At 37.4% G+C, this 115,343-nt stretch carries 98 protein-coding genes, 3 pseudogenes and 2 riboswitches (2 of these 103 running past the window's edge); of the genes and pseudogenes, 82 read left to right on the top strand and 19 right to left on the bottom strand.

Annotated features, from left to right (window positions below; genetic code table 11):
- From ABC255_RS19685 to glgA, 20 genes and pseudogenes are all read left to right on the top strand, one after another.
- Positions 1-1,081, top strand: the 3' portion of a protein-coding gene (locus ABC255_RS19685; protein ID WP_412998597.1) for an ABC transporter substrate-binding protein. Its footprint begins 527 nt before the window's first position; the window shows 1,081 of its 1,608 coding nt (coding positions 528-1,608); its start codon lies beyond the left edge, outside the window; it ends in the stop codon at positions 1,079-1,081.
- A 29-nt stretch (positions 1,082-1,110) separates the two neighbouring features.
- Positions 1,111-2,037, top strand: a complete 927-nt coding sequence (locus ABC255_RS19680; RefSeq protein WP_412998596.1) for an ABC transporter permease — start codon at positions 1,111-1,113, stop codon at positions 2,035-2,037.
- Between the two features lie 37 nt (positions 2,038-2,074).
- Positions 2,075-2,965 carry an ABC transporter permease gene (locus ABC255_RS19675; protein ID WP_412996168.1) on the top strand — a complete coding sequence of 297 codons (891 nt, stop codon included), beginning with the start codon at positions 2,075-2,077 and terminating at the stop codon, positions 2,963-2,965.
- 14 nt (positions 2,966-2,979) lie between these two features.
- Positions 2,980-5,010 carry an ABC transporter ATP-binding protein gene (locus tag ABC255_RS19670; protein WP_412996166.1) on the top strand — a complete coding sequence of 677 codons (2,031 nt, stop codon included), beginning with the start codon at positions 2,980-2,982 and terminating at the stop codon, positions 5,008-5,010.
- A gap of 29 nt (positions 5,011-5,039) precedes the next feature.
- Positions 5,040-6,095, top strand: coding sequence for an LLM class flavin-dependent oxidoreductase (locus ABC255_RS19665; protein ID WP_412996164.1), 1,056 nt, complete (start codon positions 5,040-5,042; stop codon positions 6,093-6,095).
- 146 nt (positions 6,096-6,241) lie between these two features.
- Complete coding sequence (locus ABC255_RS19660) at positions 6,242-6,538, top strand: DUF2325 domain-containing protein (RefSeq protein WP_179599536.1); 297 nt, start codon at positions 6,242-6,244, stop codon at positions 6,536-6,538.
- A gap of 196 nt (positions 6,539-6,734) precedes the next feature.
- The gene (locus tag ABC255_RS19655) at positions 6,735-8,069 is read left to right on the top strand and encodes an LLM class flavin-dependent oxidoreductase (protein WP_412996161.1); all 1,335 of its coding nucleotides are present in this window, start codon (positions 6,735-6,737) and stop codon (positions 8,067-8,069) included.
- Between the two features lie 329 nt (positions 8,070-8,398).
- Positions 8,399-8,677, top strand: a complete 279-nt coding sequence (locus tag ABC255_RS19650; RefSeq protein WP_412996159.1) for a glutaredoxin family protein — start codon at positions 8,399-8,401, stop codon at positions 8,675-8,677.
- 70 nt (positions 8,678-8,747) lie between these two features.
- Positions 8,748-9,578, top strand: coding sequence for a transporter substrate-binding domain-containing protein (locus tag ABC255_RS19645; protein ID WP_412998595.1), 831 nt, complete (start codon positions 8,748-8,750; stop codon positions 9,576-9,578).
- A 34-nt stretch (positions 9,579-9,612) separates the two neighbouring features.
- Positions 9,613-10,323 (top strand): amino acid ABC transporter permease, encoded by a 711-nt coding sequence (locus tag ABC255_RS19640; RefSeq protein WP_412996157.1) that lies wholly within the window; start codon positions 9,613-9,615, stop codon positions 10,321-10,323.
- A gap of 17 nt (positions 10,324-10,340) precedes the next feature.
- Entirely contained in the window at positions 10,341-11,051 is a 711-nt protein-coding gene (locus tag ABC255_RS19635; RefSeq protein WP_412996156.1) for an amino acid ABC transporter permease, read from the top strand.
- On the top strand, positions 11,048-11,818 hold the full coding sequence (locus ABC255_RS19630) for an amino acid ABC transporter ATP-binding protein (protein ID WP_412996155.1): 771 nt from the start codon (positions 11,048-11,050) through the stop codon (positions 11,816-11,818). The genes ABC255_RS19635 and ABC255_RS19630 overlap by 4 nt, the downstream gene beginning before the upstream one ends.
- Positions 11,819-11,851: 33 nt before the next feature.
- Positions 11,852-12,361, top strand: a complete 510-nt coding sequence (locus ABC255_RS19625) for a GNAT family N-acetyltransferase (RefSeq protein ID WP_412996153.1) — start codon at positions 11,852-11,854, stop codon at positions 12,359-12,361.
- A 108-nt stretch (positions 12,362-12,469) separates the two neighbouring features.
- Positions 12,470-12,688: a Fur-regulated basic protein FbpA gene (locus ABC255_RS19620; protein WP_412996151.1), complete on the top strand. Its 219-nt coding sequence runs from the start codon at positions 12,470-12,472 to the stop codon at positions 12,686-12,688.
- 46 nt (positions 12,689-12,734) lie between these two features.
- Positions 12,735-13,280: an NADPH-dependent FMN reductase gene (ssuE, locus tag ABC255_RS19615; protein WP_412996150.1), complete on the top strand. Its 546-nt coding sequence runs from the start codon at positions 12,735-12,737 to the stop codon at positions 13,278-13,280.
- A 200-nt stretch (positions 13,281-13,480) separates the two neighbouring features.
- A complete protein-coding gene (locus ABC255_RS19610; RefSeq protein ID WP_412996148.1) occupies positions 13,481-13,747 on the top strand; it encodes a hypothetical protein in 267 nt (88 codons plus the stop codon).
- A gap of 160 nt (positions 13,748-13,907) precedes the next feature.
- Positions 13,908-15,831, top strand: a pseudogene (gene glgB / locus ABC255_RS19605) (1,4-alpha-glucan branching enzyme).
- Positions 15,782-16,896, top strand: a pseudogene (locus ABC255_RS19600) (glucose-1-phosphate adenylyltransferase). Before glgB ends, ABC255_RS19600 begins: the two co-directional pseudogenes overlap by 50 nt.
- 32 nt (positions 16,897-16,928) lie before the next feature.
- The gene (locus tag ABC255_RS19595) at positions 16,929-17,945 is read left to right on the top strand and encodes a GlgC family sugar phosphate nucleotidyltransferase (protein WP_412996146.1); all 1,017 of its coding nucleotides are present in this window, start codon (positions 16,929-16,931) and stop codon (positions 17,943-17,945) included.
- A 3-nt stretch (positions 17,946-17,948) separates the two neighbouring features.
- On the top strand, positions 17,949-19,391 hold the full coding sequence (gene glgA / locus ABC255_RS19590) for a glycogen synthase GlgA (protein ID WP_412996144.1): 1,443 nt from the start codon (positions 17,949-17,951) through the stop codon (positions 19,389-19,391).
- Positions 19,392-19,489: 98 nt separating this feature from the next.
- On the opposite strand, the gene metE is transcribed toward glgA, so the two are convergent.
- Positions 19,490-21,781: a 5-methyltetrahydropteroyltriglutamate--homocysteine S-methyltransferase gene (gene metE / locus ABC255_RS19585; RefSeq protein WP_412996142.1), complete on the bottom strand. Its 2,292-nt coding sequence runs from the start codon at positions 21,779-21,781 to the stop codon at positions 19,490-19,492.
- Positions 21,782-21,948: 167 nt separating this feature from the next.
- Positions 21,949-22,128, bottom strand: a riboswitch (cobalamin riboswitch).
- Positions 22,129-22,274: 146 nt separating this feature from the next.
- Positions 22,275-22,452: riboswitch (cobalamin riboswitch) on the top strand.
- Positions 22,453-22,585: 133 nt separating this feature from the next.
- Between metE and ABC255_RS19580 the strand changes: the two genes are divergently transcribed.
- The 5 genes from ABC255_RS19580 (at position 22,586) to ypfJ (ending at position 28,259) form a co-directional block, all read left to right on the top strand.
- Positions 22,586-24,898, top strand: a complete 2,313-nt coding sequence (locus tag ABC255_RS19580) for a ribonucleoside-diphosphate reductase subunit alpha (protein ID WP_412998594.1) — start codon at positions 22,586-22,588, stop codon at positions 24,896-24,898.
- 27 nt (positions 24,899-24,925) lie between these two features.
- Positions 24,926-25,969 (top strand): ribonucleotide-diphosphate reductase subunit beta, encoded by a 1,044-nt coding sequence (locus ABC255_RS19575; protein ID WP_412996141.1) that lies wholly within the window; start codon positions 24,926-24,928, stop codon positions 25,967-25,969.
- Positions 25,950-26,441 (top strand): flavodoxin domain-containing protein, encoded by a 492-nt coding sequence (locus tag ABC255_RS19570; RefSeq protein WP_412996139.1) that lies wholly within the window; start codon positions 25,950-25,952, stop codon positions 26,439-26,441. The genes ABC255_RS19575 and ABC255_RS19570 overlap by 20 nt, the downstream gene beginning before the upstream one ends.
- Before the next feature lie 41 nt (positions 26,442-26,482).
- Positions 26,483-27,280: a DUF2935 domain-containing protein gene (locus ABC255_RS19565; protein WP_412996137.1), complete on the top strand. Its 798-nt coding sequence runs from the start codon at positions 26,483-26,485 to the stop codon at positions 27,278-27,280.
- 142 nt (positions 27,281-27,422) lie between these two features.
- Entirely contained in the window at positions 27,423-28,259 is an 837-nt protein-coding gene (gene ypfJ / locus ABC255_RS19560) for a KPN_02809 family neutral zinc metallopeptidase (protein ID WP_412996135.1), read from the top strand.
- Positions 28,260-28,305: 46 nt separating this feature from the next.
- Here ypfJ and ABC255_RS19555 read toward each other — a convergent pair whose 3' ends face one another.
- Positions 28,306-28,866, bottom strand: a complete 561-nt coding sequence (locus tag ABC255_RS19555) for a hypothetical protein (protein ID WP_412996133.1) — start codon at positions 28,864-28,866, stop codon at positions 28,306-28,308.
- Positions 28,867-28,965: 99 nt separating this feature from the next.
- Complete coding sequence (locus ABC255_RS19550) at positions 28,966-29,874, bottom strand: AEC family transporter (RefSeq protein WP_412996132.1); 909 nt, start codon at positions 29,872-29,874, stop codon at positions 28,966-28,968.
- A gap of 134 nt (positions 29,875-30,008) precedes the next feature.
- On the opposite strand from ABC255_RS19550, the gene ABC255_RS19545 reads away from it, so the two are divergent.
- From ABC255_RS19545 to ABC255_RS19535, 3 genes are read left to right on the top strand one after another with little or no spacing between them, the layout of a single operon-like run.
- Positions 30,009-30,158 carry a hypothetical protein gene (locus ABC255_RS19545; protein WP_412996130.1) on the top strand — a complete coding sequence of 50 codons (150 nt, stop codon included), beginning with the start codon at positions 30,009-30,011 and terminating at the stop codon, positions 30,156-30,158.
- 54 nt (positions 30,159-30,212) lie between these two features.
- Entirely contained in the window at positions 30,213-30,500 is a 288-nt protein-coding gene (locus ABC255_RS19540; protein ID WP_412996128.1) for a hypothetical protein, read from the top strand.
- Positions 30,501-30,531: 31 nt separating this feature from the next.
- Positions 30,532-31,110, top strand: a complete 579-nt coding sequence (locus ABC255_RS19535; protein WP_412996126.1) for a uracil-DNA glycosylase — start codon at positions 30,532-30,534, stop codon at positions 31,108-31,110.
- Between the two features lie 104 nt (positions 31,111-31,214).
- Here ABC255_RS19535 and ABC255_RS19530 read toward each other — a convergent pair whose 3' ends face one another.
- Both ABC255_RS19530 and ABC255_RS19525 read right to left on the bottom strand, forming a co-directional pair.
- Positions 31,215-33,227, bottom strand: a complete 2,013-nt coding sequence (locus ABC255_RS19530; protein ID WP_412996124.1) for an alpha-galactosidase — start codon at positions 33,225-33,227, stop codon at positions 31,215-31,217.
- Between the two features lie 179 nt (positions 33,228-33,406).
- Positions 33,407-33,976 (bottom strand): biotin transporter BioY, encoded by a 570-nt coding sequence (locus ABC255_RS19525; protein ID WP_412996122.1) that lies wholly within the window; start codon positions 33,974-33,976, stop codon positions 33,407-33,409.
- A 315-nt stretch (positions 33,977-34,291) separates the two neighbouring features.
- On the opposite strand from ABC255_RS19525, the gene ABC255_RS29700 reads away from it, so the two are divergent.
- Positions 34,292-34,513 carry a YczF family membrane protein gene (locus ABC255_RS29700; RefSeq protein WP_487247426.1) on the top strand — a complete coding sequence of 74 codons (222 nt, stop codon included), beginning with the start codon at positions 34,292-34,294 and terminating at the stop codon, positions 34,511-34,513.
- A 13-nt stretch (positions 34,514-34,526) separates the two neighbouring features.
- On the opposite strand, the gene ABC255_RS19520 is transcribed toward ABC255_RS29700, so the two are convergent.
- Genes ABC255_RS19520 through ABC255_RS19510 form a run of 3 tightly spaced genes read right to left on the bottom strand, consistent with a single transcriptional unit; the run spans position 34,527 to position 38,312 of the window.
- Positions 34,527-35,627, bottom strand: a complete 1,101-nt coding sequence (locus tag ABC255_RS19520; RefSeq protein WP_412996120.1) for a GerAB/ArcD/ProY family transporter — start codon at positions 35,625-35,627, stop codon at positions 34,527-34,529.
- Between the two features lie 20 nt (positions 35,628-35,647).
- A complete protein-coding gene (locus ABC255_RS19515) occupies positions 35,648-36,820 on the bottom strand; it encodes a Ger(x)C family spore germination protein (RefSeq protein ID WP_412996118.1) in 1,173 nt (390 codons plus the stop codon).
- A 28-nt stretch (positions 36,821-36,848) separates the two neighbouring features.
- A complete protein-coding gene (locus tag ABC255_RS19510) occupies positions 36,849-38,312 on the bottom strand; it encodes a spore germination protein (protein WP_412996116.1) in 1,464 nt (487 codons plus the stop codon).
- 360 nt (positions 38,313-38,672) lie between these two features.
- On the opposite strand from ABC255_RS19510, the gene ABC255_RS19505 reads away from it, so the two are divergent.
- Together ABC255_RS19505 and ABC255_RS19500 are read left to right on the top strand one after the other, a co-directional pair.
- Positions 38,673-38,906 carry an ATP-binding protein gene (locus ABC255_RS19505; RefSeq protein WP_412998593.1) on the top strand — a complete coding sequence of 78 codons (234 nt, stop codon included), beginning with the start codon at positions 38,673-38,675 and terminating at the stop codon, positions 38,904-38,906.
- 192 nt (positions 38,907-39,098) lie between these two features.
- Positions 39,099-40,667, top strand: a complete 1,569-nt coding sequence (locus ABC255_RS19500) for an IS1182 family transposase (protein ID WP_412990881.1) — start codon at positions 39,099-39,101, stop codon at positions 40,665-40,667.
- 269 nt (positions 40,668-40,936) lie between these two features.
- Here the strand turns inward: ABC255_RS19500 and ABC255_RS19495 are convergent, their stop codons facing one another.
- Positions 40,937-41,635: a hypothetical protein gene (locus ABC255_RS19495; RefSeq protein WP_412996114.1), complete on the bottom strand. Its 699-nt coding sequence runs from the start codon at positions 41,633-41,635 to the stop codon at positions 40,937-40,939.
- 411 nt (positions 41,636-42,046) lie between these two features.
- On the opposite strand from ABC255_RS19495, the gene ABC255_RS19490 reads away from it, so the two are divergent.
- The 4 genes from ABC255_RS19490 to ABC255_RS19475 all read left to right on the top strand — a co-directional run bounded on the left by ABC255_RS19490 (position 42,047) and on the right by ABC255_RS19475 (position 46,814).
- On the top strand, positions 42,047-42,190 hold the full coding sequence (locus tag ABC255_RS19490; protein WP_412996112.1) for a hypothetical protein: 144 nt from the start codon (positions 42,047-42,049) through the stop codon (positions 42,188-42,190).
- Between the two features lie 144 nt (positions 42,191-42,334).
- Complete coding sequence (locus ABC255_RS19485) at positions 42,335-42,991, top strand: hypothetical protein (RefSeq protein ID WP_412996110.1); 657 nt, start codon at positions 42,335-42,337, stop codon at positions 42,989-42,991.
- 248 nt (positions 42,992-43,239) lie between these two features.
- Entirely contained in the window at positions 43,240-45,024 is a 1,785-nt protein-coding gene (locus ABC255_RS19480; RefSeq protein ID WP_412996108.1) for an ABC transporter ATP-binding protein, read from the top strand.
- A 23-nt stretch (positions 45,025-45,047) separates the two neighbouring features.
- Positions 45,048-46,814 (top strand): ABC transporter ATP-binding protein, encoded by a 1,767-nt coding sequence (locus tag ABC255_RS19475; RefSeq protein ID WP_412996106.1) that lies wholly within the window; start codon positions 45,048-45,050, stop codon positions 46,812-46,814.
- Positions 46,815-46,860: 46 nt separating this feature from the next.
- Here ABC255_RS19475 and ABC255_RS19470 read toward each other — a convergent pair whose 3' ends face one another.
- Positions 46,861-47,709: an AraC family transcriptional regulator gene (locus ABC255_RS19470; RefSeq protein WP_412996103.1), complete on the bottom strand. Its 849-nt coding sequence runs from the start codon at positions 47,707-47,709 to the stop codon at positions 46,861-46,863.
- A gap of 234 nt (positions 47,710-47,943) precedes the next feature.
- On the opposite strand from ABC255_RS19470, the gene ABC255_RS19465 reads away from it, so the two are divergent.
- Both ABC255_RS19465 and ABC255_RS19460 read left to right on the top strand, forming a co-directional pair.
- Complete coding sequence (locus ABC255_RS19465) at positions 47,944-48,636, top strand: response regulator transcription factor (RefSeq protein WP_335536418.1); 693 nt, start codon at positions 47,944-47,946, stop codon at positions 48,634-48,636.
- Positions 48,614-50,860, top strand: coding sequence for a histidine kinase dimerization/phospho-acceptor domain-containing protein (locus ABC255_RS19460; protein WP_412996101.1), 2,247 nt, complete (start codon positions 48,614-48,616; stop codon positions 50,858-50,860). The genes ABC255_RS19465 and ABC255_RS19460 overlap by 23 nt, the downstream gene beginning before the upstream one ends.
- Positions 50,861-50,903: 43 nt before the next feature.
- On the opposite strand, the gene ABC255_RS19455 is transcribed toward ABC255_RS19460, so the two are convergent.
- Positions 50,904-51,470 (bottom strand): cysteine dioxygenase, encoded by a 567-nt coding sequence (locus tag ABC255_RS19455; RefSeq protein WP_412996099.1) that lies wholly within the window; start codon positions 51,468-51,470, stop codon positions 50,904-50,906.
- Between the two features lie 21 nt (positions 51,471-51,491).
- Entirely contained in the window at positions 51,492-52,409 is a 918-nt protein-coding gene (locus ABC255_RS19450; RefSeq protein WP_412996097.1) for a DMT family transporter, read from the bottom strand.
- A 150-nt stretch (positions 52,410-52,559) separates the two neighbouring features.
- On the opposite strand from ABC255_RS19450, the gene ABC255_RS19445 reads away from it, so the two are divergent.
- From ABC255_RS19445 to ABC255_RS19340, 22 genes and pseudogenes are all read left to right on the top strand, one after another.
- Positions 52,560-53,249, top strand: a complete 690-nt coding sequence (locus tag ABC255_RS19445) for a DUF4145 domain-containing protein (RefSeq protein WP_412996095.1) — start codon at positions 52,560-52,562, stop codon at positions 53,247-53,249.
- 415 nt (positions 53,250-53,664) lie between these two features.
- Positions 53,665-54,018, top strand: a complete 354-nt coding sequence (locus tag ABC255_RS19440) for a hypothetical protein (protein WP_412996094.1) — start codon at positions 53,665-53,667, stop codon at positions 54,016-54,018.
- 232 nt (positions 54,019-54,250) lie between these two features.
- Positions 54,251-54,673: pseudogene (locus tag ABC255_RS19435) on the top strand (PTS sugar transporter subunit IIA); the annotation flags it as partial.
- A gap of 155 nt (positions 54,674-54,828) precedes the next feature.
- Positions 54,829-55,545 (top strand): (Fe-S)-binding protein, encoded by a 717-nt coding sequence (locus ABC255_RS19430; protein ID WP_412996090.1) that lies wholly within the window; start codon positions 54,829-54,831, stop codon positions 55,543-55,545.
- Positions 55,546-55,617: 72 nt separating this feature from the next.
- Positions 55,618-57,042, top strand: a complete 1,425-nt coding sequence (locus tag ABC255_RS19425) for a LutB/LldF family L-lactate oxidation iron-sulfur protein (protein ID WP_412996089.1) — start codon at positions 55,618-55,620, stop codon at positions 57,040-57,042.
- Between the two features lies 1 nt (position 57,043).
- On the top strand, positions 57,044-57,763 hold the full coding sequence (locus ABC255_RS19420; protein WP_412996087.1) for a LutC/YkgG family protein: 720 nt from the start codon (positions 57,044-57,046) through the stop codon (positions 57,761-57,763).
- Positions 57,764-57,787: 24 nt separating this feature from the next.
- Positions 57,788-58,753 carry a Gfo/Idh/MocA family protein gene (locus ABC255_RS19415; protein WP_412996086.1) on the top strand — a complete coding sequence of 322 codons (966 nt, stop codon included), beginning with the start codon at positions 57,788-57,790 and terminating at the stop codon, positions 58,751-58,753.
- Between the two features lie 171 nt (positions 58,754-58,924).
- Positions 58,925-60,994, top strand: a complete 2,070-nt coding sequence (locus ABC255_RS19410) for a bifunctional aldolase/short-chain dehydrogenase (protein WP_412996084.1) — start codon at positions 58,925-58,927, stop codon at positions 60,992-60,994.
- Positions 60,995-61,020: 26 nt separating this feature from the next.
- Positions 61,021-61,146, top strand: coding sequence for a sporulation histidine kinase inhibitor Sda (gene sda, locus ABC255_RS19405; RefSeq protein WP_412996082.1), 126 nt, complete (start codon positions 61,021-61,023; stop codon positions 61,144-61,146).
- A gap of 322 nt (positions 61,147-61,468) precedes the next feature.
- Entirely contained in the window at positions 61,469-66,562 is a 5,094-nt protein-coding gene (locus ABC255_RS19400) for a rhamnogalacturonan lyase family protein (protein ID WP_412996081.1), read from the top strand.
- 370 nt (positions 66,563-66,932) lie between these two features.
- Entirely contained in the window at positions 66,933-68,087 is a 1,155-nt protein-coding gene (locus ABC255_RS19395) for a family 8 glycosyl hydrolase (protein ID WP_412996079.1), read from the top strand.
- A gap of 109 nt (positions 68,088-68,196) precedes the next feature.
- Positions 68,197-69,798, top strand: coding sequence for a response regulator (locus ABC255_RS19390; RefSeq protein WP_412996077.1), 1,602 nt, complete (start codon positions 68,197-68,199; stop codon positions 69,796-69,798).
- A complete protein-coding gene (locus tag ABC255_RS19385) occupies positions 69,795-71,585 on the top strand; it encodes a sensor histidine kinase (RefSeq protein WP_412996075.1) in 1,791 nt (596 codons plus the stop codon). The genes ABC255_RS19390 and ABC255_RS19385 overlap by 4 nt, the downstream gene beginning before the upstream one ends.
- Before the next feature lie 81 nt (positions 71,586-71,666).
- Entirely contained in the window at positions 71,667-73,325 is a 1,659-nt protein-coding gene (locus ABC255_RS19380) for an ABC transporter substrate-binding protein (protein ID WP_412996073.1), read from the top strand.
- 172 nt (positions 73,326-73,497) lie between these two features.
- Entirely contained in the window at positions 73,498-74,475 is a 978-nt protein-coding gene (locus ABC255_RS19375) for an ABC transporter permease (protein WP_412996071.1), read from the top strand.
- Positions 74,476-74,488: 13 nt separating this feature from the next.
- Positions 74,489-75,418, top strand: a complete 930-nt coding sequence (locus ABC255_RS19370; protein ID WP_412996069.1) for a carbohydrate ABC transporter permease — start codon at positions 74,489-74,491, stop codon at positions 75,416-75,418.
- A 69-nt stretch (positions 75,419-75,487) separates the two neighbouring features.
- Complete coding sequence (locus ABC255_RS19365; RefSeq protein WP_412996067.1) at positions 75,488-76,477, top strand: endo-1,4-beta-xylanase; 990 nt, start codon at positions 75,488-75,490, stop codon at positions 76,475-76,477.
- Between the two features lie 141 nt (positions 76,478-76,618).
- Positions 76,619-77,413, top strand: coding sequence for a Nif3-like dinuclear metal center hexameric protein (locus ABC255_RS19360; RefSeq protein ID WP_412996066.1), 795 nt, complete (start codon positions 76,619-76,621; stop codon positions 77,411-77,413).
- Between the two features lie 72 nt (positions 77,414-77,485).
- The gene (locus ABC255_RS19355; protein ID WP_412998592.1) at positions 77,486-79,549 is read left to right on the top strand and encodes an alpha-glucuronidase family glycosyl hydrolase; all 2,064 of its coding nucleotides are present in this window, start codon (positions 77,486-77,488) and stop codon (positions 79,547-79,549) included.
- A gap of 50 nt (positions 79,550-79,599) precedes the next feature.
- Positions 79,600-80,058: a VOC family protein gene (locus tag ABC255_RS19350; RefSeq protein WP_412996064.1), complete on the top strand. Its 459-nt coding sequence runs from the start codon at positions 79,600-79,602 to the stop codon at positions 80,056-80,058.
- 69 nt (positions 80,059-80,127) lie between these two features.
- Positions 80,128-80,823 carry an SDR family oxidoreductase gene (locus ABC255_RS19345; protein WP_412996062.1) on the top strand — a complete coding sequence of 232 codons (696 nt, stop codon included), beginning with the start codon at positions 80,128-80,130 and terminating at the stop codon, positions 80,821-80,823.
- A gap of 24 nt (positions 80,824-80,847) precedes the next feature.
- The gene (locus ABC255_RS19340; protein ID WP_412996060.1) at positions 80,848-81,495 is read left to right on the top strand and encodes a ThuA domain-containing protein; all 648 of its coding nucleotides are present in this window, start codon (positions 80,848-80,850) and stop codon (positions 81,493-81,495) included.
- Positions 81,496-81,590: 95 nt separating this feature from the next.
- Here ABC255_RS19340 and ABC255_RS19335 read toward each other — a convergent pair whose 3' ends face one another.
- Positions 81,591-82,034: a cell wall hydrolase gene (locus ABC255_RS19335; protein ID WP_412996058.1), complete on the bottom strand. Its 444-nt coding sequence runs from the start codon at positions 82,032-82,034 to the stop codon at positions 81,591-81,593.
- 93 nt (positions 82,035-82,127) lie between these two features.
- Positions 82,128-83,033 (bottom strand): LysR family transcriptional regulator, encoded by a 906-nt coding sequence (locus ABC255_RS19330; RefSeq protein WP_412996056.1) that lies wholly within the window; start codon positions 83,031-83,033, stop codon positions 82,128-82,130.
- A gap of 208 nt (positions 83,034-83,241) precedes the next feature.
- Between ABC255_RS19330 and ABC255_RS19325 the strand changes: the two genes are divergently transcribed.
- From ABC255_RS19325 to ABC255_RS19280, 10 genes are all read left to right on the top strand, one after another.
- The gene (locus ABC255_RS19325) at positions 83,242-84,294 is read left to right on the top strand and encodes a quercetin 2,3-dioxygenase (RefSeq protein ID WP_412996054.1); all 1,053 of its coding nucleotides are present in this window, start codon (positions 83,242-83,244) and stop codon (positions 84,292-84,294) included.
- Positions 84,294-85,241 carry an alpha/beta hydrolase fold domain-containing protein gene (locus tag ABC255_RS19320; protein ID WP_412996052.1) on the top strand — a complete coding sequence of 316 codons (948 nt, stop codon included), beginning with the start codon at positions 84,294-84,296 and terminating at the stop codon, positions 85,239-85,241. Before ABC255_RS19325 ends, ABC255_RS19320 begins: the two co-directional genes overlap by 1 nt.
- Before the next feature lie 411 nt (positions 85,242-85,652).
- Positions 85,653-86,591 carry a fumarylacetoacetate hydrolase family protein gene (locus ABC255_RS19315; protein ID WP_412996050.1) on the top strand — a complete coding sequence of 313 codons (939 nt, stop codon included), beginning with the start codon at positions 85,653-85,655 and terminating at the stop codon, positions 86,589-86,591.
- On the top strand, positions 86,588-87,541 hold the full coding sequence (locus tag ABC255_RS19310; protein WP_412996048.1) for a VOC family protein: 954 nt from the start codon (positions 86,588-86,590) through the stop codon (positions 87,539-87,541). The genes ABC255_RS19315 and ABC255_RS19310 overlap by 4 nt, the downstream gene beginning before the upstream one ends.
- Positions 87,542-87,564: 23 nt before the next feature.
- The gene (locus tag ABC255_RS19305) at positions 87,565-88,740 is read left to right on the top strand and encodes an acyl-CoA dehydrogenase family protein (protein WP_412996046.1); all 1,176 of its coding nucleotides are present in this window, start codon (positions 87,565-87,567) and stop codon (positions 88,738-88,740) included.
- A gap of 36 nt (positions 88,741-88,776) precedes the next feature.
- Positions 88,777-89,208 carry a PNPOx family protein gene (locus ABC255_RS19300; protein ID WP_412996045.1) on the top strand — a complete coding sequence of 144 codons (432 nt, stop codon included), beginning with the start codon at positions 88,777-88,779 and terminating at the stop codon, positions 89,206-89,208.
- A 141-nt stretch (positions 89,209-89,349) separates the two neighbouring features.
- Complete coding sequence (locus tag ABC255_RS19295) at positions 89,350-89,727, top strand: family 43 glycosylhydrolase (protein ID WP_412996043.1); 378 nt, start codon at positions 89,350-89,352, stop codon at positions 89,725-89,727.
- Positions 89,702-89,899: a hypothetical protein gene (locus tag ABC255_RS19290; protein ID WP_412996041.1), complete on the top strand. Its 198-nt coding sequence runs from the start codon at positions 89,702-89,704 to the stop codon at positions 89,897-89,899. Before ABC255_RS19295 ends, ABC255_RS19290 begins: the two co-directional genes overlap by 26 nt.
- Positions 89,900-90,095: 196 nt before the next feature.
- Complete coding sequence (locus ABC255_RS19285; RefSeq protein ID WP_412996039.1) at positions 90,096-91,364, top strand: MFS transporter; 1,269 nt, start codon at positions 90,096-90,098, stop codon at positions 91,362-91,364.
- A gap of 174 nt (positions 91,365-91,538) precedes the next feature.
- The gene (locus tag ABC255_RS19280) at positions 91,539-94,355 is read left to right on the top strand and encodes an alpha-L-rhamnosidase (protein WP_412996037.1); all 2,817 of its coding nucleotides are present in this window, start codon (positions 91,539-91,541) and stop codon (positions 94,353-94,355) included.
- A 23-nt stretch (positions 94,356-94,378) separates the two neighbouring features.
- Here the strand turns inward: ABC255_RS19280 and ABC255_RS19275 are convergent, their stop codons facing one another.
- Positions 94,379-95,386, bottom strand: a complete 1,008-nt coding sequence (locus ABC255_RS19275; protein ID WP_412996035.1) for an AraC family transcriptional regulator — start codon at positions 95,384-95,386, stop codon at positions 94,379-94,381.
- 200 nt (positions 95,387-95,586) lie between these two features.
- Between ABC255_RS19275 and ABC255_RS19270 the strand changes: the two genes are divergently transcribed.
- The 7 genes from ABC255_RS19270 (at position 95,587) to ABC255_RS19240 (ending at position 106,026) form a co-directional block, all read left to right on the top strand.
- The gene (locus ABC255_RS19270; RefSeq protein ID WP_412996033.1) at positions 95,587-96,192 is read left to right on the top strand and encodes a hypothetical protein; all 606 of its coding nucleotides are present in this window, start codon (positions 95,587-95,589) and stop codon (positions 96,190-96,192) included.
- Positions 96,193-96,340: 148 nt separating this feature from the next.
- A complete protein-coding gene (rhaB, locus tag ABC255_RS19265) occupies positions 96,341-97,759 on the top strand; it encodes a rhamnulokinase (RefSeq protein WP_412996031.1) in 1,419 nt (472 codons plus the stop codon).
- Between the two features lie 21 nt (positions 97,760-97,780).
- Complete coding sequence (gene rhaA, locus ABC255_RS19260; RefSeq protein WP_412996029.1) at positions 97,781-99,034, top strand: L-rhamnose isomerase; 1,254 nt, start codon at positions 97,781-97,783, stop codon at positions 99,032-99,034.
- Between the two features lie 215 nt (positions 99,035-99,249).
- A complete protein-coding gene (locus tag ABC255_RS19255) occupies positions 99,250-100,263 on the top strand; it encodes an AraC family transcriptional regulator (RefSeq protein ID WP_412996027.1) in 1,014 nt (337 codons plus the stop codon).
- Between the two features lie 178 nt (positions 100,264-100,441).
- A complete protein-coding gene (locus ABC255_RS19250) occupies positions 100,442-101,713 on the top strand; it encodes a glycoside hydrolase family 1 protein (protein WP_412996025.1) in 1,272 nt (423 codons plus the stop codon).
- A gap of 23 nt (positions 101,714-101,736) precedes the next feature.
- Positions 101,737-103,029 (top strand): MFS transporter, encoded by a 1,293-nt coding sequence (locus ABC255_RS19245; protein ID WP_412996023.1) that lies wholly within the window; start codon positions 101,737-101,739, stop codon positions 103,027-103,029.
- Between the two features lie 81 nt (positions 103,030-103,110).
- On the top strand, positions 103,111-106,026 hold the full coding sequence (locus ABC255_RS19240) for a family 78 glycoside hydrolase catalytic domain (RefSeq protein ID WP_412996021.1): 2,916 nt from the start codon (positions 103,111-103,113) through the stop codon (positions 106,024-106,026).
- 349 nt (positions 106,027-106,375) lie between these two features.
- Here the strand turns inward: ABC255_RS19240 and ABC255_RS19235 are convergent, their stop codons facing one another.
- The 3 genes from ABC255_RS19235 to ABC255_RS19225 are packed head-to-tail and all read right to left on the bottom strand — an operon-like array spanning position 106,376 to position 107,187.
- Positions 106,376-106,513, bottom strand: coding sequence for a hypothetical protein (locus ABC255_RS19235; protein ID WP_412996019.1), 138 nt, complete (start codon positions 106,511-106,513; stop codon positions 106,376-106,378).
- A 26-nt stretch (positions 106,514-106,539) separates the two neighbouring features.
- On the bottom strand, positions 106,540-106,884 hold the full coding sequence (locus tag ABC255_RS19230; RefSeq protein WP_335535441.1) for a spore coat protein: 345 nt from the start codon (positions 106,882-106,884) through the stop codon (positions 106,540-106,542).
- Between the two features lie 27 nt (positions 106,885-106,911).
- Entirely contained in the window at positions 106,912-107,187 is a 276-nt protein-coding gene (locus ABC255_RS19225) for a ferritin-like domain-containing protein (protein WP_412996017.1), read from the bottom strand.
- A gap of 182 nt (positions 107,188-107,369) precedes the next feature.
- Between ABC255_RS19225 and ABC255_RS19220 the strand changes: the two genes are divergently transcribed.
- From ABC255_RS19220 to ABC255_RS19200, 5 genes are all read left to right on the top strand, one after another.
- Positions 107,370-108,131: a DeoR/GlpR family DNA-binding transcription regulator gene (locus ABC255_RS19220; protein WP_412996015.1), complete on the top strand. Its 762-nt coding sequence runs from the start codon at positions 107,370-107,372 to the stop codon at positions 108,129-108,131.
- 119 nt (positions 108,132-108,250) lie between these two features.
- Entirely contained in the window at positions 108,251-108,748 is a 498-nt protein-coding gene (locus ABC255_RS19215; protein WP_412996013.1) for a hypothetical protein, read from the top strand.
- Between the two features lie 134 nt (positions 108,749-108,882).
- The gene (locus tag ABC255_RS19210) at positions 108,883-111,393 is read left to right on the top strand and encodes a GH39 family glycosyl hydrolase (RefSeq protein ID WP_412996011.1); all 2,511 of its coding nucleotides are present in this window, start codon (positions 108,883-108,885) and stop codon (positions 111,391-111,393) included.
- A 236-nt stretch (positions 111,394-111,629) separates the two neighbouring features.
- Entirely contained in the window at positions 111,630-112,922 is a 1,293-nt protein-coding gene (locus tag ABC255_RS19205) for an MFS transporter (protein ID WP_412996009.1), read from the top strand.
- A 151-nt stretch (positions 112,923-113,073) separates the two neighbouring features.
- The gene (locus ABC255_RS19200; RefSeq protein WP_412996007.1) at positions 113,074-113,907 is read left to right on the top strand and encodes an SPL family radical SAM protein; all 834 of its coding nucleotides are present in this window, start codon (positions 113,074-113,076) and stop codon (positions 113,905-113,907) included.
- A 29-nt stretch (positions 113,908-113,936) separates the two neighbouring features.
- Here ABC255_RS19200 and ABC255_RS19195 read toward each other — a convergent pair whose 3' ends face one another.
- A complete protein-coding gene (locus ABC255_RS19195; protein WP_412996005.1) occupies positions 113,937-114,935 on the bottom strand; it encodes an AraC family transcriptional regulator in 999 nt (332 codons plus the stop codon).
- A gap of 218 nt (positions 114,936-115,153) precedes the next feature.
- On the opposite strand from ABC255_RS19195, the gene ABC255_RS19190 reads away from it, so the two are divergent.
- Positions 115,154-115,343: the beginning of a glycoside hydrolase family 1 protein gene (locus tag ABC255_RS19190; RefSeq protein ID WP_412996003.1), read on the top strand. The gene runs 1,100 nt beyond the window's last position; the window shows 190 of its 1,290 coding nt (coding positions 1-190); it begins with the start codon at positions 115,154-115,156; its stop codon lies off the right edge, out of view.

Genomic DNA, 115,343 nt, shown 5'->3' with positions numbered 1-115,343 from the left:
GACTGCAGTAGAAAAATATGGTGATCAGTTTGGTAAAAACCCAGTTGGGACTGGACCATTTAAATTTGTTAGTTGGACAGAAAATGCCGATATTCAAGTTGAGAAAAATAGTGATTACAATTGGGGACCTTCTAATGTAGAAAACAAAGGAAAACCTTACTTGGATAAAATTAGCTTTAAAATTGTTCCGGAGGAGGCAACACGAATTGGCAGTGTACAAAGCGGACAGGTGCTTGCGGCTGAAACGGTACCACCACAAAATATTGCTTCCTTAAAGAATGATCCTAAAACACAATTACTAACTGTAAACACAATTGGCTTGCCATATACACTCTTTTTCAACCAAAGAAAAGAACCCTGGAATAATATAAAGGCTCGTCAAGCTGTTCAACTTGCAATTGACGTTGATTCGATTGTAAAAACATTATACCTAGGCACTTACGAAAGGTCATGGTCACCGCTGACCCCTGGGATAGTAGGCTATGATAAATCACTTGAAGGCAGTGTGAAAGTCGATATTGACAAGGCTAATAAACTTCTTGACGAACTCGGGCTTCAAAAAGGTTCTGATGGTATTCGCGTAAAAGACGGAAAGCAGCTTACATTGAATTATGTAGACGGATCACCTAATCGTGAGAAACGAAATGATATTGCTGTCATTGTCCAGCAGCAGTTAAAAAGGATTGGAATCAAGGTTGAGATTAATATTACAAAAGACGTTGCGTCGGTAATCTATACGAACGCTGATTACGATTTATATGGAAACAGCCAAGTGAATTCTGATCCAAATGCGCTTCGTGCTATCTACCATACACGAACACCAGAAGAGGAAGCTGTTTTTAAAGGGTTAACAGGAGGTTCTGACACAGAATTAGATCAGTTGCTAGAACAAGGAACGGCGGAGCTTGACCCGGCAAAACGTGAAGAAATTTATAAAAAAGCGCAGCAAAAAATTATTAAAGATGCTTGGATAATTCCAATTTATGTATTTCCATATACGGTTGCTGCCTCTAATACAGTATATGGTATTACATTCGATGCATTAGGCTATCCATTATTCAATGATGTAAGTATTGAATAAAAGAGAGTAGGAGCTGATACAGTGTGACTATAGTAAACAAGGTATTGTTGAAAATCTTGACTGCATTTGTATCGATTATTGGCTCCTCAATCCTTGTCTTTTCCATCATCTATTTGCTTCCGGGGGATCCAGTGCTTTCTATGATTGATCCCTCAGTTGCAACACCTGAAATGGTAGCGAATTTACGCAAGGAATTGGGGCTCGACCAACCGTTTTACATTCAATTCTCAGAATATTTTATGAATGTACTTCAAGGTGACTTTGGTCAATCTTTAGTGAATAGTGAACCGGTACTGCCAAAGATAGTAGAACATTTTCCTGCCACACTGGCCTTAACGATTACAAGCGCAGCATTATCTGTTGTCATTGGAGTTACGTTTGGTGTTCTATCAGCCATTTATCGAAATAAATGGATTGATATTATCGCTCGGATAATCGGTTTATTTGGTATATCAATGCCGACTTTTTGGTCGGGGATTTTACTTATTCTTATATTTTCTGTCTTTTTAAACTGGCTGCCTGGCATAGGGTCAGATGGGTGGAAAACATTAGTGCTGCCATCACTTTCATTAGGTTTTGTGGGTGCTGGCTTTATCATTCGGATGGTGCGTAATAGCATGCTTGATGTGATTAATGAGCAATTTATTGTTACTCTGCGTGCTAAGGGTCTTTCAGAACGGGTCGTTATGTATCGTCATGCCCTTCGCAATGCACTTATTCCTGCCATAACCATCATTGGACTAAATATCGGGGAACTATTGGCCGGTACAGTTGTTATTGAAACCGTATTTTCAAGACAGGGGATTGGTAGAATTGTAGCAGATGCCATTATGGCAAAAGACTTACCAGTCATACAAGGTGTTGTCTTCTTCAGTGCGATTGTTTATGTGGTGATTAATCTTTTAGTTGATTTATCCTATTCATTCATTGACCCACGGGTAAGAAGAGCTCATTAAAGGAAGACCAAAATAATAAAGTGGGAGGGAAATGGTGATGAAGGAAGTGGTAAATACCAAAACGGTGCTGCAGGTTCCAAAATGGAAATTCACTAAGTTAAAACCAAACTTCTCTGTGGAAAAACTATTTGTTTTAGGTGCAGGAATGATTGTGATATTCATTATCTTGTGTGCTTTATTTCCAAAATGGATTGCTCCCTATTCGCCAACCTTTATGGATACGTCCCTTATTTTAAGTCCTCCGAATTCAGCACATTGGTTCGGAACTGATTATTTTGGGAGAGATGTTTTAAGTCTGGTCATCTATGGAAGCAGCGACTCTCTCATTATTGGAATTGCTTCCGTTCTAATTGGAGGTTTGATTGGTGGAATAATCGGCGCGGTATCCGGTTATTTTGGCGGCATAATTGATTTGATAGTAATGCGGTTAATTGAAATTTTGATGACGATTCCTGGTATTCTTCTAGCGTTAGCCATTGCTGCTGCTCTTGGACCAGGATTAATGAATATTGTCTTAGCAGTTGCAGTTTCATCCATCCCAGGTTATGCACGTGTAATGAGAGGGCAATTAATGAGTATTAAAAAGCGCAAATATGTTGAGGCATCTCGCTCCATAGGTACACCTGAATGGCGGATATTTCTTTGGCACCTATTACCAAATTCCTGGTCGCCGCTTTTAGTCATGGCGACAATTGGTCTCGGTACCTCCATATTAATTGGATCAGGGTTGAGCTTTCTTGGACTGGGTATTATTAAAGAAATTCCAGATTGGGGAGCCCTTCTTTCGCAGGGTCGAGGTTATTTGACTGTAGGTTGGTGGATTTCCACGTTTCCTGGCTTAGCTATTACCCTTTTTGTTCTCTCTGTAAATATAATTGGAGATAAACTTCGAGATACATTTGATCCGAAAACAAGCAGAACTAGATAAAGGAGGAACTTCAGATGGAAAAGCTCCTTGATATTCAACATTTGAAAGTTGATTTTACCATGAAGGATGGTGATCTTACCGCAATCAAAGATGTATCGTTACATATTAACATCGGTGAAACTGTCTGCATTGTCGGCGAGTCTGGGAGCGGCAAGAGCGTTACATCGAAGGCAATCATGAGGCTCATTGATTATGAAAATGGAAGGATATCAGCAGGAAGCATTGTACTAGATGGAATGGACCTAGCCCAACTCTCTCAAAAAAAACTTCGTTCGATTCGTGGGAAAAAAGTGGCGATGATTTTTCAAGAACCAATGGCTGCTTTTGATCCGGTTTTTACGATTGGCAGCCAAATTATCGAAACCATTCTTGAAAACAAGCAATTTACAAAATTACAGGCGAAAGAACGCGCGCTTTATTTATTGAATCGGGTTGGTATTTCCGACGCTGCATTACGATTGAATCAATATCCGAATGAACTCTCTGGAGGAATGCTGCAACGTGCAATGATTGCGATGGCACTTGCATGTGGTCCTGACCTATTGATCGCAGATGAGCCAACAACTGCACTTGACGTCACAATTCAAGCTCAGATACTGAAGTTACTACAAGAAATAAAGGAAGAGTTTGGTATGTCGATTCTCTTAATCACACACGATATGGGTGTTGCTGCACAAATGGCAGACAGGATTATTGTGATGTATGCAGGAAGAATTGTTGAGTATGCAACGGTATCGCAAATGTTTGAGCTTCCTCACCATCCTTATACACGTGGATTGCTGCAGTCGATTACCACAATAGATAGTGATCGAAGTAAAAAACTTTACTCTATAAATGGGTCTATTCCAGGATTGGCTGATCTGCCTCCGGGATGCCAGTTTCATCCGCGCTGTCCATTTGCAACAGAACGCTGTTCAATGGAGTCACCTCCATTAAGAGAAGTGAATGATCGCTATACGGCATGCTGGTATGCAGAGGACTTAGTAGAGTCATTTGATTGGAAACAACCGTCAGGGGAAACAAAAAATGATAGGCACTCTATTAAGGAAATAGTCCTAAGCGATTCAAAGCGTGGCTCTGAACCATTGTTTACTATTCAGCAATTGAGCAAATTTTATCCGATTGGCAAGAAGAGTCCTTTCTCTCGAAATTCTTCCTACTTACGAGCAGTGGAGAATGTGACTTTCACGATTGAGAAAGGGGAGACATTCGGTCTTGTTGGGGAATCTGGAAGTGGAAAATCTACATTGGGCAGGGTTCTATTGCAGTTAGAGAAACCAACGAGTGGAAAAGTATTTTTTCAAGGGCAGGATCTGTCGAAATTGGATGCAAAAGAATTACGTGAAAAGAGAAGAAATATGCAGATGATTTATCAAGATCCATATGGTTCTGTTAATCCCCGTTGGAAGGTTGGAGACATTATTGGTGAACCGCTTCAGGTTCATGATTCGCTTAGTGCAAAAGATAAGCATGATAGGGTTCAAGATTTATTAGAGCTGGTTGGCTTAAATAAAAGTAGTTATAATCTTTATCCACATGAATTTTCTGGAGGGCAGCGGCAGCGTATTGCCATTGCCAGAGCAATTGCTCTTAATCCTCAGTTTATTTTAGCCGATGAAGCAGTATCTGCTTTAGATGTATCCGTACAGGCACAAATCGTTAATTTACTCCAGGATTTACAGAGGGAGAGGGATTTAACTTATTTATTTATTGCTCACGGCTTAAATATTGTACGACATGTATCTGATCGAATCGGTGTGATGTACTTGGGACAAATGGTGGAAATGGCACCGAGTGAAACATTATTCTTGCATCCTGCCCACCATTACACAAAGGGTTTAATTGATTCGATACCAATTACGGACCCTGCCCGAACTAGAGACGGAATATCAATGCAAGGGGAAATTCCATCACTAGCCAATCCCCCAGCTGGATGTAGATTTCATACCCGCTGTCCAGCAGCAACGGCACGTTGTCGAGAAGAACAGCCTATTTTTAGGGAAATTCATACGGGGCACTGGGTTGCTTGCCATGATCCGCTATAAAGTAAGAGATAGAATCGGGGGAAATCAGAATGAAATTTGTATTGTTTGATCTTATAAGTAATCACCCAAACGGTGTGTCGGGTGAATTGTTAACATCACAAGAACGAATTCAACATGCAATCGACCAGGCTGTTTTTGCTGAATCTCTTGGATTTGATGGCTATGGGGTCGGAGAGCGGCATGGTGCTCCATTTTTATCTTCTTCTCCTGCCATATTGTTAACCGCCATTGCTGCCAAAACGTCTAAGATACGCTTACTGCCTACTGTATCGGTTTTGAGTATTCTTGATCCTGTTCGGGTAGCAGAGGATTATGCCACACTGGATCATCTATCCGGTGGAAGGTTAGAGATGATGATTGGGAAAGGTAACGATCCACGCCATTACCCGTTATTTGGTATAAAAGAGGAAGAACAATGGGCTTCACTTGCTGAACGATATGATCTTCTGAAGCGCTTATGGACCGAAGAAAATGTCTCATGGGAAGGGACATACCGTCCACCATTATGCAATGTAACGACAGAACCTAGACCGTTTCAAAAAAAGATACCCATTTGGCATGGCAGTGCATCAAGTCCACTTTCTACTGAGCTGGCAGCTAAGAATGGGGAGCCGATCTTTTCATCAAATGCCTTTCATCCAATGGGTAAATATAAAGAGTTAATCGATCATTACCGCGAGAGGCTTGAGTATTATGGCTATGATTCGAATAAAGCAATAGTCGGTGCAGGTGCAGGCAGTTTATACTTGGCCAATACAACGGAAGAAGCAATAAAACGTTTCCGTCCCTACTATGATATTCAAATGAATTCAGATGCAGCAAAACATAATCAATCTCCATTTAAGAACCTTGAAGACCACATTCAACATGGTTCAGCATTAATAGGAAGTGTAGATTTAATAATAGAGAAAATTCTTAACTATCACCAAGCTTTTGGACATCAGGTGCAAGCCATTGGAGTAGGGGGCTTAAGTATCGAAGAACAATATGAACAGCTTGAGAGGTTTGCTGAGGAGGTTATCCCAGTACTTCGACGAGAAATTCCTAGTACGGTTTGGGAAGAAGAACAATCAACATTGATATAGGTAAATGTACTTATACTTAGTAAGTAATCCAATAGTATACAAAAGGTCTTCATTAATCATTTATGAAGTACTTTTTATTATCATAATTCCTAGTTGAGTAGTAGGTTTAGTTGGGTTTTGGTAAGCAATTATGAGGAGGTTGGGCCATGAAGTCCCTGTTAGTTATAGGAGGAGATCGTATCGGTAATATTCTTAAAAATTTAGAGGGGGAGGGCTTCGGGGAAGTAATCCATTTAAATGGACGGAAAAAAAAGATGGTTCGCACTGATATACCAAGAAAAGTAGATTTAATCTTAGTGTTAACAGACTTTATCAACCACAATCTCACAGGAGCCATAAAACGTAAGGCACAAGAATATGGGATTCCGATTTGCTTTTCGAAGCGGTCTTGGTGTTTTATACATGAGGAGATAAAAAGAAGTCAAATGAATGTTAATAAATAGCGTGCTGTTTTACTAAATTATTGGATTTGGATCAAATGAATCAACTGTTTTGTTTGATAGATTTTATGAATCAATACAATATATTTTTCTATCAGGTAAAGTATAGAATCTTTATTCTTTACGTGATAGGATAAATCACAAGAATAATTATAGTATTCCAATCAAATAACTTGGAATTAAAAAAGGAGGATATTCAATGTCTATTCAAAAAAAATTGAAATTTGGCGCTATTATTCATGGGGTTGGAGGAAATATTGCTGGTTGGAGACATCCTGATATTCAAGCAGATGCAAGCGTAAGTTTGAAGTTCTATACCAATCAGGCACAAAAGGCCGAAGAAGGAAAATTCGACTTAGTTTTTATTGCCGATGGCTTGCATATTAACGAGAAATCGATTCCGCACTTTTTAAATCGTTTCGAACCATTAACGATTTTGTCGGCACTTGCAGCCGTTACTTCAAATATAGGACTTGTGGGAACACTGTCTACTTCATATAGTGAACCCTTTAATGTTGCAAGGCAATTTGCATCGCTTGACCATATCAGTAATGGCCGTGCGGGCTGGAATGTTGTTACTTCTCCATTAGAGAAGACGGCATTAAACTTTAGCAAAACAATCGAGGAACATCCTGATCATGCGAAAAGGTACCGAATTGCTGCAGAATACTTGCAAGTTGCGAAAGGACTTTGGGATTCTTGGGAAGATGATGCATTTGTTCGAAATAAAGAAACCGGGGTATTTTTTGATTCAGATAAATTACACCAATTAAATCACAGAGGAGAATTTTTCTCCGTACAGGGACCACTAAACATCGGCAGATCCAAGCAAGGCAGACCATTAATATTCCAAGCTGGTTCCTCGGAGGCAGGAAAAGACCTTGCCGCAAGAGAGGCGGATGCTATATTCACAGGTCATCCAACATTATCAGCCGCACGAGAGTTTTATCAGGATGTTAAAAACAGAGCAAAAGCTTTGGGACGTAATCCAGATGAACTCGCAATCCTTCCAGGGATCGCACCAATTATTGGTGCAACGGATGAAGAAGCTGAAAGAAAATATCAAGAAATTACAAATCTAGTATCAATCGATAAAGCTCTAGATTATCTAGGTCGATATTTTGAGCATCATGATTTCTCGCAATATCCTCTCGATGCTCCGTTCCCTGAATTAGGAGATTTAGGTAAGAATAGCTTCCAAAGTCATACTAATCGAATTAAACAGCAAGCAAAGGCACATAATTTAACACTTCGACAAGTTGCATTACAAGAGACAACACCAAAACCGACATTTATTGGAACTCCTGAAAAAGTAGCTGATCTTATTCAGGAATGGTTTGAAGGTAATGGCGCTGATGGATTTATTATTGGTTCAGCGGTCCCAAATGGATTGGATGATTTTGTTGACTTTGTAGTGCCGATTCTACAAAAACGAGGACTATTTAGAACAGAATACGAAGCTGAAACATTACGTGGTAACCTAGGAATTCCTTATCCAGAAAACCGTAATGCAAAAAAGGTGTCAACACATTGATAAAACAAAAACTCAGTAAAAACGATCAGTATTATTGCCGACTAGATAACTAGAGGCTCTCTATTTAAGATGATAAATCTTTAAATGGAGAGCCTTTTTCTTAAAATAAAGGCTGTGTTAAAGAATACTGTTGTTTTAAGAACTCGTTGATTGGAGCGTAAGGCGCTCGACTCCTGCGGGATGCACGAGCTGAGTGAGACCCCGCAGGTGTCGGGACGACCGAGGAGGCTCACGGGCGAGCCCGCGGAAAGCGTAGCGCCTGGAGCGCAAATCAACAGACTAATTTAACACAGCCAAAATAAAATGAAAAAGATGTGGAGGAAATAAGGATGGGAAAAGAATTATCAGTTGTAGTTTGGGCCAAAGAAGGTTGTCACTATTGTGGTGAGGTAAAACAATATTTAACAGAAAAAGGGTATAAATACGAAACGATCGATGTTACCCATCATGATGAGCGCAGAGATATTTTGGAAGTTAAGTATGGAGTCAGACATGTACCTGTGGTTGAAATTGGTAAGGGTGAGTTGTATGAAGGGATAACAAAGTTAGGAATTGACCATCTTGAAAAAGTCCTAGAAAAATTTAATAATAGTAAAATTTCGAGTTAATTCCGACTAAAAACATATATTTAATAGGTTAATAAATATATAAGTTAAAAGGGATGGATGGAAAATGAAAATGAAGAAAAAATTCTTGATAATAATACTAGGACTGCTTGCTTTAGTCCTTGGTGCATGCTCCTCTCAAGAGACGAAATCAACTAAAGAAGGAAGTTCAGGTACTACTAATGAGGGCGCAAAAGTCCAAAAAATAATAGTTGGAACTGGGACACAATTTCCTAATGTTTGCTTCATTGATGAGGATGGAAAGTTAACTGGATATGATGTTGAATTAGTTCGAAAAATTGATGAAAAGCTGCCAGAGTACGAATTTGAATTCAAAACGATGGAATTTTCTAATCTTTTATTAAGTTTAGAAACAAATAAGATTGATTTTGTGGCACACCAAATGGAAGTAAATGAGGAACGCCAAGAGAAATTCCTGTTTAATGAGGAACCATATAATATCTTTCCACTACATGTAACCATTCATAAAGATAATAACGACATTCAATCTATTAAAGATTTAAAAGGGAAAAAGGCTATTGTCAGTGCAACTAGTAATTCAGCTGTTTTTCTAGAAAAATACAACAAAGATAATAATGCAGGAATTGAAATCGTTTATGCGGGGAATGGACCTGATTCTACGATAAATCAAATAAAAACAGGTAGAGCAGACGCAACGATCACTACACCATTTTCTGTCGATTTTAGTAACGATGCCGTAGATGCACAACAAAAAGTAGTAGGTGAGCCGCTGCTTAATTCAAAGGTATATTTCCTTCTTAGAAAAGATGAAACACCTTTACAAAAAAGAATTGATGAAGCACTGGTTGAATTGAAAAAAGAAGGAGTAGTAAGTGAGCTTAGTAAAAAATGGTTAGGTGCTGACTATACGGTTAATTTTTAGTATCTGGGAGAAGCGCTTGGAGGTATGAACCAAAATGGGGAAAGCATTTGATATTATGTTAATCTTTAAGTTTATTCCGACACTTATTCATTACCTAGGAGTAACTCTTGAAATTTTAGCCGCATCTATTATTTTAGGTCTCGTCCTCGGTATTGCAGCAGCGATACCGAGGCTGTTTAAAATACCACTTTTGAATCAACTTGTTATTATATATGTTTCATTTATTAGAGGAACTCCGATATTGATACAATTATTCCTAGTATTTTATGGTGTGCCAGCGGTTCTCATGCTGTTGTTTAGTATTGATATTACGAGAATGGACGCCATTTATTTTGTGATTATTACCTACGCCATTAGTAATGGTGCTGGATTTTCAGAAATATTCCGAGCTGCGATTCGAGCAGTGGATTACGGTCAAACTGAAGCAGCCTATTCTGTGGGAATGACAAGCAGACAGAACTTTTTTCGAATCGTTCTTCCACAGGCGGTGAGAATTGCATTTCCGAACATGGCAAATTCAGTGATCGGTTCATTAAAAGATACTTCTCTTGCTTTTACCATTGGAGTGATGGATATGATGGGGAGAGGAGATACCCTTATAGCTGCAACTGCACATGCACTTGAGGTATATATCTCTCTTTCTATTATTTACTATATGATAGTCGTAATGTTTGAGAAAATATTTAGCAAACTAGAAAAATATTTCAATCGCTATCAGAAGGCTGATGCAACTGCGGTTGCTTAGGAAGGAGGATTGATTACATGACAATTGATATTCCATTTATTTGGGTAGCATTTAAAGAAATTATTAAGGCGCTTCCTATTACACTGATCCTAACGATTGTTCCCTTTCTGACAGGATTTTTAATCGGCATTGGTGTAGCTCTTGTACGAATTTATAAAGTTAAATATCTCTATCGAATCGCAAATGGCTATGTGTCCTTTTTCAGAGGCACACCCATTATCATGCATATTATGGTCATTTATTTTGGCTTCCCATTATTACTTGATCAACTTTCAATCAGGTTTGATTTAGGTATACAAACAAATAAAATCCCGATTATTTTATTTGTATTAATAGCCTTAACATTGGCTGCAGGTTCGTATTTATCTGAAAATATCCGATCTGGTATTATCAGCGTTTCAAATGGGCAAATGGAGGCTGCATATTCGGTTGGGATGACAAAGTTTCAGGCGATAATCCGCATTATATTACCACAGGCTTTAGCTCAGTCTATTCCGAATTTCACGAATATCTTTGTTGGCTTCCTGCACACTTCATCAATAGCTTTTCTTGTATCTCAGAAAGAAGTAACAGGGGCTGCTAATATTGTGGCTTCGGTTAACTTGAAATTTCTAGAAGCCTTTATTGCCGCGGGTATTATCTATTGGGGCATTACGATTCTAGTAGAAGGGATATCTTTTTTACTTGAAAAAAAGGTGACTGCTTATAATCGAGGAGGCGTGTCATGATTTATTTACAAGGTATCAAAAAATCATTTAATAAGTTGCCGGTGTTAAAAGGAATTAACTTGAAAATTGAGAAAGGGGAGGTCGTTACCATCCTTGGTCCAAGCGGCTCGGGCAAAACAACGCTGTTAAGATGCCTCAATTTCTTAGAAAAACCAAATGCAGGAATGGTTCAAATAGGAAATATAATCGTTGATTCAGAAAAAGCCACCAAAAAAGAAATGCTCGCGATTAGAAAACAATCGGCGATGGTTTTTCAGCATTATAATTTATTTGCCCATAAAACAGTGGTGGAAAATGTGATGGAAGGGTTATTTGTGGCAAAGAAGATAAAGAAAAAGGACGCAAGACAACAAAGTGAAAGAGTGCTAGAGAAAGTGGGTTTAAGTGATAAACTTCATCACTATCCTTCTCAGCTTTCAGGCGGGCAGCAACAAAGAGTTGGGATTGCTAGAGCATTAGCGTTAAATCCAGAGGTGATTCTTTTTGATGAACCTACATCCGCTCTTGATCCTGAATTAGTTGGAGATGTTCTTTCTGTTATTAAATCGATTGCACAAGAAGGTATAACGATGGTGGTTGTCACACATGAAATGAGTTTTGCAAGAGAAGTATCGAATCGGGTGTTGTTCATGGATGAAGGAGTAATCGTGGAGGAAGGAACACCATTGGAAATTTTTCATGCAGCTAAGGAGGAACGCACCCGTCGTTTCTTACAACGAATTTCCGGTGAATCATTTTTTACACCGCTGAAAGAACAGGTGAATTAACAATCAATCATAGAGAGGAAGGTGATTGTTTTGGTGACAAACCAAATTATCATTGATGAAATAAGAGAAGATGAAAAGGAACCGGTAAGGAATTTATTAGTAAAAAGTTATCAACAGTATGAACATTCCTATAAAGATCCTGAAATATGGAAAATGTATTTAGAAAATATTCAATCCTCCGTTGATAATCCAGATGTCGATAAGATATTAGTGGCAAAAAGCAATCAGGATATCCTTGGCAGTTTGCAGCTTTTTCAATCCTCCGAAAAGGCATATTCACGGCCAGAACTTGAAATATTCTCTCCCATTATTCGATTGTTAGGTGTTCATCCAGAGGCAAGAGGTCGAGGTGTAGCACAAGAGTTATTAAAAGCAAGTGTTGACTACGCAAAGGAGCTTGGTGCAACCAGCTTGTATTTGCATTCAGGTGATAAAATGCATAAAGCGATCCGGCTTTACGAATGGTTTGGTTTTAAACGAGATCAAACCAAGGAATTTCAAAATCAACAGGTATTAGTAAAATGCTTTCGATTTGATTTATGAAAGTTCAAGAGAATTATTAAATAAACCTGTTACTAGTTTACGAATCTAAAAATTATTATCCATACGAAAACGTTGTATTTATTAAAACTATAAATAGGAGTGATTCGGATGGGAGAAATTCTTCGGAATGCTGTTGAAAATAAGCGAAAAAAATTAATAAAAAAACTGATTGCCTATAATGTATATAAGAAAGAAGATAAACACCTTTTTGAGCTATCACTAACGGACCTGGAAAATGAATATAGAAAATTTAAATCCCTTAGTCATCCCCACAGTGATATTGGATCAATCAAATTAACTGGACATAAATCAAACAAAAGTGAATGAACGGATCATTAATAATAAAAATCCAAGGAGAAAGGAAGTACGAATAATGAGTAAAGTGACAATTATTTCTGGCAGTCCTTCAGAACACACGAGATTAAATGGGGTTTTACATGGTGTAATAAATCATTTAAATGGGGTTGGAATAACACCTGAAATCATTAATGTCCGCAATCTACCATCAGAAGATTTAATTCAAGCGAAGTTTGATAGTGAAGAAATAATAAAGCAAAATAAGAAAGTTGAGCACTCAAATCTGGTCGTGATTCTAACTCCGGTTTATAAAGCATCCTACTCAGGAGTTTTAAAAACTTACCTGGATCTTCTTCCGCAAAATGGCCTTGAAGGTAAAACCATTTTACCCATTGCTATTGGTGGAACTTTTGGTCACTTATTAATGCTGGATTATGCCCTTAAACCTGTTCTTACAGCCCTGGGTGCGACCCATATTTTAAAAGGAGTATTTATTTTAGATAATCAAATAAAGAAATTAGGAAATAATCGTTATGAATTAGATTCAGAAGCGAGTAATCGATTAGTTTCTTCATTAAGTCCATCTTTACCTGAAAAAAGTGTTTCTGGTTCCATTCTTTAGTTACATCCATATTCAAAAGGAGAGAATTGTAAAAATTTCTCTCTTTTTTTGTTGTGAATTACTTAATTTGTAGTTCTAATATCTTACATAACCGAAATTTTAAAGAGTGATGTATGTTATAATACTATCAAATTAATGATAAAGGATAAACTATCACAGAATATCAGCTAATCAAACTATTAAAGCAAGGAGTGAATACTATGATTATTCGAAGTAAAGCAGATGTTGAGCAGTTTTGTGAAAAGTTTGGTGAGTTAGCCAGCTGGGATGGATCGAAGCACTACATAGCATTAGCGGATGAAGAAAATAACGGGACCCTTACATTTATGCAATATCCCGATGGCACATTAACAGCACATAGAAAATATCAAACCTTTTGGGACATCAATGAGCTTCCGGTTGAAGGTAAAGATATATGGCGGTATCGAAAAGTGGTAAATAGCTATTTAAAAACAATTAATAATTAACGAAGGCGACTCCTATTTTTTCGGGGTCGTTTTCTTTGTTTTTTATGAGATTTCCAAAGTTATTCTATGAATTATTCATTAGATTTAAGAAAAACTAAGGAGAATATAAATAACCATAATATTCATTTTGTAAAAGCAGTTTAATGAGGTGAGGCTTGTTGTGGTAACACATCCAACAGAGTATGAAGTATATCTTTTTCATGAAGGAAGTTTGTTTGAGAGCTATAAAGTTTTTGGTGCTCATTCTGAAATCAAGGAAGGGGAAAAGGGTACTCGCTTTACTGTTTGGGCTCCCCGTGCTGCCAGCATACATGTTGTTGGGGATTTCAATAAATGGGATGGCAGTAATCATGGAATGATGAAACTCAATCAACAAGGAATATGGTCACTTTTTATTCCGGGGCTGATAGAGAATGATATATACAAGTACCAAATTAGAACAGCTGCCGGAGATACCATCCTAAAATCAGATCCGTACGCGTTTTATTCAGAAGTTAGGCCAAACACAGCGTCCATTATCTATGATATCGAAGGATACAATTGGAATGATCAAAAATGGTTTCAAAATAAAAAGAAGAAGCGTGTATATGAAGAACCGCTTGCAATTTATGAAGTTCATTTAGGATCTTGGAAGAAAAAAGATGAAGAAGAGTTTTATACATACAGAGAGCTAGCGGATGAGCTTATACCTTATGTGCTTGAGCACCATTTTACTCACATTGAACTTTTGCCTCTTGTTGAACATCCTTATGATCGTTCTTGGGGATATCAAGGAACCGGATACTATTCTGCCACAAGTCGATATGGAAGCCCCCACGATTTAATGTATTTTATAGACCAATGTCACCAAAGTGGTATAGGTGTTATTCTTGATTGGGTTCCGGGCCATTTTTGCAAGGATGCCCATGGTTTGTATATGTTTGATGGACAGACTACTTATGAATATGAAGATGTATACGTAAAAGAAAATCCGATATGGGGAACTGCGAATTTTGATTTGGGTAAAGGGGAAGTGCAAAGCTATTTAATATCTAACGCCTTATTTTGGATCAAATACTATCACGTAGATGGATTTCGGGTTGATGCGGGCAAATATGCTGTACTGGCAAGCCGGCGGAGAATCCCAAAAGAATGAATATGCCGTTTCCTTCTTACGAAAGCTGAATGAGGTTGTGTTTGAAGCTGAACCAACTCTGCTCATGATTGCGGAAGATTCGACGGATTGGCCACTTGTGACAAGACCTACGTCTGAAGGCGGATTAGGTTTTAACTATAAATGGAATATGGGCTGGATGAACGACATTTTAAAATATATGGAAGCTGATCCTTCGAGCAGAAAGTATCTGCATGATAAAGTAACCTTCTCCTTAATGTATACTTTTACAGAAAACTTTGTCTTACCTCTATCACATGATGAGGTTGTCCATGGGAAAAAATCACTATTAAATAAAATGCCAGGTGATTATTGGAGGAAATTTGCACAGCTTCGTTTATTATTCGGATATCTTATGACACACCCTGGAAAAAAATTGTTGTTTATGGGCGGTGAGTTTGGTCAATTTGATGAATGGAAGGATTTAGAGGATTTAGATTGGGAATTACACGACTTTGAAATGCATCGCCTCCTGCATGAGTATTTTAAAGAATTAATGAATCTATATAAACAATCGAAAGCATTGTGGGAGCTTGATCATACCAATGAAGGCTTTGAATGGATTGATCCAAATAATAAAGATCAAAGTATTTTCTCATATATAAGAAAAGGAAAAAAAGAAGACACTCTTATTATCGTGTGTAATTTTACAGAGGTCGTTTATGAAAACTACAAAGTAGGGGTACGTTCTCACGCGTATTTCAATGAAATTTTTAATAGTGATGCAGTTTCGTTTGGTGGTTCTGGACAGGTGAATAGTAAGAAAATCAAAATGATTGAAAAGCCGTTTCACAACCAGCCTTGTCACCTCGAAATGACAATCCCGCCATTTGGAATTTCAATATTACGACCTGTAAAAACCAGAAAGGGGACGAATAGTAATGGTACAAAAAAAGTGCGTAGCAATGCTCCTAGCAGGAGGACAAGGTAGCCGTCTTGGAGCACTTACTAGATATATTGCAAAGCCCGCTGTTTCATTTGGCGGCAAATATCGAATTATTGATTTTCCATTAAGTAACTGCACAAACTCAGGAATTGAAACAGTAGGAGTATTAACACAGTATCAGCCTCTCGTTTTAAATTCCTATATCGGGATTGGTGCGGCTTGGGATTTAGATAGAAGTAATGGCGGGGTCACGGTATTACCGCCGTATGCGGAAACCTCTGGCGTTAAGTGGTATAAAGGAACTGCCAGCGCTATTTACGAAAATATAAATTACATAAAGCAATACAATCCAGAATACGTATTGATCCTTTCTGGTGACCACATTTATAAAATGGATTATTCTGAAATGCTGGGATTATCATATTGAAAAAGATGCAGATGTCAGCATCTCTGTTATTGAGGTACCTTGGGATGAAGCCAGCCGTTTTGGAATTATGAATACAAACATGAACTTAGATATTATTGAATTTGAGGAAAAACCAAAATCTCCAAAAAGTAATTTGGCATCTATGGGAATTTACATCTTTAATTGGTCCGTTTTAAAAACGTTTTTAGAGATAGACGATAATAATCCAGAATCCTCGAATGATTTTGGGAAGGATATTATACCTTTATTGCTTGAAGAAAATAAAAAGGTGGTCGCGTATCCATTCAAAGGTTATTGGAAGGACGTTGGTACTGTTAAAAGTTTATGGGAAGCGAATATGGATTTATTAAAAGAGGATACAGAACTAGATCTTTATGACAGAAACTGTAAATCCCAATCAGCCCCCTCAATATATCTCACCCACGGCTCAAGTAGAAGAGGCCCTTATTAATGAAGGATGTATAGTAAAGGGAATTATTAGGAATTCTGTTCTATTCCAAGGTGTAACGGTGGAAGAAGGAAGTGTGATTCAGGACTCCGTTATCATGCCCAATGCTCAGATCGGGAAAAATGTTGTAATTGAGAAGGCGATTATCGCTGAAGGGATGGTAGTTGAGGATAATGCTATTATTCGTTCCGAAAAGAACAAGGACGATATCATTCTGGTTGCTAAGGAAGACTAGTACAAATACTGACAGGAAAGGATTAAGATACTATGCCGCAATCAATGCTAGGAATAATAAATGCTACCCATGAGTTAGACTCGTTCCAAATTTTAACAGCACATCGTTCTATAGCAGCACTTCCTTTTGCAGGACGATATCGTTTGATCGATTTTATGTTATCGAATATGGTGAATTCAGGGATCACGAGTGTGGCAATTTTCACCGGTCATGGGGTGAGGTCACTAATGGATCATTTAGGATGTGGAAAGCAATGGGACTTGGATAGAAAACGTGATGGACTATTCGTGTTTACACCTGATGGCAAATCTAAAAACGATGAATTTGGATCCTTTGCACATTTAGCAAAGAATATCACCTTTTTCTTACGGAGCAGGCAAAAATACGTTGTGATAACAAATTGTAATATTATTGGGACTATCAATTTCAGTTATGTTTTGGACCATCATATTGAAAAAGAAGCGAATATTACAGAGGTCGTTCATAATGGAGAATCTTTGCAAACGTATATATTAGAAAAAGATTTATTGCTCTCTTTATTTGAGCAATACAAAGATCAAGGCTATTACAGTATTTTAGATGTCGTAAATGAGCGACTTGATAAATATAAGGTTGAAAGGTTTGAATGTGAGGAATATATTGCAACAATAGACTCGCTCGAAAGCTACTACAAACACAGCATGGATATGCTTGAGTCAGAGGCATATGATCAGGTATTTACTAAGGATGAGCCAATCTTCACAAAGGTAAAGGATGAACCTCCAACACGATATAAAGTCGGTACCAAAGTTTCAAACTCTTTAATTGCCAATGGCTGCATGATTCAAGGAGAAGTGGAGAATTGCATTATTTCGCGTGCGGTTAAAATCGGAAAAGACGCTGTTATTCGTAACTCCATTATTATGCAAAAAACGCAAATTGAAGATAATTGTGTTCTCGATGGAGTCATTATTGATAAAGATGTTAAAATTGAAAATGGTGTTAAATTAACGGGAACGAGAGAGACACCTTATGTGGTAGAAAAAGGGACAGTACAAAAGGGGAGCTGAGGAATGAAAGTTTTATTTGCGGTATCTGAGTGTGTACCGTTTGTGAAAACGGGTGGTCTAGCGGACGTAGCGGGCGCACTTCCTAAAGAGTTAAAAAAGTTGGGTACAGAAGTGCATGTTATTTTACCCAATTACAGTATAATTGCTGAAAAGTTTAGACAATCCTTTCAATTTAATAAATCAATTGAAGTTCCATTAGGTCCGCAAAGTCAATACTGCGGAATTTTTACCACGGAGCAGGATGGGATTACCTATCATTTCATCGATAACGAATATTATTTTCATAGGAATACATTGTACGGACACGATGATGATGGAGAACGATTCTCGTTTTTCTCTAAGGCTGTTCTTGAGTGTATACCACATCTGGGTTTTATTCCAGATGTGATTCATTCTCATGACTGGCATACAGCCATGGTGAATTTTTTATTAAAGTTCCAGTATCGTCATCATCCAATCTATTCAAAAATAAAAACAGTATTTACCATTCACAATTTGCAATTCCAGGGTATCTTCCCATTTGAGAAAATTAGTGAACTGTTACGATTAGATCCTCAATATTTTAACATGGAACAGCTCGAATTTTATGGGAATGTTAACTTTATGAAAGGTGGTATTATTTCATCTGATAGAGTAACAACTGTCAGTCCAACCTATAAAGAGGAAATTCAATTTCCCTATTATGGTGAGAGGCTAGATGGACTATTACGAAAGCACAGCGATAAGCTCATAGGAATTGTAAATGGAATCGATGATACTGTTTACAATCCAAGAGTAGACCCTGACATCGCTGTTTCTTATGATCTTGATACCATCGAGGGAAAATCAGAAAACAAGAAAGATTTACAACAATATTTCGGACTGCCAGAGGTAGAAGACACACCGATAATAGCAATGGTAACACGCTTAACAGCGCAAAAAGGATTAGACTTAGTACTCCATGTATTTCACGAAATGATGGAGGATAATGTTCAATTCATCGTTCTCGGTTCTGGAGATACTTATTATGAAAACTTCTTTAATCAAATGATCCGACAATACCCAGATAAAGTGAAGGTTTACATTGGCTTTAATGAGGCGTTAGCCCACAAAATTTATGCAGGCGCCGATTTGTTTTTAATGCCTTCGCAGTTTGAGCCATGTGGATTAGGGCAGCTCATTGCGTTGCAGTATGGAACCATCCCCATTGTTAGAGAAACTGGTGGATTAAATGATACCGTTCAATCGTATGATGAGTCAACAGGTATGGGTAATGGTTTTTCATTCAAGAATCTGAACGCCCATGATATGCTGCATACCGTTAAAAGAGCATTAGATTTTTATCATCAAAATGATTCCTGGAATCGCTTAATCGAAAATGCGATGACTCAAGATCATAGTTGGTTTCAATCAGCTAAGAAATACAATGAAATATATGAGGAGTTGTTAGCAGACTTTTTGGAGTAAAGGAAACTTATTATCAGTAAAGGGAAACTATTCGAATAGCCATATAAAAGGGAAGATGTAAGTATTTTTCAACTTACATCTTCTTTTATGGGAATTTATTACACGGTTTGTTCTTGCTGTTGACGAAGCTTTCGTGCAGCTGTGACCATGTTTTTTAACGAAGCAATAGTTTCGTCTTCATGACGAGTCTTTAACCCACAATCCGGATTGACCCAAAACTGTTCTTTTGAAATAAGCTCTAAGCTGTCTTTTAAGATGGTGTCGATTTCTTCTACACTTGGAACACGTGGGCTGTGTATATCATACACACCTAAACCGATACCAAGTTCATATGGATTTTGCTTTAGTGATTGAAGCAACTCCCCATGACTTCTAGACATTTCAATCGATATTACATCTGCGTCAAGGGCCCGAATCGGCTCTATAAAGTTATTAAACTCGCAATAGCACATATGCGTATGAATTTGTGTTTCATTTCTGACACTAGAAGTGGCGAGTTTAAATGCATTTACGGCCCATGACAAATATTCGTTCCAATCCTCTTTCCTAAGTGGCAAGCCTTCACGTAAAGCGGGTTCGTCCACCTGAATAATGGCAATGCCAGCACTTTCTAATGCTTGAATTTCTTCCTTTAACGCTAAAGCAATTTGGTTGGCTACCTGTTCACGAGAAAGATCATCACGGACAAAAGACCAATTTAAGATGGTGACAGGGCCTGTTAACATTCCTTTAACATATTTTGATGTTAATTGCTGTGCTTCTACAACTTCCTTTACTGTCATTGGCGATATCCACTCGACGTCACCATAAATAATAGGCGGTTTCACACAACGTGACCCATATGATACCACCCAGGCTTTTTCTGTAAAAGCAAATCCTTTCAACTTTTCACCAAAGTACTCCACCATATCGGTTCGCTCAAATTCACCATGCACGAACACATCAAGGCCAATTTCTTCCTGAATTTGAATCCAGCGGGCCGTTTCACTTTTCAAAAACTCAGCATATTGTGAGTCGGTAATTTCTTTTTTACGCCATGCGGTACGAGTTCTTTTTACTTGTTTTGATTGTGGGAAGCTTCCAATCGTGGTTGTTGGAAAATCCGGTAATTGTAACGCCTCTTGCTGTAAAGATTGACGTTCTTGAAATCGCATTGGACGTGTAAAATGCTCTTGTCTAACTTGTAATAAAAGCTCTTTGACACGTGGATTTTTCCTCACCTCGTGCTGCTCTAAGGCTTGAATTGCCACTATACTTTGTGACACATTTTTACTTCCTGACCATTTCTCATCTGAAACAAAGGATGTTATATGAGTTAACTCGATGATTTTTTCATCCGCAAAGGATAAGGCATTTAGTAATGTCAGATCTAGAGTCTTTTCAGATTTTGTTGTAACAGGTACATGCTGTAAACTGCAAGAGGATTGAACCCAGGCTTCATTTACGCCGCTTAAGGATAAAATAGCTTTGGTCATCATTGCTTTTTCAGCTAAACTTGCACGCCAAATATCACGCCCATTTATGATTCCAATCCCTAATACCTTATCTTGTGGGAAACCGTATTTACGGAGTGAAGCCATATTCTCATCTGCACCATGAACAAAATCAAGACCGACACCTGCGACGGGCAATTGGATGAGCTCTGCATACGCTGAAAGACCTTCAAAATAGGTTTGTAACATCAGTTTTGCTGCAGGTACTTCTTCAGCTAATTGTTTATATATTTGTTGAACCAGTTTAATATCTTCCGGTGGAAGTGAAAGAACTAATGCTGGTTCTTCCACTTGAATCCACTGTGCTCCTGCATCTACAAGTTGTTGGAGTACTTGAGCATAAAGAGGCAAGAGTCTTAAAATAAAAGCTGCTTTTGATATCGAATCGTAGCCTTTAGATAATTGAACAAAAGTGTAGGGACCAATAATAGTTGGCTTTGTAATTAGACCTAGTTCGAACTTCGCTTCTAAAAAATAATCTAAAATGTAGTTTTGAGTTAATTTTAGTGGTTGGTCTTCATATTCAGGCACAATGTAGTGGTAATTTGTATTAAACCATTTAGTCATCTCAGAAGCCACTACATCATTTGCTCCACGTGCCATTGCGTAATAAGTCTTAAGATTTACCTTTTCGCCTGTCCACTTATAACGGGCTGGAATTAAACCGAACATGGTCGCAAGGTCCAGCATACGATCATAAAAAGTAAAGTCTCCAACCGTGATTATGTCTAATCCTAATGATTGCTGATGTTTCAAATGATTTAAGCGAATGGTTTTCATTTCAAAGATAAACTGTTCCTCCGATTTATCATCCTTCCAAAACGATTCAACACATCGTTTCCATTCTCGATTTCCGCCAATGTATGGGTAGCCAATGGCTGTACTAGCTAAATTCATTTACGATTCCTCCTTTTTCTTTACATATTTCCAAATACAAAAAAGCCATCTCCGTATATAGGAAATGGCTATACAATCAAGTTAAAGGTATGTTAAAAAAAACAATACTGCTCTTAACTCGTTTGTCGTACAAATGAATGTCACCACCTATTTCCACGTAGGTATCTGGTGTGTACTAGACATTGGCAGGTCTCCTGGCTTATCATCAATGCTCCTCACACCTTCCCATCATAGACAGTGGTAATTGTGATTCACTCCGAATTACAGTTGCGGGACAGCGACGGACTTGCACCGTTCTTCCCTTTTAAGCCAAGCATAAGCTTGGCACCAAATCTTACACGATATGTAATTGCCACTTAATATATCACATAAAAAATCATTCGTACATAATTTTCTGAGAATTAATTTTGTTATTGTCAAAGTGAGAATAGTATATTATATTTGGAGCTATACAATATTTAGTATTGATTTTGAAATTAAACACTAAATATAGATAATGACCAATATGAATGGTGTCTGTATGGACTTAATAGGGAATCTGGTGAGAAACCAGAACTGTACCCGCAACTGTAAGTGCTGACGAAATAATCATATCCACTGTCTTTGGACGGGAAGGGATTAGAGTAGGGAGAAGCACAAGTCAGGAGACCTGCCATTTCTATTACGTATTATCTTCTTCGGGAGCTGGGAAGATATAACGAGGGTATCCTACTATTACAGTGAATGAGCCTGTATTATAGATTATTCCACGTTATCAAACCCATCTTCAATGATGGGTTTTTTTGTCGTTTCACTCACGAAGTCATTACGAAAAGAAATGAGGAACTTTGTATGGAAGTAAAAAGTATTTTTTCAGAAAAGGAATCTGTTTTGGCAGCAATAAAAAGAGCTTCCGAAAAATATAAACTGGACACAACAGAATTAGCTGAAAAGGTTGCTAGTCTTGAAGATTCATCAATATATGAACAATCCCTTTTTTATGCCTTAAATCAAATTTCAATGACCGACCCAAACTGGACCTTTCTGGCAGCAAATCTTTATTTACAGGAACTTTATCAAAATGCGTCAAGCAGCAGGGGATACAAGCCTGAAGAAAAATACGGAGATTTTTACACTCTAATTGCTGAATTAACCAAAATAGGAATCTATTCTGGGGATCTTTTACAGGACTATTCAAAAGAAGAGATTGAACTATTAGGTGCAGAAATAACGTCAGAACGGGACCATTTGTTTAATTATATAGGGTTGTTTTTACTAGCAGATCGTTATTTGGCAAAAGATTATGACGGGAAACTGTACGAGTTACCTCAAGAGCGCTTTATGATCATCGCCATGACATTGATGAGAAAAGAACAAGAGGGAAACCGGATAAACCTGGTAAAAGAGGCATACTGGGCACTTAGTAACTTATATATGACCGTTGCTACACCAACTCTATCAAATGCCGGAAAAAGCTTTGGACAGCTATCTTCCTGTTTTATAGATACAGTAGACGATTCTTTAGATGGAATCTATTTAAATAATTGGGACATTGCTAGATTAAGCAAGGATGGCGGCGGTCTAGGTGTCTATCTAGGCAAGGTACGCGCCTTAGGTTCAGATATTAAGAGATTTAAAGGTAATTCCTCTGGGGTGGTGCCATGGATTCGTCTTATTAATGATACGGCTGTGAGTGTCGATCAATTGGGCCAAAGGCAGGGAGCAATCGCCGTTTATTTAGATGTTTTTCATAAAGATATTATGAATGGGTTTTTAGACTTAAAAACAAATAACGGTGACGAAAGACGAAAGGCTCATGATCTTTTTACAGGTGTTTCAATACCAGACTTGTTTATGAAGAAATTAGAAGAGGTAGATGAAAGCGGTAGAAGTATTGGAGAATGGCATACCTTTTGTCCACATCAAGTAAAACAAATTATGGGGTGGAAGGATCAAAACGGTAATACCCTTGGTTTGGAGGACTTTTATGACGAGTGTGATGAGAAGTTTTTTACAGAAAAGTATGAAGAAGCAGTAAACCATCCGTTTCTTCCTCGAAAAACTTATCGGGCAATGGATATTATGGCGAGGATTATGATTTCTCAATTAGAAACCGGTACGCCGTATATGTTTTATCGGGATGAGGTCAATCGTCAAAATCCAAACAAGCATGCAAGAGGATATGGACGTGCGACGATTTTTTGCAGTAATTTGTGTACAGAGATTACGCAAAATATGTCTGCCACAACCATTGTTAAAGAATATAAGGATGAAGAAGGAAATATTGTCATTGTTCGTAAACCCGGGGACTTTGTTGTCTGTAATCTATCATCAATTAATCTGCCGAAAGCAGTAAAAGGGAATGTACTAGAAAGATTAATTCCTATTCAAATGAGAATGCTAGACAATGTCATTGATCTTAATACCATTTCAGTTGGACAAGCGGAAGTGACAAATAAGCACTATCGCCCTGTAGGATTAGGTACGTTTGGCTGGCATCACCTTCTTGCGTTAGAAGGCATCTATTGGGAGTCTGATGAAGCAGTTGATTATGCAGACCGACTATATGAGGATATTGCTTACCTTACGATTCGTTCTTCAATGGTATTGGCTAAGGAAAAAGGCAGCTACGGAAAATTTGAAGGTTCAGAATGGCAATCAGGAAAGTATTTTGAACGGAAAGGGTATAAATCTGAGCGATGGAACCAATTGAAGGAGGAGATTTCAAAGAATGGGGTTCGAAATGGCTGGATGATGGCGATTGCTCCAAATTCATCCACTGCAAAGATTGGTGGTTCCACCGATGGGATCGATCCTTTGTATGCTGTCGAATACGCAGAGGAGAAGAAAAATTTTAAATTTAAAGTAACGGCGCCTGATTTGGACCATAACAGTTACAACTATTATCGTCGAACAAGGCATGTGTTAGATCAGACTTGGAGTATTAGGCAAAACGCTGCCAGGCAGCGCCATATTGATCAATCGATTAGTTTCAATCTCTATGTTCGTCATGATATTAAAGCGGTAGAGTTATTAAATCTTCATAGGGAAGCATGGAGGCAAGGCTTAAAAACCACCTATTACATAAGAAGCACTTCACAAACTGAGATAGAAGAATGTGAAGCATGTCAAAGCTAGTAGAGAAGAATCGAGGAGGTTTATTTAATGATTCACACACCATTAACCAAAATAAAATTATTAAATCCTGAATTTCCAAACAAATCAACTGGGATCATAAATGGAAAGTCATCTGGAATTCTTAATTGGAATGATATTGCCTATCCAAAAATGTACGACTTATATCAAACTCTTTTATCAAATTTTTGGAAACCGCAGGAAATTAATATGCAGGATGATATAAAACAATGGGATCTCTTAAGTAAACAAGAAAAAGATGTGTTTCTGCGTATTAATACGCAGCTAGCTTCACTTGATAGCTTGCAGACACCAACAATGAGTCAAGTAATGGATTATGTGAGTGACTCTAGTTTTAAAGCAATCTTTGCCGTTATTTCACAACAAGAGGCTGTTCACAATGAATCATATTCTTATATACTAAGCTCGCTTGTTCCGATTGGCGAACAAAATGAACGCTTTAATCAAGCGAAAAGTGATCACATTGTACAAAAACGAAATCAACTTATCTTAGATGCGTATGAGGAATTTAGAGAAAATCCAACGCCACAATCATTATTTAGGTTATGTGTAAATTCCATCAACCTAGAAGGTATTTATTTTTACGCTGGTTTTGCTTTTTTCTACCATTTAGCACGACAGCAAAAAATGCTGAAAACAAGTACGATGATTAGTTATATTCAACGGGATGAAATGCAGCATGCCTACTTTATTGCTCAATTCATTCGAATCCTTTTAACAGAAAATCCTGAGCTTCATACAGATGGAAATATCAACTATATCTATCAAACCATTAACGAAGCGGTTGAGCTGGAAAAAGAGTGGGCTCACTATATTTTAGCTGAAATCAAAGGAATCGATTTAGAAGAATTTGATGGATATGTAGAATATTTAGCAAATAAACGATTACGTCAGCTTGGCCTGAAAAATCTTTATGAAGAAAGAAGCAATCCGATGCCGTGGATTCAAATATTTGGAGATGAAATGATGAATGAGACAAAATCGGATTTCTTTGAACAAAAGTCCAGAACCTATTCAAAGGTCTCACAGTCCAATGGATTTGACGAACTCTAAATTATCAGTAGCGATTGTTTACGCGTCGGTATCTGGAAACACGAAAGAATTGGCTGAAGAACTGTATCAAATCTTGTTAATGAAGTCAGTCGAGTTATCTTTTTATAGTATAGAAGAGTTTTCCATCTCTGACTTATGTTATTATGACGCAATAGCTATCGGAACGTACACATGGGGTAATGGTGACATCCCAAAGGAAATGAGGCAACTCTATAATACGTTTGAATCAATTGGTAGAAAAGACATAACCACTGCTGTATTTGGGACAGGAGATAGCTTCTATCCGATGTATTGCGGGGCCGTTGATCAATTTCGGGACATGCTATACGTTCACACAAATTTAGCTGCGACCTTGAAGGTAGAACTTCGGCCGCAAGAACAGGACCTACTTCGTTGTGAGAAGTTTGTTGAAGCGCTTCTTTTGCGTGTCCTCAAAACTCCGATGTTCATAAGACGTGCCTTAATAGAATAAATATCACATTAATGTGGTATTTTTTTCTAGGAGGAATGGACATGAATGACGTTTTTGAAAGGTCAGCCAGATTTGAACATCGTTTTTGGCTTCAAATATTAGGTGATCATTCTAGGTTTATTTTTGAAGCTCTTGCCCCCATTCAAAAGGTTGAGATTGAGCAGGCCGCAAATTTTATAACCATTTTTGATACACTATTAGAACGTGCAAAATCCTCTCCGCTGACACAGCTAGCAGCTCAAGTAGAGCAGGAGGTACTAAAATTACGGGAATTCAAGTTAGACTTAATTAGAAAACACCTTGTCGGAAAAATTAAAATTCATCTTTCACCTACTTTTATTAATCATATGGTCAATGAGTTGGAAGAATATGTAAGGGTTTTAAGTTATTTAAAAGAGGGCAAAGTCCCACCCGTTTATCATGAACTTCATCATCACCTTTTATGGTTATTAGATGCGGCTGGCCATTCAGACGCTATATATACAAATTTAGATGGTGTTGAAAAACAACTAAGGAAGAAAAGTAAGACATTTAAAAAGGATTTTGAAGGGTTTTATCTAAAAGCAGTAGAGCTGGCAGGATATTTAAGAACGAATTTAACTGAATTTCCAGCTTTGACAAAAATGACGAATGACGCACAATTAGAAATTAAATTATTTCAAAACTTTTTAACGGAACTAGAAGAATTAGAACTTAGCAATCAAGCGTTGGGAACATTTGCACCATTAATGGCTGATCATATGTACCGGGAAGAATGTTATTATCTAATGAAATTAGCAGAATCGGCAAACGTCGAACCGCCAAATTGTGATCCTGCGAAACCTCGACTTAAGGAATAAAAACAATAATTGCTGCTAAAGTGTTCAGGAAAATCGATTTCCTGAGCACTTTTTTGCGTCAATGAACCATTTGTTGTTTGTTTAATAAAGATAAAAAAAGGGGAAACACTATTCATCATTAATACTTTAGGGGGATATCATAATGCTTTGGAAAGGAAGACGGCAAAGTTCAAACGTTGAGGACCGCAGAGGGATGGGCATGGGTGGAAAAACGGTGGTAGGAGGAGGGATTGGAAGTATTGTAGTCATTCTCCTCTTTGCACTGCTCGGAGGCAACCCAGGAGATTTATTGAACAATACTCCAACCTCAAATGGTTCGTACCAAAACGCTCCTATGAATGTATCCACACAAGAGGAGGAATTGGCAGACTTTGTTTCTGTAGTTCTTGCTGATACAGAAGATGTATGGTCCGCTGAATTCGAGAAGAGAGGCATGGTATACGAAAATCCAAAGCTGGTTTTGTTCAGGGATAGCGTTCAGTCGGCTTGTGGAGCGGCCAATTCAGCTGTTGGACCTTTCTATTGTCCCGGTGACCACAAACTTTATATTGATTTAAGTTTTTATCAGGAATTAAAGCAAAGATTCCAAGCACCTGGTGATTTTGCGATGGCGTATGTAATTGCCCATGAGGTAGGGCACCATGTCCAGACCCTTTTACATAGTGGAGATGATGCTTCAACAGCCGAGAAGCGGACCAATGAGTTTTCAGTTCGATTTGAATTGCAGGCGGACTACTTAGCCGGTGTTTGGGCCCACTATGCAAAAGGGAAAGGATACCTTGAAAAAGGTGACCTAGAAGAGGCACTTAATGCAGCGCATGCTGTAGGGGATGATACTATCCAGAAAAAAGCACAAGGCTATGTTGTACCTGATAGCTTTACACATGGAACCTCTGAGCAGAGGGAGAAATGGTTTAATAAAGGATTCAAAAGTGGAACCTTAGAGGGTGGAGACACATTTAACGCAAAAAGTCTTTAAGGTACTAAACTGATAATGGACGGACTCAAGTGGGGTCCGTCCTCAATTAATTGTTTAATACTTCTAAAGGAAAGACTTCTGTAATAAGCAGCGAGTCCTCAGAAAAAATGCAGTACAAATCTGTAATTATATTAAGGATGAGCGCCTTTCTTATTAATAAGCCTTCGTATCCCTGTTTCATAAGGCTCTTACGAAATTCTGTATTGGCTTCTTCTTTATTTAAAAGGATAGCAGTATCATTCCACGTAACATTTCTTTTTTTGGAGCCTAAGTAATCACAATATAAGTCACGTTCCCTCATAAACAGATCAAAAGCTTCTTCTGTCGTAGATTCGTAAATTTTTAAATTCGGTTCATCTATATACACTTTATAGATATAGCCGCTAACAGGTCTTTCGTATTGAACTATCTTTGGTTCTCCGTTCTCCCAGAACTCACTCTTTGAATTTTCAATCACTGTCTCAGAACCAATTGCAAAAGGTTTTGCTGAATTCATATCAGAAGTAAACCAAAATCCAATCGTATTGATATCGTTACTTAAATTTTGAACGACGGTTTCTTTATTAAAACTTTGAAAATTACTGATAGATCCATGGTAAACAATCATTTTCATAACCTCCAGTATTAATTTCCCCAAATTTCAAAAAATCAATTTTTAGAAAAATTTTAAACCCACTAAGTTTTAACCTAGTGGGTTTAAGTCTTATTAAATAAAGTTTGCAAAGATATATAAAATAACGATACTAACTAAAATAGTTATATTTGACATTGTGGCAATGAAACGAGTGCTGTTGGTACTATATTTAAATTCAACTGCAAAAGTTAGAGCGGATGCTGCTACTGGCAGTAACAGTCCAATCAGAATGGTATATCGAAACATGGTGTCAAAGGGTAGGATAAAGTATAAGACTAAACCGACGATAAGACCTAAACCATATCGGAAAGCCAAAAATTTCGCCATAGGCTTCATAAATTGTTTATCAAATTTGAAATTTAAAAACAGTCCTAATAGCAATAAAGACAATGGCATATTTGCTCCAGAGATTTTATCTGCAACATTAATGATGAAGTCTGGTAATTGGATATGGGTAAGATTTAAAATACTTGCAATAAGGTAGGTCATTAATGGAATAGACTTGCCCAGTTTTTTGAGAATTTCCATTGGGTTCAGCCGCAGACCTTCTTCAGAAAAATAACTGCCCAAAATAAAACTAATTCCAAAGACTACAAAGGATGTCCCTACATCAAACATACTAAAATAAGTTAAGCCATCTATTCCCCAAATCGCATAAACTAAAGGAAATGCAAATAAGCCTACATTAAACCCAGAAGATAGCATTAAAAGTGAACCCTTTAGTTCTCTCTCCTCATTTTTAAACAAGAATAAGCCCAAAAATGCTGTTATAATTCCATAAACGAGTACAATTACGGGTAAAAGTATTAAAGACGTTTCTATCTTTACGGAATCGAATGTTACAAGAACCAAAGCGGGCAAGGTAATTTTAAAAATAATTTTTGAAATAACTTCTCCATCTTTTTCTTGTAAAATATTTAAACGTTTTAACAGATACCCAAATGCAATGATGATAATAATATAAAGAAATTCCTGATTCATCTAAATAGCTCCTCTATGTTAGTTCCTTACTAATTAAACCATAATTTCAACTATAAATAATAGATTTAGCACTTCTGAATATTTCTTTTACACTCTATAGATAATATAACTGATTTACTAAAGGAGATGATGACATGAAGAAAACTAAAGATGATTTCCTAACAGGAGCAAAAGTAACTGCGGATAATCAAATTTATGGAACACCTAATAGCAAAAGCAAGAATGGTACTGGTGATTCTCCAAATGATAATGTGGGTAAGACTAAAAAGGGACTTGATCGTTAAGGAAGCAGCCAATTTATATTGGCTGTTTTTTTCACACTATTAGGTGAGGACTTAATGGTTAATAAAAATTTAAGCGAACAAGAGTGGGTTTATAATTATCTTCAGAAATGTAATAAACCCTTGCCTCTAGTTTTAGGTTCGAGAGGTACTTGGGGGATTAATGGAAATAAGGCGATTATTTTAGTGGCATTTACCATCCCAGATATAGCAGTTATGAGAGATTTGCACAATGTTAGTAAAAATCCGATACGAGAAATGAAATATAAAGATATCGTTTATTACGCGGTAAATATAGTAGCTAGAAAACAAGTTGAGTACGTGATTTATTATTGGAAAGAATAAGAATGAAAAACAGTATCAGGAGATGGAAGGTATGTCTACATTTGGTCCTGAATTATGGCCAGAGGAACCGACCCCATGTCACCTTGAAAATTGCCGTGAATGTGGTCTTTATCAGCACGGGTCACCTATGGTCTGGGGTGAAGGAAATCCGGAAGCACCAATCATGGTGATTCTAGACAATCCTGGAGACAGGGAAGACCGTGCGGGAAATTCAGTTGTTTGCGGAACGAGACAAACATTACAACAAGCGGCAAATGAAGCGGGTTTGAAAAAGGACGACCTGTACGTGACATATATCCTTAAAAGAAGGCCAGTACGTGAATATGACAAGGAAGAGGTACGCCAAATCTGTATGATTCATTTAGAACAACAAATTGTACAAAAAAAGCCCAAACTTATTCTATGCTTAGGAAATGTGGCTGTTCAGTCCTTTTTTCGAAATCCGGAAGCAGATGTAAAAGCATTACGGGGAACATGGCACAATGTTCAAGGCTATCAAACCACAGTGGCTTACCACCCGCTGGCAGTTAGGCGCCGTCCCAACTTATGGTCATACTTTTTACACGATTGGGAGTTTGTTGCAGTGGGGTATCATCATCTAATGGAGTAGTGTAGATATATTAAAATTTAGCTAATTAAACAAAATGGAGGGGCACCCTTCGATTTAAAAGAGAGCACCTCCATTTGGTAAGCAAACATTTAGATAAAATTGGACTAGGAAGCACGCTTATTTGCAAATTCTGCTTTTTTAGTAGATTTCGATTTGAATCTAGCAATAATAAAAATAATTGCTACTGCTCCTAAGGTAAATGAAACAATGAGAAGAGCTGTCATCTTTACAGAGGATTGATCATCTGAATATCCTTCTATGGACATTTTACTTTCACCTATTTTGTTCGCTGCTGTTACTTTATAAGAATAGGTGACGCCACTTTTTAGCTTAGCGCTATTATCTATATAATTTGGGTCTAGTATATCTGTTGCGATAGGTGTGTAGTCGCTGCTTAAACCAAGGATATTAACTTCTTTTCGATAGACCGTATAGGATTCTGCCTCAAGTGTAGGATTCCATCTGAGTGAAACAGAATCATTATTTTTCCTGTCGGCCAACACCCACTCCACCTTGTTTGGAACTTTGGTTAATTCAGTATAGAAGGAATAAATTCCAATCTGTTTTTCGGTTTCTCCTGATAATGTGGAAACTTTCCAGTAATAAAGGGTGTCTTTATCAAGGTTCTTTACTTCTGCAGTTGGACGAGAGACGGTTGAATCAACAACAATTTTATTAAAACTTGGATCTGTTGCCACCTGAACGTGATAGCTGTAGGACTCGGAACTTGCCTTCCAGTTTAATGTGACCTTGGAAGGGTTTAATCCAGTTGCTCCACTTTCAGGGGAGACAGTCAGCGCTGAAGCTGGTATCACTTTGATCATACGTGAAGCATGGGTGGATAGCTTAGCAGTGAAGCCTTCTTCGGTACGTCCTAAATCTTGATGACTCCATAAATCACGCACGAATGCTGATCCCTCAATCCCCAAATCCTCCCATTTAACACTAACATTATGCGTATCTGCGCCAGTATTAAAAAGGGCTATATTATAGGAACCATCGGGAAGGCTTTGGTAAAACACTTGAGTGTCACCCTTTTTATATAATCGCTTCCCCGCAACACCACTCTGATTGACACCTAGAATCGCATCATTGGTTAATAGACTTAGTCCGAAATCATCCAGCTTTGTCAGGTCATTTCCAATGACAAATTGAGACGCTGCTATCGCCCATAGGGAAACATATGAAATTTTCTCCTCCTTTGTTAATCCATCCTTGCTGCCATTTGCCACATTTAGTGAGTCTAAATCATTCCAGCCGCCAGGACCTGCATGAGGCTGCCACTCTGCGACATCATCAAATCTTCTCGTTACCTTTTTCCAAGAAGCAAGGTAGGGTGTCCCGTAAGCCTCCACATCATGGTCTGTACGCCAACCATTTGATAATTGTTTCCAGGTAGAAATGTGTTTGATATCGAGGTTATTGGACAACTCAACATGTATTGGTCTGCCTGTTTTCTCGAGTGCCTTTGCCCATGCCTTTACATCGGCTATATCCTGGTTTCGGACACCATCTATTTTAAGGTAATCTATGCCATACGATTCGAAAAGCCTTGCCCATGAATCAATAAACTCCTGCGCCCCAGGCTTTGAAAAATCAATGGCATACATTTCATCATAATTGAAATTTTTCTTTTGCCCTTTGCTAAAGTCCACGATATCCTTCGCATGATACGGTGTACCTTCAATGGGTGTGTTTCGATCTACCGCTGCTTTTGGTATACCAAGTGTTACATAGTGGCCGAACTTCAATCCCTTATTATGAATATAGTCCCCAAGTGCTTTCATCCCGTTAGGAAATTTCTTAGGGTCAACCGCCCACCTGCCATAATCATCAACGGTAGTCCTCCAATCGAGCATATAATAATCATCAAGATTAACATATTGATACCCGTGGGACTTGAATTTTAATGCCAACACATCTGCAGCTGCTTTAATGTTTTCCTCTGTCGGCTTTTTTCGTATGGAACTCCAGCTGCTCCATCCCATAAATGGACGTTCTGCCAGTTCATTATAGGAAGAAGCAGTCGCTTCTATTGGAGCTAATGTAGAAACGGAAAAAATACCGGTCAGCACAATTGAGCAGGAAACAATAGTTGGAATTATTTTTTTAAGCATAAAATCCTCCTCAAAATAGATGTATATAAGTACTATATTAATATAGAAAACTCTAAATATTAATGAACAATATGTTCCAACTACATTACCCTGCAAATGAAGGGTCTTAATAAATTAAAAAGCGAGGTTATTGTACGATTGTACATTAACCTCGCCTTTGTATTGGCATTTTTATTTATTTAACTAGATACCTGATGTGGGGAAGTTAACAGATTTGCTGTTACAAGCCTTTTATAGACCGTGATTCCAATCCATGAGGCTAAAAATGCTTTAATTAAACCAACGATAATAAATGGTAAAACTCCAGAAGCAAATGCAGCAGTCCACGTCATATCAACCGCAAATTTCAACCAAACTGTCCCAAAGATCAAGGTAACAAGCATACCAATTGTATTAGCAATCATAGCTTTCATGACAGTGAAGCCCATTTTTTCTAAGATAACACCAATTAAAAATGCTGCAGGAATGAATCCAACAATATAACCTCCGGTAGGACCAACAATTACCCCAAGTCCACCTGACATTTCACTAAAAACGGGAATACCTATACCTCCAATTAGGGCATATATAATAACGGCAAAAGTGCCATATCTAGACCCTAAAATTGTCGCTGCTAAACCAACTGCAAGTGTTTGCCCTGTAATCGGAACAAGTGGCAATGGAACTGTAACTTGAGCCAAAATTCCTATAATGGCAGCAAATAAAGCACTCAAAATCCACATTTTTAATTGATACTGTGACTTAAACATTATATCCCCCCTATATATTTTGTTAACTATTTTTATGTATTGGTTAACAATTAAAGTATAAGGTGCTCATTTTAATTTTGTCAATCTTATTATTTTAGATTAAGAGAATGAATACCTTTGACAATCATCAACAATATTATGCTCATATGTATTGCCTTTAAATAGGAAAAAGCAACGTAATTGTATGAATAACCAAAACATTGCTTTCTGAAAAGGGCCTATTAATTATTCTGTATGATATTTATGGTTATGAATAAAAAATCTTGTTAATTATAGTAAAGGATACTAGTTGAAATACAAAAATAGGGCTTGTGGGTGATTGATGTGCTTACAGCAGGAATTCTAATTTTTATATTATTAAGTACACTTGCTCTAATTGTCCTTATAGACATAGTACAAGGTCATGATTTGTACGAAGCTTGGTTTAGTATTAGCAAATTATTAAAGGTAGCTAAAGGAGAAGATATATTTCTAATTTTGATTTGTTTTATAATATTGGTTCTGTTAATTTTGAGTCAAATCCGAAGAAGGAAATAACTTCATCAAAATTTCACGGCATCACATTTTTTATTTTCCCCTTTATTAAGACAGTGAATAGTAATAAAAGGGGGATAACTATTTGTAAAGGAATATGAAGCATGTACGGAACGATTTTTAGTCCTTCGTCCAAGTGCCTTTGGTAACTAGGTGCTATCATAATGGACGATAGTAATATAATTCCCCCTATTAAATACGTGGATAGTGCACTTGATTTTATTTTAAAAAGAGTGCTCACTCCAATGACTGCACAAAAGAAAAACATGGTTATTTTAATAAATCCTAAGAACACAACTAAAATGATAACAAAAGAATCTAAACGTTGAATAAATCCTGCAATATCTATAAAGCTGGCAGCTTTAAGTGCCGGAAATGAAGATCTTGATAAGACGTCAATTCCTAGTACACAAATTAATAAAAGAATGTTTAAGGTAAAATATATTCCTGCAAATAGTACTGCCATCATTCCCGTCTTCAATATTTTTGTTTGTTTATTCATATAGGGGAAGATCATTGAAAGTGTAATTAATTCCCCATAAGGAACGGTTACATTTAACGGTAGTGCTTTAATGATTGGTTTCCATCCATCTGCAAGGATTGGTTTTAGATTTTCGAAATGGATTAAATCAGTTATGATAAACATAATATTTATAATAAATAAAGTAAGACCAATAAATAAAAAGCAAATACATGCTACCCTTGCGAATACTTCAAACCCGATATTTACAGTGTAGATTAAGGTAAACATCATACAAATACCAACAACCGTGATTGAAGTTTTGTAATAAGCAGAATTAATTAGTATTTCTTCAATATCACGTAAAACTCTTGATGCGATATAAATAAAATAAATAATATATAAATAACTAATGATACTTCCTAGGAACTTACCCCAAATTTTCCTTACATATTCTGTCAGGGGAAGAGTAGGAAACCTCTTATGAAGTTGATAGTATATCGTGAATAAAATTAATCCAGTAAAAGGTGAGATAAGGGTTAGGATCCAGGCATCTTGTTTTGCTCCGCTGCCAATATCTAAAAAAATGGTGGTCCCAAACAAAAAAAGGACGATTAAGCAGAAAAGTTGATATCCATCAATTTTCACATTAGACATAGCTGTTTACCTCTTTGTTATTATTTAGGTTCATATGGATCCGTTACAAGGCCTGAATCATTAATAGAAGCTTTTACGTTAACCTCCACTTTTGCCTTGCTGAAAATGGTGTTCCACTCTTTTTTGTGTTTTTTCCAATAACGAGGATTTTCTTTTGATAGTGTGGATCCAAATCCAAACACATCAGTTCCTGTACCCTGTGAGATTTGAATGGTACGCTGTACTTGTCTTATTATTTCTTTTTCTAAAACCTTCTCAATATCTGTTAACACTTTTGTGTCAGTTAGATCTTTAGTACAATTCATTTCATATATTTCAGTGTTTATTGCTATGTTGACTTGTAAAGTGGGAATAGGCTTTAAAAGGGTTTTTATTGTACCTTTACTTCTTTTAGAAACAAGTGTCATCTTCTTTTTTCCACAGGGTATAGGAAAAGTTGTACTCTCTATTTCTGATAAAACTAAATGGGTGGTTCGAGCCATTTCTCCATCATACCAGTTTACCAATTTATCTTTTTTAAATATCGCTAAACCACTAACTTTAACAACAGATGGTTTAATATTATTTAAATTGTCATTTTGGTTCTTGGATGTTAGTTTTTTATTTAGTTCAATCCCTGGTAATAGCAGGTCCTTACCTTCACTTGAAAGAGTAGCAATGACTTCATGTAAGGGCGTAATTTTTGAAATACCATAAACTTTTTGATTGTTTTCACTGGTACTTCTAACACTTTTTGTTGGATTTGATTCAAGTGGTTCAACTACCCCGAGTACATTTTCTGCTGAAGTTCCTCTTGCAATAAAAACGGGAAAAGTGGATTTTGCTGTTTTAACTCGTTCAAATGCGTCAAATATCAAACCTGTTCCTTTTCGTGCCAGCTCTTCACTAATGACGACCAGTGATAGGTGTGAAACATCGTTATATCTCGGAATAATGGTAGATGCTCTTCGATACGCATCTACTAATGTCTCTGCTTCTGCCGTATAGTTAGAAACTGGTATCCCTGTAGGAGTCCCAGTCGGAGACAATTGACTTGGGTTAATCACTTGAAACGTAACCCGATATCCATTATCTATATCCTGCGCCACATCTATCCCCATGGCAATGACAAGGCCTAATTGATTTAACTCTCTGTAATTGGAACAGCCAGTGAGCAATATCATGATAAATAGTAGTATGTGAATTTTTCTCATTTTTGGCTCCTACTTCAATACACTCGTGTTATTTGTCATCAGATTTATTCATAAACAAAGAAGAAACTGGAAACCGAACCAGGCTATCTTTATTATCACTCTTTCTGAAAGGTGCGAAAGGAGCGAAATAGGGAACACCAAAAGACCGTAAACTGCAAAGATGGACTAACATACATAACGTAAATAATAAAATTCCATAAAAACCAATAAAAGCAGACGATAAAATTAATAGAAACCGTAACCCTCTGGCAACATTGACAATATTAGTGTTTGGAAGTGTAAAGCTATTAATGGCAGATGTGGCTACGATGATAACAATCGCGGCAGAAACAAATCCTGCTTCGACAGCTGCTTGACCTAAGATAAGTGCTCCAACAATGGAAACGGCTGGACCAATTGCTCTAGGCATACGAACGCCAGCCTCTCTTAATATTTCAAACGCAAGTTCCATCAGTAATAATTCAATAATGACCGGAAAAGGAACCCTTTCTCTCTGTGCCATTAATGTGACCATTAATGTAGTTGGGATTAATCCTTGATGGTGGGTAATTAAAGCTAAATAAATGGCAGAAGCATACATATTCAAAAGAAAAGCGCCCATCCGAATCAACCTCAAAAATGAACTGAATACATTGTTTTCATAATAATCTTCTGGTGATTGAAAAAGCTGAATGAAATATATGGGTAAAATTAAGACAAATGGTGTTCCTTGGATAATAATAGCAATTTTGCCTTCTAATAAATTCGCAGCAACTGTATCAGGCCTTTCAGAACTTTGCATATGAGGGAATATTGTCTTCTTGTTGTCTCGAATGGCTTCTTCAATATAATTGGCTTCAAGTATGCTGTCTATATTAATTCTTTTTATCCGAGACATCGCTTCTAAGACTATGTTGTGATCTGCAATTCCCTCAATGTACATAATCGCTACATCTGTTTTTGTTACACTTCCTACTTTTGTTAATTTGAGCCTTAATTTAGCGTTTTGGATTCTAGAGCGAAGCAATGATATGTTTGTACTAATATTCTCTGTAAAGCTATCTTTCGGACCTTTAATAACGGTTTGGGTAGACGGCTCCGTAATAGCACGGGATTGAATTTTCTTTGTACCTAAAGTGATTGATCTTGAGGAATCATCTATCAAGATAACTGTATCTCCAGCCAAAATACTCTCTAAAAGCTCTGACCAATTAAATATAAATTCGATAGAGGCTACAGAAATAATTTGAACCATTTTGTCTACTAAGTCTTCTGCAGTTTTAAAGGAATGGGCTTCTCCATTAAGTTGTATAATCGGTCTGATCACATTTTCAGTAATACTTTGTTCATCCACGATGCCTTCAATATGGATAATGACTACATTTTTAGTGGAAACATGGAGTCTTCTAATGGATAAATCATCACTATTTCCAAGTGCCATCTCCAGTTTTTTAATATTTTCATCTACATTCTCGCTAAGTGGAATTATATGATTGTGATTGTTACCAGACATAGTCAACCCCCTATTCGAGAAAAAATTTCTAATCAATATTATTTTTTCCAGTAATAACTTTATTATGATTAAATATTTTTAGGGGCTAAAAAAAAATATAAGATAGAAGGGTTAATATTGAAGAGTGAAGGAATTTCAGTTAGTTAAAAAAGAACTACAGATATGTATAAAATTCCAATATTGTAGTAAAATAATATTTTATATGTTTAAAACTCTTACGAAGGGAGTTTCACTTTGATAGAATCATTGCTTTTAAATTTCCTTTTTCTACTATTTCCGGTTTTAACTTTTCTAATTTTCTTTGAAAATAGGTTCCATACTTATAATCAATACTTTCTTACACTCCTATCATCCATTTCCATGGTTTTATGTATGGCATTTCCTATTAGATTAGAAAGAATTAAAGATACTGGTGTCGGCATGACGAAGAATGAAGTGTTTCAATTAGGAAGACCCTATTATTCCACAAAGAATCAAGGAACAGGACTTGGCATGTTGATGGTTTATAGTATAATCAATAAAATAAATGGAAAGATTGAAGTACAGAGTGAAAAAGGGAAAGGAACTACGTTTATCATTTCTATTCCTGCTTAATTATTGTAGGTGTAATAGGACTGAAACAATAAATTAAAAGAGGCTGGGACAAAACCCTCCTCTGAAATGAAAAAGCCGGTGGAATTTTACGACGAGTAAAATTTCACCGGCTTTATTTTTTTCAATAAAATAAGGACAACTTCTGATAAAATTAAGTTACCACACAAAATAAAATCAGAAAGAAGTGTCCTTATGTTTAAAAATTATATCATGAATCAATTAGTTTTGCCTTTAGATTTAGAAGTAAAATTACAAAATAATGATATTGCCTTCCATGTCCATCATTTAGTTGAAAGTATCCCTCAGGAAGCGTTGGAACCATTTCTTCGAAATGAGGGCTGTCCTGCCTACCATCCACGCATGATGCTTAAAATAATCTTATGTGCCTACACGCAATCTGTCTTCTCGGGGCGCAAAATTGAGGCACTATTAAAAGACAGTATCCGTATGATGTGGCTAGCTCAAGGGCATGAACCAAGCTACCGTACAATCAACCGATTCCGTGTTCAATCAGAAGTGAAGGAATTAATTCGCCAATGTTTCGTCCAATTCCGTTGCCAATTAGTCGAAGAAAAACTTATCGATCAAGATGCAATTTTTATCGATGGCACAAAGATTGAAGCGAATGCGAATAAGTTTACGTTTGTATGGAAGAAATCGATTGAAAAGTATCACAAAGCATTAATTGAAAAGTCAAATGAACTATACAACGAGCTACTTGAAAAGGAAATCATACCTGAGATTGAACGAGAATGTGAAGAACAGTTATCGCATAAGGAACTTGGTCAAATGGTTCAAAAAGTAGACGATATTGTTACAGAGTATGACAAAAAAATAGAAGCAACGTCAGACATAGTGGAACGAAAGGCGTTAAGGAGTGAGAGGAAATATCCCAAGCAGGTGCGCAAACAGTTGCTTGATTACATCTTGCGAACACAGAAATACCAACGAGATTTCGAAATCTTTGACACACGTAATAGTTATTCAAAAACAGATCACGATGCGACGTTCATGCGTATGAAAGATGATTATATGAAAAATGGTCAATTGAAAGCTGGTTATAATGTACAACTCGCAACAGAAGGTCAATACGCACTAGCCTATAGTTTATTTCCAAATCCGACAGACACACGTACGTTAATCCCGTTCCTGGATGAAATTGAGCAACACTATTTTAAGTTACCAAAGCATATTGTCGCAGATGCAGGTTATGGCAGCGAGCAAAATTATGAAGATATCCTTTCAAATCGTAAACGAGAAGCGCTCATTACATATAACATGTATTTGAAAGAGCAAAAGAAAAAATATAAACAAAACGAATTCAATCCAGACAACTGGCAGTATAATGAAGGAGATGATATATACATTTGCCCGAACCAGCAACGTCTTGTATTTAAATATTCATCTGTACGCACGGATAAAACAGGTTTCAAACGAGAGTTTAAAATCTATGAATGTGAAGACTGTTCGGGATGCCCATTCCGTTCATCATGTACGAAGGCAAAAGAAGGCAATAATCGAACGTTAATGGTGAATAAGAAATGGGAACAACAAAAAGAATATGTGAGAGCGAAGCTTTCAGAAGAAAAAACGGGTGCCATCTATCGAAAACGCAAAATCGATGTGGAGCCAGTTTTTGGATTCTTGAAGGCTAATTTGCGTTTCAATCGATTTTCTGTACGCGGAAAATCGAAGGTTGACAATGAAATGGGAATAGCGTTAATGGCCGTGAATTTACGAAAATTCACGGCCAACAGCTGAGAATGAAAAACCATTATGAGTAAAAACAGAGAAAGGTGAAATTGAGCACGCTCAATTTCACCTTTCTCACTATTTGAAGCTAGTTATGTCCCAGCCTCTTTTTTCTCTATTTGAATTTGCTTCATTCTCTTTAAAGAGAATCCTTATTCTCGATTTAGCCTTTCCCTTTTATTTTTATATCTTTACAATCGAGAAGGATTATCCTTTTAATCCTTCGTTTCGATTATTTTTCTAGTATGAAATTGTCTAGTCCTTTTCTGGAAAGCAATTTAACCTCCCCTCATGCTTAAGTTGGGTTGGTTGCGATCACCTGGACCGATAAAATCTAATGCGGCAGGAGAGAATACTATAACTTTTCTTTTAACGCCCTCAAAAAGCATTCGGATTGGATCTTTAACTTCTGTATCTTGAAAGACATGGCCTCCAAAGAATATCCTCTTTTTGGCCCTCCTTGCTAAGACAATCATATTTTTATTTTTACTTGTTTTAACTATGACACTTTCTTTGTACTCCTCATGAAGTGTAAATGGTACTTTTTCTATTTGTAAAACTTCTTCTTCAATCGAAGCGACGATTCCAATTTCTCGTTTATTTAAAACTAGGACGAATTCATATCCTGCTGCTGTTTTCTTTTGAACAACAGCCACTTCATCTGTAATAAACGTGGCAATATCATCGGATTCATTCGTGTGTGAGGTTTGAGTGATTTCTTTTTTCTTAATGACTCGAAAAAATGCTTTTGCTCCAATTTCTTCATCAGAGAAGTCAAACGGTTTTATACTCTGTGTGTGCACAAGGTATAAACTATTAACCTGCTCTTTGCTATTTAATTGGATACATAAAGCAACATCTTCATTCACCGCCTTTCCCTCATCGTTGGAGAGCGAAGGGACATTCATTTTCATTCCTGGAAATTGAACGAAGATGTAGCTAAAGTTTTTCTTTGGCTGTACATCCAGAAGTCTCATAAACTCACAACCTTTCCGATTAGTTACAAGGGTTATTTACCTTGTTAATGTATAATTCCACATAATTTCCTTCGTACCTGTTTAAGTATGAAGAGTTTTCATCGTCACTTTCTTATGAAATGTGATGTATCCGCCCTATAAATGAGTATTTATGAGCAATTGTTCTATCGAAAAACAAAGAATCGAAAGTATTTGTCGTTATTTAAGATTACTTTATTTTTTGAAATCCATTTAAGCTTAACTTAGATTTAACAGTTGTTGACTTTCATCTATATTACAGAATTATTAGTTGAAGTTAGAATGTAATTAGATATATGAGTGAGATGAGTTATTATATATGTAAATTACATATATGAGTAACGCATAAATGCAGTCCTGAAAATTTGTTATATGACCAATGGAGGGATCTTTATGAGTGACCAAGAAGAAATTCTACTTCTTAAAACTTCTAGTATTCTCAAGAAAGATACAAGTATGATGAAGCTTAACGATATCATTCAAGAACTAGTAAATGTAATTGAATCTAATTCTGAGATTGATACGAACAATAGGTAGGAAATGTATCTAAATCAATGAATGAAGCAAACAATCCTCATTGATGATAGTGAAGATTTTTAATTGAGCTCTATTTCCCTTCATTTGAAAAGAAGGATTCCATAGAGAAATAAAAATAAAAGTAGAAACTAAGGAGGAACGAAAATGACTAAAACATTAACAAAGAAAGAGGACAAAGCTCCAGAATTAGAAGCAAAAACACAAATGAAAGCTGAAGTTCAAGAAGAAGTAGTTTTATCTAATCCATACGTAGAAGAAAAAAATATACAATCGAAAAATGAAGCTCAAGAAGAAGCAGTTGTATCCAATTCATATGTAGAAACAATTTGGGGGCAATACGAACAAATGTTTGATCAAGCAAGACAGCTCCGCGAAAGCAGTGAAGAAGCTTATCTTAAATCTGTAAAAGATGTAATTAAGCTCAATAAAGACTTTAGAAAATCAATCTTTGATTTATATCCAGAATCAAGAAAGTCAAACAGGGAAATCGTCAATGGTTTACCCGGTAATTTTGAAAAAAATGACGGATTAAACCAGTATACACAGCAAGTGGAAGACATTTCTGACCGAGTAGAGAATCTGGTGATGACACCAATCAAATTCACTGTTAATCTTATCGAATCTATAGAAAAAAACGTCGAAGAAAGTAGTGAAGCGTATGTTCGCTATTCACGTGAAAGCCAGAGAGTCTGGGGAAAAGTGACCAATGAATATATGAAAATAGCAAAAAATAATCATAAAATGCTGGTAAATCAACTTGAAGAAAGCGTAAAGGTACTCGTTGGTACAAATAGAAACTAAAGGATTGTTTGTTAGAATGGTCTTCTTTCAATGTCTTGTTTATATAGTTAATGGTTAGAGAATCAATTCTAAAAAAGTATAATGAAAATAATAAAGTAGAAACGTTTCAGCGCCTTATATGGGTGTCCAAACGTTTCTATTTTTGTTTATAAAGCATGATAATCCATGAAAGATGATGGGGAAATCCATTGTGATTGGTTGAAGGGTGCGTTATTCTAAGCATATTCCTTTATGCAGGAGGGGGTATGATGAGTATTAAACCTATCTTTAAGGAGCATTTTGTGCTACATAAATGGAGTTATTTGCTGGGCACCAGCCTTTTAACCGTCTCTCTTGTTTTGCAATTATTTGTTCCCGTTTTATTAAAAAAGTTTACGGATGGGCTCCAAAATGAATCCATTCTTGTTTCTGATTTATCGGAGTTGTCTCTATGGTTTGTTATTGTCGGACTCGGTGCTTTTTTATTTCGGTCGAGTGGTCGCATATATATATTCAAGATGTCAAGAATCCTAGAGCGGGACTTAAGGAGTTTATTGTTTTCACATTGGGAGAGATTGCAGGCTGAATATTATCAAAACCAGCGAATTGGGAATCTAATGGCTCATGCTGTAAACGATGTCAATATCATGAGGCAGATCGTTATGCAGGGATATTTTCAGATGGTCGAAGCTGCCGTGCTCATTTCGATTTCTGTATTCATGATGGCAAGTACGATTCATCTCTATTTAACGTTACTGGTCCTTGTACCTTTACCAGGGTTAACGTATATAGCCTATCGTTTCCGTTCAAAGATTCAAACGCATTCCTTAAAAGTACAAGAAGCGATCGGGACATTGACAAGCAGAGTTCAAGAATTTTGTTCGGGAATTAGTGTTATCAAAACCTATATCCAAGAGGAAGAAGAACGAAAGAAGTTTACAAACGATAATCAAGGCAATGTCGAGGTCAATAAACAGTTAATTCGTGCAAATTCGCTGTTCACCTCGATAAGTCAAGGAATTGTCGGACTAAGTTATTTAATTTCCATCGTATTTGGCTCCATTTTAGTGATGAAGAATACCATTTCTCTCGGTGACTTTGTTGCTTTTAATACCTATTTATCATTGTTGATTGCCCCGATTGAGAACATAGGAAAGGTCATAAATCTCCTTCAGCAGGGTAAAGCCGCAGATAACCGAATTCGTCATGTTTTGTCCACGGAACCTGCTATACAAGATGCAGATGGGATAACCCCTATCACCTCTATTCAAGGAAATATTATAATAAATAATTTATCTTTTAAGTATCAAAGGAGTAAAGAGAAAGCATTAAAGAATATTAATGTTTCCATCCCAAAAGGAACTAGTTTAGCCATTGTCGGAAAAGTAGGAAGTGGAAAATCAACCTTAGTCAATCTGTTCTTACGTTTATATAATCCTCCCGAAAATTCAATTTTTATCGATGATCTTGATATCCGAGATGTGCCATTAAAAACCCTTCGGGCATCAGTTGCATACGTACCACAAGACAATTTTTTATTTTCCTCTTCCATAAAAGAAAATATTGCCTTTGACCCAAATCCCTACAAAGATGAACAGGTATTACATGCTGCAAGGCAAGCCCATGTTTATGAAGATATTATGGATCTCCCTGATAATTTTGACACTGAATTAGGAGAAAGGGGGCTTTCTTTATCAGGTGGACAACGTCAGCGTGTTAGTATCGCAAGAGCATTAATAAAACCTTCTCCTATTATCATTTTTGATGACAGCCTATCAGCGGTAGATTCTAAAACAGAAACCAATATTTTAAACACACTGAGAACACAAATGAAAAGTCGAACTTCCATCATCATTAGCCATCGAATTTCTACAATACAGGAAGCCGATCAAATCATTGTTTTAGATAAAGGGGAGATTGTCGAAAGGGGCACGCATCAATCACTTTTAAAGCAGGATGGAATTTACAAAAAAATGTTTACTCAGCAAACAACGGAGATTACGAGTCCAACACTTAATGGAAGAAAATTCATCATTAAGAAAAGGAGGAGATAAACATTCGAAGTATAAAAAAGGGTATGCATCCCGCAATAGGTGACCGTCAATTATTAAAAGGTATGCTGATGTTCGCAAAACCCTATCGAAAACTCCTCTTTTTTTCATTATTGCTGACAGTCTTTATTGTAATAGCCAGTTTAGCTCAGCCGTTTATTATTAAAGTGGCAATCGACTCTTACATCAAGATGAACGATTATCAAGGGATGATGTTTTTGGGCATTATCTATTTCTTATTGATCATGGTTTCTTCTATTTGTACCTATTTCCAAAATAATACCCTTCAATTTACAGGGCAGTATGTAATATATGATTTTCGCCAAGCCATTTTTAAGCACTTATCCCTTATGCAGATGGATTTTTTTAGGAAAAACCCGATTGGCAGATTAGTAACAAGGATTACCCATGATGTTGAATCGCTGAACCAACTATACTCTCAAGTCATTGTGAACTTAGTAAAAGAAGTTTTGATTCTGATTGGAATCATCGCCCTAATGTTATATATGAGTGTAAAACTAACCCTGATTTGCTTTTTAGTCATACCAGTCATAGCTATCGTCACCTTTTATTTTAAAAGGGTATTACGTGATACACAGAGGAAGCTAAGAACGCTTCTTTCATCACTTCTTTCCTATCTAGCTGAAAATCTCTCCGGGATGAGTGTCATTCAACTATTTGCCCGTGAAGGAAAACAGCTGGAACGCTTTAATGAATTAAATGAGGAGCATTATCAAGCTGGGATGCGTCAAACGGTAATCAATTCTATCTTTAATCCTTCTATCGGGTTATTTGGAAATATTTCGCTTGCGCTTTTAGTTTGGTATGGAGGAAGAAGTGTAGTAGATGGAAGTATCACCTTTGGTACTGTGTATGCGTTTACTCATTATGTTAGGCAGTTTTTTGAACCACTCAGAGGATTAGCAGACAGGTTTAATCAAATACAGGCCGCTCTTGCTTCAGCTGAACGGATTTTTGAAACCTTAGAAACAGAACCAACAATCGTAAACCCTGTGAATCCTAAGGAACTTCCAGAAAAAGTGAAGGGTAACATTGTTTTTCAACATGTATGGTTTGCTTATAAAAATGAAGAATGGGTATTAAAGGATGTTCATTTTAGGATTAATCAAGGAGAAACAGTAGGTGTTGTCGGTGCCACAGGTGCCGGTAAAAGTTCGATCATTCAACTCATTAATCGATTTTATGATAATCAAAAGGGGATAATCAGCCTCGATGGAATAAACATTAAAGATGTTCATTTAAACGACCTTAGAAGACACATTGGAATCATTCAACAAGACGCTTTTGTCTTTTCAGGAACTGTATTTGACAATATTCGTTTGAATCATACCCATGTTAGTAATGAAGAAATCATAAAAGCAGCGAAGGCTGTAAACATTGATTCTTTTTTTAGAATGCTGCCTCAAGGATATAACACCATGCTGGGAGAGGAAGGAACCGTATTGTCTGCGGGACAAAAGCAGCTGCTCTCCTTTTTAAGGGCAATGATCGCAGACAATGATGTACTTATACTTGATGAAGCGACAGCCAATATTGATACAGAAACAGAACAAGCGGTTCAAGGAGCCTTAAGAGAAATGTCCAAGAATCGAACAACCATAATCATTGCACATCGACTTTCCACCATCCAGCATGCAGATAAAATTATTGTCTTAGACAAAGGTAGAATTGTAGAAATGGGAAATCATCAACAGCTGATAAATAACCAATCAGTGTACTTTCAATTATGCCAGAATCTGAGTAAAAGGAAGACTTTAAAAGTTAAACTTTAAGATGAAATGGTAAAAAGGATGGTCTTAAATCTGAACCATCCTTTTTCTATTGGTCTAATAATTTTTGCTCATCACTGAATTGACTAGGAGAGACTCTAACTATTTTTTTAAAAATTCGACTGAAATAGAGTTCATCCTCGTAACCGACATTTTGACTTACCTCTTTGACCCTTATATCAGAATGTGCCAGAAGCTCCTTTGCACGGTCAAGCCGTAAATGGGTTAAATATTCAATCGGACTGTAGCCGGTATTTTTTTTGAAAAGTCTGGAATAGTGACTTTTACTTAAGCCTGCCATCTTTGCCAAGTCTGTTAAGGTTATAGCCTGGTGATAATGATGACCAATATAATCAATTGTTTCTTCAATTACTTGTCTTGTGTCCTTAGAAATCGTTTGAGCATGAAAGTCCTGTATCAAGGTTAGTAATAGTTCTTGAAATAAGATCTTTTGTCTAAATGCAATTGTTGAACCTCTACGTTTAGACAAAGAATGGATTTCATCGAATAAAAGTGCCACACCAGAACTGTTTTTAATCGGATAAACCCCGTCTAGTGGAAAGGATATTTCCTGAGGCTGTTTGAAATGCCATTGCTCTTTTTTCTCAAAGGCACCTGCATGAGTAAACCGTATAAAATAAAACTCTAGCGGATTTGAAGTTGAAGATTTTTTGTCATATATCATCCCAGGTGTAAAAACAATCAGTTTCCCAGGCGTAAGGTCATTTTTTTTACCATTTATTATTAGTTCTCCAGTTCCTTTCGTGATAAACCAAAGGGAGTGGTAAAGGGGCTTTTTCCCTTTTTTACTCCAATTGGGAGGACAAGTTTTGTAACCTGCTAACAATAAGGAAAATGTTAACTCATTTAGTTTAGATGTTAGGCTGCCAAGATTCATACACAAAGAGCTTCATCCTTTACTGATAGATTGCTATTTTAGATTAACTATACGCTTGAAATACAAAAATATACTATGTTGTAAATACTTTGGTAGAATCAAAAGGGAAGCTTGTTATAAAAATCTTAAGAAAATCTTCATTTTTCTCCTACTTTAAACTTAAGAAATATTGATTATACTAGACACATTCAATACAAACGAAACGTCTGAAATTGGAAAGGGGGGGATTTTTTTATGAATCAATATACTGTGTTGGTGGTAGATGACGATAAAGAAATTCGTGATGGGATTGAAATCTACTTGAAAAATGAGGGTCTTAGAGTATTTAAGGCACAGGATGGCTTTGAAGCACTGGAAATTTTAAATGAACAAGAGGTACATTTGATTCTACTGGATATCATGATGCCGCGCATGGATGGGATTTCGGCAACATTTAAAATACGTGAACAAAAAAATATTCCCATCATTATCTTAAGTGCAAAAAGTGAAGATACGGATAAGATTTTAGGCTTGCAGATTGGCGCGGATGATTATGTAACAAAACCTTTTAATCCATTGGAACTTATTGCCAGGGTAAAATCCCAGCTTAGAAGGTATGTGACATTAGGTCAATTTGATCAGAAAAATAAAACCATTGATTTAAATGGTTTAACGATTGACCAAGAAGCAAAAGAAGTTGCGGTAAATGGCGAACGTGTGAAATTAACACCGATTGAATATAAAATTGTAGAATTGCTAATGGTCAATGCTGGCCGTGTGTTTTCCATCTCTGATATATATGAGAGGGTTTGGAAAGAACCTTGCTACAATGCGGAAAACACGGTAGCAGTGCATATTCGTAAAATACGAGAAAAAATAGAAATCGACCCAAAAAATCCGAGGTATTTAAAGGTGGTGTGGGGCATTGGATACAAAATGGAGAAATAGATTAATAATTATCGGATGGTTCGTATTGTTTGCATTTGGTGTGAGTGGTGTTATATCTGCATTAATTAATGAAAATGATTATTATCAGCGAAATTACTTTAAAACATCACAATTTCAGAGTGAACTTGAGAATCTAACAAAATATATCCAAGCCTTTGATATTAATGGCCAATCAAAGGAAGAAATGAAAAAGGCTATTACAGTATCAAAGGAGGAAATACAGAATAAACGGGACGAATTGGGTGATTTAACTGAACTAATTAGTGACATTGAATTGCAGTATCAATCTAGAATAGATGCAGCGAAAGCGAATGAAAACGATAAGATTGCTGATATTTATATCAAGGAACGCGATCAAAAGATTGATGAACTCACTAAAAACTTAGAAACTGATGAAAATATCCAGAAAAGTATCATAGAAGAAAAAGAAAAAAATATCGATGAGTATTTCAAAGAGCTAGAAAGTTATCGTCAGGAGTATGAAAATTATCAAGAGGCATTTGTTTATTATTTAAAAAATACAGAAACAGGTCAAATATATACCAATCTTTCAACAAAGAATACAAAATCAGTTGACCAATCTATAAACAATGAAACAATGTATTATATTCAGAGCTATCCAACCAGAGAAAATGGTTATCTTGTCTTTAATGAAGGACCAGTAGTCAACGGATCTGAGAATCTGTCTGACCTTCTACAAACCAACTCCAATGATCGATATGAAGGAAAAATAGGGGTATCCAAAAATACTCCAGTAACTAATATGATCATGCAGAATTATCATAATTATGATAATCAAAGAATTTTCTACTGGATTTATACTTTAGCCGGGATACTTGCATTAGCGGGAAGTGGAATTATAGGAAAGAGAATTGCAGTTATCGAGAAAATAGCACCAAGTAAATGGCAGAGTAAATATAACAATATTCCATTTGATATTGCTTTAATTTTACAGGGGATATCTGTCATAACCTCCATGGCTTTAATAGATAGTACATCCTATATCTATTTTAACATTCATGCCGATGATATCGTCATCAATCTTGTATTTTTAACGATAATTATTGGATTAACGCTGGTCCAAGCCATCTACCTGTATAACAGACTTAAAACGATTCGCTCTGACAAGATTGTTTGGCAAAAGACGATTATTGGCCGCGTGTTAAGAAATATAAGATATTTCTTTGCTAGTATCATTAACGTATTTCGAAATGCTTTCCTAAATCGAAGGGTGGGAACGCAAGTTTTCTTACTATTGACCATTGTTTTTTTCTTTGGACTCTTAACGGCACTCATTTTTATTGACGAGGATTTTTTAGCGCTTTATATTCCTGCGATTTTGATTATCGGGGTGCCACTCTTTATCCTCATTATCAAAAGAACTGGTTATTTTAATCAAATCCTTTTAAATGCTTCGGCATTGGCAAAGGGTGAGTTCAAACCTGATTTAACTATTATTGGGAGATCAGTTTTCGCCAAGCTTGCAGAAGATATTAATCAAATGAAACACGGTGTGAAACAATCACAAAATGCCCAAGCCAAAAGCGAAAGGCTAAAAACCGAATTAATCACAAATGTCAGTCATGATTTACGCACACCCCTAACTTCCATAATTACGTATTCGGACCTTCTAAAGAATCCTGAGTTAACAGAGGATGAGAGAAATGCGTATATTGAAATTATTGATCGTAAGTCAAAACGCTTAAAGGTATTAATCGATGATCTTTTTGAGGCATCCAAAATGGCCAGCGGAGCGATTGAGCTGACAAAAGAAAAGGTCGACATCGTCCAATTGCTTCAACAATCACTAGCGGAGTACAATGAAACCATGGAAGCGTCTCAGGTCCAGTTTCGGGTATCAAATCCAGACCATCCCGTTTATGCTTTTGTTGATGGGCAGAAACTTTGGCGGGTATTTGATAATATTATTGGAAATATAGCTAAATATTCATTAGCGAACACAAGAGCTTATATTCATGTACAAAAGGAGAATCATCAAGTTAGGATTACCTTTAAAAATGTCTCGAAATATGAGCTAAGTGAGAATATCGATGAATTATTTGAACGGTTTAAACGTGGTGATGAATCACGCCATACGGAAGGATCTGGTCTGGGTCTTGCTATTGCAAAGTCAATCATTGATTTACATGAGGGTACTTTAGATATAGATGTTGATGGAGACTTATTTAAAGTGACGGTTATATTAAGTATTATTGATAATTGAAATTTAGATAGTTAAAAACACCATGAGAACTTGATTCAAGGACTCATGGTGTTTTCTTTTTACTTAATTTTATCTCTTTTAGCTTCTGATATTTTTCATCTGGCCACCATGCCCCGCAATCATCGGATACCACACATGCCGCACATTTTTCTAAGTCATAGACCAACATACCGGTAATGGGCGGGGAATAAAGATGGAGGGTCACCATATCTGTATCGTTTGAGGCTTTCATTTTATGGACAGCTTTTTTTGGTGCATAAAAATATTGCCCTTTATGGTGGTATTGATAAAACAATTCTTTAGGTAAATGATCAGCTTTAACTTCATATACAGAATTAAGAGAAGTGCCGGATATCACTTGGATCCAGCCATGGGAATTACCATGATCATGAGGAGCACACTCCAACTGAGACCAATTCATCACAAGCAGCTCGACTTCATCATTTTTATATAAAAGCTTTCGATTATAAGGTTTTCCTTCAGAAGGTTCTGGCAGATGTGCAAGATCATCAAGTTTCAAATCTATTTGTAACAATGCATTCTTCAGGTCGGCTTTAGATGGACTTTTTAAGGAATCTAATACATGCTTAATCTTCGCTGTCAAAGTCATAAAGCTCTCCTCCTATAGCCGTTATTTTTTTATAAAGCGTAACAACATAGGCACAAGCTGACCGTTAACGATAATCACTCCTATAATAATTATGATGCCTCCCGCAACACTTATGAGTAAAACTTTTTCATTTAATAGCAGAACCGCAGCAATTAAGGTTGCAATGGGCTCTAAATAGAGAAACATGGAAACCTTGGATGCCTCTAGTACCTCAAGTGATTTTCCCCAATACCAATAAGCAATACCCGATACAAAAACACCAAGGAACAACAAATGAGCCCACTCTGAATGATTTAACATTGAAAGGTCTTCCCAGCCTCTATTTCGGATAATAAAAGGTGTAGTAAGAATCAAGCCAAGTAAACACATATAAAACGTTACGACGAGAGGGGGGTAAGGAATTTTTAAACTTTTTAAAAGCACAGAATAAATAGCCCAATTTAACGTGCTCAGGACCATAAGAAGGAAGCCTATATTCATGGTGAACTGAATAGATTGTCCAGTTCTTGTCGTTGAGATAATCAGCACACCGGTTACTGCCAATACCATACCAACTGCTTTGGGAATACTCATCTTTTCGTGCAAAAAAAGCATCGAAAGAATCACGGTAAAGACAGGTGAAAACGATATGAGCCAGCCAGCAGCAGAAGCATTTATTGTCAACAATGCTGTCGCCTGGAGCAGCTGATGAACAAAAACGCCAAGTATGCCTAGTACCAATAAATGCGGGACATATTTAATGGAGATCTGCAGGCGATGTCGTTGTAAAAGCAACAGCAGCAGCAAAAATAAAGCTCCAATTCCAAATCGAATAACAAGTAACGAATAAGGATCCAGTTTTCCAAGTACAGCTTTAGTGGAGACAAATGAAACGCCCCAAAAACTAATCGCCATTAACGCATACAGCGAAGCAGTAAACTTCGACTTATTATTAGTCATGCTGAACAGTCCTTTCAGCAAAAAAGATGGTTATTTTATCTTATGCTTGTCCTAATACAACATGATTTTTCTTTTTAGGGGAAAACTAACAATGTCTAGAGTACATCAAAAATTGTATTTATATAAGTGAAAAAGTAGGGAGGCTAAGGTATGAGAAGGATTAATCCTGGTTCCGTCAATTCTTACATTCGTTATGGAAATCTAAAAATACCAAAGAGCATACAAAGTGAGTGCCCTCAATGCAGAAATATGACGGAATTTATGATTAATGCAAACTTTCAAAGCAGCAAGAATGGATTGCTCACAGAGTCCAGTTGTCCTACGTGTAAAAAATCAACCGTATTTATTATTATGACAAAGGATGGTCAGGAAGAGCAAAATGAACATGCTGATACATATATCTATGACATCCAAGCCTCAAAACATCTAATTAATCATTTAGAAAGTCTACCTAATATACCAAAAGACCTTATTAGAGCTTATCGTTCAGCGATAAACGTATTTGAATCTAGAGAAAATTCAGCTACTGCAGTTATGTCTAAACGTGTTATTGAAAGTATCCTAAAACATTTTCTAAAAGAAAAAAGTAAAGGACAGCCTTTATCCCAGCAGCTTGAAATCCTCCCAAATCAAGTCGACCTAGCCAAACCGATACAATCCCTAAGCCACCTGCTCGCAACAGATGGATCCTTACATCGGATGCTTGAATTAGAAGCGGAAATGGATTACGAGACTACTGCTTTATTAATGGATTTGCTTGAAAGCCTCATTGAATATCTTTTTGTCCTGCCAGGTAAAATCGAAGTGACACACAGCAAAATTGCCAAAAAATTCAACTGAAAAAACCCCCAGGAATCAAAGTGGATGAACACGATTCAAGGGGGCTTTTTAGTATGGAGAAAGCAGTGAAAATTTTTTTTGTAATTCTAGGTCACCAAAAATATAAATCCTCTCCCCCCTTCATAAAATAGGACTATTAGTAGTAGGAGCGGTGGAGGGGATGTTTTTGGAAATAGTAAAATGTCCAGAGTGTAGGAACTTAAGATTATTTGTAGACGGTAAATGTATAAATTGTGGTTATTGTTCAAGTGTTAGAGCCTCAATAAATGCACTGTATTCAAAAGGTAAGCCCTCCAAATATGAACAATTCAAGTCCAGAAAAAAATCGAGAGTAAACGAGTAATTAATCAACGGTGTCATCCTTATATCCCAAAACATACACTCTATATAGAATTAATTTTGAGGAGAGGATAAAATGCGGCCCGAAATGCAAAAAGCAATTATCCTGGCAGAAAATATTATTGGTTTTATTAAATTTGTTCAAAATCAAAGAGATACAAACCATTTTAGAATTGAGAACAATAAATTATTGCAAATTAAATATCTGATCGAAGAATATAAGTTTCAAATAGTAGCAGATGAATTGATTAGAATAAACCAGTTTGATTGGAATGAAAAATACACACTATATTTAGTGGATCAATTCCACAAAGGAATTACCATCATTGATGAATACGTGAAAAATAACTACAACGAGTTATTTATTGTAACAGCGAGATTGTACACATTAAAGAACCTATGTAGCAGTTTTAGTAAACTAGCTTCATAACGATATAATATCCGCACAACCATCTCGTGCGGGTTATTTATTTTGAGGATAAAAAAATAAAGAGAATTTTAAAAGAACTGTCGAAAGCGTATGGTTTGAAAAATGAATAAAATTAGGTGAAAATAATATAAATGAATAACTTCGTACAAAAAGTTATCATTAGTATTTAAAAAGGCGGTATTTTTAAATGTTTAAAAATTTTTTCAAAAATAAAAAGGTAGAAATTGATACTACGATTTCTCAGCCATTGGAAGGGGAAATTGTCCCTCTAGATGTCGTTCCAGATCCCGTATTTTCTCAAAAAATGATTGGCGATGGTTTTGCTATTAATCCAACAAGTGGGACTGTTGTTTCTCCAGTTGATGGAGAAGTTATCAGTGTATTTCCGACCAAACATGCAGTAAGTCTGAAGTCTACGGATGGCAGGGAGATTTTAATTCATGTCGGGCTTGAAACAGTCACTCTAAATGGGGAAGGATTTACTTCGTTTGTAAGTGACGGCGAACGTGTCAAAAAGGGCCAAAAGCTGCTCGAAGCAGACTTGGAATTTATTAAAGAAAGAGTACCTTCCATTATTACGCCGGTCATCTTTACCAATTTGACAGAGAATGAAAAGGTGGTTATTGAAGCAGAAGGGGTAAAAATTATTAAATAAATTATCATTCGCCGAAAGAGTAAGCTTTTTAAGAGCTTGCTCTTTTTTATTTTTAAGAAAATTTGTTTAACTAGATTCAAAAATAAACAAACATATATTATAATAAAACAAAAACAAATAAAAATTAGTAGCTATTGAGCAAGGGGATGGAAAAGATGAAGGTAAGTTTATTTGCAACATGCCTTGTTGATATGTTTCAAAGCAATGTTGGTAAAGCGACTGTTGAGTTGCTTGAGAGACTGGGGTGTGAGATTGAATTCCCAGAATCACAGGTGTGCTGCGGGCAGCCGGCTTATAATAGTGGATATACAAAAGAGTCCAAAGAAGCGATGAAAAAGATGATTGATACCTTTAAGGATGCGGAATATGTCGTTTCTCCATCCGGTTCATGTGCTTTTATGTTTCATGAATATCCTCATGTTTTTAAAGGTGATCCTGTTTGGGAACCAAAAGCAAAGAAGTTAGCGGAGAAAACGTATGAACTAACACAATTTATTGTGGATGTTTTGAAGGTTGAAGATGTAGGAGCAAAATTGGAAGGTCATGCTACCTACCACACCTCCTGTCATATGACAAGATTGCTGGGAGTAAAGGAAGCTCCTATGATTCTATTAAAAAATGTAAAGGGGCTTAACTTTACTGAACTTCCTGGAAAAGAACAGTGCTGCGGATTTGGTGGAACCTTCTCGGTTAAAATGGCACAGATATCAGAGCAAATGGTCGATGAGAAAGTTTGCCATGTTGAAGATACAGGTGCAGATTATTTAATTGGTGCTGACGCCGGTTGTCTTATGAATATTGGCGGACGGATTGATCGGAAAGGTAAGCCGATAAAGGTTTTACACATTGCAGAGGTATTGAACAGTCGTTGATAACTTTATAGATTCTTAGAGTGTCCATGTTACCAGATTGATGGCTTTTAATAAAGGATGGGTGAATAGCGGATGGCTATGAAAATAGGCAATGAACAATTTAAAGACCGTGTCGATAAGGGGATTCATGATGATTTTATGCGTGGGGCCGTTTCCGGTGCACAGGATGGGATGGGTGTAAAAAGGCGCCTTGTGACGGAGGAACTGGGAAACTGGGAGGAATGGCGTTCACATGGAGAAGAAATTCGCCAGCATGTCCTTGAAAACTTAGATTATTATCTTGAGCAGCTTAGTGAAAATGTCGCAAAAAGAGGCGGGCATGTATTTTTTGCCCAAACAAAAGAAGAAGCAAATGACTATATTCGAGGGATTGTAAGACAGAAAAACGCGAAAAAGATTGTAAAATCGAAATCGATGGTAACCGAGGAAATCAGCTTAAATGCTGCGTTGGAACAAGAAGGCTGTGAGGTCATTGAAACCGACCTTGGTGAATACATTCTTCAAGTCGATGATCATGACCCGCCATCTCATATCGTAGTACCGGCGCTACATAAAAACAAAGAACAAATTCGCGACGTGTTTACTGACAAACTTGGCTACACGAAAACTTCAAAGCCAGAAGAATTGGCCTGGCATGCACGGGAAATGCTGCGAAATGATTATTTATCTGCTGATATTGGCATTACTGGATGTAATTTTGCCGTAGCGGAAACAGGCTCCTTTAGTTTAGTTACAAATGAAGGAAATGCAGATTTAGTTACAGCATTGCCAAAAACACAAATTACCGTAATGGGCATGGAACGGATTGTACCAACCTTCGAAGAAATGGAAGTATTGGTTTCCCTTTTAACAAGAAGTGCCGTTGGCCAGAAATTAACGAGTTATATTACTGTCCTTACAGGACCAAGAGAAGAATTAGATGTGGATGGTCCCGAGGAATTTCACCTTGTAATCGTTGATAATGGACGCTCTAAGATCCTAGGGGGAGAATTCCAGTCAGTCTTGCAATGTATTCGTTGTGCGGCGTGCGTAAATGTTTGTCCGGTCTACCGGCATGTTGGCGGTCATTCTTATGGTTCTATCTATTCGGGACCAATAGGGGCTGTGCTTTCTCCACTGCTCGGCGGTTATGATGAATTTAAAGAACTGCCATATGCTTCCACGCTTTGCGGAGCATGTACGGAAGTTTGCCCGGTGAAAATTCCATTGCATAACCTCCTTCACAAGCACAGAGAAGTAATTGTTGAAAAGGAAGGGAAGGCACCAATTTCTGAAAAACTAGCGATGAAAGCCTTTGGTTTAGGCGCAGCGTCACCGCTCCTTTATAAAATCGGTTCCAAGATTGCACCAACGGCGATGAATCCGTTTACGACTGGAGATAAAATCTCTAAGGGTCCTGGACCATTAAAAGCATGGACAGAGATTCGTGAGTTTCCAGCACCAAATAAAGAGAGATTTAGAGATTGGTTTAAAAATCGCGAAAAAGGGGGCAATTAAGATGACTGGTACCATACAAAATCGTGATTCATTCTTAAATAAAATTGCCAGCCAGCTTGGCCGGCCGCGGATTTCTACTAAGGTCGAAGTGCCAACATGGAAATTTAAACCACAGGATGAGGTATTAAAAGACGCAACACAAGATGAGCTTTTAGAAGTGTTAACAGAGCAATGTAAAAAAATCCATACAAGCATTTACTCCACTGACCTTAAAGATTTACGATCCACCCTTAACGAGGTAGTCTCCAATTTTGGCGGTGGTCCTATCGTCACTTGGAAGGATGAGCGGTTCTCAAAATGGGGGCTTGGTCCTTTAATGAAAGAAGAATGGCCAAGCCGAGATTATGATGTGTATGAATGGGATCATACAAAGGGTTCGGAAAATATTACAAAAGCGGAAAAGGCAAATGTCGGAATCACGATTAGTGAAATCACATTGGCCGAGTCAGGAACTGTTGTATTATTCAGTGATCAGGATAAGGGAAGAACAGTAAGCTTTTTACCAGCGACTTATATTGCACTAATTCCAAAAAGTACACTTGTACCAAGAATGACACAGGCGGCACAAAAAATGAGGGAAATACACGAAAAAACAGGTCAAGTAGCTTCATGTATCAATTTTATTACTGGACCAAGTAATTCAGCAGATATCGAATTAAATTTGGTGGTTGGCGTTCATGGACCAGTAAAGGCTTCTTATATCGTGATTAATGATTTATAACCGAAATACAAAGGGGCGATTTCCTTGAAAGTAGGGATTATTGGTACTGGTTGGTTTGCGAAAACGCATGCAGCAATATTGGGAGATATGGATGGAGTAGAGGTTACTGCCTTTTGTGGAACAAGTATTGAAAAGGCTGAAAAAGAAGCAAGAAACTGGTCAAATGCAATGGGTTTTTCAAATGTAGATGAGATGTTAGAGAAACAAAAACTCGATGCTGTTTATATTTGTGTACCACCTATGGCACATGGCGCAATTGAATTTGCTTTGATAGAGAGAAATATTCCATTTTTTATAGAAAAGCCTATAGGAATAGATGAACAGCCGCTTGAAATTGCGAAAAGATTAGAAGAAAAAGGCCTCATTACTTCTGTTGGGTACCACTGGCGTTATAAGGAAACCACGAAGAAAGCCTTGTCGTTACTTCAAGATCGTAAAGTTGGGATGGCCCTAGGATATTGGATGGGGGACATGCCAATGGTTCCGTGGTGGAGAGATGTAACTAAATCAGGGGGACAATTTGTTGAACAGACCACGCATATCGTTGACCTTTTACGTTTCTTGTGCGGTGATATTACCGAAGTGTATGCAGCCTATAGCAGCAAGATTATGCAGGAAAAAGTAGAAGGAACCACAGCGTCAGATGTTGGCAGTGTCACTATGAAACTTGAGAATGGCATGGTTGCGACCATATCCAATACTTGTATTCTGACAAATTCCAGTAAGGTCGGCTTGGATTTATTTACAGATGAAGGAATCATAGAGTTACGTAATGAGCATTTACGTGAAATTAAAGGTAAACAAATACTAGAACATAAAGAACAAGTTAATCCATATATTGCTGAAAATAAGATATTTCTAGAAGCAGTTAAAACTGGTAATCCCGCAGGAATATTATCAGACTACAAAGATTCTCTAAAAACCCACACCGTTACTCTTGCAGCCAATCGATCTGCTATAAGCGGTCAGCCAATAAAATTGGAATTTTAGCAACAGCTATAAAAAATGAGGTCGACAAGTATTTGAGCTTGTCGGCTTTTTATATAAGAATTCAAAAAAATAAAAAGATTTTTTACTTTGCTATTCAAAAATAAACAAAGATATATTATAATGAAACAGAAGATAACAAACATAATTACAAACAAACGGGGGAACTATTAAATGGTTAAGAACTTATGGGAAAGTGAAAAAGCTTCACAAGTAGCAAAAGGGGTAGAAGAATTAGTGTATCGTTCCAATTTGATTGGAACAGATCGTGCCGTATGTAACTGGGGTGGCGGCAATACTTCCATGAAGACAACGGAAAAAGACTTCCGTGGACGTGATATCGAGGTTATGTGGGTAAAGGGCAGCGGCTCTGACTTAGCAACGATGAAGGCTCAAAACTTTACGGGTCTAAATTTAGAGGATATTCGCCCATTATTTGAGCGTGATGAAATGACAGATGAAGATATGGTGGCATATCTTTCACATTGTATGATTGACAGCAAGCATCCAAGAGCTTCTATCGAAACATTATTACACGCTTTCTTACCATTCAAGCATGTGGACCATACGCACCCAGACGCTATCATTAGTCTTTGCTGTGCAGACAATGGTAAGCAGATTGCAGAAGAGATCTTTGGAAATCGTTTTGTTTGGGTACCATATGTACGCCCTGGCTTCACACTTTCAAAAATGATCGCAGAAGGTGTAAGAAATAATCCAAATGCAGAGCTTGTTTTAATGGAAAAACACGGACTTGTAACTTGGGGTGAAACTTCAGAAGAGTCCTATGCAAAAACAATTGATATTATCAATGAAGCGGAAAGCTTTATCACTGCAAAATCAAATGAAGAAACTGCTTTTGGCGGTCAAAAATATCAATCTCTTTCTGATGAAGATGCAACTAGTATTCTAGCAAAGGTTATGCCAATCATCCGTGGTGCGGTAAGTGAAGAAAAGAAAATGCTCTTAACGTATGATCGCGGTGAAGATGTGCTTCAATTTGTTAACAGCTATCAGGCACCAGAACTTTCACAAATCGGAGCAGCATGTCCAGACCATTTAGTTCACACAAAAATGGTTCCACTCTACATCAATTGGAATCCGCAAACAAAAGATGTTGAAAGCTTAATCGCAAGCATTAAAGAAGGAGTTGCAAGCTTCAAAGAAGGATACAAGGCTTACTTTGAGCGCAACAAAAACGAAGGCGACAAAATGTTTGAACCAGCTCCACGTGTTATTTTAATTCCTGGAGTAGGTATGGTAAATTCCGGTAAGGATGTAAATAACTCAAGAGTAAGCGGTGCTTTGTACCACCGTGCGATTGCGGTGATGAAAGGTTCAACAACTCTAGGAAACTTTGTTTCACTAAGTGAAAACGAATCTTACAACGTGGAATACTGGCCATTAGAATTATACAAATTGACTCTTGCTCCAGCTGAAGCTGAATTTTCTCGTAAAGTAGCATTCATCACTGGTGGTGCAGGCGGAATTGGTAGTGCGACAGCTCGTCGATTAGTATCTGAAGGTGCTCATGTTGTGTTAGCAGATTTAAATCTTGAAGGTGCAGAAAAAGTAGCGGCAGAAATTAACGAACAATACGGTGCTAACCGTGCCTTAGCTGTTAAGATGGACGTTACCAGCGAAGAGCAAGTGCAAGCAGCATTTGATCAAACAGCACTGACTTTTGGCGGCGCAGACATTATCGTTAACAATGCAGGTCTTGCGACATCTAGTCCATTTGACGAAACTACTCTTAAAGAGTGGAACTTAAACATGAATGTTTTAGGAACTGGCTATTTCTTAGTGGCACGTGAAGCATTCAAGCAAATGAAGGGTCAAGGCATTGGCGGTAATATGGTATTTATCGGTTCGAAAAACTCTGTTTACGCTGGTAAAAATGCAGCAGCATATAGCTCTGTAAAAGCACTTGAAACACACCTTGCAAGATGTATTGCAGCCGAAGGTGGAGAATTCGGAATTCGTGTTAACTCTGTTCTGCCAGATGCAGTTCTTCAAGGTTCTGCGATTTGGGGATCAAACTGGCGTGAAGAACGTGCGGCAGCGTACGGAATCCACCCAGATCAATTAGAAGAACACTACCGTAAGCGTACAACACTACTAGTTAATATCTACCCATCAGATATTGCTGAATCCATTGCATTCTTTGCTTCTTCGAAATCTGAAAAAACAACTGGTTGTATGTTAACCGTTGATGGCGGGGTACCAGCTGCGTTTACAAGATAATAAATTGAGTGGGTGCGAGAAAAAATATGCAAATCCTTAGCATTGATCATTTGTATGAGGTATTAGATAGAGCAGTAGAGTTAAACCTGAAACAAGAGTTTATTGATTTGCTAGTCAGTGAAATAGACAAAAAACAAAAATTTAAAAAGTAACAAAATCGAGACTCTCTATTGAACGGTAGAGAGTCTTTTCTTTTCCTTTTCATGTGTCTGTATAGGTCTAGATGGAAAAGCGGTTAAAAATCTTTTTTTCTAAGTAAAGATACCTAGTGGGAAGTGGGTATAAATATTCATTTTCTGACAAGCACTGATTTTTAAACATTCTTGACTGTTTTTTTCTAACTGAAAAGCTACAAATGGGATTATTATACATGTGAAAACGCTATCAAAATAGCGCAAAAAGGAGTTGGTCTCTGGAACTACTAAATTAGTTTAATAGATTAGATTACAGGTTGTAGGGAGGAAATGTTTGAAAATGAAAAGAAGAAGTTCTAGGAAGTATTTTGCAGTTATTCTAAGTTTATTGTTACTATTAACCTCTGTGCCCGCTATTCCTATTCAAGTATCGGCGGAAGAATCATCACTACTAAAAAAGTTTGATTTTGGAACACCAGCAAGTTCCGTGCAAGATGGTTATACTAAAGTTTCTTCAGACACAGCTTACTCAGCAGAAACAGGCTACGGTTTTGCTGATATCTCCAAGGTAACCTCACAAGATCGATCAACATCAGACTCCTTGAAATCAGATTTTATTTCAACAACTGAAACTTCTTTTAACGTCGACCTGCCTAATGGTGATTATGTGGTAACTGTCATCGCAGGCGACAACGACGACACGACAAATGTAGGTATTAAGGCTGAAAATATCCAAAAGGTTCAAAACGCTGGAGTTTTAAAAGGTGAATTTATCGAGCGTGAGTTTGAAATTGCCCTAATAGATGGGCAGTTAAATTTTGAATTTACTGGTACAAACCCAAAAGTTAACGGATTGACGATTGAGAAACTTCCAGAAAGAACAGCGGGAGAAATTCCAACCGTTTATATCGCAGGAGACTCAACGGTTCAGACTTATGATGAATATTGGCGACCAGAAGCTGGTTGGGGTCAAATGATTCCGCGCTTTTTCAGCTCTGATGTAACCTTTAAAAACCACGCCATTGGCGGAAGAAGTACAAAGTCGTTTTTCAATGAAGGACGATTAGATAATGTTTTAAGAGAAATAAAGCCTAACGACTTTTTTCTAGTACAATTTGGTCATAACGATGCTACCATAAGTATTCCTGAACGATATGCATCTGTTCCTGACTATAAAAATTATTTAAAAACGTATATTAATGGTGCTCGCCAGCGGGGAGCGATTCCAATCCTAGTGACCCCGGTTGGCAGACGCGATTTTAATGCCACTACAGGCAAGTTTAATGTCAGCTTCCCGGAGTATGTGCAGGGAATGAAAGAAGTAGCGGCAGAAATGAATGTCAATGTGGTTGACTTAAGTGCACGAAGTGTGGCATATTACGATACCATTGGGCCTGAAGGAAGTCTTTCTGTATTCTTACATACAGACCCAGGTGTTTATACTGCATTCCCAAATGGTTCACAGGATAATACGCACTTCCAGGAGTACGGAGCAATCCAGCTCGCGCGTCTGGTATCAGATGAGATTAAAAATCTGAATATTTCGCTTTCTCAGTATGTTACGGGTATTGAACCCCCTGCAAACGTTCCAGCGAAACCAGCTGATGTAGTGGTAAGCAGCATTAGTAACGCAGGTGCGCTTGTAACTTGGTCAGAGGTAGAAGGTGCAGATATTTATAGAGTTTATCGAAAGCTATCGACTGATAGTGAGTATAAATTGATAGGTACCTCAACTATTCCTAGATTAAATATTACAGGAATGGAAGATGGTAAAACTTACGATATTTATGTAACTTCATTAAATGGAAAAGGCGAATCCGAAAAATCGGATGTAAAACAGTTTACAACGAAGCAAGCTACGATCAAATTTGACTTTGGTTTAGCCGGTAATCCAATTGCCGAAGGGTATACAGGTGTTAATTTATCCACCATATACACTGCTGAAAGAGGCTACGGAATTGTCAATTCAACTGGAATGATTGGTCGTGACCGTGGTACCGGTGGAGATCTTATTCGTGACTGGCTGGGGTATTTTAACGTCGGCTGGAAATTTAATGTTGACGTACCAAACGGTCTTTATGCCCTAAAAGTCTATGTTGGCGATATGTCAGGAAGTGCAAGAACAACTCTTGCAGTAGAAGGTCAGGATTATGGACAAATTTCTGCTTCAAAAAATAACTTTACAACCAAAGTTGTTTCTCAAGTTTCAGTTAAAGATGGACAGATGAATTTTAGTTTTGGCGGTTCAACAGCCATTGTAAACGGTGTTGAAATAACTCCAATATTGATTGCTCCGTCCGACCTTAAAGTGGATGAGAAATCACTGGATGCGGAAAATCCGCTTGTGACTATATCATGGAAAGCAGTTGAGGATGCGGTTAAATATAACGTATACCGTAAAGTGGCAGGCACAAGTGAATTTACCTTAGTGGGCAGCAGCTCAACAACGTTATTTACAGATAATACAGTCGATGTTGGAATGGAATATGAGTATGTGGCTACAACCATTGATAATGCCGCTGTGGAAACGGATCCTTCACTACCGCTCAAAGTAGTAATGGTTGACCCAGCACAGCCAGTCCCTGCTGCACCAGATCATTTAAAAGTAGGCGAAGTGAATAAGAATGACCTTACAATTAGCTGGGATGAGGTAGAAGGAGCGATTACCTATAATGTGTATCGTTCAAATAAGGAAAAGGGAACTTACGAATTTATCGGAAAGACGAAAACGGCTTCTTACAAAGATGAAACCGTTTTAACAACGATTCCTTATTTTTATAAAGTTTCATCCGTTAATGCAGGAGGCATTTCAAAACAGTCTGAAATTTTGAAAACACCAGCAGTAACAAAACTTAAACGACAAATGGAAGAGCTTGACCGTGCACCAGTTGCGATGAAAACAGATGAGGGTGTTTTTGTCAGCTGGAGAATGCTAGGAACAGATTCAGAAAGTATTAGTTTTAACGTCTACCGTGATGGTGAAAAGATTAATAATGAACCAATACTAGCGAGTACCAACTACGTTGATAAGGATGGGAAATCTGATTCCATTTATGAGGTTCGTGCGGTCCTTGACGGCAAAGAAAGAAAAACAAAGGAAACAACAAAGGCATTGAATCAAAATTTCTTTGATATCCCGCTTCAAAAACCAGCTGACGGTGTAACACCTCTTGGTGATCCATATTCATACCGTGCTAATGATGCAAGTATCGGTGACTTAGATGGTGATGGTCAGTACGAGTTGGTGTTAAAGTGGGATCCAACCAATTCCAAGGATAACTCTCAATCGGGCTATACAGGTAATGTATATGTAGATGCCTATGAAATGGATGGTACCTTAAAGTGGCGCATTGATTTAGGAAAAAATATTCGTGCCGGAGCACACTATTCACCATTCCTAGTTTATGATTTTGATGGGGATGGAAAAGCAGAGATTGTATTCAAAACTGCAGATGGAACAAAAGACGGACAGGGAACCGTTATTGGAAGAGCCGATGCTGATCACCGTAACAGTACAGGTTACGTCCTGCAAGGTGCAGAGTACTTGACTGTATTTGAAGGGGAGACAGGAAAAGCACTTGATACTACCGAGTATGAACCTCCTCGAGGAGACGTAGGCGCATGGGGTGATACTTACGGAAACCGTGTGGATCGTTTCCTTGCTGCTATTGCTTATTTAAATGGAGAGACTCCAAGCATTATCATGGCACGTGGGTACTATACGAGATCAGTGCTTGCGGCATACAATTTTAAGAATGGTAAATTGACAAAACAGTGGGTCTTTGATTCAAACGATGAAGGTAAAAGAGATTATGCTGGTCAAGGGTACCATAATTTAAGCGTGGCGGATGTCGACACAGACGGTAAAGATGAAATTGTCTATGGTCAAGCCGTAATTGATGATAATGGCAAGGGATTATATACAACCGGTTTAGGGCATGGAGATGCACAGCACGTGAGTGATCTTGACCCTGCAAGACCAGGACTTGAAGTTTTCGCGGTCCAAGAGCATAAAGAAGGTCCATACGGATATGACATGCGTGACGCCGAAACTGGTGAAATTCTTTGGGGTGTGAAAACCGGCCAGGACACAGGTCGTGGTGTATCAGCTGACATTGACCCGAGGTACGATGGAGCTGAAGCATGGGCAATTTCTGGTGCTTGGAATAGTAAAGTAGGCGGAATTCACACGGCAAAGGGTGAAAAAATATCCGAAAATATTCCTTCAAGTAATTTTGCGATTTGGTGGGATGGAGACTTGTCTCGTGAATTAGTCGATCATAAATGGGATGATGCCACATCAACAGGTGTTGGAACCATTGATAAGTGGGACTATGAAAATAGTAAGTTGGAAAATATCCTAACTGCTGAGGGAACGCAATCTAATAACAGTACAAAAGGAAATCCTGTTTTACAGGCTGATTTGTTTGGTGACTGGAGAGAAGAAATCATTTGGAGAACAGATGACAGCAGTGCCCTAAGAGTGTACATGACAACAGAGGAAACAGATAATAGAATCTACACCTTAATGCATGATCCTCAGTATCGCTTATCGATTGCCTGGCAAAACGTCGGCTATAACCAGCCGCCGCATACTAGCTTCTTCCTTGGAACAGGAATGGAAAAGCCTCCTGTACCGAGCATTGATGTAGTAGAAATACCGGATGTAAATGCACCAGATACAGAATATGAGCTAACAGGTGACGTACAGGAAGGATGGTATCATAACCCTGTGACGGTTAATTTTACTAGTTATGATTATCAATCTGGTATTAAAGCAACCTTTCATTCATTAAATGGTTCAACAGAATTGGAAGGAAATACCGTTACTATAACAGAAGATGGCAAACATGGTCTTGAATATTGGAGTGTGGATCATGCAGGCAATATCGAAGAAAAGAAATTGATTGCTATTAACATTGATCCAACCGCTCCAGAAATAACCTTCTCAGTAGAGGACGGAACACAATACACAGTAGACCAACATATTAGTATCACTTGTCAAGCGACAGATGCCTTATCAGGGGTAGCCTCATCAACATGTGAGGATGTTTCTGTACCAGCATACGAGCTTGGTCTAGGAAGCCATACGTATACGGCAGAAGGGGAAGATGTTGCAGGCAACAATTCTATAAAATCAGTTACGGTCAACGTCATGGTTAACTTTGATAGTCTCGGAGAGTTAACTAAATTGTTCCTGACTGGTGATGGCGTTGAAACTGCAAAGGTAAACACTGTTGAAGAAACTAATAAAGGAAACTCTTTAATTGTAAAACTAGAAGCAGCTAAAGCTGCTCACGAACGAGGCAATAAGAGTGCAAGAGACGGACAACTAAATGCTTTTATCAAAGAAGTTAATGCAAGCATGAATAAAGACCTCACAGATTACCAGGCACAAATATTAATCAAATTTGCAGAAGTTTTAAAGAAATAGTAAAACAGGTCCCAAAGTGTTTCCAACTTTGGGACCTGTTTCTTTTGAAAAGAAACATCAAAAGATGAGTACTCAAAAACAAGTTTTCAAATTTCAACATAAGTTTCAAAAAATTTTGTAATAATACTTTGTTTACTCGATAGACAAACTATGACTCTGTGGCTATAATAAAATAAAATACAAGGTAGTAAAACATTTATCTTGTATTAGAAATATCTGTAAGCGTTATCAAATCATACATATTTACAAGTTAAAATACGCTGGCAGTTCAGGACTCCCAGCACATTATAACTATTTAACATCAAGTTTAGGACATAAGATTTTAATAAAATGATAGATTCATTACTTCTTATTATTTGGAGGGGAATATATGTCAAGTATTGTGGAAATGCAGGAGGGTTCTTTTTATACAGGGCAATATCGAAATCTATTTAAAGAAATTGGGAAAACAGATGAAGAAATTTCAGCTAGAATTCAGCGTAATTGGAATGAGTTATTTAATGGAAATGAGGATACAAGAATCTACTATCCCGTTGGCGATGATTTAGGGTACATGCTTGATACTGGAAACCTGGATGTTCGGACTGAAGGTATGTCATATGGAATGATGATGGCTGTGCAAATGGACAATAAGGATGTATTTGATCGTTTGTGGAAATGGACGATGGAGTACATGTATATGACAATGGGAGAAAATGCTGGCTACTTTGCATGGTCTTGTAATCCGGACGGTTCAAAACGAGCTTATGGTCCTGCACCTGATGGTGAAGAGTTCTTTGCGATGGCTTTATTCTTTGCTTCTCATCGCTGGGGTGATGGTGCAGCACCGTTTAATTATAGCGATCAGGCGAAAGACTTGCTGCGAACTTGTATTCATAAAGGAGAAAATGGTGACGGATATCCCATGTGGAATCCGGAAAATAAATTAATAAAATTTATACCTAATTGTGAGTTTTCTGATCCATCCTACCATTTACCACACTTCTATGAACTCTTTACACTTTGGGCATACGAAGAGGATCGGCCGTTTTGGAAGGAAGCAGGTGCTGCGAGCAGGGAATATTTAAAGACTGCTTGTCATCCTTTAACAGGCTTGGCACCTGAATATGCTTATTATGATGGAACACCAAACAATGAAAATGGTTATGGGCATTTCTTTAGCGACTCCTATCGGGTTGCTGCAAACATTGGTCTTGATTATGAATGGTTTAGAGGAGATGAATGGGAGTGTGAAGAAGCCAACAAGATACAAGCCTTCTTTGCCGACAAAGACCCTGCTGACTACCGCAGGTATACGATTGCAGGTGAACCATTTGAAGAAAAATCTCTTCATCCTGTTGGTCTGCTAGCCACAAACGCCATGGCTTCATTGGCGGCGGATGGAGCAGGAGGCAAAAAATGGGTCGAACTGCTTTGGAATACTCCGGTAAGAACAGGAGTCAGAAGATACTACGACAATTGCCTATACTTCTTCAGTATTCTAGCCCTAAGCGGCAACTACAAAATCTGGATGCCGAAAGAATAAATCTATATTAAGTGTGGCCCGCAAGGATATGATTTGTGGGCCTTCTCTATAGCTGGAATTTATTTTTAAAGTTGAATTACTAACCATTGGGAACAGGAGTGGGACGGAAATGAACAAAGTAATATTAGTAGATGATGAAATGTATTTCCGCAAAGGGTTAAGAAATCTAATCAATTGGGAAGACTGCGGATTTCAGGTAGTAGGTGAGGCCGCAACCGGCGAAGACGCCTTAAAGATGATGCATGAAGTAAACCCAGATCTTATCATTACTGATATCCGTATGCCTGTACTTGATGGAATTGGACTCATTAAACAAGCAATCGAAATAGAAGGAGTTCAAACAAAATTTATTATTATCAGCGGACATAGTGATTTTAAATATGCACAACAGGCATTAAGATACGGTGTCCATGATTTTGTTTTAAAGCCAATCGATCAGGATGAAATTGAACAAACACTGAGATTACTTTCGAAAACCATCAACGAACAAAAAAAGCTTCATGAACAAAGGCTGGAAGAACAAGCAGAAATTGTTTTTAATCACCTGCTATTAGGAAATGTCGCGGACAATGATCATTCAGTGGACCTTTTAAATCTCCTTTCGGTAGGAAATCCTTATGAGTTCTTTTACCTATTAATTGAAGTAAATGGATTATTTGGGGAATCTGCATTAAACAATGAGGAAAGGGTACAACAGATCAAACTGACATTAGCAGCTGTGATTCGTGATGTGTGCAGCAGCCATCAAAGAATATGGATTCAAAAGACGGCTCAAGGTGCTGTAGGTGTCCTCATTACCTCTAATCACTTAGCAAGGTTTCAAATGAGCATTAAGAAATTTATGACGTGGGTAAAGAAGGAACTTACGAACAGAATATCCGAAGATTTTACCTTTTATGTTGGTGAAGCTGTTCCTAGTCTTACGTTGTTGAAACAATCAGCTGATGGTGTTGAAAGGGCAAAACAGCATAAATATGCAAACAACGAAAATGGAATCATTATCTTTGAAGACATTGTTGATAAACCGATCACTTTTGCTGAACCCGACGAAACCATTTATCAATCATTAGTTGAACATATTGAAGAAGAAACAACAACTCAAACCCTTCATTCACTAGAAACCTTGTTTCAAACTCTAGTATCAAAAAAATTATCTCATACGGCTTTTATAGCTTCTATTAATAGTTTTGTACATTCTGTTTTAAAAATTATAAGGAGAATGGGAGGAGAACCTTCAAGTTTACAATCCTATCGAATGATATATATCTTACATAATTACAACTTGACTTTACCTCAACTAAAGGAACTAATCATTCATTTTATTATTGAGTGTAAAGAGGAAATAGCTAGATTACGAAAACAGACTGCTAATGGCGAAGCGCACAAAATAAAACAATACATTGACCTTCATTACCACGAAAACATTAGCTTAAAAACCATAGCCAGCAAGTTTTTTATGAATCCAGTATATTTAGGTCAATTGTTTAAGAAAACCTATGGTATCTACTTCAAGGATTATTTACTGCAAGTAAGAATTAATGAAGCAAAAAAAATGCTGCGTCAATCGGAAAAAAGAATTTATGAAATTGCTGAATGTGTGGGATTTAATAATACTGATTACTTTGTCACTATCTTTGGTAAGTTAGAAAATATCACCCCTTCTGAGTATCGGAATAAATTAATCAACGAAAGAAATGTGATAGGAAAATGAGGACAAGCAGGAGTTTTCATAATATTCGTTTAAAAAATAAAATGCTAGTCATGTACTTTTTTGCGGTATTTATTCCAATCGTTTTAACAAATGTAATCTTTTACATCGTTACCATTGAAAATGTTAAAAAACAGCAAATGCAAGATTCCACTTTGGCGCTGCAGCAGATTAATAGAGACTTTAAAACAATTATCGACGAGGCGGTAGGGATTTCCTCCTCATTATATACGAATTTAAATCTAAATTTATTTTTAGAAAAGGATTACGTCTCGGATATAGATTATATCGAAAAACATAATAGTTTTTTACGAAACTTTAATCAGTCTAGACCCATTAACCCATCTATTAACTCAATTCGCTTTTATACGGATAACTCCTCCATTATCTATTCAGGCGGGGTTTATTCGATTGAAAACCTTCAACAAGAATTAGCTCACTTCAAAGACGCTTTAAAAAATAGTAATGGCTCACAAATTCTCATTGACACACCTTCCAATCTGAATTTTGAAACCTTTAGTATTATCCGTAATTTGGATTATTTTTACAATGATAAACAAAAGTTTGTAAAGGTTGAAATCAATCCGGCAACAATCAGAGGTATCTTCAACAATGTAACGTTTAAAGGGGATGTATATTTACTTAATGAAAAAGGAGAGATTGAATACACAAATAATCAATCTTTAAAACAACAGCTCGATAAGCCAATCAATTTTAATCAAATAGAAAAAGATCAAGGTCTAGTTACCATTCGTGCAAATCTGAATAATGGATCTTACTTAAATGACTGGTCAGTGGTTGGAACCATATCAGAAGAAATGATGCTTAAAACGGTTAATAAATCTAAACTCTTTATCATCTTACTGGCTATGATCAATTTTTTAGCTCCAACCATTATTATTGTTATTATCTCTAGATCATTTTTGAGCCGATTACAAAGGATTATTCGCCATGTAAAGAGGATGAAGAATCAGGACTTTGAGTTAATCCATGATCAGGAATATCAAGATGAAATTGGACAATTAACAAGTGAATTCAATCGTATGACAAAGAAAATCAACGATTTAATTAATGATGTTTTATTAGTCAATATTCAAAATAAGGATTTGGAAATAAAACGAAACCGTGCGCAGCTAAGTGCACTTCAAAGCCAGATCAATCCACATTTTTTGTTTAATGCTTTAGAAACAATACGAATGAGAAGTTTGATGAAGGATGAAAGAGAAACCGCGAAAATTATCCATAACATGGCCAAAATATTTCGTAATTCTCTGACCTGGGGAAAGGACTTTGTATCTGTTCGCGATGAAATTAATTTAATTACTAGTTTCCTAGAAATTCAAAAATATAGATTTGGAGATAAATTAGATTATCAGATTACTATCGATGAAACTGCAGAAGAATGCAGCATACCGAATATGTCGCTGTTACCTTTTATTGAAAACGCCAGCATTCATGGTATTGAACCATTAAAGGAAAGTGGAGAAATCTCCTTATTCATCTTGTTATATGCTGATACAGTGACCTGTGTGATTAAGGATAATGGAGCAGGAATAACAGAAGAGAAGAGAAAGCAATTATTAGCATCATTAGAAGATGAGGAAGATATACGAGAGAATGTTGGCATTAAAAATGTGTATTATCGATTAAAACTATACTATCATGATCAGTTTTATTTTAATATTGATAGTCATCTGGATTATGGTACGACCATTACAATTCAATTGCCATCTCAACTAGACAGCCCAATCTCTAGTAATTCCGATAAAAATCTTTACTTTATTAAGTAACACCTATACTTTTTAAATGGTGCCCAAAACCCTTAGATTATACAATGAAAGTGCTTTCACAAATAAAAAGGGGGTTCAAAAATGGCAAAAAAGTTTCTCTCAGTACTCTTAATGCTTATCCTGTTAATTGCAGTTGCAGGCTGTGAAAAGGATAAAGAAACAAGCGGGAATGCAGACGGATCTGGTGATTCAAAAGACAAAGTAACCTTTACTTATTTTAACGCAGCTTCCCCAGGGAAAGACGGAAACACAAATGAAACCACTATTGGGAAAATATTTGAAGATCAAACGGGAGTTAACTTCAAAACTGAGTACCTAGTAGGTGACATTAACACTAAAATTGGAACAATGATCGCAAGTGGAAAGTATCCAGATGTACTTGTTCCGGATATTGCAATTGATAAAGTACTAGACGCAGGTGCATTTATTGATCTTACTGAATTGATTGAAGAACATGGCCCTAATCTTAAAAAATTATACGGACCGCACTGGGAGCAAATGAAAGATAAGGATGGAAAGATTAACTTCCTTCCATTCGCAGCTAAGCATGGCTATATTAAGGACCCGAATATCACTCAAGGTGCATTCTGGATTCAACGCGGCATTTTAAAGGAAGCTGGGTATCCAAAAATAAAAACATTAGATGAATATTTTGCGTTAATTGAAGACTATCAAAAGAAACATCCTGAAGTGAATGGAGCTTCAACGATTGGTTTTACAGCTTTAACTTATGACTGGCGCTTCTTTGCACTATCTAACGTCCCTAACCATCTAGCAGGCTACCCGAATGATGGTGAAGTGATTGTAGATATGAAAACACATAAAACAGATGTATACGCTGATAACGATATCACAAAACGTTATATGAAAGAGCTAAATGAACTAAACGACAAAGGCTTATTTGATAAAGAATCTTTCGTTGCAAACTACGATGAATATCTTGCTAAGTTAGCTTCAGGCCGTGTATTAGGGTTCTTTGATTACGGCTGGCAGGTTCAACAAGCTTTAGATAACCTGAAAGTAGCTGGTAATGACGATTTACGTTATATGCCGCTTCCAATCACATTTGATGGAGAAAAAGATCAATATATCGATCCACCGGCATTCATTAATAACCGTGGTGTTGGTATTACAGTAAGTGCGAAAGATCCAGTACGTATCATTAAGTACTTCGATAACATGGCTAAAGAAGAAAACCAAAAGTTAATGTTCTGGGGTATTAAAGACGAGACTTATAGTGTGGATGATAAAGGGAAATTCTTCCAAACTCAAGAACAGTATGCAAAAACAAGTGATGAAGCCTTCCGTGATAAGTCCGGTTTAAACACTTTTGAGTACTACTGGCCAATGGGAGACATGCTTTACAGTGACGGAAACACATGGGTTCCTGGAAAACAGCCTGAAGTAGCTCAAGTAGCATACACGGATGGTGATAAGGCGATTCTAGAAGCATATGGCGCGAAGGTATTCTCTGATTTATTTGCCGATCCAGACGATCGCCCTTGGTATCCAACATGGTCTGCTGTTATTGAACAAGGATCAGATGCTCAAATCTTTGGTCAAAGAAAAACAGACTTAACTAAAGTTTATTTCCCTAAATTAGTTCTAGCTAAGCCGGGTGATTTTGATAAAGTTTGGGACGAATATATTAAAGAGTTTAATACTTTAGACGCAAAAGCATTAGAAAAGTTTATGGACAAGGTCGTAGAAGAACGTATTAAAGCAGCTCCGAAGAAATAGTTTAATAGAATGTTAAAAAAGGAGGCCGATATCGCCCAATTGGCTATATCGGCTTCTTGCTTTAAAGCTTCACTATCTTGAAATCATAAGCCGCTCCCTTCTTTTAACCAGTACCTAAGAGGGCAGCTTATTATTTTAGGATAAGGACTTTCAGAAAAGAGGAGGGGTAAGAATGCAGATTGGTTCCAAAATAGCAAAAGAGGTAATAAATCCTTCTGTTTCCATCTCTGCCAAATCAAAAAAGTCATTCTTTCAGAGAATGATGTCACAAAAAGCATTATTGGCCATGAGTCTGCCATTCTTGGTTTGGTTAATTGTTTTTAAGTATATTCCATTGTGGGGTTGGTCGATTGCCTTCCAGGATTTTAAGCCAGCAAGAAGTCTAACTGATCAGGAATGGATTGGGTTAGAACATTTTAAGTTTTTATTCACGGACGATAATTTTTGGCGCGTGCTTCGGAATACCATCGGCATGAGCACGATTAACCTAGTATTAGGTTTTGTTACGGCAATCGGTCTTGCCCTTCTGATAAATGAAATTAGACATATCAGATTCAAGAAGTCAGTACAAACTATCAGTTATCTGCCGCACTTTATATCATGGGTAGTTGCAGCTAGTATTGTCTCTTACAGCCTTTCGCTTGAAAACGGAATCGTTAATATCGTATTGGTAAACTTGGGTATTATAGACGAACCCATTCTATGGCTTGGTAAGGAAAAATGGTTCTGGGTCATCAACGGGCTGACAGAGGTTTGGAAAAATGTGGGCTGGAATACCATCATTTATTTAGCAGCGATCACCATGATTGATCCAGAACAATATGAGGCTGCTGATATTGATGGAGCATCTAGATTCCAAAGGATAAGACATATTACACTCCCATCTTTAAAGCCAACGATTATTATCTTGCTCATCATGAACTTAGGTTACATTCTAGAATCAGGCTTTGAAGCACAGTATCTATTAGGAAATCCTATGAACCTAGCTTACTCAGAAAATCTTGATATTTATGTATTAAAATACGGTATGTCAATGGGGAACTTCTCGCTTGCAACCGCTGCCGGTATCTTTAAAACCGTAGTGAGCTTCATCTTCTTATTTACCGCAAACCATATTGCCAAACGATTTGGTCAGCCAAGGCTTTTCTAGGGGGGGGAACTTTATGGCACAGAGACGATTTTTCAAAGCTACTCGACATCACTCCGGTGTAGGCGATTATTTATTTGATATTTTCAATTATACTTTTTTAGTTTTGCTTTGCGTGGTCATGTTATATCCGTTTCTCAATCAGCTGGCTGTTTCTTTCAATGAAGCTAGTGATTCGTTACGGGGAGGAATTTACCTCTGGCCGCGAGAGTTTACATGGGCAAACTATGAACACGTCTTTGGTGAAGCGAGTATCGTAAATTCTTTCTTCATTTCAGTTTTAAGAACGATTATCGGGACACTAACATCCGTATTGGGTACCGCAATGGTGGCATATACCATTAGCCGAAAGGATTTCGTACTAAAGAAATTTGTAACTATTGCATTCGTTTTAACGATGTATTTTAACGGTGGATTGATTCCGAACTATCTATTAGTGAAAGAATTAAATTTACTAGATAGTTTTTGGGTTTATATTGTTCCAGGAATCATTGGCGTATTTAATTTAATCGTCATTCGTTCCTTTATTGAAGGAATCCCAGAAAGTTTATTTGAATCTGCAAAGATAGATGGAGCAGGGGATTTTACCATTTTTATCAAGGTTGTCCTGCCATTATCTCTGCCGGTATTAGCGACTGTATCATTGTTTGTAGCGGTTTACCAATGGAATTCCTGGTTTGATGTATTCTTATACAATTCATCAAGCGCTAACTTATCTACCCTTCAGTATGAGCTAATGAAGATTCTGCAGAATTCAAACGCGTCGATGTCTGGTAAAACTGCTGCAGACGCCTTTGCCAATGCCAATGCAAGCGCCAACATGGTTTCACCAACATCGATCAGGGCTACGATGACCATTGTAGCAAGTCTTCCAATCATTATGGTTTATCCATTCCTGCAAAAATATTTTGTTAAAGGGTTAACATTGGGCGGAGTTAAAGGTTGAAAAAAGAATCAGATGAGTTCTCTCATCTGATTCTATTAATAAAATCAAAGATTTAAGGAGAGATCAATAATGGTAAAAACCAAAGTAGAAGTTCCTTCTTTATCTAAAGTGTATGAAGAATTTTTTAATGTTGGTGCCGCTGTAAATTTAAGAACGATAGAGTCACAAAAGGATTTATTAAGAAACCATTTTAATAGTATAACTGCTGAAAATGAAATGAAATTCGTCGAAATCCAACCTGCTGAGGGGCAGTTTACATTTCAAAGTGCCGACCAATTGGCTGCTTTTGCGAATGAAAATGGAATCAAAATGCGCGGACATACATTAGTCTGGCATAATCAGACGCCTGACTGGGTATTTGAAAACGCCGATAGAGAAACACTTTTACAACGAATGAAGGAACATATCAATACGGTAATGAACAGATATAAAGGGACGGTTTTCTGCTGGGATGTGGTAAACGAAGCGGTAACCGATGAGGGAACAGAAATATTACGCCCTACAAAATGGCTAGAAATAATCGGAGAGGATTATATCGAAAGAGCATTTGAATTTGCACATGAGGCTGACCCGGACGCGCTGCTTTTTTACAATGACTATAATGAATCCAATCCCGAAAAGCGTGAAAAAATATATAAGCTTGTCAAATCATTAGTTGAAAAGGGTGTTCCCATTCACGGAATTGGCCTTCAGGCGCATTGGAATCTAGTAAATCCAAGTCTTGAAGATATTCGTACAGCGATTGAACGATACGCATCTCTTGGCTTGAAGCTGCATCTAACAGAATTAGATCTTTCCGTCTTTAACTTTGAAGATAAACGGACAGACCTCACAGAACCTACTTCTGAAATGTTAGAATTGCAGGCTGAAAGATATCATCAAGTATTTCAATTGCTTAGACAATATAGAGATCATATCACTTCTGTAACATTTTGGGGCGCAGCCGATGATTATACATGGTTAAGCGATTTTCCTGTAAGAGGAAGAAAAAATTGGCCTTTTCTTTTTGACGAAAATCATCAACCAAAACAGTCTTTTTGGAAGGTTGTCCAATTTTAGTCATAGATTAGTAGGGAAGTCATCTTTAAAGGCAGTGGAAAATGGAATACGGGTTAACCTAATTGCACCAGGCTTTTTTTGAAGGAAGCAAGTAGCTAAATAAAGTCATTGTAGATTGTTTTTTCTGGGAGGGTGAAAATAATGCCTATTACTGTACAGGATGTCCTCGATAAATTAATGGAACCAGTAGATACAATTCAAAATACTGTGGATAAGCTTAAGGCGGGGGATCCAACTACGGAAGTAAAGGGGATTGCCACAGCCTTCATGGCAACACAACAGGTAATTGAACAGACACTTGCACTGGATGCAAATTTGTTGATTACCCATGAAGGTATCTACTACAGCCATCACGACCATACCGAATCGTTGGAAAAGGATTCGGTATATAAGGAAAAACGCAGGTTCATTGCGGAGTCAGGTCTTGCCATCTATCGTTTCCATGATTATTGGCACCGGTATAAGCCGGATGGGATTATGGCGGGCTTAATTCAGGCTCTCAACTGGCAATCTTATATTGTGGAAAATCAGCCTGCTGCAACGATTCTAAGCATTCCTTCCATGACAGTAGCCGAAATTTCCGAGTATCTAAAAGAACGGCTAGGAATACAGAATTTACACTTTTCAGGAGATGTAATGATGAAATGTACTTGTATCGGGCTCTTAGCTGGTTATCGTGGCGGGGGAAGTTTATGCATCCCACTTTATGAACAGGAAAATTTGGATTTGATTATTTATGGAGAAGGTCCAGAATGGGAAACACCAGAATATGTGAGAGATGCGAAATTTCAAGGAAAGCAAAGGAACCTTATTGTTCTTGGACATGCGGAAAGTGAAGAACCAGGAATGAGATATCTTTCACAATGTCTGCAAACAATGTTTCCAAGTATCCCATCCTACTTTATTCCGGCGGGGCAAGCCTTAGAAGTTATCTAAATAAGATTGCACTCAATCATCTGGGGAGGATAAATTTTGAATAGCACATTTGAAAATATCTCGAATAATAGTATGGAACTATACAAGACAGCGCATAAAGAAAGTTATTCCGCATGGCTACAGTATAAAAAGATTGAAAATCGAGCAATAGCCGAAGAATATACTCAATGGTGCACGAGTCTTACAGTCTTAGGGGACTCTGTCGTTATGGAATCTGCTAAGAGGGAACTTATCGAAGGCATTTCTTCTATGTTAGGAATAATGCCGGGTTCCAGCTCAGAACCTCAGCAATCTGGTCTTGTGTTAGCTGTAATAGATACGATTGTCGATTTAGTAGATGTTGATGGCAAACAACTAAATGATGATGGATATGTAATTAAAACAGTTGCCTCTGGTCAAAGAAAAACTATTTTCCTTGTGGGCAAAAAGGATAAAGGTGTTCTATTTGCTGTCTTTCATTTATTACGCTTAATGCAAAAGAGGGAAAATTTACAACAGCTTGATCTCGTTGAAAATCCTAAAAATCAATTACGCATGCTTAACCAGTGGGATAATATGGATGGAAGTATTGAACGTGGTTATGCAGGAAATTCTATCTTCTATAAGGATAATGAATTTTCTCAAGAGCTTAATAGAATTGAAGATTATGCTAGACTGCTTGCTTCTGTTGGAATTAATGGAATTGCTATTAATAACGTAAATGTTCACCAGGTTGAGACGAATTTAATCACAAGCACTATGCTGCCTAAAGTAGCAGAAGTTGCTGGCATTTTTAGAGCCTATGGAGTTACCACATTCCTAAGTGTGAACTATGCAAGCACCATCCAAATAGGAAATCTATCTACAGCCGATCCACTGGATCCAGATGTACGACAATGGTGGAGAGAGAAGACAGAAGAGATTTACAGCTATATTCCAGACTTCGGTGGATTCCTTGTGAAAGCCGATTCAGAACACCGCCCCGGACCATTTACATATGGCCGCAATCATGCAGATGGAGCAAATATGCTCGCAAAAGCACTACAGCCTTTTAATGGAATTGTTCTTTGGCGATGTTTTGTCTATAACTGTCTCCAAGATTGGCGTGACCGCTCTACAGACCGGGCAAGAGCTGCATACGACCATTTTAAACCGTTAGACGGCCAGTTCCATTCCAATGTCATTTTACAAATTAAGAATGGTCCAATGGATTTCCAAGTACGTGAAGGTGTTTCACCATTATTTGGTGCCATGGAAAAAACGAATCAAATGTTGGAATTCCAAGTGACTCAAGAATATACAGGACAACAAAGACATCTTTGTTATCTCGTTCCGCAATGGAAGGAAATCCTTGATTTTGACACGTATGCAAAAGGAAAAGGTTCAGAGGTCAAAAAAGTTGTTGATGGCTCCCTGTTTCAAAATAGCTATAGCGGAATTACTGCTGTATCCAATATTGGAAATGATTATAATTGGACCGGACATACGCTCGCACAAGCTAATCTGTACGGCTTTGGACGATTGACATGGAACCCAGATCTTTCAATTGAAAGTATCACCGATGAATGGATTGGTCAAACCTTTGGGGATGATCAATTGGTTAAAGAGCTGGTAAGCAAAATGCTGTTAAATTCATGGAGTAACTATGAAAAATATACTTCACCACTAGGTGTCGGCTGGATGGTAAATCCACATCATCACTATGGACCAAATGTTGATGGGTATGAATATTCTGTTTGGGGAACGTACCATTTTGCAGATTGGAAAGGAATTGGAGTGGACAGGACTGTAAAATCAGGATCTGGATACACCTCTCAATATTTTAAAGAAAATGCTGATATGTATGAAAACCTTGAGACATGCCCGGATGAATTGCTGTTATTTTTCCATCATGTTCCTTACACACATAAGCTGAAATCTGGTGTAACGGTGATTCAACATATCTATAATACTCACTTTGAAGGAGTAGAAGAGGTTGAGGAATTAGTGGAAACTTGGTTACAGCTTAAGGATAGGATTGACCAAGAGCGATTTGAGGATATCTTGAACAGATTACAAGAACAAGCAAGCCATTCTAAAGAATGGCGGGATATTATTAATACGTATTTCTATAGAAAATCAGGTATAAAGGATGAGTTAAATAGAAAAATCTATTAATCATAAACCTTCACTTATCCTGAACAAAAATAATAGGAGGTTTCACTAAAATGACAGTAAAAAATCTTCTAGGAACCAACGTAATTGCGCAAATTGGTATTCTAGTTCATGATATCGAAAGAACCAGCCAGAAATACGCAGATTTCTTCGGTATAGAAAAACCCGAGTGGAGTTTAACCGATACATTGGACCGTGCAAAAACAGAGTTTGAAGGAAACCCAACTGAGGCTCGCGCAAAACTAGCATTCTTTGATATGGGCTCTCTTCAATTAGAATTAATCGAACCGGATCATCATCCAAGTACATGGCGGAAACATTTAGATGAGCACGGCGAAGGCCCTCACCATATTGCTTTCTTCATAGAAGAAATGGAAGAAAAAATAGCCATAATGGAAAGTAAGCAAATGCCGTTACTTCAAAAAGGGGAATATACCGGAGGAAGATACGCGTACATGGACACATTTAAAGACTTAAAAATTATCATGGAATTGTTGGAGAACGATCGATAGAAAGGTTATGGAGGAGATACTAGTATGGTACTCCTCTCCTTTTATATTTCATAATAGGTGGGATTAATGATGCGGATTTTGATAACGGGTGCAAATAGAGGCCTAGGATTGGCTTTATCACAGATTGGGGCTGAAAGGGGACATCAAATTCTTGCTGGAGTCAGAAATCTCAAAAAAAGCGAAGAAAGTCTAACACAATCAGAAATCTATAAATCAATTTCACTGCTGCCTTTAGATGTGACAGATGAAGAATCCGTTACATCAGCTGCTATACTAGTGAAAGAAAACTTTGGAACTATTGATGCAATCATTAATAATGCTGGGGTATTGTTAGAACGTGATAAACAGATTGAGAACTTGGATCTGGACCAAATGAAAGTAACGTTCGATGTCAATTTCTTTGGTCCGATTAGAGTGGTAAAACATTTCCTGCCTCTTTTAATGATGGGCGATCGTGCATCAATCATCAACATTTCCTCTGAAGCCGGAAGTATGTCTAATGCTTATGCTGGTGACTATGCGTATGCCTCTTCTAAAACAGCATTGAACATGTTCACACAGCAATTAAATCAGTATGTAAAAAGTAAGAACATAAACGTTTACTCTATACATCCTGGTTGGATTAAGACAGATATGGGCGGCGATCGTGCACCTGGGGACCCAATGGATACTTCCAAAGGTATATTTGACATTATTGAAGGAAACCGAGAGATTGGCAGTCAAAATGTTTTTATCACCTATGAAGGGCAGCCAATGCCATTATAATCAAGAAACAGAGGGGTGAAAGAAGTGGTTAGATTAGCAGCCGTGCTTGGCGATTATTATCATTCGTATGAATGGGCAAAACAAACACTTGAAACTGCTTTGAACGAAGGAAAGCAAGACGTGCAAATTGACTATTGCCAGCCAAAACAATTACCAGAAGTACTTAGGACTAAGCCAGATGCGGTGATTCTTTTTAAAGAAAATAGATACAATCCTTTGGATGAAAACACAGAGACATGGATGACAGAAGAACTCTCGTTAGTAATTACAAATTATGTGGAGAATGGCGGGAATTGGCTTGCGTGGCATTCTGGCTTAGCATCATATCCTGTTGAAGGATCTTATGTAAAAATGGTAAAGGGGTCTTTTTTGTATCACCCAGAAAAGCAACAAATAGTCCATTACAAAGCTTTCGATGGAAATACTGTCGTTCCAAGTTCTACTGCATTTGAATTGGTTGATGAACATTATTTTGTTGATTGTGATAAGGAAAATACAAATGTATTTCTCGTCTCTGAGTCTATTGACGGCCAATCTGATGCAGGGTGGTTCCACCGTTATGGAGAGGGAAAAGTATGTTGTTTAACACCTGCCCATAATAAAGACGGACTATTGAACGAGAATTTTTTGAATGTCTTAAGAGACTGTGTAAACTGGCTAATTTTAAGATAGAACTAAATTATATTTACCTTAACATTTCTACATACTAATGGCGGATTCTGAAAAAAACCGAATAATATTTAAAAAAGCTTACTCAATGAGTAAGCTTAAGCTCCTTTATAAACACTATCACATGTTCCGGCTTTTGGTTCATAATAACAATGCTGCTTGAATTGACCGGAATGAGGTTGGCCGTACCATGTTGGCGGACATGGAGCATACGGGTTAAAATACCAAAGGGCATATTTTGATGGGTGTTGTCTCCAAGACTCCAAAGTCTGTCTTGCTAATCTTTTTTCTGCTGTTCTTGCTCTTTGATAAAATACATTTCCTTTTTGAACAGCTTCGAAAGAAAAATTTCCTCCCTGGACATGAAAAATGACATCGTTAACGTTCCTTAGATCTTTAAAGTCTAAACAACTTGCTTTAACACGATTTACAATTACATTTCCAACCATTAACATTCCCAGTTTTCCTTCACCTTCGGCTTCTGCCCTCATCATCCTTGCCATTAAGTCAACGTCCGAACTTCTATAATTTATTCTTGGCATTTTCTCACCCCAAAAATATAGTATGAAAAAAGGCCTGTACTGATGTCATTGTTTATAAACTAAGAATTTTTAAGAGAAATTCTACTTGAACAATCAGCTTATTGGAGTCAGTATCTCTTTCTCAAGAATATCTAGAAGTAGCTGTATCGAAGGATTTAAATTGTTTTTCTTCCAAGCAATTACGAGTTCACAATCGCTATCCACAGCACCATCGATTTCTACAAAACGTAGGGAAGAACTTGATACACCTTTGAAACTTTTTGGAAGTATGGAGATTCCGATTTCGGATTCAACCAGAATAGGAACAGTATCCACAAATCTTGGTTGACTTACGATTCTAGGCGTGAAACCGCTTTGTTCACAGAGATGTACAATAAAATCATACGAACCTACGGGAGAAGCATGGCGGTTATGTATAATAAAGGGCTCATTTGCCAGATCTGAGAGTTTAATCTTCTTATGACCAGAAAGCGGATGATTTTTGTGCATGACGATGCAATACGGCTCTTTAGCCACAGACTGGATTTCAATTTCTTCAATTCTATCCAATCCTGCTGGCAATGTTAAAGCTATATCTATTTCACCTTCTTCTAATGATTCCTTTAGCATTTTACTAGGAAAGTGATTGAGGTAAAGTTCTACTTTTGGATGGATCTCACGGAATTGCTTGATGACGTTTGGTAAAAAACTTCGGACATGAACACTTAGAAACCCTACTGAAAGGCTGCCAATGACACCCGCATCTGTTTGTTTAGCTTTTTCAATTGCCCCTGAAGTTTTTTCAACAATTTCAATTGCTTCTTTTAAGAAGACTGACCCTGCGGGAGTTAACTGGACCGATCTTTTGTTTCTAATAAAAAGTTTTACGCCTAGTTGCTGTTCCAAATCCGCAATTTGATGGCTGATCGCTGATTGAGCAACGTAAAGCTGATTAGCTGCCTTGGTAAAGTTTAAATACTCCGCTACTGTAATAAAATAACGTAATTGTCGAATATCCATATAAGTCCTCACTTGCCATATATTTATTATTATTTTAACATATGGTTAACACAATAGACGAAATACTTAAAGTTTTCTTGAAATAAACCGAATAATATGAAATTCTGATTACAGAAATCGAAATCCTATATTTCCATTTCCGTTTGAACCGTATTATGGTTAATGTGAAAGCGCTTAAAACTAGTCGTTGAGATAGGAGTGTAGTTAGATGAGCCTGCAAATCGTTGGCAAACTGCCAAATGAAAAAAAACCGTATTTTATTAGAAATGGAGAGGGCGAACGTTTTCTCTTCGGTACTCAAGTTGCGTCCATTGTTGCCACAACCGCAAGTACCGGTGACAAGATGGAAATTGTACAGATATCAGGTGGTAAAGGAGATTATTTTCCTGCACATGTTCATGAAAAAGCACATGAAGGTATCGTTGTACTTGACGGCAGACTAGAAGTTGAACTAAATGGACAAGTTCATTTATTGACAGCAGGCGACTATGTACACATTCCAGCAGGTACGGTTCATGCATATTGGCTGCAGAGTCATCGAACTCGCTTTTGGTCGTTCACAATGAACGGAAATCTAGCAAAATTATACTCTATCATCGGGGAGCCATTTGATAAATTTGAACGTCCGCCTGTTTCGCAAAATCCATTAGTTGCAGAAAGTTTTTCTGAGCTTCCAGATGATATTGATATTAAACTTGTTCCTAGACAACAAACAAATGGGTTACCTCAGTTGGTTAAAGGCTGTACAATACCGGACCTGGTGCAACCATATGTGCTAGAGTCAGGGGAAGGAATCCATCTTCTCAGCGGGGATACTGTTCATTCTCTATTAACCACGAAAGAGGCTGCAGCTGGTCAATTTCTTGCTCTCGTATCGGAAGGACCAAAGGGATTGCCAATTGGTGAGCACGCGCATGAGTATACAAACGAAACATTTATGTGTTTACAAGGACAAATGACACTTTGGGTAGATGGGGAAGAATTGCATCTGCTGCCGGGGGATTTTGCTTACGTGCCGGCGAAAATACCGCATCGCTTCCGATGTGATGCCCACTATACAAAGTTTTTAGGTGTGTTAACTCCTGGACAATTTGAAGATTTCTTCCGAATTCTTGGCGACCCATACGAATATCCGATTTTCCCAAGTGAGCCGGCAGCATATCGTTTTGATCGAGTTATTCAGCGAATTGAAGAGCTTGATTTGATTTTACTTGGTAAACCTCCAGTCCCACCTGCCGCAGTAGAAGAGGTTAATCAATAATGGTGTATAACGTAAAGGTTGTTTGTGACCTTGAGTTTGCTGCACCAAATGGAAAACCCTTATTATTAGATTTATATTTACCGATTGGTGGTGAAAAACCCTTACCGGTCATTGTTTGGCTGCACGGGGGCGGCTGGAGAATTGGCGATCGAAAACTAGGTCCTGATTTTCGAGTACGGTTTGCTGAACGTGGATATGCAATGGCAAGTATCGAGTATCGTTTAAGTGGAGAAGCTACTTTCCCTGCACAAATTTATGATGTGAAGGCAGCTGTTCGATGGCTGCGATCTTCGGCAAATGAATTTGGACTAGATAGTGACCATATTGGTCTATGGGGCTCATCTGCAGGTGGCCATTTAGCGGCACTGGCCGGTACCACAGGTGAAGGTATTCTCGAGAATTTAGAATTAGGATGTGCGGAGTTTAGCAGTGACGTACAAGCTGTTGTAGATGGATATGGACCTACTGACTTTTTGCAAATGGATGCTTATACCCATAATGAAATCGCTGTATCAATTGATCCTGAGTCGGATCTGCTGCAACCGCCTCGACAACATGAAGACAAGGATTCTCCTGAGTCACAATTACTCGGAGCACCTATCCAATCTGTTCCGGATCTGGTCAAGAAAGCGAATCCTATTTCCTATGTTAAAAACGGTTTGCCACCATTTCTAATTATGCATGGGTTAAGTGATAAAGCAGTGGCTCCTCATCAAAGTGAACTGCTTTATCAAGCACTAATAGCTAAAGGAAATGAGGCGACCCTCTGTCTTATCGAAGGTCTAGGACACGCATTTTTTAATAAAAATGAATTGGATGATAACGAGCCCTATTCTGCGTCTATTCGCAGGGCAGGGGATGGAGAAACCGAGTATATCCGAAATCGTGAAATTAGAATTTTTGAGATGATAGAAGAATTTTTTCAAAAACATCTTTTGGGAAATTGACTATTTTATTCCTATGGGACTCCTAGGGTTACCGCTAAAGGAAATTTGTTGGCTTAGCGGTAACCGGGGAGTCCTTTTGGTTACCTTAAAGGCGAAAATGTATGTTGAGTGGTAACCAAAGAGTGTTTTTGATTACCGCAAGAGCGAAAATGTGGGCTGAGTGGTAACCAAAGAGTGTTTATAGTTACCGCCAAAGCGAAGTTATTGGCTTAATGGTAACCAAAGACATGCGAACTGAAAAAGAACCAAAACTCCGCTAACTCGTGGGGTTATTTTTTTGCAATAAGTCTTTAATTATCAGAAATCAAGATTTCTCAAATACAATCTATGTATTTCAAAAAAGTTCCGTGGTACTTTATCATGAATTTATAGATAAAACACTTAATTAGAAAAACGCTAGGAGGAATTCACTTGAAATTACTGACATATTCAACCAATGAGCAACCTTTACGTCTAGGAGTTTTAGTAGATGAAAATACGATTGTTGATCCACAGGTAGCATATATCGAACTATTAAAGAAGCAAGGGCAAGAGAGAGCAGAAGAAATTGCAACCGCTTTATTGCCGCATAATCCAACAGAATTTATCGCAAATGGTGACCTGGCACTTCGAACAGCTAAGGAAGCAATATCCCATGCTTTAGAAAATAAACAACAGTCATCAGCTGTATATCAACATGACAATGTACAAATTGGAGCGCCTGTCCTAAAACCTAACAAGATCATTTGTGTGGGTTTAAACTACAAGAATCATATTATTGAAATGAAACGCGATTTCCCACAACATCCTGTTATTTTTGCCAAATTTGCAACAGCGATTTCAGGACCAAATGATGTCTTTCCGCTCAATTCTAATTTAACGAAAAAGCTAGATTACGAGGCTGAATTCGCGTTTGTCATTGGAAAAGCGGGAAAGGACATTGCTTACGATGATGCACTGGATTATGTCTATGGGTACACGGTGGCGAATGATATAACAGCCCGCGACATGCAAAAAAGAACAATTCAATGGCTGCAAGGGAAGACATTGGATAAAAGTCTTCCATTAGGCCCTGTGTTAGTAACAAAGGATGAAATCACAAATCCACACTCCCTTGATATTTCTTTAACTGTTAATGGTGAGGTGAGACAGAACTCAAATACTGAACAGTTGTTGTTCAATGTCAATCACCTAATTGAATTCTTATCGGGGATCTTTACGCTTGAACCTGGTGATGTTGTTTGTACTGGTACACCAGGCGGGGTAGGAGAAGCTCAGAATAAATTCCTTCATGATGGAGATGTCGTAAAGGTTGAAATCGCTGGAATTGGAGCCATCGAAACGGTGATTAAAGAGGTGAGCCAATCATGAATCATGAACCGATAAGGGATATTGCCCATTTGGCTCATATCGAACTACTGACACCAAAGCCAAACGAAAGCCTAAACTTTTTCAAAGAATTATTAGGGATGGAAGTAGTTCATAGCGAGGGACAATCCGTTTTCCTCAGAGGCTGGGGGGACCAACAGTTATACAGCTTAAAGCTTACAGAAGCGAAGCAAGCAGGTTTAGGTCACGTCGCGATGAGAACCTTTTCTCCTTATGCACTCGAACAACGTGCTCTAGATATTGAAAAAAATGGATTCGGATTGGGATGGACAGATGGGGATTACGGCCACGGCCGCTCCTATCAATTCACAGATGCAGATGGTCATAAGCTAGAAATCTATTATGAAGCAGAAAAATATGTCACACCCGATCACTTAAAGCCTGGTTTGAAAAATATGCCAGCGAAATATTCTGCTAAAGGTGCATCGGTTACACAGCTGGATCATATCAATTTGTTCAGCTCCGATGTAGACGCTGATAGCCTATTCTTCCGCAATCAACTAGGTTTCAAATTGAGTGAACAGGCCATAACAGATGATGGGAAACAAACAACAGCTTGGCTTCATGTTACCAATAAATCTTATGACCTCGCCATCTCACATGATAAATCCGGCATCAAAGGACGTTTTCATCATGCTGCATTCAAAGTAGAAAGTCCTGAAATGGTTCTTCGAGCAGCTGACGTGATTTTAGATAATGGAATATTCATTGAAGCTCCACCTAATAAACATGTTGCAGGTCAAACGATGTTTGTCTATGTATATGAGCCAGGAGGCAATCGAATTGAGGTATGCGCGGGCGGCTTTCTTATCTTCTCGCCAGATTGGGAAACCGTGACTTGGACGCCTGAAGAACGTAAAAAAGGGTTAGCATGGGGCACTCCCTTGCCATCAACATTTCACACTTACGGAACACCCGATATAAGCAAATAGAGTAATTACAGGAGGATGGGAACATGAATCAAACGTTAAACAAGTTGTCCTATGAAGAAGCAATGGAACGTGCAAAAAATTTGGTTCCTTCAATACGTTCTCGGTCAAGAGAGGGTGAATTGCTGCGCCATCAACCACTAGAGAACATTCAAGAATTCATTGAATCAGGCTTAGTACGAACCATGGTACCGAAACGGTGGGGCGGACATGAACTCAATTGGAAAACATTAGCGGATACTGCTATAGAAGTTGCGAAGGGTGATGCCTCTGCAGGCTGGTGCTATTCACTGCTACTGTTACACAGCTGGATGCTGGCATTCTTCCCAAATAAAGCACAGGAAGATGTATGGAAAGAAAATCCGGATGCATGTCTTGCCACTTCAATTAATCCAAGTCCTGATTCACAAATTAAACGTGTGGATGGAGGGTATCGTTTAACAGGAAAATGGGGTTTTTCTTCAGGTATCAACCACTGTGACTGGGTAATGATTAGTGCAGAGGCGCCGACAGAAAGTGGAAAAAAGGCATTATACTTTCTAGTTCCAAAAGGTGATTTAAACGTAATTGATATTTGGCGTGTGATTGGGATGAGAGGAACAGGCAGTAATCTATTAGAGTTGACGGACGTATTTGTACCAGATTACCGAACTATGGAGTTAGAACCATGGAATCTTTCCGGTCAATCTCCAGGAATGGACCTCAATACAGCAACGCTTTATCGTATCCAATTGTCTGCCGTTATGCCTGTAACCTTATTGTCTGTGATTCTAGGAGCGACAAAAGGTGCCTATACCATCTGGCGTGATAGTGTGATTGGTAAAAATAAAACAAGAGGTGGAGAGCAGGTTGCCAATTTAACCCACCAACAAATTCGGCTCGCTAAGGTGTCAGCGAAAATTGAAGCTGCAGATGCTCTTCTTCATAAATCATTAGAACTTGTGGAATCTGGCACCGTACTTGATTATCCAGAACGAGTACGTCTACGCTGCAATTACGCCTACTGTGCAGAAATGTGTGCTGAAATAATGGAGACGATTTACACGTCAAGTGGCGCAGCAGCTTCTGCAGAGAGCCATCCGCTTCAACAGTTCTGGCGTGATATCCATGCCGGTGCACAGCATACAGCCTTTAATTTTGATTGGGTAGGTGAAATCTTCGGCAAGCTGGAGCTTGGTCTTCCAGTGAACGTAGTTTATTAAGAAAGGGTGATGACAATGACCAAAACGTTAGATTGTTTGAGCACAGAACTAGTTTCTTCTTTACAGGGAGAAAAAATGGTTTCATTGGTCACTTTAGACGCTGAAACAAAATTACCTCAATTAAGTGTTGTATCGTGGGTGTATGCCAAACCTAACGGTACTCAGATAAAAATTGCCTTAGGCCATAAAGCCTCAAGCATCGATAACATTCGCAGCAATCCAAATGTTCTTGTAGGAATAATTGGCGCGGGGAGCTGCTATGAAGTACGAGGTACTGCAACTGTCTCACAGATATTTGAACGGACAATGAAACTATGTGTCGTAACCATTGAGGTAGAAGCTGTAGAGAATGTTATGTTTTATGGAGGCAAGGTTACCGTGGAACCGGCATATGAAAAGACTTACAACCAAGAACTAGCAAAAAAACTAGATACAGAAGTTTACGAGCTTTTTAGATTAAACGATTAATAGGAAATTAATTATTGCGCCTGAATTGAATTCAGGCGTTTATTCTTGTTTGAAATGGATAGGATTTGTGCAATATATCGTCATAGTATCGTAGTTCTCGCTCCTTTATACTGAAAGTAAATCGCTTTCTTACTAAGGAGTGTGGTCGATTGGGTAGACCATGGAATATCGTTTGATTCGAGTAAAGTAAAATGGGTAAATGATAAGAATGCACCAAAATATCCCGGTAGCATTGATTGGTCTAAACCAACTCCATTTTTGAAGAAAATGATTGAAAAAGATACCAAGGATGGAAAGTTAGAGATTCCTAAATTCCCTGATGATATGTTGTTTGCACCAGATGCAACCTATAAAAATGGCAAATACTATTTGTATTTTTGTATGGCCGAATCCAGTGAAGGGGTCGCGGTTGCAGATAAGCCTGAAGGACCCTTTGATTCTCCAATTCAATTACCATGCGGAGGAATCGATCCGGCCGTCTTTATTGATGAAGATGGACAGGCTTATTTTTACTGGTAGTGGTGAAGTTAATATTCTTCTAGATGATCAAAAGGAAGCTTCAGGAAATATTATTCTAGAAAATGGGAATATTATCACTTCTTCTTTCAAAGGTGCTGCGGGTAGGCATGAAGTTAAATTACACTTTACTAGTGTAAACGATCTGGAAATTCATAATCTTTGCTTTAGATGAGGTATTTTAAACAGTTAGGGAATCAATTTGGTCCCTTTTTTCATCTCATTTTTCCAGAAAAAATATTCAGATATTTCAAACTGATGTTTGAAATGGATAGGATTTATGTGAGATATCGACATAGTTATTTCGTACTACCTCCTTTAAACTATTTATTAGAAGCGCTTTCAAATAAAGATAGGAAGAAGGTTGAAGAATGAATTCTAATAGTATAAAAACACCGTTTGGTCGTTTAGTAGCAGGTATTTGTATTGGTTCTTTTGGTCAAGTTCTTGCTTTAATTGTTCCAACGGCGTTATTGCTCACAATCAAATTGGCTATGCTTGACCCTGAAAACGTAACAAGAAATTTTAGTCTGGTCGCAATAATGGGAGCACCCGCTGCCATTTTTGGACAATATTTGGCAGGGTATATAAGCGACCGGACATCATGGAATTTCGGGCGCAGACGTCCTTGGATATTAATTGGGGCAATCACGGGTTCCATTTTACTTTATGGGGTTGGAGCCTCCAAAACTTTTGTGACGATTTGTTTATTTTGGGCATTAGCTTCTTTCATGCTTAACTTTGTAAGTTGTGCTTTAAATGCCCTTATTCCTGATCAGGTACCAGAAAATAAACGTGGTACAGCCTCTGGTCTAATCGGTGTTGTCAGCCCGCTTGGCATTATGATTGGGATTAACATCATGCTTTTATTGAATAGCTGGACAATTGAACAGAAATTTTTATTACTTGGAATCATTTGTGTTGTCTGCGCCATTATTTCTTGCATTTTAATAAAAGAAAGTAAAGTGGAATATAAGAAGTCTGGCTCCACTGATTCATTAACTTTTGGTGAAAAAATGTCTCGTATTTATCCTAGTCCGAGAAAACATCCTTCTTTCACATATGGTGTATTAACAAGATTTTTCATGGCAATAGCTTATGCTTCTGCTTCGTATACGAGTGTTTATTTTATGGAGCATTTCCATGTTGCTCCAGAAGATTTGACGGGTATTGTTTCCTTAAGTATGAATATAACGATTCCATTACTAGCGGTATCAAGTATACTCGGAGGTATTCTGTCAGATAAAATTGGACGTCAAAAACCATTTGTTTTACTTTCAGCAATAGTTACTGCTATCGGTATATTAGGATATAGCTTTGCACCAAGTATCCCATATACCTTTGTATGTGGAGCAATCGTTTCATTAGGTTTCGGGATGTTCCTGGCTGTTGATATCGCGCTTATGGCAAGAATCCTTCCACATCCTGAGGATGCGGCAAAAGATATGGGTCTTGTAAACGTTGCAAATAGTATCGGTTCGCCAATTACAAATGCAATTGCAAGCCCGCTTGTATCAGCTGGAGGTTATCCACTTTTCTTTGGAGTTCTTTCTGTTTTCGCGGTCCTAGCTGGAGTTGCTGTTAAACCAATTCCGGAAGTTGAAAGAAACTCAGATCCTAATGTAACCATTGCTCAGTAAGTATTCTTGATAAAATCCGCGCTATTTGCGTGGATTTTATCCATATAGAGGTGGACCTATTATGAATGTTACCTTGATTATTATTATAGCAATATCCATTTTTATTCAAATGTATATACCAACATGGTTTATGAACAAAAATAGGAAAAAAGGGAATGTGAGGAGGAAAACAGCTTGATAAGCATAAGAGATTTAAAAATAGAGAATCAAGAGAGTTTAATAGGGACAGACATCCTGCACCCGCGCTTTAGCTGGAAAATAATAAGTGAGGGGGCAGGGATTACACAGACTGCTTATCAAATAAACGTATTTCAGAAAGAAACATCTGGTATTAAGAAAATGATTTGGGATTCTACCAAAGTAAGTTCAAGGGAACCGATTAACATCCCGTATAAGGGTCCCGCCTTACAAAGTAGAAGCGAATATTTCTGGCAGGTACGTGTTTGGTGCTCGAACGGGGAAGAATCTGGCTGGAGTGATGAAGGACAATGGGAAATGGGGCTTCTTCATGAAGATGACTGGGTTGCAAAATGGATAGAACCAGTACAGGAGAATGTAACAGAAGAACCAGAGTTAACATTAGAGGATATGTTTATTAATAAGAAGAAATCGACTCAACCTTCTCCAGAAGAAAGATTGCATCCGCCAAAATTGGTTAGAAAAACGTTCGAGGTTCTAGATAAGAAAATTGAAAAAGCTAGACTTTATATTACTGCTCATGGTCTTTATCATGCAAAAATAAATGGGCAAAGGGTCACAGTGGCAGAATTTACACCAGATTTTACATCGTATTCAAATTACTTACAATTTCAAACCTATGATGTATTACCTTATCTAACTCAAGGAGAAAACGTATTAGGCGCAATCCTGGCTGATGGCTGGTATGCAGGGAGAATTAGCATTCCTGGGGGAAGTGCTCAATTCGGCAATAGGCTAGGGCTGCTTGCTCAACTGGAAATCACTTACAGTGATCAATCCAAACAGGTTTTAGCTACTGACAGCTCGTTTTTATCCTCCGATAGTCACTATGTCTTCAGTGATATTTTTATTGGAGAAAAGAAGGATAAGACGATAGAAAAGGCGGGCTGGGACCGACCAGGATACCAATTATTAACACATGAATGGTCATCTGTTGAAGTCGTCGATTATAAGTTGGATAACTTGCGTGCACAATATGGAGAATTTGTAAAACCACTTGAAACCTTGGCACCTATTGATATTTGGAAGAATAAGCACCAAGCTTATATAATTGATTTTGGTCAAGTTATTGCAGGCCGTGTTCGGTTACAATTACACTGTTCAAAAGGACAGGAGCTTAAGATAGAGCATTGTGAAGTTCTGAACCAAAAAGGAGAATTTTTTAATAATATAGTCGGAAGGAATAAAGAGCAAACCGATTATTATGTGGCTAGCGGCGAAGAAGGAGAAATCTTCGAGCCGACTTTTACCTTTCATGGGTTCCGTTATGTTCGTCTTTCAGGCTACAATTCAGAACTGCTCCCTAAGGATATTTCAGCCATTGTATTGTGCTCAGATATGAAGCAAACAGGTTCTTTCCAAACCTCTGATCCCGAAATTAATCAACTATGGAAAAATATCCAATGGAGCCAAAAAGGCAACATGCTTTCCATTCCGACAGATTGTCCTCAACGGGAAAGAGCGGGCTGGACAGGAGATTTACAAGTTTTTGCACCTACTGCTGCATTTAATATGGATGTTCAGTCCTTTTTGACAAGATGGCTATGGAATTTACAATTGGAGCAGACAGAGGAAGGAGAAGTCCTTAATTACAGCCCTGCACCAAAGGATATTTGGAATGATCTCAAATTTACCGGTAGTATCTCATCAGCTGGATGGGGAGACGCCATTATTATTGTTCCTTGGGTGCTTTATCAAAGAAATGGAGATAAACGAGTTCTTGAACAATGCTACCCATCTATGGAAAAATGGATGAATTATGTGCAAAAAAGCGCAGCACAAAATAAAGAAAATCGAGAGAATGACTATGAGCGCTATTTATGGGATACCAAGTTCCATTTTGGCGACTGGATGATTCCTAGTTTTATGCTAGGTGAAAAACCGCAGGGGCCAATTGCCTCAGCTCTAGCAACAAAGGATTGTATTGCAACTGCCTTTTATGCTTATTCTGCTGGTTTATTATCTGAAATTGCCGAGGTTCTTGGAAAACATGAACAAGTTAAGTTTTACAAAGGTCTTCATAAAAAGGTAAAAGAGGCCTTTGAACATGCTTATGTAAAAGATTCAGGAATACTTACAGCAGATTACCAAGGGGTGTATACCATTGCCCTTGCATTTAACCTTCTTTCGGGCAATCGCAAGAAAAAAGCGATAGATAGATTAGTAGAGTTAATCGAAAAAAATGATTTTAAAATTGATACTGGATTTTTATCAGTGGCTTATATAATGGATGTCTTATGTGAAAATGGTTATGAGAACATGGCTTATAAGCTTCTCTTCCAAACAGCATGCCCGTCTTGGCTTTATGAAGTGAACAACGGTGCAACGACAATTTGGGAGTCTTGGGAGGCAATTAAACCAGATGGCACAGTTGGTTCTTTTTCTTTTAATCACTATGCATTTGGCTGCATCGGGGATTGGCTGGTCCGGCATATCGGCGGTTTAACTCCAATTGAACCTGGGTACCGAACATTTAAAGTAGAACCACACTATTGTCAAAGACTAAAATATGCAGAAACCCAATTTGAGTCCGTGTATGGTGAAATTAAAGTTAATTGGGAAATCCAAGAAGAAAAGAATATCCTTCTACAAGTCAAGGTCCCAGCGAATACATTAGCTGTTATTTCTCTGTCGAATGTAAGTATCGACTACATTCCAGAACTTATTAAACAAGTTCAGGAAATGGGATATTCTGATGTGCAATTCTATGAGAAGGATAATAGATTGGAATTCACTGCAGGTTCGGGGCAACTTGAATTGAAATGGAAATTACTTGATTGTGTAAAAATATAAAATGATAAGCTCTACTCTATTTATCAGAGTGGAGCTTTCATTTTTTTCTTTCGATATTCAGCGGGAGTAATACCGTGAATTTTCTTAAAAGATTTATAGAAAAAAGTAATATTGGTGTAGCCGACTTTATTCGCAATGTGATCAATTATTAAATCAGTATTTTCAAGCAGGGTACAGGCATTTTTTATTTTTAGCTGATGGGACAATTCAATAAATGTTTTTCCTAAATTGCTTTTTAAAAGTCTTGTCAAATGATTCGGATGGAAGTGGAATTTCTCAGCTGTTTTTTCTAAAGTAATGGTTTCATAGTTATGTTCCATGTATGCTAGGATGTCAGAAATTACAGCCTTTCTAAAAATTCGTTCTGAACTTTTTTTCGGGGTGTTATGATATCCTCTTAACAACTCAGTAAAAATCAATAACATATAGGAATTGATCGCTTCATTTGAACAAAGCTGGGGATGATAATATTCACTCAACGCTTGGAGGATTAAGTCTTTAAGTCTATTACCTTCACCGTCAGAAAATATAATATATTGGCTTTCTTTCTTTTGTTTGTAGATAGCGTTTACAAAAAAATCAGTTAACAAGTCATTTCCCGATAATCTTTGAAGAAGCGCGGAGTCGAAATAGCTTGTTCGAATCATGATGTTGATGATAATATCATCTTCTGAAGCGCTGTCAATGGAATGGATGACATTTGTATTTAGTAAACAGAGATCTCCTTTTTTGAGAATGACCTCTTTACCATTAATATACTGTTTAGAAGTACCTGACAAGACATAATTCATTTCAATAAATGAATGCCTATGTTCTGTAAATTGTATATATCGAGGGTGTTTTAAAAATACAACATTTTGCTCAGGTTTAAAAAAATAATCGACTGGTACGATGTCAGTTTCTTTGTTTTTAGAAAAAGTAAGTACTTCCTCAATGTGAGAGTAACGTTTGGGTTGTTCCGGCGTTCCAGAATACTTTTTTTCGAAACCACTCATTAATTTCAATTGTTTTTCAAGGATTGAAATATCCATATGAACCCCTTCTCTAAAGCCAGTTTTTAAATAAACTCTTTTAAAAAGGATATCAAAAAGATAGAGTTAAGGCTATAAAATTTCTGAAAAAATCAACAGCTCGCGATGAAGGTAGTGGTATTTTAAAATTTTATATACTAAAATCATATTAAACTATCATTTTGAAAGCGTTAATAAGTCATGGAAGGGAGAAACAATAAATGAAGCAAAACATCAAAGCAATCCTTGCACCCATGAGTCCAAAAGAAAGAATAGCTTATATCTGGGACTATTATAAGTTTCATATCATTGGGACAATTGTTGCAATCATCCTCTTAATTTCGTTTGTGAGTAGTATCGGTGGGAAAAAAGAAGTTGTCTTAAATATGACCGTTATCGGACAAGGGGTGAATCCAGAAGGTGTCGTTCAATTACAAGAACAATTAACCAACAAGCTTGTGCAAGATAAAGCGGATGAAGAAGTTTTTGTTCAACATTTAACCTATAATACATCAAGCATGGACGAAGCATCGCGAGCAGGAATACAAAAAATGGCAGCAGAGATTTCTCTTGGATCTATTGATTTGATGATTGTGGAGAAAGAATTATTTGAAGAAATTTCATCGCAGAACGCGCTGCTGGCATTAAATGATTTCAAGGGAACCAAAAAATTGGTACCATCTGATGAAAAAGTTTATGGAATTAGCACTTCTGATATTAAACTACTGGCACCGCTGGCATTGGATGAAAACAAGGTGTTATGTGTACCAAGTACTACGAAAAATTTGAAGAAAATCAATGAATTTTTTACACTCATTTCTGAATAAATAGAGAAGGAGATCCTTTCAACTTGAAGGATCTCTGTTTTTTTTGCAAATAAGGACAATAAATTAGTCGAATCACGATATAGGAATATCATATTTTTCTAGTAATATAGAGATATAAGTAAGCGTTCCCAACAGAAAGGTGATGTTTATGCCAAAATACAGTATAGCCGTCGACATCGGTGCATCAAGTGGAAGACTTATATTGGGCTATCTTGAAGGTGGTCTGTTAAAACTAGAAGAAATTCATCGCTTTGAAAACAAAATCGTGAAAAAAGGGGATTCCTTTTGCTGGGAAGCCGATAAACTTTTTCAAGAAATCAAAAATGGACTGAAAAAATGCAAGGAATTGGGCATAAAGCCAGACAGCATTGGAATTGATACTTGGGCGGTTGATTTCTTGTTACTGGATGAAAATGATCAGCCATTAACCGAAGCGGTTTCTTATCGTGATCCACGGACTGATGGGATGATGGAAGAGGTATTTGAGCTTTTTTCAAAGGAAAGACTTTACCTTGAAACAGGCATTCAGTTCCAAAAGTTTAATACTATCTATCAATTATTTTCAATTAAAAAAAATAATCCTGAAATCCTCGAAAAAGCAAAATCATTTTTAATGATTCCTGACTATTTCAATTATTTACTTACTGGTAAAAAAGCAAATGAATACACCAATGCCACCTCTACTCAGCTGGTAAATGCCTTCACGAAACACTGGGATGGGCAGATATTAGATGTTCTTGGGATTAATAAAGAAATGTTTGAAGAAATCAAAACTCCAAAAACGATTCTTGGGACACTTTCACAGGAACTAGTTTCAGAGCTTGGTTTTGACCTGCAAGTTATTCTTCCAGCCACACATGATACAGGCTCAGCGGTTATTGCTGTTCCAGAAGAAGATGAATCGATTTATATCAGTTCTGGTACATGGTCACTAATTGGTGTGGAAAACTATTTTCCAATCTGTGTAACCAAGGCATTGGACTATAATTTTACCAATGAAGGCGGAATTGATTACCAATACCGTTTCTTGAAAAATATCATGGGTCTTTGGATGATCCAAGAAGTAAAGCGAAACTACAATGATGAATATTCCTTTGCACAACTTGTGGATTTAGCAAGAGAAGCAGGAGACTATAAGGCGACTGTAAATGTAAACGATGACCGTTTCCTAAAGCCTGATAACATGATTGAAGAAATCATGAACTATTGTATTGAAACAGGGCAGCAGGTACCTAGTACTCCTGGTGAAGTAGCAAAATGTGTGTTTGATAGTCTTGCAGTAAGCTACCAAGAGGCAGTTGCAGAAATAGAAGAGATTTTCGAAAAGCAGTTTACAAAAATAAATGTTATCGGCGGCGGCTGTCAAAATGAAATGCTTAACCAGCTGATTGCCGATGTAACAAATAAAGAAGTATTTGCTGGACCTGTAGAAGCGACTGCGATTGGTAACATAGCAGCTCAATTAATGGCTCTTGGGGAAATCAATGATATTAAAGAAGCACGTTCGATTATTAAAGATTCATTTGAAGTAAAAAAATATCTACCAGCTCAGCATGTAATCAGCTAATTAAAGGAAGGAAGTATAAACATGACTATTAAAGAAAATTTTGAACTTGCGAAACAAGCATACGCTAAATGGGGAGTAGACGTTGAGGAAGTAGTAGAAAAGCTAAAAAGCGTACCGATTTCGATTCATTGCTGGCAGGGCGATGATGTTGCTGGATTTGAAGTAAACCAAAACGAATTATCAGGTGGTATTGATGTAACTGGGAATTATCCTGGTAAAGCGACCAATGCTGAAGAATTAAGAAGTGATTTAGAGAAGGCATTATCATTAATCCCTGGTAAGCACCGCGTGAACCTTCATGCTATTTATGCTGAAACAAATGGTGAAGTGGTAGAACGTGATCAACTTGAACCAAAGCATTTTGATAACTGGGTAAAATGGGCAAAGGAAAATGGACTTGGGTTAGATTATAATCCAACATTATTCTCACATCCAAAAGCGGATGATGGTTTAACACTTTCTCATCCAAACGAAGAAATTCGTGAATTCTGGATTAATCACTGTATTGGCAGCCGTAAAATTGGTGAATATTTTGGAAAAGAGCTTGGTACACCAGCATTAACAAACATTTGGATCCCGGATGGCTATAAAGATATCCCGAGTGACCGTCTTACTCCAAGAAAGAGATTAAAAGAATCATTAGATAAGATTTTTGCAGTTGAAACAGATGAAAAGTACAACTTAGATGCTGTCGAAAGTAAAGTATTCGGTATTGGTTCTGAATCTTATGTTGTTGGTTCACATGAATTTTATTTGAACTATGCAATGAAAAACGATAAATTGTGCTTGCTAGACACTGGTCATTACCATCCAACAGAAACAGTATCAAACAAAATTTCTTCTATGCTTTTATTTAGCGAAAAACTTGCGTTGCACGTTTCAAGACCAGTTCGCTGGGACAGCGACCATGTTGTTATTCTTGATGATGAATTAAGAGAAATTGCTTTAGAGATAGTTCGTAACGATGCCTTAGACCGTGTGATCATCGGACTAGATTTCTTTGATGCAAGTATTAACCGTGTGGCTGCTTGGACAATTGGTACACGCAACATGATCAAAGCGCTTCTTTATGCGATGTTAGTACCAAATGAATATTTAAAGCAGCTTCAAGAAGAAGGAAACTTTACAGAAAGACTAGCATTAATGGAAGAATTCAAAACGTATCCATTCGGTGCAATTTGGGATTACTACTGTGAAAAAATGGGTGTTCCAGTAAGAGAATCTTGGTTAGAAGAAGTAAAAGCTTATGAGCAAGAGGTTCTATTAAAGCGATAAATTATAAATATTGAAAAGGCAGACTTAGATAAGGATTATATCCTTAGAGTCTGTCTTTTCTTTATAATCTTTGATTCGAGCAACTTTTATGTTTGTTTTTGATATCATTATGGTTGAAAACGTTTGCTACCATATATCTAAATGACATGGTATACTATTCTATAAATAATTTTTTCATAATATTTTGCTTGATTTAAAGATAGAGGTGGCTTCATATGAATAGTGATGATTTACAGTCTTTGCTGCTTACTAACAACACAAAAGAAGCACCTGACTGGAACCATATAAAGGGTGTCTACAATGCTAAACCAATAAATTTAGTTAATGGACAACCAGTTTACTTGTTTGATATGATTCTAGACCTTTCATTCAATCCGATTGAAGATAACATTTTCATTTCTCAGCGTGTGCCCGCAGCTTATATACCCATGCACACTCACCAATATATTGAATTCATTTACGTCTATCAGGGAGAATGCACGGTTGTTTTGCAAAGCGACGAAATTAAGCTTACTGAGGGGGGAGTTATAATAATTGATAAACACACCCCTCATACGGTTAAAGAGACATCTGATAGTGATATCATTATAGAAATGAAACTGAAGCATGACTACCTGTCATCAGGATTTATTAGCCGATTTACCAATAAAAGTATCATTTCTCAATTTTTGATTGATTCTTTGGTCGACAGCAGAAGAGCAAATAATTATCTCTATTTTCCTGTTAATGCACGGTCGAAAGTCCATGCAATTATGGAACAAGTTATGTGCGAATATTTCGAAAGGGACTTCTTCTCAAAAGATATGATTAATGGCTATCTTTTTATCCTATTTACAGAGCTAATACGCCAGAGTAACAGCACAGCAAGCACACGGGAAAAAGACTTAACCCAGAAGGATGCAATTGTTCTTGATTTTTTAAAGTATATTGAAGACCATTATAAAGAATGCAGTTTAACAGACATAGCGGACCATTATAAGTATCACCCAAACTATATATCGGCTGTTCTAAAAAAAGCGACCGGGAAGTCGTTCAAGGATCTCCTCCAAATACAACGGTTGAATAAAGCTGCTCTTTATCTATCAAACTCTGACTTGCCAATCCCCGATATTGCAGATGAAGTTGGATATTCAAGTGTGTCTTTTTTTTATAAAAAGTTTAATGATATCTTTCACCAAACACCAAAAGAATATAGGGAAACACAATCCATGCACTCTCCGGCTAATTGAGAAAGGACTTTCCTATAAACTGCCTGCTGGGCGGTTTTTTATTTTGCAAAAGGATCGATAATTTTAAAGAATAAATCTTTGATTCGAGCAATAATCTCCTTTGTTTTTACTATTAAAACATCTGAAAACGCTTGCTACAATGAAAGAGTAGAAGTAAGGATTGAAAGGGTGTTTAAAAATGGATTATAAATTTCCACCAGAATTTCTTTGGGGTTCAACAACAGCAGCATATCAAGTTGAAGGGAATAATATTAACAGCGATTTCTGGGCAGAGGAGCATGCAGAGGGTTCACCTTATAAAGATAAATCAGGGGATACCATTGATCATTATCGGCTTTATAAGGAAGATATTGCTCTCATGGCCAGCCTGGGATTGAATTCCTATCGATTCTCTATAGAATGGTCCAGAATCGAACCAGAACCAGGGTATTATTCACGATCCGCCATCGAGCATTATCGGGAAGTACTTGAAACTTGTTACCAATATGGGTTAACACCAGTCGTAGCAATGCACCACTTTTCTTCACCTAAGTGGCTAATGAGATTGGGAGGTTGGGCGAGCCCTGAGGTTCCCGAGAGGTTTGCGAGTTATTGTGAGGTTGTGTTTAAAGAAATCGGCCATTTAATTCCGTACGTACTAACAATGAATGAAATTAACCTGCCTGTCATGTTGCGTGAGATTTTTTCTAAGATTGGCTTTATAGCGCCGGTTGGGATTGCAAGAGATGCTTGGGAGGCACCTAAATGGCGAGAGTCAGCGGCTAAGTTGTGCGGAACTACCATTGAAAATTACTTTACGTTCCATATGATTTCTGATGAGACTTCTATCAATATCTTAAAAGAAACTCATCGAAAGGCACGCAAGGCGATTAAGCAGATTCAGCCAAATACTAAAGTCGGCTTATCGATGGCACTTTCAGATATTCAGTCTATCCCTGGCGGTGAGGAATGGGCAGAAAAAAAATGGCACAGTTATTTCCGACAATATTTAGATATGGTAGCTGAAGATGATTTCTTCGGACTCCAAAATTACACAAGAGAAGTTTACGGGCCAGAAGGACAAGTGAAACCAGAAGATGGTGCAGAACTTACGCTAATGGGTTATGAATTCTATCCTGAAGCGCTTGGAAATGTAATTCGTAAGGTCTCTAAAGATTTATCGATTCCTATTATGATTACAGAGCATGGTATAGCAACAGAAAACGACGAGCGACGGGTAGAATTTATTCGTAAAGCCTTAGAGGGTGTACAAGCTTGTTTGGATGAAGGAGTAGACGTCCGAGGTTATCTCCACTGGACGACTTTTGATAATTTCGAATGGCAATCTGGGTATTCAATGAAATTTGGTCTGATTGAAGTAGATCGCTCCACACAGGAAAGAAAAGTAAAGGGAAGCGCTAATTTTCTTGGAAGCATAGCAAAAGTCAACACATTATTAACTAAATTATAGAGATAAACAATGGGGGTTAAAAAATGAACAATGCGGTAATGAATAAAACACCTTTTATAAGATTGATAGTGGCAGCTATGCTCGGTGTTGGAACATCAATTGCACCTTTGGTTCTACTATCGTTTGGGCTATCTACATTTATTGTCATAAGAATTGTGGGACAAGAACATGCAACCGCTGCATTTGCTACTGCCACTGGAATCTCTGGTATTGCCGTCGTCATTTTCGGACTTCTTAGTGGGGTTATTGCAGATAAGACGAGATTAAAGATGGGCAGAAGGCGGTTTTGGATAATTGCAGGAAGTATTGGCGGCGCTCTGTCGATGCTTGGCCTTACGTTTGCTTCATCAATCCCGATGTTTATTATTACCATGTGTTTAGTCAATTTCTTTTATGGAATGGTTTCACTTTCATGTTATGCGATTGTCCCTGAACAAGTAGAACCAGAAAAGTATGGCCGGGTAGCAGGTTTAATTGGTGCAGCTGCACCTGCATTCGTTATGTCAGGTCAGATGATTATGGGAGCTTTTGCGGAATCTACCCTTGAACAGAAAATGATTACCATCATTATTGTCCAATTGATTGGCGGATTCTTAGCTGCACTCCTTATTAAAGACAATTCTTTTGCTATTGCTACAACGAATGAGAAGAAATCATTGGGCACTCGTGGTTTCTACCCAAGCTTTAAACAGCATCCTTCTTATACATGGGCGCTATTAACAAAGTTGTTTATTAACTTCTCTAATGCAGGGATGGGAATGTTAACGCTTTTCTATATAACAAGATTTCACTTAGGAGAAGCGGATATATTCAAGATCATGGGACTTACTGCACCGGCAATCATGTTAATGGTTGGAGCTGGTATCCTAGGAGGATTTCTATCAGATAAGGTAAAGAAACAGAAACCATTTGTTATTGGTGCAGCACTTATTACCGGACTATGTTTAATTGCCTTTGCTTTCTCAACTAACATTACATGGGTCATCGTTGGTAACTTTATTTTCAACTTTGGTTTTGGAATGTATAATGCAGTTGACAATGCTCTTGTAAATCGAATTCTACCTTCGATAGAGAATGCAGCAAAAGATATCTCAATTATGAATACAACAACAAGTCTTTCTTCTACATTAGTAAATTTTGCAGCACCTAGTATCATTGCTTTAGGGGTAAGCTTGTTTGGTGGAGATGGATATACCTTATTTTTCTTAGTATTAGCTATGTTCTCCATTCTTTCTGCAGTTGTTGTCATTCCAATTCCAGAAATGGATTCAAAGGTTAATGCCAATAATGATGCTACTAAAGAAATAATTGCCTAAATAATAATTTGTTTATTAAATGAGAGGCACTCTATTCTATTATAGAGTGCCCCAACCTTTTTGTAGAAAGGAATGTTATAAATGATTGATATAAAAGTAGGAGCATTAACTTGTGAGTATAGAACAAACCCACTAGGAATTGATATAAAAAAACCACGTATTAGCTGGAAATTTCAGTCTGACCGACGGGGAACGCTGCAAACGGCTTATCAGATTCAAGTGAGTCCTAATCAGGAGAATTTCACTGAAATCTTATGGGATACAGGTGTTGTCCTGTCAGATGAATCGATTCATATAGAATATAGCGGTCCTGAATTAAACCCTCGAACTAGGTATTTTTACCGTGTAAAGATTTGGGATAACTTTGACCGAGAATCCAATTGGAGTGAAACAGCTTGGTGGGAAACAGGATTGCTAGATCCAGAAGAATGGCAAGCAGAATGGATCACTCCAGAACCTAAAGAAATTGATCCACTTACTGAATCTATCTTTCTTCTAAGGAAGGAATTTACATTAAAAACTGGAATTTCTTCTGCACGTATTTATGGTACAGGTGTTGGTTTATATGAATTATTTTTAAACGGAGATCGTGTCAGCGATGAACTTCTCGCACCAGGGTGGACTAGTTATCATAAACGCCTTCAGTATCAAACGTATGATGTAACGGCTCAGCTTCAAGATGGTTCCAATGCAATAGGCATTATGTTGGCGGATGGTTGGTATAAAGGAAACCTTGTCAGGGAAAATAATCGCAATATCTATGGAGACAGACGGGCTGCTTTCTTCCAAATCCATGTTACCTACAACGATGGTACAGAAGATGTAATTGTAACGGACACGACTTGGAAAGCTTCAACAGGACCGATATTATTTTCGGAAATTTATCATGGTGAAACATATGATGCAAGGCTTGAGCAAGAAGGCTGGAGCCAAACAGATTATAATGATGTGGATTGGGCAGATACAATTATTCAAGAAATGCCCATTACTCAATTAGTTGCACAGGAAAATGTTCCAACCCGTGTAACAGAAGTATTAAAACCAATAGATTCTTTTGTAACACCATCAGGAGATACAGTTATTGACATGGGTCAAAATATGGTTGGTCGAATTCGATTTAAAGTGAGCGCTCCAAAAGGAACTCGAATTGTTTTAAAACATGCCGAAGTGCTGGATAAGGACGGCAATATTTACTTTGGAAATCTTAAATTTGCGAAGCAGAAGGTAGAATATATCACAAAAGGTTCGGGGGCGGAAAACTTTGCTCCGCATTTCACCTTCCAGGGTTTCCGTTATGTAAAGGTCGAAGGCTATCCTGGACAGGAAAAAGGTCTACCGCTTGAAAACTTTGTGGGAGAAGTGGTCCATTCTGACATGGAGCCAGCAGGTGAATTTGAATGCTCAAATCCATTGGTCAATCGACTTCATCAAAATATTGTGTGGGGACAGCGAGGGAACTTCCTTGATGTGCCGACAGATTGCCCTCAGCGAAGCGAAAGGCTGGGGTGGACTGCTGATGCACAGGTCTTTATTCAAACAGCACTATTTAATTATCATGGAGGATCATTTTTTACAAAATGGCTTAGAGATTTAAAAGCTGATCAACTTCCAGACGGAAATGTTCCATTTGTTATTCCTAATGTTGAAGGGGGAGTTGGCTCTGCTGCATGGGGAGATGCGGCAACGATTATTCCCTGGACAGTTTACCAGACATACGGTGATAAGCGATTACTCTTAGAACAATATGACAGCATGAAAGCATGGGTAGAATATATTCGACGCCAGGGTAAAAATGAATATCTTTGGAACACAGGCTTTCACTTTGGCGATTGGCTAGCCCTTGACGCTAAAGAAAATAGTTTTGTTGGTGCTACGCCTAAAGATCTTATTGCTACAGTCTTTTATGCATATTCTACGAGAATTCTTAGAGATGCTGCAGAGGTCCTTGGGAAATTCGATGAGGTTCAAGTATATAGTGATCTTTTGAATAATATTATTGATCAATTTAACCATGAATTTGTTTCACCATCAGGAAGATTGGTGTCCCCGACCCAAACTGCCCATATAATTACTTTAATGTTTGATATGGTCGAAGGAAAGGCGAAAGAACGGACAGCTCATGAGTTAAATGAGTTGATTATTCAAAACGATTATCATTTGAATACTGGGTTTGTTGGTACACCATATATCTGTTTTGCTCTATCAAAAGGCGGATATCATGAAACAGCCGTTAAATTATTAATGAAGGAAGATTACCCATCATGGCTGTACCAAATTAAAAAAGGTGCCACAACCGTTTGGGAACATTGGGATAGCATTAAGCCAGACGGTTCGTTCTGGAGCGACCAGATGAACTCCTTAAATCACTATGCATATGGGTCAATCGGAAATTGGATGTACAAAGTCGTAGCCGGGTTGGATATGGACGCAGCTAGTCCAGCGTATAAGAGAATTAAAATTGAACCGAAATTTGCAGGGATTTCGTTTACTCATGCAAAAGCATCTTATGAATCGATGTACGGGAAGATTCGTTCCTCATGGCACCTTACACAAGATGAGGTTGAAATTGAAGTGGAGATTCCTGCGAATACCACTGCAGAAATCCTTTTACCAAATGCTCGTCTTTCTGAGGTTCGTGAAGGTAATCAACCGTTGATTTCTGGAAACATTCCTGCCTATTCGGAATCCAAAGAGGGTGTACGACTAACAGTAGGATCCGGTTCCTATCACTTTAAGTACCATAATGAACGTGGGTTGAAACCAGTGTTTACGGAGGGAACGAAACTAATCGATTTCCTAGACTATCCAGAGGCGGTGGCAATTTTAGAAAAGGCTTCCCCAGGAATAACCAAACCACCTCGTATTTTTTCAACTAAAGCAAGAAGTTTAAAAGAATTGGTGGAATTACAGGAGACTAACCTTACCAGTGATAAAGTGAAAGCAATTATTGAAGAGTTAAAAAAGCTTAATGATAAAGAGGTCCTATTAAAGCTCTAATCAAATCATGTAAAAAACAGACCCTATTGCACTGTACCCTTATGTTAGTATGTATTCTAACAAGTGGGGCAGTTCAAATAGGATCTGTTTTTTTATTTTTGGCTGTGTTAAGGCTGAAATTTTGATATTGGCACTCTGTTGATTTGTGCGGAAGGCACGAAGACTCCTGCGGGAGGACGGGGCTGGGGAGACCCCACAGGCGCTAAAGCGCCGAGGAGGCTCCCCGGACCGCCCGCGGAAAGCGAAGTGCCTCGTGACAGTCAAAGATCTCCTGTCCCTGCGGTGATTATTCAAAGAAGCTTTCCTTAGTGGAGCACAAATCAACAGACAAATTTAACACAGTTTATTTTTACAGACGGTCATCTTCCCAGGCTCTATCATAGTCTTTTATATTGTCATTTTCAGTTCTATTAAGGCTTTCTGCAGCCTTATTTATTTTATTTGACTTCATAAGCCTTGTTACTTTAACTCTTTCGTCCTTTTTCAAAATCGCATGACCCCCAAAGGCTGACTTTAATATGGAAATTGCGATGAATAGTTATTGAATTGTTGATAAGCTTGATCCAATTTTTGCTGTTCTTCTGCCTCTAATTTGTACCATCCATGTTGGAACATGAGGTTATAAAGTTCCCGGCAGCTTTGATGTGTTTCAGTCAGAATTTGCAAGAAATCAGAATGAAGCTGCTCGTGACTTGCTTCTCTAACGGCAATATTGAGGCTGTCTGTTAAATACTTACATGTACTAAGTGCGTCATTAACAAAATCTCGATCGTTCATGTCTGGAGTTTTAACTTTAGGCAATTCTCCGGTCTGAGGGTTCGCAATTTGGTTACTGTTTTGACTTTGCTGATTTGACATTAATCTTCCTCCGTTCCTTAATAATTGTTACTGCTGCTGCATCTGCTGTGTATTTGGAAGATTGGCTAATACAGTATTGTTATCCACCTGAAGGTGAGTTAGTAATCGTTGATAATGATTTTGGTGCATTTGACCTGCCTTAGTCAGTGCATCCTTTAATTGAGGGTTTTGGATCTGATTAGCCATAAAATGAAATTTCTTAAATGCTAAAAGCTCCCATGATAAGGCGTCCTTTATGTAAAGCACATCCTTTGTCGTAATAGCCCTCGGTGGGAGTGGAATCGGTGGTTGATTATTCTGCATAAAAATACTCCTTTCATTTAACTTCCAACAAAGTTATATTTTGCAAAAAGTAACTAATATATGCTTTTTATTTTTATAACTTATTTTTGTTTTTCAAACATTATGTTATAGTAATAAATGAAAACAAACATAAATAAAGAATAAAACAATATAAATAAAAATTGCTCGGAAGGGTGAAGGACATGCTAGTTGCAGAAAGGCAAAGAAAAATTGTTGATTTAGTGAATGAACGTCTAAGTGTAAGGGTTACGGAACTGAGCAAAATTTTCTCTGTTACGGAAGAAACAATTCGCAGGGATCTTGAAAAGCTTGAAAAAGAAAATCTATTAATGCGAAGTCATGGCGGTGCAGTAAGTATTGAAAAGGATCAAGGTGAAACCTCGTATATAGAAAGGGAAATTACCAGCGCGGCAGAGAAGAAAGCGATTGCGGTTGAGGCAGTACGTTCCATTGAGGCGGGGGACCAAATTGTTTTGGACGCAAGTACAACGGCATGGTATGTGGCAAAGGAATTAGAGGACATGCCACTAACTGTACTAACGAACTCCATTAAAGTAGCGATTGAACTGAGCAAAAAGGAACAAATCAAAGTGATTTCCACAGGTGGAACGTTATTGACACAATCTCTATCATATGTAGGTCCACTTGCTGAACGGTCGCTCGGAATGTACCACGTCAACAAAGCATTTATCTCTTGCAAAGGCGTACACCTTGAAAAAGGATTAAGTGATTTTAATGAACTACAAGCACTGTTGAAGAAGCAAATGATGGACATTGCTGATGAAACCATACTAATGGTTGATTCAAGTAAATTTGGAACACGAGCCTTTTCACAAATTGCTCCTATAACAAAGATTAACTGCATTATTACTGATTCAAATATAGATGAAGAAACAAAAAAACAGTTAGAGGAAAAGAACATTAAACTAACATTAGCAAATTAGAAATAATAAGTATTTATAGTACATAGGTCTTTTTTGTTATGGTACTAGACAAATTTTTTATTAGTATAATACGGTAACTTGGAAACGATATTAATAAAAAGTGTGTTAGGGGTCTATGTATGCAGTCGATACTTAATAATTTGGATTTAAGTGCAAAAGGACTTTGGTTGCCAGTATCATTGGGATTAATATTATTTTTGTATGCTCTTCTCATGCCTAAGAAGGAAATAAGCTGGAGAGAGCTTTATATTACAATGGGTGTTATTGGGTTTCTAACTTGGGTGTCAGATAGCATTTTTGCCAAATATTTAGATTTAGTTGACTTTGGTAATCCTAAAATTGTAGGCATTGGTGAATTTATAACTTACAACTTTCTTCCTTCTTCTCTTTCAGTGATTTATTTAAATTATCTAAAAAAATCCAATAAATGGATTTTGGTTATTATATTTACGGTTATATCTTTTCTTATTGAATGGTCAGTGGAAAAAGTAGGGTATATGAAACTTACTAATTGGAACCATTTGTTTAGCATACCTATTTTCTTCCTGGTGTATAGTTACATCCTGCCTTTACACTTTAGGATAATAAAATGCAGTAAGGATAAAATTAATCAATGATTCCTTAATATAAAATATTCTTAGGCAACTAAGGGTTTTTAGTTAAATAATAACAGCGACAGTTGGTTTAAGCCTTGTCGCTATTTTTAATTAAGTTATACTGTTATAAAAGCTGAATAAATTAGGTGATTGGTATGAATTTTACATATGAAATAATTGAAATGAATAAAGAACTACCTATACATATTTTCTTGCATAGTGTCGATTATGTAACAAACCATTGGCATGACAGTATTGAAATTATTTTTGTTTTAAAAGGAAAAGTAAATGTTTCGGTTAATGATAAGCGTTTTGAATTGAATGAAAAAGATCTTTTTCTTATCAATGCTAATGATATCCATTCGATTCAGCATCAGGAGGAAAATTTATTACTGGCGATTCAGGTGCCAATTCCAGAACTGAAGGAAAATAGTAAGAATCTGGATTCCTATACTTTTTCTTGTAAATCGTTCTTATATGATGACAACCACCAAGAGGAGTTCAACGAACTACGTGCGCTTCTGGCACAAATGATGTGGGTGGTAAATAAAGAAGCAGAGGGGTACGAGCTTCAAATCAAATCACTTTATTTTCAATTAATCTACTTGTTAATCAAGAACTTTAAAGATGAGCAAGAAAGGGAAAATAAAATCTCAAGCCAAAAACATATTGAACGTTTATTGAGAATTACATCTTACGTGAAAGAAAATTTTAGGCAGCCCATTACCTTAAATGAATTATCGCAAAATGAGTTCTTATCCGTCCATTACTTATCGAAGTTTATCCAGAAACATTTAGGAATGCCTTTTTCCAAATATGTTGATAGTATTCGGCTAGATCACGCCGTAAAAGATATTGTGTTTACCGATATACCACTGACCCAAATAGCTCTTGATAATGGATTTGCGAGTGTAAAAGCTTTTAACAGAGCATTTAAGGAATTCTACCATCAAACTCCAAGTGAATATAGACGCGCAGTTGAAATGGAACCAAGGAAAAGTGATAGTAATAAAGTAACGCTGGCTAACTATGTTGAGATAGACAAAAGTCAGGCATTCTCAAAACTATTTTCCTATTTACCTTCGGGGGATAAAACAATAGAAATAGAAAGTAAATCGGTCACCAAAAAACAATATTCCATTGATGTAAGTAACAACCAGAAAACGAAACTCCAACATCTTTGGAAAAAACTAATGACGGTTGGAAAAGCGAAAGAATGTCTCTACACTGATGTACAAGATCAGCTAAAGCTAGTGAAAAAGGCGACAAACTTTCAATATCTTCGCTTTCATGGATTATTTGATGATGAAATGATGATATATGGAGAAAATGAGCTAGGTGAGCCAGAGCTTAATTTCCTTTATACAGACAAACTGTTTGATTTTTTACAAAGTATTGATGTTAAACCGTTTGTGGAGCTCGGCTATATGCCGGGAGAATTAGCGGAAAACCAGGATCAAACAGTCTTTTATAAAAAAAGCATTATCAGCAAACCAAAGGATATTGAGAAATGGAATCTGCTTGTAAGAAACTTTATTATTCATTATGAGGATAGGTATGGGATAGACGAAGTTCAGCAATGGTATTTTGAGTTTTGGAATGAACCGGATTTCTTTGTGTTCTGGAGAGGGTCATTTGAGGAATATTGCCACCTATATAAAAATACCTATCAAACGATAAAAACTCTTAATCCTGCTTATAAGGTAGGCGGCCCGAGTATCGTATCAATCAACAATAGTGACTGGCTGCAGCAATTTCTTGATTTTTGTATGAATGAAAACTGTGTACCGGATTTCATTTCATTCCATTGTTATATGCATGATGAGCTTGATATCAATAAGAAAAAGAAGTTATTAGATGAAGGTTCATTTGAATTTGGTTATATCTCCAGGGATGAAGACTTTTTGAAAAACAAAATAATAAAAATTAAACAAATCCTTGCAGAAAAGAAAATGGATACTGTTGAGCTTCACTTAACTGAATGGAATTCTACAGCCTTTCACCGTGATTTAACAAATGACACTAGCTTTAAAGCGGCATTTGTTGTTAAAAACCTGCTTGAAAATATGGACTCAATTGGCAGTTTTGGATATTGGACTGTCTCTGATTTAATTGAAGAACAAAGGGCTGCAGTATCCACTTTTCATGGTGGTCTTGGTTTAATAACAAATAAAAGTATCCCTAAACCAGCCTATTATGCCTATGAATTCCTAGGGAAATTAGGAGATCAGATGATTGCAGCTGGCGAAGGCTATTTTATGACAAAAAGTCCGAAGGGATATCAAATGATTCTCTATCATTATTGTCATTATGACATGCTTTATTGTATGAATCAGCATGCGAATATTGATAGCAAGAATCGGTATAATGTATTCCTTGACCGTGATGAAATCCAGTTGAAACTGATTCTGAGCGGGTTGGAAAAAGGAAATTATAAAATTAAACAGCATGTATTAAACCGCGAAAACGGCAGTGCATTTGATAAGTGGGTAGAAATGGGCGCTCCAGAATCACTTAGTCATGAAGACACAAACTATTTAAAATCCTCTAGTATACCTAAACAGCATGTCAGCGAAGTAAGGATTGAGAATGATTTTATCTTGAATACAAACCTTCAACCCCATGAGGTCCAGTTTTATGAAATCCGTCCACTAAGGACACTTTAGGCAGGTATAAAACCTGCCTTATTTTGTTGCTATCAGTTAGGAAAAAAGAACCATGAAATACTGAAAAGACAATTTAAGGACCTGCTTTGAACAAATAACGGATAGTGAAAAGGTTTTCATCTCTCTATAATGAAGAATATAAGGAAGCGTTTCCAGTGGTAAGGATTATTGGTGTTAAATCAGAAGAACCTTACCAGATATGAAGTAAACGTTTTATATTAAAGGGAGGTAAAAAAATGGAGAACACTGTATTGAAAAAAACACCGTTTGTAAGATTATTAATCGCAGCAATGCTTGGGGTTGGTACCTCGATAGCGCCTTTAGTATTACTCGGATTTGGACTTTCTACCTTTATTGTTATCAACATTGTTGGACCAGAAAAGGCGACCACGGCATTTGCTACAGCCTCTGGAGTTACCGGTATTATGATAGTATTTTTTGGATTATTTAGTGGTGTGATTGCAGATAAAACCCGTGTCAAGATGGGTAGAAGGCGGTTTTGGATTATTGCAGGCAGTATCGGAGGAGCTTTATCGATGTTTGCTCTTTCCACCGCTTCATCAATCCCAATGTTTATCATTAGCTTATGTCTAGTAAATTTCTTTTATGGTATGGTTTCACTTTCATGCTATGCGATTGTCCCAGAACAAATTGAACAGGAAAAGTTTGGTCGAGTTTCGGGTCTGCTTGGTGCAGCAGGACCTGCATTCGTAATGACCGGTCAAATGCTTATGGGAGTCTTTGCTGATTCTACTCTTCAAGAGAAAATGATTACGATGATTATTGTCCAATTGATTGGTGGAGCGTTAGCGGCACTTCTTATTAAAGATAATTATGTTCCAGTAGCAGCAAAAAGTGAGAAAAAGTCGTTTGTACTTAGTGGTTTCTATCCTAGTTTTAAAAAGTATCCATCCTATACTTGGGCGTTATTAACGAAATTATTTATTTATTTTACAAATGCAGGTATGAATATGTTAACCCTTTTCTATATCGCGAGATTTCATTTAGGAGAAGCCGAAATTTTTAAAATTATGGGTCTTATGGCTCCGACAATAATGATGATGGTTGGTGCCGGAATCCTTGGCGGCTTTCTATCAGATAAGATTAAGAAACAAAAGCCTTTTGTTTTCGGTGCAGCGCTTCTTACAGGAATCTGTTTAATTGTATTTGCCTTTGCTCCTAACGTAACGTGGGTAATCGTTGGTAACTTTATTTTCAATTTTGGTTTTGGTATGTACAATGCAGTAGACAATGCTCTTGTAAACCGTATTCTCCCTTCAAAAGAAAATGCTGCAAAAGATATCTCGATTATGAATACAACAACAAATCTAGCATCAACTCTAGTAAACTTTGCAGCACCAGCCTTAATCGCACTTGGGGTAAGCTTATTTGGTGGAGATGGGTATACGTTCTTTTTCTTAGTACTAGCAGCATTCTCAGTTCTTTCAGCTGTTTTTGTCCTTCCAATTCCAGAGATGGGATCAGAAAAAGAAGTCAACCACGGACCAATTAGTAAACAGGCTGTCTAAGCAATAGAGTTCATAAAACTTAATAGAAAACGGTAACGTTATGACCAACAAATTTGTAATACTATTTGTTGGTCTATTTTTATTGATATAATATGAATAATGTCAAGAAGTGAAGAATGAGCAGTTTACTTCCAAGGAAGGAGCGCAAGAAATGGGGATTGAAATAAAAGAAATTCTGGCTAAGAAAATCCTAACCGAAGCAAAAGGTTATTTAGATGTTGGGTTTACACATTCATTGAATCCATATAGTGGTTGTGCTTTTTCTTGCAGGTACTGCTATGTCAGAGAAATGCCGATTCAAAGATTCAAAGAAATCCCCTGGGGAGAATGGTTAGACATAAAAACCAACGCAGCGGAAAATTACCGCAATGAAATCATAAGGCTTCGCAAGAAAAACAAGCCAGCACATATATTTATGTCATCTGCAACCGATCCTTACCAGCCTATTGAACGGAAAGCAAACCTTGTCCGAGGGATATTAGAAGCTATGATAGAAGATCCACCTGATTCTCTTTGGATTCAAACACGATCCCCACTCATTACAAAAGATCTTGATTTGTTAGTAGTACTTAAAGAAAAATGTAAAGTCCTTGTATCGATGACAGTCGAAACAGACAGGGAAGATATAAAACAAATTTTTGCTCCTTTTGCTCCAGGAATTAACTTACGGTTAAAGGCTTTGAAAGAGATTCATGATGCAGGAATAACCACACAAGCTTCAATCTCACCAGTATTGCCATTTACTCCTGATTTTCCAAAAGTGTTGGACGGAATTGTCGATCACATTTGGATTGATACGTTAACCATTGGGGATGGTGCAGAGGGGAAGCGTTCCGGGCGGTTAGGAATGCCCATGTTATTTAAGGAACATGATTTATCGAAGTGGTATCGAAAAGATTTACATGTCATGGTAGAAAAGTATTTTAATAAATACTTCCCTAGTGAAATGATACGGGTTTCGAAACAAGAAGCCTTTCTACAATAAACAAGCTTGAAATTTCAAGCTTGTTTTGTTTATTTATTCCTTAAAATTGTGTTCTTTTCCCTGTAGTTATATGGGGTGTCATGATACAATTCCTTAAACTTTTTATAAAAGAAAGTAACACTGGAATAACCTACTTCCTCGGCAATCTCAGGAATAGGCAAACCGGAATTGGAAAGAAACAAAGCTGCTTGGTTTAGCCGTTGGATTTGTAGAAGTTCTTTGAAAGATTTTCCTGTACCTTTTTTTAGCAAAGTGGACAAATAACTTGGATTGAAGCCAAAGGTCTGTCCCATTTTAACCAAGGAACAGTTCTTATAATTCTCTTCGATGTATCTCAAAAAATCTACTAACGTTGTATCGTCATTTTGATTAAGTGGTTCTTGACTTGTCAGATTGTTTTTATATCGTATGAGTGTGGAGAATAAAACAATCAAATAAGAGTCAATAATTTCTCCAGAACAGAAGTCCCGTTCAAAAAATTCACACATAATATTCTCCATGATCTCTATCACATTCGTGTGTTCACCTGGTCTGAATATAAGGAAGTGATTTTGCCTGCGATTGCTCAGCAGCGATTCAATCATGAATTCAGAGATAATGCTTTTTTGGGAAAATCGGCTTAGGAAGCTAGGAGAGAGATAATCCTGTTTCAGAATCATATTTATAACAATATCCTGCTGGTTAGTTGCACCAACACTATGCGGTGTTTTTTTGTTAAGTAATATGAGTTCTCCTTTTTTTAGATCAATCGTCTTTCCCTTAACTTTCACTGTACAGGTGCCCCTATAGACAAACATCATTTCAATATAGTCATGCATATGAAGAGGAATATCTGTATCATGAGGCTGCTGTGAAATAGATACGTTCTCTTCAATGGGTAAATCGGTTATATCAAATCCTTTATAAAAAAGATAAACTTGTTCACCATCTATCTCTTTGTACGTTGGTTTATACTCCTTCAAAACCTTTTCTTCATCAATCCCAAACTTCAATGAGTCCAAATAATTTTCAATTTCTATTCGTTGCATATATGCTCCCTGTTATTTGAGTAATGGATTTTTATTTCTGGATATAAGAAAGCATAATTCAAGTTAATAAAAGTGTAAACTGCCAAGAAATAATTCAAAAAGTAAAAACTATGATTCGAGCAATTAAGATATTGCATTTTAACATTATCTCTTGAGGAAGCGTTCGCTACTATTTAAATATAAGTAAATAAAAGAAGCTTAGTAGGAGGTAATTTACAATGAAATATGTTTTTCCAGAAAACTTCCTTTGGGGTACAGCGACTTCTGCTTACCAGGTAGAAGGTAACAATAATAAATCGGATATGTGGGTGGAAGAGTATTCAGAAGGATCACCTTATAAAGATTATTCTGGTAACGCTGTTGACCACTATCACCTTTACAAACAGGATATAGAACTAATGGCAAGTT

The organism is Neobacillus canaveralius, from assembly GCF_047237705.1.
In the GTDB taxonomy this organism is placed as follows: Bacteria; Bacillota; Bacilli; order Bacillales; family Cytobacillaceae; genus Neobacillus; species Neobacillus niacini_K.
This window is presented reverse-complemented; position numbering and strand designations above follow the sequence as displayed.

Bases quoted from the DNA above. Each gene is read 5' to 3' on its own strand.
- ABC255_RS19675 (WP_412996168.1), top strand. From the start codon at position 2,075: ATGAAGGAAGTGGTAAATACCAAAACGGTGCTGCAGGTTCCAAAATGG.
- ABC255_RS19670 (WP_412996166.1), top strand. From the start codon at position 2,980: ATGGAAAAGCTCCTTGATATTCAACATTTGAAAGTTGATTTTACCATG.
- ABC255_RS19665 (WP_412996164.1), top strand. From the start codon at position 5,040: ATGAAATTTGTATTGTTTGATCTTATAAGTAATCACCCAAACGGTGTG.
- ABC255_RS19660 (WP_179599536.1), top strand. From the start codon at position 6,242: ATGAAGTCCCTGTTAGTTATAGGAGGAGATCGTATCGGTAATATTCTT.
- ABC255_RS19655 (WP_412996161.1), top strand. From the start codon at position 6,735: ATGTCTATTCAAAAAAAATTGAAATTTGGCGCTATTATTCATGGGGTT.
- ABC255_RS19650 (WP_412996159.1), top strand. From the start codon at position 8,399: ATGGGAAAAGAATTATCAGTTGTAGTTTGGGCCAAAGAAGGTTGTCAC.
- ABC255_RS19645 (WP_412998595.1), top strand. From the start codon at position 8,748: ATGAAGAAAAAATTCTTGATAATAATACTAGGACTGCTTGCTTTAGTC.
- ABC255_RS19640 (WP_412996157.1), top strand. From the start codon at position 9,613: ATGGGGAAAGCATTTGATATTATGTTAATCTTTAAGTTTATTCCGACA.
- ABC255_RS19635 (WP_412996156.1), top strand. From the start codon at position 10,341: ATGACAATTGATATTCCATTTATTTGGGTAGCATTTAAAGAAATTATT.
- ABC255_RS19630 (WP_412996155.1), top strand. From the start codon at position 11,048: ATGATTTATTTACAAGGTATCAAAAAATCATTTAATAAGTTGCCGGTG.
- ABC255_RS19620 (WP_412996151.1), top strand. From the start codon at position 12,470: ATGGGAGAAATTCTTCGGAATGCTGTTGAAAATAAGCGAAAAAAATTA.
- ssuE (WP_412996150.1), top strand. From the start codon at position 12,735: ATGAGTAAAGTGACAATTATTTCTGGCAGTCCTTCAGAACACACGAGA.
- ABC255_RS19610 (WP_412996148.1), top strand. From the start codon at position 13,481: ATGATTATTCGAAGTAAAGCAGATGTTGAGCAGTTTTGTGAAAAGTTT.
- ABC255_RS19595 (WP_412996146.1), top strand. From the start codon at position 16,929: ATGCCGCAATCAATGCTAGGAATAATAAATGCTACCCATGAGTTAGAC.
- glgA (WP_412996144.1), top strand. From the start codon at position 17,949: ATGAAAGTTTTATTTGCGGTATCTGAGTGTGTACCGTTTGTGAAAACG.
- metE (WP_412996142.1), bottom strand. From the start codon at position 21,781: ATGAATTTAGCTAGTACAGCCATTGGCTACCCATACATTGGCGGAAAT.
- ABC255_RS19575 (WP_412996141.1), top strand. From the start codon at position 24,926: ATGATTCACACACCATTAACCAAAATAAAATTATTAAATCCTGAATTT.
- ABC255_RS19570 (WP_412996139.1), top strand. From the start codon at position 25,950: ATGGATTTGACGAACTCTAAATTATCAGTAGCGATTGTTTACGCGTCG.
- ABC255_RS19565 (WP_412996137.1), top strand. From the start codon at position 26,483: ATGAATGACGTTTTTGAAAGGTCAGCCAGATTTGAACATCGTTTTTGG.
- ypfJ (WP_412996135.1), top strand. From the start codon at position 27,423: ATGCTTTGGAAAGGAAGACGGCAAAGTTCAAACGTTGAGGACCGCAGA.
- ABC255_RS19555 (WP_412996133.1), bottom strand. From the start codon at position 28,866: ATGATTGTTTACCATGGATCTATCAGTAATTTTCAAAGTTTTAATAAA.
- ABC255_RS19550 (WP_412996132.1), bottom strand. From the start codon at position 29,874: ATGAATCAGGAATTTCTTTATATTATTATCATCATTGCATTTGGGTAT.
- ABC255_RS19545 (WP_412996130.1), top strand. From the start codon at position 30,009: ATGAAGAAAACTAAAGATGATTTCCTAACAGGAGCAAAAGTAACTGCG.
- ABC255_RS19540 (WP_412996128.1), top strand. From the start codon at position 30,213: ATGGTTAATAAAAATTTAAGCGAACAAGAGTGGGTTTATAATTATCTT.
- ABC255_RS19535 (WP_412996126.1), top strand. From the start codon at position 30,532: ATGTCTACATTTGGTCCTGAATTATGGCCAGAGGAACCGACCCCATGT.
- ABC255_RS19530 (WP_412996124.1), bottom strand. From the start codon at position 33,227: ATGCTTAAAAAAATAATTCCAACTATTGTTTCCTGCTCAATTGTGCTG.
- ABC255_RS19525 (WP_412996122.1), bottom strand. From the start codon at position 33,976: ATGTTTAAGTCACAGTATCAATTAAAAATGTGGATTTTGAGTGCTTTA.
- ABC255_RS19520 (WP_412996120.1), bottom strand. From the start codon at position 35,627: ATGTCTAATGTGAAAATTGATGGATATCAACTTTTCTGCTTAATCGTC.
- ABC255_RS19515 (WP_412996118.1), bottom strand. From the start codon at position 36,820: ATGAGAAAAATTCACATACTACTATTTATCATGATATTGCTCACTGGC.
- ABC255_RS19510 (WP_412996116.1), bottom strand. From the start codon at position 38,312: ATGTCTGGTAACAATCACAATCATATAATTCCACTTAGCGAGAATGTA.
- ABC255_RS19505 (WP_412998593.1), top strand. From the start codon at position 38,673: ATGGTTTTATGTATGGCATTTCCTATTAGATTAGAAAGAATTAAAGAT.
- ABC255_RS19500 (WP_412990881.1), top strand. From the start codon at position 39,099: ATGTTTAAAAATTATATCATGAATCAATTAGTTTTGCCTTTAGATTTA.
- ABC255_RS19495 (WP_412996114.1), bottom strand. From the start codon at position 41,635: ATGAGACTTCTGGATGTACAGCCAAAGAAAAACTTTAGCTACATCTTC.
- ABC255_RS19490 (WP_412996112.1), top strand. From the start codon at position 42,047: ATGAGTGACCAAGAAGAAATTCTACTTCTTAAAACTTCTAGTATTCTC.
- ABC255_RS19485 (WP_412996110.1), top strand. From the start codon at position 42,335: ATGACTAAAACATTAACAAAGAAAGAGGACAAAGCTCCAGAATTAGAA.
- ABC255_RS19480 (WP_412996108.1), top strand. From the start codon at position 43,240: ATGAGTATTAAACCTATCTTTAAGGAGCATTTTGTGCTACATAAATGG.
- ABC255_RS19475 (WP_412996106.1), top strand. From the start codon at position 45,048: ATGCATCCCGCAATAGGTGACCGTCAATTATTAAAAGGTATGCTGATG.
- ABC255_RS19470 (WP_412996103.1), bottom strand. From the start codon at position 47,709: ATGAATCTTGGCAGCCTAACATCTAAACTAAATGAGTTAACATTTTCC.
- ABC255_RS19465 (WP_335536418.1), top strand. From the start codon at position 47,944: ATGAATCAATATACTGTGTTGGTGGTAGATGACGATAAAGAAATTCGT.
- ABC255_RS19455 (WP_412996099.1), bottom strand. From the start codon at position 51,470: ATGACTTTGACAGCGAAGATTAAGCATGTATTAGATTCCTTAAAAAGT.
- ABC255_RS19450 (WP_412996097.1), bottom strand. From the start codon at position 52,409: ATGACTAATAATAAGTCGAAGTTTACTGCTTCGCTGTATGCGTTAATG.
- ABC255_RS19445 (WP_412996095.1), top strand. From the start codon at position 52,560: ATGAGAAGGATTAATCCTGGTTCCGTCAATTCTTACATTCGTTATGGA.
- ABC255_RS19440 (WP_412996094.1), top strand. From the start codon at position 53,665: ATGCGGCCCGAAATGCAAAAAGCAATTATCCTGGCAGAAAATATTATT.
- ABC255_RS19430 (WP_412996090.1), top strand. From the start codon at position 54,829: ATGAAGGTAAGTTTATTTGCAACATGCCTTGTTGATATGTTTCAAAGC.
- ABC255_RS19425 (WP_412996089.1), top strand. From the start codon at position 55,618: ATGGCTATGAAAATAGGCAATGAACAATTTAAAGACCGTGTCGATAAG.
- ABC255_RS19420 (WP_412996087.1), top strand. From the start codon at position 57,044: ATGACTGGTACCATACAAAATCGTGATTCATTCTTAAATAAAATTGCC.
- ABC255_RS19410 (WP_412996084.1), top strand. From the start codon at position 58,925: ATGGTTAAGAACTTATGGGAAAGTGAAAAAGCTTCACAAGTAGCAAAA.
- sda (WP_412996082.1), top strand. From the start codon at position 61,021: ATGCAAATCCTTAGCATTGATCATTTGTATGAGGTATTAGATAGAGCA.
- ABC255_RS19400 (WP_412996081.1), top strand. From the start codon at position 61,469: ATGAAAAGAAGAAGTTCTAGGAAGTATTTTGCAGTTATTCTAAGTTTA.
- ABC255_RS19395 (WP_412996079.1), top strand. From the start codon at position 66,933: ATGTCAAGTATTGTGGAAATGCAGGAGGGTTCTTTTTATACAGGGCAA.
- ABC255_RS19390 (WP_412996077.1), top strand. From the start codon at position 68,197: ATGAACAAAGTAATATTAGTAGATGATGAAATGTATTTCCGCAAAGGG.
- ABC255_RS19385 (WP_412996075.1), top strand. From the start codon at position 69,795: ATGAGGACAAGCAGGAGTTTTCATAATATTCGTTTAAAAAATAAAATG.
- ABC255_RS19380 (WP_412996073.1), top strand. From the start codon at position 71,667: ATGGCAAAAAAGTTTCTCTCAGTACTCTTAATGCTTATCCTGTTAATT.
- ABC255_RS19375 (WP_412996071.1), top strand. From the start codon at position 73,498: ATGCAGATTGGTTCCAAAATAGCAAAAGAGGTAATAAATCCTTCTGTT.
- ABC255_RS19370 (WP_412996069.1), top strand. From the start codon at position 74,489: ATGGCACAGAGACGATTTTTCAAAGCTACTCGACATCACTCCGGTGTA.
- ABC255_RS19365 (WP_412996067.1), top strand. From the start codon at position 75,488: ATGGTAAAAACCAAAGTAGAAGTTCCTTCTTTATCTAAAGTGTATGAA.
- ABC255_RS19360 (WP_412996066.1), top strand. From the start codon at position 76,619: ATGCCTATTACTGTACAGGATGTCCTCGATAAATTAATGGAACCAGTA.
- ABC255_RS19355 (WP_412998592.1), top strand. From the start codon at position 77,486: ATGGAACTATACAAGACAGCGCATAAAGAAAGTTATTCCGCATGGCTA.
- ABC255_RS19350 (WP_412996064.1), top strand. From the start codon at position 79,600: ATGACAGTAAAAAATCTTCTAGGAACCAACGTAATTGCGCAAATTGGT.
- ABC255_RS19345 (WP_412996062.1), top strand. From the start codon at position 80,128: ATGCGGATTTTGATAACGGGTGCAAATAGAGGCCTAGGATTGGCTTTA.
- ABC255_RS19335 (WP_412996058.1), bottom strand. From the start codon at position 82,034: ATGCCAAGAATAAATTATAGAAGTTCGGACGTTGACTTAATGGCAAGG.
- ABC255_RS19330 (WP_412996056.1), bottom strand. From the start codon at position 83,033: ATGGATATTCGACAATTACGTTATTTTATTACAGTAGCGGAGTATTTA.
- ABC255_RS19325 (WP_412996054.1), top strand. From the start codon at position 83,242: ATGAGCCTGCAAATCGTTGGCAAACTGCCAAATGAAAAAAAACCGTAT.
- ABC255_RS19320 (WP_412996052.1), top strand. From the start codon at position 84,294: ATGGTGTATAACGTAAAGGTTGTTTGTGACCTTGAGTTTGCTGCACCA.
- ABC255_RS19310 (WP_412996048.1), top strand. From the start codon at position 86,588: ATGAATCATGAACCGATAAGGGATATTGCCCATTTGGCTCATATCGAA.
- ABC255_RS19305 (WP_412996046.1), top strand. From the start codon at position 87,565: ATGAATCAAACGTTAAACAAGTTGTCCTATGAAGAAGCAATGGAACGT.
- ABC255_RS19290 (WP_412996041.1), top strand. From the start codon at position 89,702: ATGGACAGGCTTATTTTTACTGGTAGTGGTGAAGTTAATATTCTTCTA.
- ABC255_RS19285 (WP_412996039.1), top strand. From the start codon at position 90,096: ATGAATTCTAATAGTATAAAAACACCGTTTGGTCGTTTAGTAGCAGGT.
- ABC255_RS19275 (WP_412996035.1), bottom strand. From the start codon at position 95,386: ATGGATATTTCAATCCTTGAAAAACAATTGAAATTAATGAGTGGTTTC.
- ABC255_RS19270 (WP_412996033.1), top strand. From the start codon at position 95,587: ATGAAGCAAAACATCAAAGCAATCCTTGCACCCATGAGTCCAAAAGAA.
- rhaB (WP_412996031.1), top strand. From the start codon at position 96,341: ATGCCAAAATACAGTATAGCCGTCGACATCGGTGCATCAAGTGGAAGA.
- rhaA (WP_412996029.1), top strand. From the start codon at position 97,781: ATGACTATTAAAGAAAATTTTGAACTTGCGAAACAAGCATACGCTAAA.
- ABC255_RS19255 (WP_412996027.1), top strand. From the start codon at position 99,250: ATGAATAGTGATGATTTACAGTCTTTGCTGCTTACTAACAACACAAAA.
- ABC255_RS19250 (WP_412996025.1), top strand. From the start codon at position 100,442: ATGGATTATAAATTTCCACCAGAATTTCTTTGGGGTTCAACAACAGCA.
- ABC255_RS19245 (WP_412996023.1), top strand. From the start codon at position 101,737: ATGAACAATGCGGTAATGAATAAAACACCTTTTATAAGATTGATAGTG.
- ABC255_RS19240 (WP_412996021.1), top strand. From the start codon at position 103,111: ATGATTGATATAAAAGTAGGAGCATTAACTTGTGAGTATAGAACAAAC.
- ABC255_RS19230 (WP_335535441.1), bottom strand. From the start codon at position 106,884: ATGTCAAATCAGCAAAGTCAAAACAGTAACCAAATTGCGAACCCTCAG.
- ABC255_RS19225 (WP_412996017.1), bottom strand. From the start codon at position 107,187: ATGCAGAATAATCAACCACCGATTCCACTCCCACCGAGGGCTATTACG.
- ABC255_RS19220 (WP_412996015.1), top strand. From the start codon at position 107,370: ATGCTAGTTGCAGAAAGGCAAAGAAAAATTGTTGATTTAGTGAATGAA.
- ABC255_RS19215 (WP_412996013.1), top strand. From the start codon at position 108,251: ATGCAGTCGATACTTAATAATTTGGATTTAAGTGCAAAAGGACTTTGG.
- ABC255_RS19210 (WP_412996011.1), top strand. From the start codon at position 108,883: ATGAATTTTACATATGAAATAATTGAAATGAATAAAGAACTACCTATA.
- ABC255_RS19205 (WP_412996009.1), top strand. From the start codon at position 111,630: ATGGAGAACACTGTATTGAAAAAAACACCGTTTGTAAGATTATTAATC.
- ABC255_RS19200 (WP_412996007.1), top strand. From the start codon at position 113,074: ATGGGGATTGAAATAAAAGAAATTCTGGCTAAGAAAATCCTAACCGAA.
- ABC255_RS19195 (WP_412996005.1), bottom strand. From the start codon at position 114,935: ATGCAACGAATAGAAATTGAAAATTATTTGGACTCATTGAAGTTTGGG.